Source organism: Roseomonas sp. TF40, assembly GCF_057219975.1.
This window is the reverse complement of record NZ_JBXVVR010000006.1, coordinates 280,462-375,207: the sequence shown is the minus strand read 5'-3', so window position 1 is coordinate 375,207 and position 94,746 is coordinate 280,462. Positions and strand designations below refer to the sequence as shown.

Annotated in this window: 94 protein-coding genes (1 of these 94 only partly in view); 39 read left to right on the top strand and 55 right to left on the bottom strand. The window is 71.7% G+C overall.

Going from position 1 to position 94,746, the window contains the following annotated elements; all coding sequences use genetic code 11:
- Nucleotides 1–85: 85 nt before the first annotated feature.
- Genes AC2D9U_RS18520 through AC2D9U_RS18500 form a run of 5 tightly spaced genes read left to right on the top strand, consistent with a single transcriptional unit; the run spans nucleotide 86 to nucleotide 4,969 of the window.
- Nucleotides 86–1,045: a Bug family tripartite tricarboxylate transporter substrate binding protein gene (locus AC2D9U_RS18520; protein ID WP_484751684.1), complete on the top strand. Its 960-nt coding sequence runs from the start codon at nucleotides 86–88 to the stop codon at nucleotides 1,043–1,045.
- A 30-nt stretch (nucleotides 1,046–1,075) separates the two neighbouring features.
- Complete coding sequence (locus AC2D9U_RS18515; RefSeq protein ID WP_484751683.1) at nucleotides 1,076–2,050, top strand: Bug family tripartite tricarboxylate transporter substrate binding protein; 975 nt, start codon at nucleotides 1,076–1,078, stop codon at nucleotides 2,048–2,050.
- Between the two features lie 32 nt (nucleotides 2,051–2,082).
- Nucleotides 2,083–3,753: a CocE/NonD family hydrolase gene (locus tag AC2D9U_RS18510; protein WP_484751682.1), complete on the top strand. Its 1,671-nt coding sequence runs from the start codon at nucleotides 2,083–2,085 to the stop codon at nucleotides 3,751–3,753.
- A 35-nt stretch (nucleotides 3,754–3,788) separates the two neighbouring features.
- Nucleotides 3,789–4,598, top strand: a complete 810-nt coding sequence (locus AC2D9U_RS18505) for a bestrophin-like domain (RefSeq protein ID WP_484751681.1) — start codon at nucleotides 3,789–3,791, stop codon at nucleotides 4,596–4,598.
- Entirely contained in the window at nucleotides 4,598–4,969 is a 372-nt protein-coding gene (locus AC2D9U_RS18500) for a hypothetical protein (protein ID WP_484751680.1), read from the top strand. Before AC2D9U_RS18505 ends, AC2D9U_RS18500 begins: the two co-directional genes overlap by 1 nt.
- A 6-nt stretch (nucleotides 4,970–4,975) precedes the next feature.
- Here the strand turns inward: AC2D9U_RS18500 and AC2D9U_RS18495 are convergent, their stop codons facing one another.
- The 4 genes from AC2D9U_RS18495 to AC2D9U_RS18480 are packed head-to-tail and all read right to left on the bottom strand — an operon-like array spanning nucleotide 4,976 to nucleotide 8,014.
- Entirely contained in the window at nucleotides 4,976–5,863 is an 888-nt protein-coding gene (locus AC2D9U_RS18495; protein ID WP_484751679.1) for a hypothetical protein, read from the bottom strand.
- On the bottom strand, nucleotides 5,860–6,276 hold the full coding sequence (locus AC2D9U_RS18490; protein WP_484751678.1) for a DUF6524 family protein: 417 nt from the start codon (nucleotides 6,274–6,276) through the stop codon (nucleotides 5,860–5,862). Before AC2D9U_RS18490 ends, AC2D9U_RS18495 begins: the two co-directional genes overlap by 4 nt.
- Nucleotides 6,273–6,941, bottom strand: a complete 669-nt coding sequence (locus tag AC2D9U_RS18485) for a hypothetical protein (protein ID WP_484751677.1) — start codon at nucleotides 6,939–6,941, stop codon at nucleotides 6,273–6,275. The genes AC2D9U_RS18490 and AC2D9U_RS18485 overlap by 4 nt, the downstream gene beginning before the upstream one ends.
- Entirely contained in the window at nucleotides 6,941–8,014 is a 1,074-nt protein-coding gene (locus AC2D9U_RS18480) for a hypothetical protein (RefSeq protein ID WP_484751676.1), read from the bottom strand. The genes AC2D9U_RS18485 and AC2D9U_RS18480 overlap by 1 nt, the downstream gene beginning before the upstream one ends.
- Between AC2D9U_RS18480 and AC2D9U_RS18475 the strand changes: the two genes are divergently transcribed.
- Nucleotides 7,994–8,554, top strand: coding sequence for a hypothetical protein (locus AC2D9U_RS18475; protein ID WP_484751675.1), 561 nt, complete (start codon nucleotides 7,994–7,996; stop codon nucleotides 8,552–8,554). The genes AC2D9U_RS18480 and AC2D9U_RS18475 overlap by 21 nt on opposite strands.
- On the opposite strand, the gene AC2D9U_RS18470 is transcribed toward AC2D9U_RS18475, so the two are convergent.
- From AC2D9U_RS18470 to AC2D9U_RS18440, 7 genes are all read right to left on the bottom strand, one after another.
- Nucleotides 8,551–9,351 carry a bestrophin-like domain gene (locus tag AC2D9U_RS18470; protein WP_484751674.1) on the bottom strand — a complete coding sequence of 267 codons (801 nt, stop codon included), beginning with the start codon at nucleotides 9,349–9,351 and terminating at the stop codon, nucleotides 8,551–8,553. The two genes, AC2D9U_RS18475 and AC2D9U_RS18470, sit on opposite strands and share 4 nt — an antisense overlap.
- Nucleotides 9,352–9,369: 18 nt before the next feature.
- Nucleotides 9,370–9,651 carry a hypothetical protein gene (locus AC2D9U_RS18465; RefSeq protein ID WP_484751673.1) on the bottom strand — a complete coding sequence of 94 codons (282 nt, stop codon included), beginning with the start codon at nucleotides 9,649–9,651 and terminating at the stop codon, nucleotides 9,370–9,372.
- Entirely contained in the window at nucleotides 9,648–10,082 is a 435-nt protein-coding gene (locus AC2D9U_RS18460; RefSeq protein WP_484751672.1) for a hypothetical protein, read from the bottom strand. Before AC2D9U_RS18460 ends, AC2D9U_RS18465 begins: the two co-directional genes overlap by 4 nt.
- Before the next feature lie 62 nt (nucleotides 10,083–10,144).
- On the bottom strand, nucleotides 10,145–10,855 hold the full coding sequence (locus AC2D9U_RS18455) for a hypothetical protein (RefSeq protein ID WP_484751671.1): 711 nt from the start codon (nucleotides 10,853–10,855) through the stop codon (nucleotides 10,145–10,147).
- 15 nt (nucleotides 10,856–10,870) lie between these two features.
- A complete protein-coding gene (locus AC2D9U_RS18450; RefSeq protein ID WP_484751670.1) occupies nucleotides 10,871–11,935 on the bottom strand; it encodes a PstS family phosphate ABC transporter substrate-binding protein in 1,065 nt (354 codons plus the stop codon).
- A 49-nt stretch (nucleotides 11,936–11,984) separates the two neighbouring features.
- Nucleotides 11,985–12,806 carry a hypothetical protein gene (locus tag AC2D9U_RS18445; RefSeq protein ID WP_484751669.1) on the bottom strand — a complete coding sequence of 274 codons (822 nt, stop codon included), beginning with the start codon at nucleotides 12,804–12,806 and terminating at the stop codon, nucleotides 11,985–11,987.
- A 189-nt stretch (nucleotides 12,807–12,995) separates the two neighbouring features.
- Complete coding sequence (locus tag AC2D9U_RS18440) at nucleotides 12,996–13,361, bottom strand: hypothetical protein (RefSeq protein WP_484751668.1); 366 nt, start codon at nucleotides 13,359–13,361, stop codon at nucleotides 12,996–12,998.
- 201 nt (nucleotides 13,362–13,562) lie between these two features.
- Between AC2D9U_RS18440 and AC2D9U_RS18435 the strand changes: the two genes are divergently transcribed.
- Nucleotides 13,563–15,536, top strand: a complete 1,974-nt coding sequence (locus tag AC2D9U_RS18435; RefSeq protein ID WP_484751667.1) for a hybrid sensor histidine kinase/response regulator — start codon at nucleotides 13,563–13,565, stop codon at nucleotides 15,534–15,536.
- A 6-nt stretch (nucleotides 15,537–15,542) separates the two neighbouring features.
- Here the strand turns inward: AC2D9U_RS18435 and AC2D9U_RS18430 are convergent, their stop codons facing one another.
- Nucleotides 15,543–15,830, bottom strand: a complete 288-nt coding sequence (locus AC2D9U_RS18430) for a hypothetical protein (protein WP_484751666.1) — start codon at nucleotides 15,828–15,830, stop codon at nucleotides 15,543–15,545.
- A 240-nt stretch (nucleotides 15,831–16,070) separates the two neighbouring features.
- Between AC2D9U_RS18430 and AC2D9U_RS18425 the strand changes: the two genes are divergently transcribed.
- Complete coding sequence (locus AC2D9U_RS18425; protein WP_484751665.1) at nucleotides 16,071–16,907, top strand: cytochrome c oxidase subunit 3; 837 nt, start codon at nucleotides 16,071–16,073, stop codon at nucleotides 16,905–16,907.
- Nucleotides 16,908–16,979: 72 nt separating this feature from the next.
- Here the strand turns inward: AC2D9U_RS18425 and AC2D9U_RS18420 are convergent, their stop codons facing one another.
- The 7 genes from AC2D9U_RS18420 to AC2D9U_RS18390 all read right to left on the bottom strand — a co-directional run bounded on the left by AC2D9U_RS18420 (nucleotide 16,980) and on the right by AC2D9U_RS18390 (nucleotide 22,960).
- A complete protein-coding gene (locus tag AC2D9U_RS18420) occupies nucleotides 16,980–17,963 on the bottom strand; it encodes a Bug family tripartite tricarboxylate transporter substrate binding protein (RefSeq protein ID WP_484751664.1) in 984 nt (327 codons plus the stop codon).
- A 72-nt stretch (nucleotides 17,964–18,035) separates the two neighbouring features.
- Nucleotides 18,036–18,866 (bottom strand): NADPH-dependent oxidoreductase, encoded by an 831-nt coding sequence (locus AC2D9U_RS18415; protein WP_484751663.1) that lies wholly within the window; start codon nucleotides 18,864–18,866, stop codon nucleotides 18,036–18,038.
- Between the two features lie 10 nt (nucleotides 18,867–18,876).
- Complete coding sequence (gene ptsP / locus AC2D9U_RS18410; protein ID WP_484751662.1) at nucleotides 18,877–20,739, bottom strand: phosphoenolpyruvate--protein phosphotransferase; 1,863 nt, start codon at nucleotides 20,737–20,739, stop codon at nucleotides 18,877–18,879.
- Nucleotides 20,729–20,998, bottom strand: a complete 270-nt coding sequence (locus AC2D9U_RS18405) for an HPr family phosphocarrier protein (RefSeq protein ID WP_484751690.1) — start codon at nucleotides 20,996–20,998, stop codon at nucleotides 20,729–20,731. The genes ptsP and AC2D9U_RS18405 overlap by 11 nt, the downstream gene beginning before the upstream one ends.
- A gap of 92 nt (nucleotides 20,999–21,090) precedes the next feature.
- Nucleotides 21,091–21,546 (bottom strand): PTS sugar transporter subunit IIA, encoded by a 456-nt coding sequence (locus tag AC2D9U_RS18400; RefSeq protein WP_484751661.1) that lies wholly within the window; start codon nucleotides 21,544–21,546, stop codon nucleotides 21,091–21,093.
- On the bottom strand, nucleotides 21,543–22,520 hold the full coding sequence (gene rapZ / locus AC2D9U_RS18395; protein WP_484751660.1) for an RNase adapter RapZ: 978 nt from the start codon (nucleotides 22,518–22,520) through the stop codon (nucleotides 21,543–21,545). The genes AC2D9U_RS18400 and rapZ overlap by 4 nt, the downstream gene beginning before the upstream one ends.
- Nucleotides 22,520–22,960 carry an HPr kinase/phosphorylase gene (locus tag AC2D9U_RS18390; RefSeq protein WP_484751659.1) on the bottom strand — a complete coding sequence of 147 codons (441 nt, stop codon included), beginning with the start codon at nucleotides 22,958–22,960 and terminating at the stop codon, nucleotides 22,520–22,522. The genes rapZ and AC2D9U_RS18390 overlap by 1 nt, the downstream gene beginning before the upstream one ends.
- Nucleotides 22,961–23,084: 124 nt before the next feature.
- Between AC2D9U_RS18390 and AC2D9U_RS18385 the strand changes: the two genes are divergently transcribed.
- A complete protein-coding gene (locus AC2D9U_RS18385; protein WP_484751658.1) occupies nucleotides 23,085–24,020 on the top strand; it encodes a serine/threonine dehydratase in 936 nt (311 codons plus the stop codon).
- Nucleotides 24,021–24,064: 44 nt separating this feature from the next.
- Entirely contained in the window at nucleotides 24,065–25,075 is a 1,011-nt protein-coding gene (locus AC2D9U_RS18380; RefSeq protein WP_484751657.1) for a DUF1214 domain-containing protein, read from the top strand.
- On the opposite strand, the gene AC2D9U_RS18375 is transcribed toward AC2D9U_RS18380, so the two are convergent.
- Nucleotides 25,068–26,414 carry a sensor histidine kinase gene (locus AC2D9U_RS18375; protein WP_484751656.1) on the bottom strand — a complete coding sequence of 449 codons (1,347 nt, stop codon included), beginning with the start codon at nucleotides 26,412–26,414 and terminating at the stop codon, nucleotides 25,068–25,070. The two genes, AC2D9U_RS18380 and AC2D9U_RS18375, sit on opposite strands and share 8 nt — an antisense overlap.
- Nucleotides 26,411–27,088 (bottom strand): winged helix-turn-helix domain-containing protein, encoded by a 678-nt coding sequence (locus AC2D9U_RS18370; RefSeq protein ID WP_484751655.1) that lies wholly within the window; start codon nucleotides 27,086–27,088, stop codon nucleotides 26,411–26,413. Before AC2D9U_RS18370 ends, AC2D9U_RS18375 begins: the two co-directional genes overlap by 4 nt.
- A 124-nt stretch (nucleotides 27,089–27,212) precedes the next feature.
- Here AC2D9U_RS18370 and AC2D9U_RS18365 point away from each other — a divergent pair, with 124 nt between their 5' ends.
- Nucleotides 27,213–27,548, top strand: a complete 336-nt coding sequence (locus AC2D9U_RS18365) for a hypothetical protein (RefSeq protein ID WP_484751654.1) — start codon at nucleotides 27,213–27,215, stop codon at nucleotides 27,546–27,548.
- Here the strand turns inward: AC2D9U_RS18365 and wecC are convergent, their stop codons facing one another.
- Nucleotides 27,549–28,784 (bottom strand): UDP-N-acetyl-D-mannosamine dehydrogenase, encoded by a 1,236-nt coding sequence (gene wecC, locus AC2D9U_RS18360; protein ID WP_484751653.1) that lies wholly within the window; start codon nucleotides 28,782–28,784, stop codon nucleotides 27,549–27,551.
- A gap of 110 nt (nucleotides 28,785–28,894) precedes the next feature.
- On the opposite strand from wecC, the gene AC2D9U_RS18355 reads away from it, so the two are divergent.
- Genes AC2D9U_RS18355 through AC2D9U_RS18320 form a run of 8 tightly spaced genes read left to right on the top strand, consistent with a single transcriptional unit; the run spans nucleotide 28,895 to nucleotide 36,536 of the window.
- Nucleotides 28,895–29,824 (top strand): alpha/beta hydrolase, encoded by a 930-nt coding sequence (locus tag AC2D9U_RS18355; RefSeq protein WP_484751652.1) that lies wholly within the window; start codon nucleotides 28,895–28,897, stop codon nucleotides 29,822–29,824.
- 31 nt (nucleotides 29,825–29,855) lie between these two features.
- Nucleotides 29,856–30,857, top strand: a complete 1,002-nt coding sequence (locus AC2D9U_RS18350; RefSeq protein WP_484751651.1) for a tripartite tricarboxylate transporter substrate-binding protein — start codon at nucleotides 29,856–29,858, stop codon at nucleotides 30,855–30,857.
- On the top strand, nucleotides 30,857–31,375 hold the full coding sequence (locus AC2D9U_RS18345; protein ID WP_484751650.1) for a tripartite tricarboxylate transporter TctB family protein: 519 nt from the start codon (nucleotides 30,857–30,859) through the stop codon (nucleotides 31,373–31,375). The genes AC2D9U_RS18350 and AC2D9U_RS18345 overlap by 1 nt, the downstream gene beginning before the upstream one ends.
- The gene (locus AC2D9U_RS18340; RefSeq protein WP_484751649.1) at nucleotides 31,375–32,877 is read left to right on the top strand and encodes a tripartite tricarboxylate transporter permease; all 1,503 of its coding nucleotides are present in this window, start codon (nucleotides 31,375–31,377) and stop codon (nucleotides 32,875–32,877) included. The genes AC2D9U_RS18345 and AC2D9U_RS18340 overlap by 1 nt, the downstream gene beginning before the upstream one ends.
- A 14-nt stretch (nucleotides 32,878–32,891) precedes the next feature.
- Entirely contained in the window at nucleotides 32,892–34,169 is a 1,278-nt protein-coding gene (locus AC2D9U_RS18335) for an LVIVD repeat-containing protein (RefSeq protein WP_484751648.1), read from the top strand.
- The gene (locus AC2D9U_RS18330; protein ID WP_484751647.1) at nucleotides 34,166–34,822 is read left to right on the top strand and encodes a molybdate ABC transporter substrate-binding protein; all 657 of its coding nucleotides are present in this window, start codon (nucleotides 34,166–34,168) and stop codon (nucleotides 34,820–34,822) included. The genes AC2D9U_RS18335 and AC2D9U_RS18330 overlap by 4 nt, the downstream gene beginning before the upstream one ends.
- 37 nt (nucleotides 34,823–34,859) lie before the next feature.
- Nucleotides 34,860–35,837, top strand: a complete 978-nt coding sequence (locus AC2D9U_RS18325; protein WP_484751646.1) for an aldo/keto reductase — start codon at nucleotides 34,860–34,862, stop codon at nucleotides 35,835–35,837.
- A gap of 39 nt (nucleotides 35,838–35,876) precedes the next feature.
- Entirely contained in the window at nucleotides 35,877–36,536 is a 660-nt protein-coding gene (locus AC2D9U_RS18320; protein ID WP_484751645.1) for an MBL fold metallo-hydrolase, read from the top strand.
- A 3-nt stretch (nucleotides 36,537–36,539) separates the two neighbouring features.
- Here the strand turns inward: AC2D9U_RS18320 and AC2D9U_RS18315 are convergent, their stop codons facing one another.
- The 3 genes from AC2D9U_RS18315 to AC2D9U_RS18305 form a co-directional block, all read right to left on the bottom strand.
- A complete protein-coding gene (locus AC2D9U_RS18315; RefSeq protein WP_484751644.1) occupies nucleotides 36,540–37,721 on the bottom strand; it encodes a divergent polysaccharide deacetylase family protein in 1,182 nt (393 codons plus the stop codon).
- A 19-nt stretch (nucleotides 37,722–37,740) separates the two neighbouring features.
- Entirely contained in the window at nucleotides 37,741–39,231 is a 1,491-nt protein-coding gene (locus AC2D9U_RS18310) for a S41 family peptidase (protein WP_484751643.1), read from the bottom strand.
- Nucleotides 39,232–39,351: 120 nt separating this feature from the next.
- Nucleotides 39,352–40,689: a murein hydrolase activator EnvC family protein gene (locus AC2D9U_RS18305; RefSeq protein WP_484751642.1), complete on the bottom strand. Its 1,338-nt coding sequence runs from the start codon at nucleotides 40,687–40,689 to the stop codon at nucleotides 39,352–39,354.
- A 170-nt stretch (nucleotides 40,690–40,859) separates the two neighbouring features.
- Here AC2D9U_RS18305 and AC2D9U_RS18300 point away from each other — a divergent pair, with 170 nt between their 5' ends.
- The 4 genes from AC2D9U_RS18300 to cynS all read left to right on the top strand — a co-directional run bounded on the left by AC2D9U_RS18300 (nucleotide 40,860) and on the right by cynS (nucleotide 44,464).
- A complete protein-coding gene (locus tag AC2D9U_RS18300) occupies nucleotides 40,860–42,218 on the top strand; it encodes a CmpA/NrtA family ABC transporter substrate-binding protein (protein ID WP_484751641.1) in 1,359 nt (452 codons plus the stop codon).
- Nucleotides 42,219–42,221: 3 nt separating this feature from the next.
- A complete protein-coding gene (gene ntrB, locus AC2D9U_RS18295; protein ID WP_484751640.1) occupies nucleotides 42,222–43,070 on the top strand; it encodes a nitrate ABC transporter permease in 849 nt (282 codons plus the stop codon).
- 64 nt (nucleotides 43,071–43,134) lie between these two features.
- Nucleotides 43,135–43,968 carry an ABC transporter ATP-binding protein gene (locus AC2D9U_RS18290; protein WP_484751639.1) on the top strand — a complete coding sequence of 278 codons (834 nt, stop codon included), beginning with the start codon at nucleotides 43,135–43,137 and terminating at the stop codon, nucleotides 43,966–43,968.
- A gap of 13 nt (nucleotides 43,969–43,981) precedes the next feature.
- On the top strand, nucleotides 43,982–44,464 hold the full coding sequence (gene cynS, locus AC2D9U_RS18285; protein ID WP_484751638.1) for a cyanase: 483 nt from the start codon (nucleotides 43,982–43,984) through the stop codon (nucleotides 44,462–44,464).
- Nucleotides 44,465–45,232: 768 nt separating this feature from the next.
- On the opposite strand, the gene AC2D9U_RS18280 is transcribed toward cynS, so the two are convergent.
- Nucleotides 45,233–46,702, bottom strand: coding sequence for a sulfatase family protein (locus AC2D9U_RS18280; protein WP_484751637.1), 1,470 nt, complete (start codon nucleotides 46,700–46,702; stop codon nucleotides 45,233–45,235).
- The gene (locus AC2D9U_RS18275) at nucleotides 46,699–47,679 is read right to left on the bottom strand and encodes a Bug family tripartite tricarboxylate transporter substrate binding protein (protein ID WP_484751636.1); all 981 of its coding nucleotides are present in this window, start codon (nucleotides 47,677–47,679) and stop codon (nucleotides 46,699–46,701) included. Before AC2D9U_RS18275 ends, AC2D9U_RS18280 begins: the two co-directional genes overlap by 4 nt.
- An 88-nt stretch (nucleotides 47,680–47,767) precedes the next feature.
- Between AC2D9U_RS18275 and AC2D9U_RS18270 the strand changes: the two genes are divergently transcribed.
- The 3 genes from AC2D9U_RS18270 to AC2D9U_RS18260 all read left to right on the top strand — a co-directional run bounded on the left by AC2D9U_RS18270 (nucleotide 47,768) and on the right by AC2D9U_RS18260 (nucleotide 52,033).
- On the top strand, nucleotides 47,768–48,721 hold the full coding sequence (locus AC2D9U_RS18270) for an SUMF1/EgtB/PvdO family nonheme iron enzyme (RefSeq protein ID WP_484751635.1): 954 nt from the start codon (nucleotides 47,768–47,770) through the stop codon (nucleotides 48,719–48,721).
- Nucleotides 48,722–48,794: 73 nt separating this feature from the next.
- Entirely contained in the window at nucleotides 48,795–51,041 is a 2,247-nt protein-coding gene (locus AC2D9U_RS18265; RefSeq protein ID WP_484751634.1) for an arylsulfatase, read from the top strand.
- Nucleotides 51,042–51,061: 20 nt separating this feature from the next.
- Nucleotides 51,062–52,033, top strand: a complete 972-nt coding sequence (locus AC2D9U_RS18260; RefSeq protein WP_484751633.1) for a Bug family tripartite tricarboxylate transporter substrate binding protein — start codon at nucleotides 51,062–51,064, stop codon at nucleotides 52,031–52,033.
- A gap of 233 nt (nucleotides 52,034–52,266) precedes the next feature.
- On the opposite strand, the gene AC2D9U_RS18255 is transcribed toward AC2D9U_RS18260, so the two are convergent.
- Together AC2D9U_RS18255 and AC2D9U_RS18250 are read right to left on the bottom strand one after the other, a co-directional pair.
- On the bottom strand, nucleotides 52,267–53,283 hold the full coding sequence (locus AC2D9U_RS18255) for a questin oxidase family protein (RefSeq protein WP_484751632.1): 1,017 nt from the start codon (nucleotides 53,281–53,283) through the stop codon (nucleotides 52,267–52,269).
- A gap of 22 nt (nucleotides 53,284–53,305) precedes the next feature.
- Nucleotides 53,306–53,485 (bottom strand): hypothetical protein, encoded by a 180-nt coding sequence (locus tag AC2D9U_RS18250; RefSeq protein WP_484751631.1) that lies wholly within the window; start codon nucleotides 53,483–53,485, stop codon nucleotides 53,306–53,308.
- 477 nt (nucleotides 53,486–53,962) lie between these two features.
- Here AC2D9U_RS18250 and AC2D9U_RS18245 point away from each other — a divergent pair, with 477 nt between their 5' ends.
- The gene (locus AC2D9U_RS18245; RefSeq protein ID WP_484751630.1) at nucleotides 53,963–55,225 is read left to right on the top strand and encodes a calcium-binding protein; all 1,263 of its coding nucleotides are present in this window, start codon (nucleotides 53,963–53,965) and stop codon (nucleotides 55,223–55,225) included.
- Between the two features lie 4 nt (nucleotides 55,226–55,229).
- On the opposite strand, the gene AC2D9U_RS18240 is transcribed toward AC2D9U_RS18245, so the two are convergent.
- The 8 genes from AC2D9U_RS18240 to AC2D9U_RS18205 form a co-directional block, all read right to left on the bottom strand.
- Nucleotides 55,230–56,018: a hypothetical protein gene (locus AC2D9U_RS18240; protein WP_484751629.1), complete on the bottom strand. Its 789-nt coding sequence runs from the start codon at nucleotides 56,016–56,018 to the stop codon at nucleotides 55,230–55,232.
- A 4-nt stretch (nucleotides 56,019–56,022) separates the two neighbouring features.
- On the bottom strand, nucleotides 56,023–57,555 hold the full coding sequence (gene gpmI / locus AC2D9U_RS18235) for a 2,3-bisphosphoglycerate-independent phosphoglycerate mutase (protein WP_484751628.1): 1,533 nt from the start codon (nucleotides 57,553–57,555) through the stop codon (nucleotides 56,023–56,025).
- 55 nt (nucleotides 57,556–57,610) lie between these two features.
- A complete protein-coding gene (locus AC2D9U_RS18230; protein WP_484751627.1) occupies nucleotides 57,611–58,465 on the bottom strand; it encodes an ion transporter in 855 nt (284 codons plus the stop codon).
- Nucleotides 58,466–58,559: 94 nt separating this feature from the next.
- Nucleotides 58,560–59,231: an NnrU family protein gene (locus AC2D9U_RS18225; protein ID WP_484751626.1), complete on the bottom strand. Its 672-nt coding sequence runs from the start codon at nucleotides 59,229–59,231 to the stop codon at nucleotides 58,560–58,562.
- A 66-nt stretch (nucleotides 59,232–59,297) separates the two neighbouring features.
- Nucleotides 59,298–62,309, bottom strand: coding sequence for an ATP-binding protein (locus AC2D9U_RS18220; RefSeq protein ID WP_484751625.1), 3,012 nt, complete (start codon nucleotides 62,307–62,309; stop codon nucleotides 59,298–59,300).
- A 72-nt stretch (nucleotides 62,310–62,381) separates the two neighbouring features.
- The gene (locus AC2D9U_RS18215; protein WP_484751624.1) at nucleotides 62,382–63,302 is read right to left on the bottom strand and encodes a 50S ribosomal protein L11 methyltransferase; all 921 of its coding nucleotides are present in this window, start codon (nucleotides 63,300–63,302) and stop codon (nucleotides 62,382–62,384) included.
- Nucleotides 63,302–65,515, bottom strand: coding sequence for an ATP-dependent helicase (locus AC2D9U_RS18210; RefSeq protein ID WP_484751623.1), 2,214 nt, complete (start codon nucleotides 65,513–65,515; stop codon nucleotides 63,302–63,304). The genes AC2D9U_RS18215 and AC2D9U_RS18210 overlap by 1 nt, the downstream gene beginning before the upstream one ends.
- Nucleotides 65,512–65,970, bottom strand: coding sequence for a pentapeptide repeat-containing protein (locus tag AC2D9U_RS18205; protein ID WP_484751622.1), 459 nt, complete (start codon nucleotides 65,968–65,970; stop codon nucleotides 65,512–65,514). Before AC2D9U_RS18205 ends, AC2D9U_RS18210 begins: the two co-directional genes overlap by 4 nt.
- Nucleotides 65,971–66,071: 101 nt before the next feature.
- Between AC2D9U_RS18205 and AC2D9U_RS18200 the strand changes: the two genes are divergently transcribed.
- Together AC2D9U_RS18200 and AC2D9U_RS18195 are read left to right on the top strand one after the other, a co-directional pair.
- On the top strand, nucleotides 66,072–67,010 hold the full coding sequence (locus AC2D9U_RS18200) for a hypothetical protein (RefSeq protein ID WP_484751621.1): 939 nt from the start codon (nucleotides 66,072–66,074) through the stop codon (nucleotides 67,008–67,010).
- Nucleotides 67,011–67,058: 48 nt separating this feature from the next.
- A complete protein-coding gene (locus AC2D9U_RS18195) occupies nucleotides 67,059–67,475 on the top strand; it encodes a hypothetical protein (protein WP_484751620.1) in 417 nt (138 codons plus the stop codon).
- A gap of 6 nt (nucleotides 67,476–67,481) precedes the next feature.
- Here the strand turns inward: AC2D9U_RS18195 and metF are convergent, their stop codons facing one another.
- Nucleotides 67,482–68,414, bottom strand: a complete 933-nt coding sequence (gene metF / locus AC2D9U_RS18190) for a methylenetetrahydrofolate reductase [NAD(P)H] (RefSeq protein ID WP_484751619.1) — start codon at nucleotides 68,412–68,414, stop codon at nucleotides 67,482–67,484.
- Between the two features lie 218 nt (nucleotides 68,415–68,632).
- Between metF and AC2D9U_RS18185 the strand changes: the two genes are divergently transcribed.
- Both AC2D9U_RS18185 and AC2D9U_RS18180 read left to right on the top strand, forming a co-directional pair.
- A complete protein-coding gene (locus AC2D9U_RS18185; RefSeq protein WP_484751618.1) occupies nucleotides 68,633–69,412 on the top strand; it encodes an MlaA family lipoprotein in 780 nt (259 codons plus the stop codon).
- Nucleotides 69,413–69,452: 40 nt separating this feature from the next.
- Nucleotides 69,453–70,082, top strand: coding sequence for an MlaC/ttg2D family ABC transporter substrate-binding protein (locus AC2D9U_RS18180; protein WP_484751617.1), 630 nt, complete (start codon nucleotides 69,453–69,455; stop codon nucleotides 70,080–70,082).
- Between the two features lie 59 nt (nucleotides 70,083–70,141).
- Here AC2D9U_RS18180 and AC2D9U_RS18175 read toward each other — a convergent pair whose 3' ends face one another.
- The 6 genes from AC2D9U_RS18175 to AC2D9U_RS18150 form a co-directional block, all read right to left on the bottom strand.
- A complete protein-coding gene (locus tag AC2D9U_RS18175) occupies nucleotides 70,142–71,122 on the bottom strand; it encodes a class I SAM-dependent methyltransferase (RefSeq protein WP_484751616.1) in 981 nt (326 codons plus the stop codon).
- 230 nt (nucleotides 71,123–71,352) lie between these two features.
- Complete coding sequence (locus AC2D9U_RS18170; RefSeq protein WP_484751615.1) at nucleotides 71,353–71,874, bottom strand: GNAT family N-acetyltransferase; 522 nt, start codon at nucleotides 71,872–71,874, stop codon at nucleotides 71,353–71,355.
- A 4-nt stretch (nucleotides 71,875–71,878) separates the two neighbouring features.
- Nucleotides 71,879–73,558: an energy-dependent translational throttle protein EttA gene (gene ettA, locus AC2D9U_RS18165; RefSeq protein ID WP_484751614.1), complete on the bottom strand. Its 1,680-nt coding sequence runs from the start codon at nucleotides 73,556–73,558 to the stop codon at nucleotides 71,879–71,881.
- Between the two features lie 78 nt (nucleotides 73,559–73,636).
- Nucleotides 73,637–73,765, bottom strand: a complete 129-nt coding sequence (locus AC2D9U_RS18160) for a hypothetical protein (RefSeq protein ID WP_484751613.1) — start codon at nucleotides 73,763–73,765, stop codon at nucleotides 73,637–73,639.
- Between the two features lie 91 nt (nucleotides 73,766–73,856).
- Entirely contained in the window at nucleotides 73,857–75,782 is a 1,926-nt protein-coding gene (locus AC2D9U_RS18155; protein ID WP_484751612.1) for a cellulose binding domain-containing protein, read from the bottom strand.
- Between the two features lie 110 nt (nucleotides 75,783–75,892).
- On the bottom strand, nucleotides 75,893–77,560 hold the full coding sequence (locus AC2D9U_RS18150; RefSeq protein WP_484751611.1) for a DcaP family trimeric outer membrane transporter: 1,668 nt from the start codon (nucleotides 77,558–77,560) through the stop codon (nucleotides 75,893–75,895).
- A gap of 169 nt (nucleotides 77,561–77,729) precedes the next feature.
- On the opposite strand from AC2D9U_RS18150, the gene fabD reads away from it, so the two are divergent.
- From fabD to AC2D9U_RS18130, 4 genes are all read left to right on the top strand, one after another.
- Nucleotides 77,730–78,689 (top strand): ACP S-malonyltransferase, encoded by a 960-nt coding sequence (gene fabD / locus AC2D9U_RS18145; protein WP_484751610.1) that lies wholly within the window; start codon nucleotides 77,730–77,732, stop codon nucleotides 78,687–78,689.
- Nucleotides 78,690–78,700: 11 nt separating this feature from the next.
- The gene (gene fabG / locus AC2D9U_RS18140) at nucleotides 78,701–79,441 is read left to right on the top strand and encodes a 3-oxoacyl-[acyl-carrier-protein] reductase (RefSeq protein ID WP_484751609.1); all 741 of its coding nucleotides are present in this window, start codon (nucleotides 78,701–78,703) and stop codon (nucleotides 79,439–79,441) included.
- Between the two features lie 107 nt (nucleotides 79,442–79,548).
- Nucleotides 79,549–79,818 carry a BrnT family toxin gene (locus AC2D9U_RS18135; RefSeq protein ID WP_484751608.1) on the top strand — a complete coding sequence of 90 codons (270 nt, stop codon included), beginning with the start codon at nucleotides 79,549–79,551 and terminating at the stop codon, nucleotides 79,816–79,818.
- Entirely contained in the window at nucleotides 79,781–80,131 is a 351-nt protein-coding gene (locus tag AC2D9U_RS18130) for a BrnA antitoxin family protein (protein WP_484751607.1), read from the top strand. Before AC2D9U_RS18135 ends, AC2D9U_RS18130 begins: the two co-directional genes overlap by 38 nt.
- Here AC2D9U_RS18130 and radA read toward each other — a convergent pair.
- The 9 genes from radA to rpsF all read right to left on the bottom strand — a co-directional run bounded on the left by radA (nucleotide 80,091) and on the right by rpsF (nucleotide 88,325).
- On the bottom strand, nucleotides 80,091–81,545 hold the full coding sequence (radA, locus tag AC2D9U_RS18125; protein WP_484751606.1) for a DNA repair protein RadA: 1,455 nt from the start codon (nucleotides 81,543–81,545) through the stop codon (nucleotides 80,091–80,093). The two genes, AC2D9U_RS18130 and radA, sit on opposite strands and share 41 nt — an antisense overlap.
- 1 nt (nucleotide 81,546) lies before the next feature.
- Nucleotides 81,547–82,320, bottom strand: coding sequence for an ABC transporter ATP-binding protein (locus AC2D9U_RS18120; protein ID WP_484751605.1), 774 nt, complete (start codon nucleotides 82,318–82,320; stop codon nucleotides 81,547–81,549).
- Nucleotides 82,317–83,102 (bottom strand): MlaE family ABC transporter permease, encoded by a 786-nt coding sequence (locus AC2D9U_RS18115; protein WP_484751604.1) that lies wholly within the window; start codon nucleotides 83,100–83,102, stop codon nucleotides 82,317–82,319. The genes AC2D9U_RS18120 and AC2D9U_RS18115 overlap by 4 nt, the downstream gene beginning before the upstream one ends.
- A 138-nt stretch (nucleotides 83,103–83,240) precedes the next feature.
- Nucleotides 83,241–84,335, bottom strand: a complete 1,095-nt coding sequence (alr, locus tag AC2D9U_RS18110) for an alanine racemase (RefSeq protein ID WP_484751603.1) — start codon at nucleotides 84,333–84,335, stop codon at nucleotides 83,241–83,243.
- Nucleotides 84,325–85,836, bottom strand: a complete 1,512-nt coding sequence (locus tag AC2D9U_RS18105) for a replicative DNA helicase (protein ID WP_484751602.1) — start codon at nucleotides 85,834–85,836, stop codon at nucleotides 84,325–84,327. Before AC2D9U_RS18105 ends, alr begins: the two co-directional genes overlap by 11 nt.
- Nucleotides 85,837–85,976: 140 nt before the next feature.
- Nucleotides 85,977–86,549, bottom strand: coding sequence for a 50S ribosomal protein L9 (rplI, locus tag AC2D9U_RS18100; RefSeq protein WP_484751601.1), 573 nt, complete (start codon nucleotides 86,547–86,549; stop codon nucleotides 85,977–85,979).
- Between the two features lie 11 nt (nucleotides 86,550–86,560).
- Complete coding sequence (locus tag AC2D9U_RS18095) at nucleotides 86,561–87,514, bottom strand: hypothetical protein (protein WP_484751600.1); 954 nt, start codon at nucleotides 87,512–87,514, stop codon at nucleotides 86,561–86,563.
- A 34-nt stretch (nucleotides 87,515–87,548) separates the two neighbouring features.
- Nucleotides 87,549–87,836: a 30S ribosomal protein S18 gene (rpsR, locus tag AC2D9U_RS18090; RefSeq protein ID WP_484751599.1), complete on the bottom strand. Its 288-nt coding sequence runs from the start codon at nucleotides 87,834–87,836 to the stop codon at nucleotides 87,549–87,551.
- Nucleotides 87,837–87,842: 6 nt separating this feature from the next.
- Entirely contained in the window at nucleotides 87,843–88,325 is a 483-nt protein-coding gene (gene rpsF, locus AC2D9U_RS18085) for a 30S ribosomal protein S6 (protein WP_484751598.1), read from the bottom strand.
- A 336-nt stretch (nucleotides 88,326–88,661) separates the two neighbouring features.
- Between rpsF and AC2D9U_RS18080 the strand changes: the two genes are divergently transcribed.
- The 4 genes from AC2D9U_RS18080 (at nucleotide 88,662) to AC2D9U_RS18065 (ending at nucleotide 92,285) form a co-directional block, all read left to right on the top strand.
- On the top strand, nucleotides 88,662–88,901 hold the full coding sequence (locus AC2D9U_RS18080; RefSeq protein WP_484751597.1) for an acyl carrier protein: 240 nt from the start codon (nucleotides 88,662–88,664) through the stop codon (nucleotides 88,899–88,901).
- A gap of 41 nt (nucleotides 88,902–88,942) precedes the next feature.
- Nucleotides 88,943–90,232: a beta-ketoacyl-ACP synthase II gene (fabF, locus tag AC2D9U_RS18075; protein ID WP_484751596.1), complete on the top strand. Its 1,290-nt coding sequence runs from the start codon at nucleotides 88,943–88,945 to the stop codon at nucleotides 90,230–90,232.
- 48 nt (nucleotides 90,233–90,280) lie between these two features.
- Entirely contained in the window at nucleotides 90,281–91,264 is a 984-nt protein-coding gene (gene mltG, locus AC2D9U_RS18070; protein ID WP_484751595.1) for an endolytic transglycosylase MltG, read from the top strand.
- 145 nt (nucleotides 91,265–91,409) lie between these two features.
- A complete protein-coding gene (locus AC2D9U_RS18065) occupies nucleotides 91,410–92,285 on the top strand; it encodes a DMT family transporter (RefSeq protein WP_484751594.1) in 876 nt (291 codons plus the stop codon).
- A 3-nt stretch (nucleotides 92,286–92,288) separates the two neighbouring features.
- Here the strand turns inward: AC2D9U_RS18065 and mutL are convergent, their stop codons facing one another.
- On the bottom strand, nucleotides 92,289–94,055 hold the full coding sequence (gene mutL, locus AC2D9U_RS18060; RefSeq protein ID WP_484751593.1) for a DNA mismatch repair endonuclease MutL: 1,767 nt from the start codon (nucleotides 94,053–94,055) through the stop codon (nucleotides 92,289–92,291).
- A 31-nt stretch (nucleotides 94,056–94,086) separates the two neighbouring features.
- Nucleotides 94,087–94,746: the 3' portion of a glucose-6-phosphate isomerase gene (gene pgi, locus AC2D9U_RS18055; protein ID WP_484751592.1), read on the bottom strand. Its footprint extends 957 nt past the window's final position; only the last 660 of its 1,617 coding nucleotides appear in the window; its start codon lies beyond the right edge, outside the window — the gene reads right to left on this strand; its stop codon occupies nucleotides 94,087–94,089.

The following is a 94,746-nucleotide window of genomic DNA, read 5'->3' as shown; positions in this document are numbered from 1 at the left end:
GCGCCACGCCCGATGTCTGGACCGGCACGCGCGCGGAACTCGCCGCGCATACGCTGGCCGGTCGCGCATCCCTGGTGCGCGGCTGATGCGCGCCCCCCGCCGCCTGCTGCTGGGCGCTGCGCTGACCGCGCCCTTCGTCGCCCGCGCCCAAACCCCTTGGCCGGACCGGCCGGTGCGCTTCACCGTCGCCTTCGCGCCCGGCGGGCCGGCCGACATCATCGCCCGGCTGCTCGCCCAGGCGCTGAGCGAGGTCTGGCCGCAGCCCGTCATCGTCGAGAATCGCGGCGGCGCGGGCGGCAACATCGCCGCGCAGGTGGTCAGCCGCGCCGCGCCCGATGGGCTGACGGCGCTGGTCACCACCTCGGCCTTCGCGGTGAATCCCTCGCTCTCGCGCAATCCGGGCTACCGGCCGGAGCAATTCGCCACCGCCGCCATTGTCGCCGGTACGCCCAACCTCTTCGCCGGGCGCGTCGAGGGCGATGTACGCACCTTGCGCGACCTGGTGGCGATCGGCCGCACGCGCCCGGTGAATTTCGGCTCGGCCGGCGTCGGTTCCACGCCGCATCTCTCGGCCGAGAACCTGCTCAAGCGCATCGCGCGCGTCGAGGCGCAGCACATCCCCTTCGCGGGCGCGGGCCCGGCGATGACGGCGCTGATCGGCGGGCAGATCGACATGGCGAGCGTGGCCCTGCCGGCGGCGGTGTCCATGGTGCAGGGCGGGCGCGCGCGCGGCCTGGCCGTGACGAGCGCGACGCGCGTCGCCGCCCTGCCGGACGTGCCGACGGTGGCCGAGGCCGGCTTCGAGCCGATCGTCGATCTCACCTGGGTGGTGGTGATGTTCCCCGCCGCGGTGCCGGAGGCGATCCTGGAGAAGGTCAACGCCGATGTTGGCCGCGTGCTCGCCACGCCCGCCTTCCGCGAGCGGCTGGCGGCCACCGGCTTCGACCCGATCGGCGGCTCTCGCGCCGAGGCCACCGCCTATGTCGGCAATGAGTTGCGCCGCTGGGGCGAGGTGGTGCGGAGCCTCGACGTTTCTGTCGATTAGGTTCGCCTGCCAGACTGGAGGAAACGAAGAATGACCCGCCTGATGCTGCCGCGCCGCACCGCGCTCGGCGTGGCCCTTGCGCTGCCCTTCATCGCCCCGGCCCGCGCGCAGGAGACCTGGCCCGCCCGCCCGCTGCGCTTCGTCGTCGGCTTCGCGCCCGGCGGGCCGGCCGATGTGGTGGCGCGCATCATCGCCCAGGCGATCGGCCCGCGCCTGCCCCAGCCCATCGTGGTCGAGAACCGCGTTGGCGCAGGCGGCAACATCGCCAGCCAGTATGTCGCCCGCGCCGCGCCGGATGGGCTGAACGTGCTCTTCGCCACCACCTCCTTCACCGTGAACCCGGCCATCTCCACCCGCGCGGGCTATCGGGTGGAGGATTTCGTGGCGGCCGCCATCGTCGCCTCCACGCCGCACATGCTGGTGGTGCACCCGCAGGAAGGGGCGCGCGACCTCGCGGCGCTGATCGCGCAGGGGCGGCAGCGGCAGCTCAACCTCGCCGTGCCGGGCCTCGCCACCACGGGCCATCTCTCGGCCGAGCGCCTGCTGCGCGTCCTCGGCGGGGCGGACCTCCAGCCCGTGGGCTTCCCCGGCGCCGCGCCGGTGGTGACCGCCGTGCTCAGCCGGCAGGTCGATGTCGGCACCATCGCGATGAACACCGGCGTGGCGCAGGTGCAGGCGGGGACGGTGCGCGGGCTTGTCGTGACCGGCGCCGAGCGCGCCGCCGCCCTGCCCAATGTGCCGACGGCGAAGGAACTCGGCTTCCCCGATGCGGTCGACTACACCTGGGTCGCCGCCATGCTGCCTGCCGGCACGCCCCAGCCGATCCTGGAGCGCCTGAACGCCGAGATCGGCCGCGCCCTGGCGGACCCGGAGGTGCGCGCGCGCCTGCTCGCCACCGGGCTCGACCCCGTGGGCGGCCCGCAGGCCGAGGCCGCGCGCTACGTGCCCGAGGAATTCCGCCGCTGGGTCGAGGTCGGCCAGCGCACCGGCATCCGCATCGAGTAGCCAGCCCCGCCATTGTCGGGCATGAACAGGGCATGATCGTCGAGCGCGACGTCGCGATCCCGATGGCCGATGGCCTCGAACTGCGCGGCAACCTCTTCCGCCCGGACACGACGGCGCGCGTGCCCGTCATCGTCTCGCTGGGCATCTACGGCAAGGACATCCATTTCGCGGATGGCTATGCGCCGCAATGGAAGATCCTGAACGGCATCTACCCCGGCCTGGCCACCGAGGGCTCTTCCGGCCGCTGGCTGCGCTGGGAGGTGCCGGACCCCGAGCGCTTCGTCCCCGCCGGCTTCGCCATCCTGGTCGTGGATGCGCGCGGCAGCGGCAAGTCGCCCGGCTATCTCGACGCGCTCTCCCCGCGCGAGACGCAGGACTATGCCGAGGTCATCGCCTGGGCCGCGGCGCAGCCCTGGTCGAATGGGCGCGTCGGGCTGCTCGGCGTCTCCTACCTCGCGATCAAGCAGTGGCAGGTCGCGGCCCTGCGCCCGCCGGGCCTCGCCGCCATCTGCCCCTGGGAGGGCGGATCGGACCACTACCGGGACTGGTCCCACCATGGCGGCATCCCCTCGGATGGCTTCGCCACCGCCTGGTGGCCGCGCCAGGTGCTGGTGAACCAGCATGGCAGCGCCGCCACCCCCTATCGCGACCGCGACACGGGCGAGCCGGTCACCGGCGCGCCGCTGCCCGAGGCGCTGCTGCCGGGCAACCGCGCCAACCACCCGGCCGAACTCGCGCGCCACCCGCTGGACGATGCCTGGCACCGCGACCGCTCGCCCGACCTTGCGCGGATCGAGGTGCCGCTGCTCTCGGCCGGCAATTGGGGCGGGCCGGGGCTGCATCTGCGCGGCAACATCGAGGGCTTCCTGCGCGCCGGATCGCGCGAGAAATGGCTCTCGCTCCATGTCGGCACGCATTACGAGAGCTTCTACCTGCCCGACTACGTCGCCATGCAGCAGCGCTTCTTCGCGCATTTCCTCGCCGATGCGCCGAATGGCTGGCGCGCCGAGCCGCGCGTGCGCCTTGCCATCCGCACGCCCGAGGGCACGCGGCCTCTGACCGCGCCGCGCTGGCCGCTGCCCGAGACCGACTTCCAGAACTGGTACCTGGACGCGCGCAACCAGACGTTGTCGCGCCGCCAGCCCGATGCCCCGGGCAGCCTCGACTACACGGCGGAGGGCGCGGGCGTGACCTTCACCACCGCGCCCTTCGCCACGCCGGTGACGCTGGCCGGGCCGGTGGTGGCGCGGCTGAGCATGGTCTCCTCCACCGATGACCTCGACCTCTTCGTCACGCTGCGCGCCTTGCGCCCCGATGGCAGCGAACACCGCTTCACCGGCGCGCATGAGCCCACGCCGCTTGCGCGCGGCTGGCTGCGCGCCTCGCATCGGCGGATCGACCGCGCACGCTCACGCCCCTTCCGGCCCTGGCACCGCCATGATGCGCCGATCCGCCTCAACCCCGGTGAGGTCGCGGATCTCGGCGTGGAGATCTGGCCGACCAGCTTCGCCTTTCCGGCCGGCTGGCGCCTCGCCGTCACGCTGCAGGGGCGGGATTTCGAATATCCGGGCATTCCCGGCCGCATCCTGCACGGCGCGGCGCGGGCGCAGGATCCCGCGCGCTTCGGCAATACCCACCGCCTGCTGAGCGGGCCGAACCACCCCTGCCACCTGCTGCTGCCGGTCATTCCTGAGCCCCGCTAACCCTCGGTCAAGCCTCGCGCGGCCATCCTGTCGCCATGCCGCCCTTGGCTGCCCTGCACGACCTGCCCGCGAGCACCGTCTTCGCCCTGTTCATGGGCGCGGCAGGGCTGCTCGCCGTCCTGGTCGCGCGGCTCGGCGCGGCAGTGGTGCGGGCGCCGCAGACCAAGGAAATGATCGACATCGCCATGCGCAGCACGGGCGCGGTGACGGCGGCGCTGACGCTCACGCTCGCTTTCTGCGCCGTGCAGGCGCGCGGCCAGATGGCGGAGGCGCAGCGTCTCGTGCAGGCGGAGGTCACCGCGATCGGCGGCTTCCTGCGGCTGGCCGAGCGGCTCGGCCCGCAGGGCGCAGCGTTGCTGCCGGCGCTGGGCGCCTATGTGCATGCCATCGCGGCGGTGGAATTCCCTGCCATGGCGACCACGGGGCGCGACCCCGCGACCCAGCGCGCGGCGGAGGCGCTGGAGAATGCCGCCTATGCCGCGGCGACGCTGCTCGGCAACACCCTGGCCGACGACCTGCTGGAGGAGGCCGACCGGCTGGAGGCCGCGCGCGAGGCCCGGCTGCACGCGGCGGCCCAGGGTCTGCCGCACCAGTTCTGGCTGCTGATCGTGCTGCTGCTGGCGCTGATCATGGCGACCGGCGCCGTCTATCCGCCGCGGCCGCATATCCTGGCGATGCTGGGTATCCAGGCCGCCGGGCTTGGCGCGCTGATCGCCTTCGTCTTCCTGATGGAACAACCCTTCCGGGGCGAGTTGGCGATCTCGCCCGAACCCTATCGCGTGCTGGAACGCAGCCTGGCGCATCGCGCCGATCCGGCGCGCAGCGTGCGATTCCTCAGCCCGTGATGGCGGCAGGAAGCCTCTGTTCGCTGCATGGGCTGGGCGGGCATCTGCTGCTCTATCCGGACCGCGTGCAGGTGCTGCGCCACGGGCCCTTCTTCACGGCAGTGAACCTGCTCTCCCACATGGAGCGCGAGATGGAGAGCACCATCCTGCTGCGCGGGCTGGTCGGCGTGCACATCGTGCGCTCGCTGCTGCTGGTGCAGTTCCTGCGCCTCACCTATGCTGGCGCACCGGCGCCGAGCGGGCATTACCTGCGCGACGCCTTCGCCGAGAACGCCTTCCTGCTCAGCCTGACGGACAACCGCCCGCTGCTGGCCATGCAGGCGCGCATCATCGAAGCGGCGCGCGCGGTGGGGGCGCCGCTGCAACCCTGACGCCGCTCATCCCTGGGCCATGCGGCGAAACCAGGTGGTGGAGCGCAGCACCCCCTCGGGCTTCGGCGCCAGGCCCTCGGCCTCCATCAGCGTGGCGACGCGGCGCGCGGCCTCGGCCTCGCTCGCCTGGCGCCCGGTGACGTTGCGGAATAGCATCGTCGCGCGCCGCACATCCGCCTGCGCCACGCGGCCGCGCGCATCGGCCTGGCTGCGCAGGAAGACCCGCGCCTCCTTCGCCCCGTCGCGCGCCAGGCCGCGGCGTTCCGCCTCGGCGGCGAGGGTGGCGCGCGCATCACTGGCGCTCAGCCCGTAGCGCGTGACGCCTTCGGTGAGCAGCTCGCGTTCGGCCTCCGGCTCGGCCAGCCCGGCCTCGGCGCGCAGCTTCACGAGTTCGGCATAGCCCTGCTGTCCGGTCGCCGGCGCGGGCACGGCCTCCGCGCGCAAGGGACCGCTGGGCGCGCAGGCAAGACAGGGCATGCGCTGCGCGCTGCCGTCGAGCTCCATCAGCAGCAGTTCCACCGTCATGTCCGGGTGGCGCGCGCGCACCGCCGCGGCGGCGCGGTTCAGCACGTCGCCATGCGCCGCATATTCCGCCGCCGGATCATCCGCGAGCCGCCGCCCGGCCCAGAGATGCATCGCCCCGCAATCGCGGTGGTTCACGAAGACCACCTTGCGCACGCCATGCAACTGGCGCGAGGCGGCGAGGTTCTCCCACAGCGCGGTGTTCCAGGCCGGGCGGTTCTCATCCACCGCGGCCAAAGCGGCGCCGGCGATGCGCATCTCGCTGTAGCGATCGGTGCGGCCGAGCGCGTTCATCAGATAGGTGACGTCGTCGGTCAGGCGCGGGTCGATGCAGCCGACGAGGAAGGCGTCGGCCTTGGAGGGCACGCTCATGGCTTGATCTCCTCGGTATGGGTGATGCCGCCCAGGCGGTGATGCAGGTGCGAGTAGCAGAGCCCGGCGGTGAAGACGGCGGCGAGGCTGACCAGCGCCCACATCAGCAGCGTGTCGCCGGTGAAGATGCCCGTGCCGGTCAGATGCGCGAGCGTCATGCCGCTGCCGACGCACACCAGCAGCGTCAGCACCACGCCGCGCACCCCGAGCACGCCGCGCGTGGTGCGCCAGAGCAGCAGGAAGATGATGGCGAGCAGCGCGCCCACCGCGAGCTTCGCCCAGAACCAGCCGAAGCCGCCCAGCACCCAATGGACGTAGGAGGTGCCCGAGGGGTTGTAGACGGCGAAGACGAGGAACAGGCAGAGCAGCGCGCGCGCCACCACGCCGCGCCAGTCGAAGCGTGCGGCGCTCATCTGGCCGCCTCCTGCGCGCGGGTCAGGGCGAGGGCGGCCAGCTGGCGCGCCGCCGCATCCACCGCCACGCGCCGCGCCAGCCCGGCGCGCCAGGGTGCCAGCGCCTCGGCCGGCGGGCCGGCGAGACGGCCTAGCGCGCCATCCGCCGCCGCGGCGTCGCCCCTCGCGAGGTGCTCCGCGGCTTCCTGCAGCGCGGCGAGGCCCGGCGTGCCGGCACTGCCCAGGCTGGCGCCGAGCCGCATCAGCGCGGCGGCGCGGTTCGCGACCCAGCCGGGATCGGGGCCGAAGCCCATCTCGGCCAGCACCGCGGCATCGGCGGCGGCGGGCAGGCTCTCGGCCAGCTGGCGCGGCGTGGGCGCGCCCTGCGCGGCGGCCTCGGCGAGGGGCAGCAGCAGGCGCAGCATCGGTGCATCCTCCGCCGCCAGCGCGGTGGCCACGGCGAAGGCGCGCGGGAAGGGCGCGGGGCGGGGCAGATGCGGCAGCAGGATCTCGACCGCGAGCATCGGCAAGGCTGCCTCGCGCATCGGCAAGGGTGCGGGCACCGCCGCGGCCGGGCTCACCAGCGGCGGCACGGCCCGGCCCGAGGCCACCAGCAGCGCCACCGCGCCCAGCAGGCAGCCGAAGCCCGCCAGCCCCAGCGCCGCATGGTCGCGCCAGCCGGCCATCACCGGCACGCCCCCGGCGTGTCGAGCGCGGCGAGGCGCTCGGCCAGCGCGGCACGGGCGATGCCGGTGGCGCCCTCGGCGAGGCGCCGCTCGGCCCGCGCGATGGCCGCCAGCGCTTGGTCCTCGAAGGTGGCGCGGTTCAGCGAGGCATCGAGCCGGTTGAACAGCCAGTCGATGGCCCAGGAGGCGCCGATGCCACCGGCGAGCCCCACCGCCGTGCCGGGAAAGCCCCCCAGCGCATAGCCGAAGGCGCCGCTGGCGGTGATGATCGAGCCCGCCTCGCTCAGCCGCACCGCCACCGCGCCCAGCCGCGCCGCCATGGGGCGCATGGAGCGCAGGAAGACCGAGCCGGAATCGGCGCCATCCTCGGCCATCATCGCCATCGGGTCGGTCGGCGCCTGGGCGAGCAGCACGGGGGCCAGAGGTGCGGCGGCGGCGGCAAGGTGCAGGGTCTGCGCCGCGTCGCCTTTCGCCGCGGGCGGCCATGCGGCGAGATGCGCCGCCTGGCGGGCGAGCGCCTGGCCCCAGGCGGCATCCAGCGCCGCGCCGACATGCGCGACATCGGCGCCGAAGCCGCCCTCGCGCAGCACGGGGGCGAGCACGCGGGCGCGGAATTCCTCGCGGATCGGCGCGGCCATCTCCTCCGCCAGCCGCGCGGCGAGCGGGGCCTCCCCCTCCACCGCCACGGCCTGCACCAATTCGCCGAGCCCGCGCGCGAGGATGCGGTAGGAGGTGACGTAGCTCTGCACCCAGCCATAGGCCCAGTCGCCGAAATAGGGCACGCCCTCCCGCGCCGGGCCGAGGCGCATGGCGGCGGCATCGTCGAGCAGCCGCGCCGCGAAACCCTCGAGCTGCGCGGCCTCCTCGGCCAGTGCGGCGCGGGCGGCGGCGGCAGTGCCGGGCGGGGCGGCGTGATGCGTGCAGGCGCCGCCGGGCAGGATCAGGAGCAGCGTCTCCGCCCGCGCCGCGCCGGCCATGCCGAGGCCAAGCAGCAGGCCGAGCGCCGCCGCCCGGTAACGCCGCGTTAGGCTCTGCCGGGCTATCGGGCGGGCATGGAGACCGGGCTCGGCCATATGCTGCTGGAAGGGCTCGGCGCGCTCTTCGCCGTGCTGGTCGCACTCGCCGCGCTGCGCCTGGCCAGCCTCGCCTTCACCCTCGCCGCGCCGCGCGATGCGGAGGCCGTGCCCCTGCTGCATGTGCTGGCGCTGGGCTGCGGCATCGCACTCGGCATCGCGCTGGTGCTGGCGGGGCCGGATCCGCGCGCCTTCCTGCCCAGCCGCATCTTCAGCCAGGACGGCCCCTGGGCGATCGGCCTCGGCGCCTTCCTGGCCGGCCATGCGCTGCCCCGGGCGGCGAGCCTCGGCGCACTGCCCGACTGGCTGGTGCTGCCCGTGCTGCTGGCCGGCGCCCTGGCCGCCGCGCGGCTGTGGCAGGGGGTGGCGCGGCTGCGCGCCTATGCCGCCTTCCTGCTGCTCTGCGCCACCACCGCACTGCTGCTGCACTACGGCGCGCATCTGCTGGCCTGGCTGGCGGCGCAGCTCAGCTTCTGGCTTTTCGCGCTGGGGCTGCTGGCCTTCCAGCGCTGGCGCTACGGGACGCGGCGCGGCCACTAGACCACCTCCATCATCGACAGGAAGGGGGCCGGGGTCAGCAGCGGCGGCGCGCCGACATAGGGGAAGGCGAGCTTGAGCGAGACGAGCAGCACGAGCCCCACGATCACCGCGATCACCGCCGCCATGGCGTAGTGCATCGCCGCACTCGCGCCGCCGAAGAACCACTGGAAGGCGATGACGGCGACCGAGACGGTCAGCACCAGCACCCAGATCAGCCCCGAAAGCGTGCGGGAGGTGACGGAAAGCCGCGCGATCCGCGCCTCCGCCACCTGGCCGATCCAGTCGCCGGTCTTCTGCTGCAGCACCTGCTGGGCCGAGCGTTCCGAGGGCGCATCGAGGAAGGCGCGCGTCAGCCGCTGGAAGGCGGCGTCGGAGGCGGTGGTGGGCTGGCCCGCCTGCATCGCCGGCCAGTCCAGCGTCACCACCGCCGCCGCATAGCCCCGGATCGCACCGCGCATCTCGGCGCGCGTGGCGGCGAGGTTCGGCCCGTCGAAGGTATCGACCGAGAGGGCGAGCATGTAGAGCCCGCCGGCCTCCTTCTGCAGCGTGTCGCGCGCGGTCTGGAAGGTGTCCCAGGCACCGACCAGGGTCAGGGCCGCGACCACCGCGTAGATCTCGACGACGAAGCCGTATTTCACCGCGCCGACCACGGCATTCGCCTGGAACTCGGCCGGCGTGAACAGCGCATACATCACGCGCCCGAGCAGCAGCGCGAGGCCCACCGGCACGGCGATGGTCACGACCATGCCAAGCCAGGCCGGCAGCGCGGCCAGGCCGTGCGGCAACAGGATGTCCACGCGCGCGCTCCCCCACGCTCAATCGATGGCGTCGCGCGCTTCGGTCCAGTACCAATGGCCGATGCTGGCGCCGGCGACCGCGCCGATCAGCGTGGCCAGGGCGCCGCCATGGATCATCACCGAGCCCGCCAGCGCGCCGGCGAACAGGCCCGCGCCCAGCGCCGCCGCATGGCCGGCCGAAATCTGCGGGAGGGCAGGGACCGCAACGACCACCGGCGCGCGCGGCGCGGGCGCGGGGGTCTGCGCCGCGACCGGGCCGGCCAGCACCAGCAGCAGGAGCAGTGCGAGAGCGGCCCTCATGCCTCGATCGCCCGGTACCAGCGGCGCGAGCGGATGACGCGCCCGGCGGCCTTGGGCTGGAGCGCGAGTTCCTCCATCAGCCGCTTCACGCGCTTCTGCGCCTCGGCCTCGCTCACGCCGCCGCCGGCCCGCGCGCGGTAGAAGGCGACGGCGCGGGCGAAATCCTCGCGCGCCACGCGCTGGCGGCCATCGGCGAGCGTCTTGAGCAATTCCCGCGCGGAGGCGCCAAGCTCGGCCTCCAGCGCGATCTCCTCTTCCTGCGCGGCGCCACGCAGCAGGCCGCTCGCCTGGTCGAGCGTGAGGCCGTAGCGCGTCAGGCCTTCCTCGAGCAGCTTGCGTTCCTGCTCGCGGTCGAGGAAGCGGCGGCCCTGCAATTGCAGCTTCACGAGCTCCGCGTAGCGCCCCCGCGGCGGGGTGTCGGTGACGGTCATCAGGCCTCTTGCCTTTCGGGTGGCGCGCCATACTGGCGCGGCGATGCGGGAAGCCGGCGGGTTCAGTGCGCCATCGAGACGGGGCGCAACTGCGGCTCTCGCCCGGTCATCGGCAGGTCGGTGCCCTGGCCGGGCGGGCGCGGGGCCATGCCCTGCACGCGGGTGTTCAGCCGCTCGATCGCGCGCATGATGCGGCTGGCCTCGATGCCGAGCGGCGCATCGGTGGGGGAGAGCACGAACTTCACCTTGGGCAGCGGGAAGAGATCGACCTCCACCTTGTCCACCGAGAAGCCGCCGAGCTCGGAGGCATCGATGATGCCGCGCACGATGGTGCGCTGGATGGCGGCGACGGGGCCCGGGTTGCGCCGCGCATGGCGGTCCAGCATCCGGTCCACATAGTCGCGATCGGCCTCGGTCAGCTCGCGCGCCTGGCCGAAGGTGAGGCCGAAGGAGGGGATGAGGCCGACCGAGCTCTCGATCTCCTTCAGCTTGTAGCCGGCGATGTCCATCAGCCAGGTGAAGTCGTCCTGCTGCTGCTGCATGTTGCGCTGGAGCGCGCCGTGCTGCCGCGCGAAATGGCCCGAGGTCGTACCCAGGCCGAACCAGCCCAGCATGTCGCCCCACAGCCGCTCGGCCTGGTCGAGCAGCGGGTTGACCGGCTGCAGATCCTGCAGCGGCGCGGCGACGATGCTGCGCGGCTGGGCGAGCGCGGGTGCCGCGAGCAGGCTGGCCGCCAGCGCGGCGAGAGCAAGGCGGGGGGTCTTGTGGCTCATCGTTCCGGCTCCGGTTCAGCGGCTGGTGATGGTCATGCGCTCGGCGGTCCGGCGTTCCTGCGCGCGTTCGGCCGGGCCGAGCGGCACGAGGCCGGCATTGGTGAGGTAGCCACCCGGGCCGAAGGCGGCCTCGGACGTCACCTCGCCCAGGAATTCGCGGATGCCGCGCACCACCCCCACCCCCTGCTGGGAGCGCGTGTGCTGGCGCTTCGCGTAGAGCACGACGGTGCGCGTCGGCCCGTAATCCTGGTTGAAGATCGTGCTCGGCATGGGCAGCACGCCATCGATCGGCAGCGCGACGAGGTTGCCGCCGCTCGCCAGCAACTGGTCATAGGTCATCAGCCCGATCGTGCCCGGCGGGCTCGCCAGCAGTTGCGCCGTGACATCCACCGTCTGGAGCGAGCGCACACGGCCATCCTCGCGCAGCGTGATGCATTTCTCGCGCCGGTAGCTGGCCTCGAAGAGCAGGCGGATGCCCCGCACATTGCGGCAGCCGGCCTCGAGCACGAGGTCCTCGAAGACGCCGCGCACGCCATACTGGCGGTCGGGCATCACCACATTGATCTCCTGCTCCGGCAGGCCCGGGCCGATCTGCGACCAGCGTGCCTGCCGGTTGGGCACGAACTCGCCCTCCACCAGCCGTTCCGCCGCCAGCGCCTCCCACACCTGGCGCGCGGTGAGGGAGGGCACGGGCTCGCCGCGCCGTACCGCCAGCACCACGGCCGAGAGGCCGATCTGCAACTCGACGATGTCGCGCACGCCATTGGTCTGGCAGGTCTCGAACATGGTGCGCGACATGCGCCGCGCGACGATGGCGATGTCGGGCGTCTGCGGCCCGACGCCGGCGCAGAACAGGTCGAGGCTCATCGCATTGGGCAGGTTGCGCAGCGTGGGCTCGGCCACGCCGCTGTAGCGATCGGTGAAGCTGCGCGCGAGCAGCGTGGCCGCCCCCGCGGTGCCGTTGCTGTGCACCACGACCAACCTGTCGCGCAGCACCATCGGACCCTGCGCCAGGGCGGCCGGGGCAGGGGCCAGCAGCAGCGCGGCGCAGGCGAGAAGCTTCGAAAGGCTGTGGCGCATCGGGGGCTCCGCGGATTTTCCGGATGGCGAGGGGCGGCTCGGTACGGGCTCAGCCCGGCGCGCCGGATGGGGGCAGGTTCGGGGGCAGGTTCGGGGGCAGGTGCGGCCGGGCGAGGGCGCGCAGCAGCGTCTCCTGCACCGCCTGCTCGACCGCGAGGCGCGCCCGCGCCTGCGCCAGCCATCCGGCGAGAAGCGGCTGCAGCCCCGCATCGAGCGCCGCCGCATCGGCCACCGCCGCGGCGAGGTTGCCGCGCCGGAGCTGATAGGCGACGCCGGCGATGGCCTGTTCCTGGTCCGTGGGCGGCGGCGGCGCGGCGAGGCCGATGCCCGCCGCGGCGCCGCGCACCAGGTTCAGCGTCTGGTCCAGTGCATCGCCCTGGCGCGGCGCGCGGGCGATGAGCTGCGGCGCGAGGGCGGCGAAGCGCTCCCGCAACTCGGCCTCGGTCGGCAGGCCGCGCCCGGCATGGCTGAGCAGCACCTCGGCCAGGGCGGGGGGCAGCGCGCGGGGCGGGGCGAGGTCGGCCATCGCCTGGTATTCGCGCAGCCAGGGCCGGGGCGTGGCGATGGAGGCCTGCAGGAGCAGCGCCGCGGCCAGGAAGCGATCGCCCGGCGCCGCACCCTGCGCGGCCTGGCCGGCGCGCTCGGCGGCGGCGGAGAGGTCGGCGAGGCGCGCCTCGAGCTGCCCGATGCGGCCGAGCAGGGCTTCCTGCAGCGCCGCCTCGGCGCTCGGCGCCTGGGCCTGGCCGGCGCGGCCGCCATCGCCGATGACGAACAACCCGGCGGCGGCCAGGCCGCAGGCGAAGCCGGCGAGCGGCAGGGCCAGGCGCTGCCAGATGGGGCGGGGGGAGTCCGTTCCGGGGATGGCGACCATCTTGGGGGATCCAGGGCTCGAGGGGCGTGGCCTGCACGCCCCCTCAAGAAGCCCGGATTCAGGTTGTGGAACCCTTAAGGCGCGGCCGAAGGCCGGGCTTTTTTTGCGCTGCACGCGCCGGGGCGTTTTGCGCTGCGCGCGCCGGGATGTTTTGCGCTGCGCGCGCCGGGGCACGACCCCGGGCGGCGCTCAGCCGATGCGCCGCTCCACCTGGCGCAGCGCGGCGCAGAGGCGCGAGAAGGCGTACCAGAAATGCCCATGCCCCGGCGGACCATGCCCGGGTGCGGCCTCGGGCCCCACCGGATCGCCGCGGCGCAGCAGCGCGAGGCGCGCTTCGTAGCGGCCGCGCATGTTCTCAAGGAAGGCGCCGGTCGCCGCCATGTATTGTTCCAGCATCTCGGCCGCGATCTCGATCTCGGCCAGGGGCTTGCCCTCGGCGGTCAGCGTTTTCAGCGCCCGGCTGTCGGCGGCGAGCTGGATGTGCAGGCGATGCAGATCCGCCAGATGGCGGGCGATCGCCTGGCGGGATTCACGCGCGGCTTCGATCTCGGTCATCGCGCCAGCATGGCGGGCAGGGATGAACGGGCGGTTGATGCCTGCCGCGCGCGCGGCTCCTCACGCGGCTTTGTGCGCCCTGGTTCATGGATTGGTAGCCGGTCCGCGTGTTTGTGTGTCGGCAGGTGGTATACCGCCACCATGCCGGTGATCGACCATGCCGGCCTGTGGCGCTCCTCGCGATCAAGGTGACCGGCCGGCGTGACTCCTGCCAACAGCGTCCCCTCGCCACCGCCCTGGTGGCGCATCGGGCTGATGCCGCCGCTGCTGGCCATGCTGCCGCTTGCCCTGCTGCTCGCGGCCGTGCTGGCGGGCCTCGCGCTGCACCGCGCGACGGAGCGTGGCGCCACGCAGGAACGCGTCGGCGCGGCCATGGCGCGCGCGTTGGAAGCGGCGCTGGAGGCCGATGCCCGGCTGCTCGCGCTGCTCGCGGCCACGGCCGGGGCAGGGGAGGATGCCGCCTTCCGCAGCGCCGCGCAGGCCCTGCTGGCGCGCATGCCGCAATGGCACACCCTGGCGCTGGAGGACCCGGCGGCGCGGCGCGTCGATCTTCGTCGCCCGGTCGAGGCCCCGCCGGCGCCCCCGCCCGATCCGGCTGGCCTGGCCCGCACCCTGCAAAGCGGCCGGCCGAGCCTGGGCGATGCGCCGGATGGGCGGGTCAGCCTGCGCGTGCCGGTCTGGCGCGATGATGCCGCGCGCATGGCCGTGGTGGCGGAGATCCCGCCCGCCACCCTCGCCGCGCTGCTCGCCCGCGAGTATCTGCCGCCGGGCTGGGCCGTGCGGCTGCTGGATGGGCGGGGTGTGCCGCTTGCCGGCCTCGGCCCGGGCTTGCCCGAAGCCGATGCCGCGGCGCGGCCGGTGGGGGAGGATGGCTGGCGGCTGCTCGTCATCCCGGCGGGCGCGGGGCTGCTGCCTTGGCTCCTGGCGGGCGCCGGCGCGATGGCGCTGCTGCTGGGCCTCGCCCTCGCGCTCCGGCTGGCCCGGCGCGGCCGGGTGGAGTTGGCGCGGCAGGAGCAGGCGCATGCCGCCGCCCTCGCCCGCGCGGCGGAGCTCGAGCGCCGGCGGGCGGACCTGCTCGCCACCGTCAGCCATGAGCTGCGCGCGCCGCTGACCGGGCTGCTCGGCTATACGGACCTGTTGGCGCGCGCCGAATTGCCGCCCACGCCGCGCAGCTGGGTGGAGCAGCAGCGCCGTGCCGGGCAGTCGCTGCTGGCGCTGGTGGGCGACGTGCTGGATTTCGCCCGGCTCGAGGATGGCGCCATCGCGCTCGAGGATACCTCCCTCGATCTCTTCGACTTGCTGGAGGAGAGTGCCGCGCTGATGCGCGCCGTGGCGCAGCAGAAGGCGCTGGGGCTGGTGGTGCAGCGCGATCCCGGCCTGCCGCGCTGGGTGCGCGGCGACCCGCTGCGGCTGCGCCAAGTGGTGATCAACCTGCTCGGCAACGCCATCAAGTTCACCCCGCAGGGAGAGGTGGTGCTGGCCGCGCGGCTGGTGGGCCAGCCCGCGCGGCTGGAGATCGCGATCAGCGACACCGGCATCGGCATCAGCGCCGAGGCCCTGCCGCGCATCTTCGACCGCTTCCAGCAGGGGGCGGAGGACACGGCGCGGCGCTTCGGGGGCAGCGGGCTGGGCCTGGCCATCTGCCGGCGGCTGGTGGTGGCGATGGGCGGTACCATCACGGCGGAGAGCCTGCCCGGTCGCGGCAGCCGCTTCACGCTGCGGGTGCCCTTCCGACCCGGCCAGGCGCCCGATGGTGGCCCGCATCCGGGCCAGCTGCGCATCCTGGTGGCCGAGGACGTGCCGGCCAGCCGGCTGCTGCTGGTGGCGGTGCTGGAACGCGCCGGGCATGCCGTGACGGCGGTGGAGGATGGCGCACGAGCGCTGGCGGCGGTGCATGGCGTGGCCTTCGACCTTGCCATCCTCGACCTGCGCATGCCGGGGCTGGATGGGCTGGGCGTGGCGGCCGCGCTGCGTGGCCTGCCCGGCGGGGCGGGCCGGATGAAGCTGGTGGCGCTGACCGCCGAGGTGACCCAGGAGGTGGAGCAGGACTGCCGGGCGGCGGGCTTCGACGCGGTGCTCGGCAAGCCTTTCGAGACGCGCCGTCTGCTGGGGCTGGTGGAGGCACTCGGCCGCCAGCCCGCGCCGCGGCAGGAGGTGGCGCGGAGTGCCGGCTGAGGCGGATCAGTCGTCGTCGTCATCGTCGTCGTCGTCGTCGCGGTCGCGGCGCGGGCGGTTGGGCCGGGCACGGCGGTTCTCCTCGCCAATCCAGAGGCCGAAGCCGCGGCCGCGCCAGGCCTCGTCGCCCGCCCAGCCGCCCTCACGGCGCCCGTCGCGGGCGATCGTCAGGCGATCGATGCGGGTGCAGACGCCATTCGTGCAGATCGCGGCGGCTTCCGCGCGTGGTTCATCCGCCCGGGCCGGCTGGGCCATGGCGAGCGGAACGGCGAGCAGGATCGCAAGGCGTCGCATCGTCGAATCTCCTTACGGCGGGGTGCCGGGACGGGTATCGAGGAGCGAAACGCCGGGGTGGCGGGTTTATTCCCCGCGCATCATGCGGCGATCCGCCCCCGAGATGGCCGCGTCGCAGAGGTTTCTCGGCCCTGGCGACTTGATCGCCCGGGGCTTTTCAGGATTGATGCGCTGCACAGGCGCGGCCGCGGGCCGCGACGCACAGGCGCGGTCACGCGCCGGGATTATTCGGGACGCACCATGGCAAGCACGAGTGACGCGGGCGGCAGCCCCTACAAGCACCCCTACCACCTGGTTGACCCCTCGCCCTGGCCCCTGCTGAGCGCCTTCGCCGGCGGGGCCGTGGTGCTCGGCATCGTGCTGATCGCGCATTACGGCAGCTACTGGCTGCTGGCGGCAGGCCTGCTCGCGACCTTCGCCTGCATGTTCTTCTGGTGGCGCGACGTGCTGCGCGAGAGCCGGGCGCCGGGCATCCACAGCCCCGTCGTGCGGCTGGGCCTGCGCTACGGCATGGTGCTGTTCATCGCCAGCGAGGTGATGTTCTTCGTCGCCTTCTTCTGGGCCTTCTTCCACTTCGCCCTGTTCCCCGAACATGTCTCGGGGGCCACCACGGCGGTCTGGCCCCCCAAGGGCGTGCTGACCTTCGACCCCTGGGGCCTGCCCTTCCTGAACACCATGATCCTGCTGCTGTCGGGCTGCACGGTCACCTGGGCGCACCATTCGCTGCTGAACGGCGACCGCAAGGGGCTGATCAACGGCCTGGCGCTGACGGTGCTGCTGGGCCTCGCCTTCTCGGGCTTCCAGGTCAAGGAATACATCATCGCGCCCTTCGGCTTCCGCGATGGCGTCTATCCTTCGGTGTTCTTCCTCGCCACGGGCTTCCACGGCTTCCATGTGATGGTCGGCACCATCTTCCTGGCCGTCTGCCTGTTCCGCGCCATGCGCGGCCATTTCACGCCCGAGCGCCATTTCGGCTTCGAGGCCGCGGCCTGGTACTGGCACTTCGTGGACGTGGTCTGGCTGTTCCTGTTCATCTGCGTCTACTGGTGGGGCGCGGGCGAGATCGCCCACCACTAGCTCGACCCCGGCCGTCGATCCGGCGACACCCGCCGCGGCCGTCCGGCCGCGGCGGGTGTTGTCATTCTGGGGTTATTCCGGCCGGATGCCGGCGGTGGCCACCACCTGCCGCCAGCGCGCGATCTCGGCGACCTGGAAGGCGCGGTATTCCTCCGGCGAATTGCCCACCACGTCGAAGCCGATGCCGTTCAGCCGCGCCACGTTCTCGGGATGCTTCAGCGCGGCGACCGTGGCCTCCGCGACCTGCGCCAGCAGCGGCGCGGGCATGCCGGCGGGCGCCATCACCGCCTGCCAGGACGTGACCACGAAATCCCGCAGCCCCTGCTCGATCGCCGTCGGCACTTCGGGCAGCAGGCGGTTGCGCTCGGCCGAGGTCACGGCGATGGCGCGCAGCCGCCCGCCGGCGATATGCCCTGCCACCGTGCCAAGGTTCTGGAAGCTGAGCTGCACATTGCCCGCGATCAGGTCCGTCGCCGCCGCCGCTCCGCCCTGGTAGGGCACATGCACCGGGTCGGTCTCGGTCCGGATCTTGAACAGCTCCATGGTCAGGTGGTCGGAGGACCCCACGCCCGAGGTCGAGTAGCTGGTCCGGCCGCGATTCGCCTTCAGCCAGGCGACCAGCTCGGTCAGCGTGCGCACCGGCACCTTCTCGGCATTCACCACCAGCACGTTCGGCGTGGTGACGGCCAGCGTGATGGGCGAGAGCTCGCGCACCGGATCATAGCCGAGATTCGGCCGCAGCGCCGTGTTGATGGCGAAGACGCCGATCGAGCCGACGAAGAGCGTGTGGCCGTCGGGCGCGCTGCGCACCACCTGGCGCGCCGCCACCTCGCCATTCGCGCCGGGGCGGTTCTCCGCCACCACCGGCTGGCCGAGGTTCTGGCTCATCCGGTTGGCGATGGAGCGCGCGACGATGTCGGACGGCCCGCCGGCGACGAAGGGCACGATGACGCTGACGGGCCGCGATGGCCAGGCGGACTGCGCCTGGGCCTGGGCCCCGGTCATGCCCAGGGTGCCGGCGGCCGCCAGCGATGACAGCAATGTCCTGCGATGCATGTCTGTTTCCTCCCTCAAGGGCCGCCAGCCTGCCCCGTATCCAGGCGCCGGCACAGGGGGGGAAGACTGCCTCTATCGCAGCGGGAAGCCCAGCGCGTTGAGCGCCTCACGCATCCGGTCGCGGCCCGAGAGGCTGGCCGCATTGGCCACGCGGCTCAACATGCGCGGCGTCCAGGCGACGGGGCCCATCCCCTGCCGTTCGGAGAATGCGGCCAGCGCCCGGTCATAGGCGCCGATCGCCGCGCCCTCATCGGCCACGCGATACTGCTCGCGGTGCAGCACCAGGGATTGCGGCAGGCGCGGCTTCACCGCGCCGATCCGGGGGCCGGGCTGGGCCGGGTGGCCCACCGCGAGGCCGAAGGGGGCGAAGGCGCCCGGCGGCAGGTCCAGCTCGGCCGCCACCTTCTCCGGCTCATGCCGCAGCGCGCCGACATAGACCGTGCCGAGCCCCAGCGATTCGGCCGCCACCACCGCGTTCTGCGCCGCCAGCGCCGCATCGACCAGCGCGACCATGAAGGATTCGAGGTAGTCCAGCGCCTCCAGCTTCTTCTGATGCGCCTCCCCCAGCCGCGTCAGGCGCGAAAGGTCGGCCACCCAGCAGAGGAACAGCGGCGCCTCCGCCACGAAGCGCTGCTTCGCCGACAGCGCGGCGAGGCGCGCGCGGCGCTCGGGGTCCTCCACCGCCACCACGCTCCAGGCCTGGAGGTTGGAGGAGGTGGGGGCGGATTGCGCGGCGGCGACCAGCGTCTCCAGCGTGCCCGCGGGCAGCGGATCGGGCCGGTAGGCGCGCACGGAATGGTGGCCGAGCAGCACGTCGAGCACGGGGTTGGTGGGCAGCAGCGCGGCCGGTGCGGCGCCCGCGCCGTAACGGCCCTGCGCGGGGTGGGGCGTATCCTCGTCCATGGTCGGTTCGTCAGCCCCGTTCGGTCACGCCACTGGCAAAGCCATCGACCAGCTCGCGGATGCGCGCGGGGTCGGACTGCTCCATCACGCGCCGCGCGAAGCGGGCGCAATCGCCGATGTCGAGCGCACGCACCGCCTGCTTCACGCGCGGAATGGCGCCGGCATTCATCGACAGGCAGCGGATGCCCAGGCCCAGCAGCAAGGGCACGAGGCGCGGATTGCCGCCCATCTCGCCGCAGACGCTGACCGGCATGCGCAGGCGCAGCGCGGCCTCGGTGGCGAACTGCATCAGCCGCAGCACGGCCGGGTGCAGCGGGTCGTAGAGATGCGCGACCTCGGCATCGCCGCGATCCACGGCCAGCGTGTACATCGCGAGGTCATTGGTGCCGATGGCGAAGAAATCGGCCTCGAGCGCGATGGCGTCGGCGGCCAGTGCCGCACCCGGTGTCTCGATCATGGCCCCGAGTTCGGGCAGCTTCTCGGGCAGCTTCTCGCCGCGCCGGCGCAGGCGGCGGGCGACGCGCTCATAGATCTCGCGCGCCTGCTTCACCTCCGAGGGGATGGTGACCATGGGCAGCATCACCCGCACCGCGCCCTCGCCCGCCTGGGCGGCGACGCGCAGGATGGCGGCGAATTGCACCTCGAGCAGCTCGGGCCGCTTCAGCAGCATGCGGATGCCGCGCAGGCCGAGTGCGGGGTTGGCGGAGGCATGGGTGGGCTCCACCCCCTCGGCCAGCGCCTCCATGTCCTTCTCGCCGCCCCAGTCGAGCACGCGGATGGTCACGGGGTCGCCGCCCATCGCCTCGATGATCGGGGCATAGGCGGCGAATTGCGCGTCCTCGTCCGGCAGGTCCTCGCGGTTCATGAACAGGAATTCGGTGCGCAGCAGGCCGATGCCCTGGGCGCCGGCCTGGGCGATCAGCGGCAGCTCCGCCGGGATCTCCATGTTGGCCAGCAGCTCCACCTCCTCCCCGTCGGTGGTGACGGAGGGCAGGCGGCGCAGCTTGCCGAGCCGCGCGCGTTCCTTGGCGTAGAGGGCGAGCTGGTCCTTCGCCCCGGCCAGCGTCGCCGCGGTGGGGAAAAGCGAAACAAGGCCCTGCGCGCCGTCGATCACCATCGGGTCGCCGCGCCGGGCGGCTTCCGTCAGCCCGGGCACGCCGAGCACGGCGGGGATGCCCAGCGCGCGGAGCATGATGGCGGTGTGGCCATCCGCCCCCCCTTCCTCGGTGGCCACGCCCGCGATGCGCGCGGGGTCGAGCAGCGCGGCGTCGGCGGGGGTGACCTCCTCCGCCACCAGGATCGCGCCCTCGGGCACTTCCTTGAAGCTGCGGAAGGGGTTCTGGGTCAGGTTGCGGGTCAGGCGGCGGGCGATCTCGCGCACCTCGCCGGCGCGGCGGCGCAGCCCGGCCTTGTCGTCGTCGCGCGCGGCGAGGATGACCTCCGCGATCGCCTCGGCCTCATCGGCCACGGCGGTCTCGGCGCCGAGCAGCCCCTGCTCGATCCGCTTGCGCGCGCCGCGGATCAGGCGGCTGTCGCCCAGCATGAGGGCATAGGCGTCGAGCAGCGGTTCGAGTTCCTGCTGCGCTTCCTCGGGCAGCACGCCCAGCCGGGTCTTGAGCTTGGAGACCTGCTTGCGGCTGGTGGCCACCGCGGTGGCCAGGCGCTGGCGCTCGGCCTCCACCGCGGCCGGCTCGATGCTGCGGCGCGGCGCCTCGGCCGGGGGTTCGGAGGTGTCGAAGACCGGGCCGACGGCAACACCGGGGGAGACCGCGATGCCGCGCAGCTGGACTTCCTTGGGCACGCGGCGCGCCACCGCGCGGCGCTCGGCGGATCTGGTCTCGGCCTTGGGTTCGGCGGGCTTCTCAGTCTTCATGGAAGCCGGCCTCGATGAGGCCGGCGATGGCCTCCATGGCCTCCTTGGCGTCCCAGCCATCGGCCTCGATCACCACTTCGCTGCCCTTGCCCGCACCGAGCATCATCAGCCCCATGATCGAGCAGGCCGGCACCGTCTGCCCATGGCGGGAGACGTTGACGCAGGCCGAGAAGCGCTCGGCCACCGTCACCAGCTTGGCCGCGGCGCGGGCGTGCAGGCCGCGGCTGTTGGTGATCTTGAGCGTGCGGGTCAGCGTCATGCCATTGCCCTCGCAGCCACAGGGTCCGGGATCGGTCAGGCTGGCGGGCGGGACGGCGGCCGTCGCCTCGCCACCCTCATCGGGCCATTCATTCATGTCGGCTCGCCCTTGCCGGGCTCTCCCTTGGGGGGCCTGGCGCCGTTGGATTTCGGCGCATCGGGGAAGTCGGCCGCGCTGGCGAGGTATTTGCGCCCCGCCGCCGTGGCATGGGCCACCGCCTCGGCCAGGGGCTCGGTGCCGCGCAGCTTGGCGAGCTTGACCAACAAGGGAAGGTTCACGCCCGCGATCACCTCCACCGTGCGATGGTCGCAGAGCTGGAAGGCGAGGTTGGAGGGGGTGCCGCCCATGATGTCGGTCAGCACCACCACGCCATCGCCCTGGTCCACCTGGGCGATCGAGGCGCGGATGTCCTCGCGCCGGGATTCGAGCTGGTCGTCGGGATAGATGCACACGGTCGCGACCGCACTCTGCGGCCCGACGACATGCTCCATGGCGAGGCGCAGCTCCTCGGCAAGGCGGCCGTGGGTAACCAGGACGAGTCCGATCATGATGGCTGCGACAGGGCCTCCCGCCCCGCATCGATGGCTCCCGCCGCGGCAGGGGCCGTGGCGGCTTCGGGTCTGGCGCGGGGTAGCCCCACCTCGCGGTGCAGGCAATCCACCCGCCAGCCCAGTTGGGCAAGATGGGCCGCGAGCCGCTCCGCCACAAGCACGGAGCGATGCTTGCCCCCGGTGCAGCCGAAGGCCACGGTCAGGTACTTCTTGCCTTCCGCCCGGTAGCGCGGCAGCAGCAGCGCCATCATGCCGGTCAGGCGATCCCAGAAGCTCTGGAAATCAGGGTCTTCCATGATGAAGGCCGCGACCGGCGCATCCGCCCCCGTCATCGGGCGCAGCACGGGGTCGTAATGTGGGTTGCGCAGGAAGCGCACGTCGAAGACCAGATCCGCGTCGCGCGGCAGGCCGCGGGGATAGCCGAAGGACATCACCCCGATCGCCATGCCGGCCCCGCCCTCGGGCAGGAAGCGGCGCTCGACCAGCCGGCGCAACTCGGGCAGCGGCAGGTCGGAGGTGTCGATCACCACATCCGCCGCCTGCTGCAGCGGCGCCAGCAGGGCCGATTCCCGGGCGATCCCCTCGGCCACGCGCGACCCCAGCGACCCGCCCGGGGCCAGCGGGTGGCGCCGGCGCGTCTCGGAGAAACGGCGCAGCAGCACGGCTTCCTCGGCGGTGGCGAAGAGCAGGGTCAGCGCGATGCCCGGCCGGGCGCGCAGCGCGGCCACGGCGGCCAGCACCTCGGCCGCGCGGAAGCCGCGGCTGCGGGCATCGACCCCGATGGCCAGCGGCGTGGCCGCGCCATCGGTGGCGAGTTCGCCCACGATGGAGAGCGGCGGGTTGTCCACCGTCTCGAAGCCCAGATCCTCCAGCGCGCGCAGGATGGAAAGCTTGCCCGCGCCGGACAGGCCGGTGACCAGCACCACGGGCCGGTCGGGCAGGGAATCGTCCAGGGGCAGGGGCGTGCCCATCACGCCAGGAACCCGGCCTGCAGCCGCGCCGCACCTCGCGTCGCCTGCAGCGCCAGCGCCAGCTTGTCGGGCGCCGAGGCCTCGCGCCCCGCCAGGGCAAGACAGGGCAGGCTGTGGCCGAGCGCGGCATAGCTGGCGGGCTCGGGCAGGCGCGGCGGTGCGTCCGTCAGCGCCACCACCAGGCGCAGCCGGGCGGGGGCGGCATGGGGCAGGCCCTGGAACAGGCCAAGGCCGCGCACCTCCAGCATGCCCGACAGCGCGGCGGGCGGGGCGGCGAGCAGGCCCTCGTCATCGGCGGAGACCTCCACCTGGTCATCGGCGACGAGATCCCAGCCGCGGCCCATCAGGCGCAGCACCAGATCCGACTTGCCGGCGCCCGAAGGCCCCAGGATCAACACGCCGTCACCCGCCTGGGCGGCGCAGGAAGCATGAAGGGTCATCCTGTTCCCTTTGGCTGTTCCCTTTGGCCGGTCCCCTTCGGGGAGGCCGGAACATGGCAGAAAGGTGGCGGGCCCGGAAGGGGGCGGAATTGCCCCCGCCGGCACCCGCTGGCAGGCTCGGCCCATGCACCCGACCCGAGACGAGATCACCGCCGCCGCCGCGCGCATCGCCCCGCATATCCGCCGCACGCCGCTGCTGCGGCTGGGCCGGGACGAGCTGGGGCTGGGCCTGCCGCTCGCGCTGAAGCTGGAATTGCTGCAGGCGACCGGCAGCTTCAAGCCGCGCGGCGCCTTCAACCGCATGCTCCAGGCCGCGGTGCCGCCGGCGGGCGTGGCCACCGCCTCGGGCGGCAATCACGGCGCGGCGGTGGCCTATGCGGCGCGCGCGCTGGGCCACAGGGCGGAGGTGTTCTGCCCGCTCGCCACGCCATCGGCCAAGACGGACCGGATCGAGGGCTATGGTGCCACGCTGCACCGCATCGGCGCCGCCTATGACGAGGCGCGCCAGGCCAGCGAGGCGCGCGCGGCGGAGACCGGCGCGCTGCTGGTCCATGCCTATGACCAGGCGGAGGTGCTGGCAGGCCAGGGCACGGTCGGCCTGGAGATCGAGCAGGACGCGCCGGAGGCCACGCATCTGCTGGTCGCGACCGGCGGCGGCGGTCTGATCGGCGGCATCGCGGCCTGGTATGCGGGGCGGGGAGTGCAGGTGATCAGCGTGGAGTCGGAGGGCTGCCCGACTCTCGCCACCGCGCTCCAGGCCGGGCGGCCCGTGCCCTGCACCGTGGGCGGGCTGGCGGCGGACAGCCTGGGGGCGAAGCAGATCGGCGCGCTGGGCTTCGCGGTCGCCGCACGGCATGTGGCCCAGGCCGTGCTGGTGCCGGACGAGGCGATCCGCGCGACGCAGAGGCGGCTCTGGCAGGCGCTGCGGCTGGTGGCCGAGCCCGGCGGGGCGGCCGCGCTGGCCGCGCTGGTCTCGGGCCGCTTCACCCCGCCGCCGGGCGCGCGCGTGGCGGTGCTGGTCTGCGGGTCCAACGCCGATCCATCGAGCGTGACGGGGTGAACCGGCTGCGCCATGATGCGCGCGCAACGAAGGAGATCCGGCCGATGATGCGATCCTGGTGGGTGCCGCTGCTCGCGGCCACGCTCTGCACGGCGCAGGCGGCCGCGCAGCCCGCGGTGACGGTGCACAACTTCGCCCGCGCGGAGACCGATCGCTACCTCACCGACCTGGTGCAGATGGCCGGCATCGGGCGGCTGGCGCATGAGCGCGCGGTGGTGGATGTGGCGCGCCAGACCGTCATCCGCATGAACCGCGACACGCTCTATTCCTACCTCGTGCTCGACCTGGAGGCCGGTCCCGCCTTGGTTACCATGCCCGATGTCGGCGGGCGCTTCATGTCGATGCTGGCGATCGACCAGGACCACTATGTGCACGGCGTCTTCTATGCGCCCGCGCGTTTCATCTTCACGCGCGAGCAGGTGGGCACGCGCTACATGGTGGTGCTGTTCCGCACCTTCCTCGACCCCAACATCCCCGCCGATGTCGCTGCCGCCCATGCGGCGCAGGATGGCATCCGCGTGGAGCAGGCGGCGGCCGGGCGGCTCGACCTGCCGGCATGGGACAAGGCCTCGCTGGATGCGGTGCGCGCGGCGCTGAACACGCTGGCGCTGCACGGCGCCTCGGCCGCGCGGGGCTTCGGCCGGCGCGAGGAGGTGAACCCGATCGACCATGTGGCGATGACCGCCGCGGGCTGGGGCGGCAATCCGCAGCGCGCCGCGATGTACCTGCCCATCGCGCCCCCCGCCGCGCTGGGCGGCGCGCCGAGCCGCATCCGCCTGACCGATGTGCCGGTGGACGGCTTCTGGTCGATCACGATGTACAATGCGGAGGGCTTCATGGTGGCCAATCCGCGCAACGCCTATTCGGTCAACAACGTGACCGCGACGCGCGCCGCCGATGGCTCGGTCACGGTGCAGTTCGGCGGCTGCGAGGCCGCCACGCCCAACTGCCTGCCCACGCCCGAGGGCTGGAACGCCATGCTCCGGCTCTACCGCCCGCGCGCGGCGCTGCTGGAAGGGCGCTGGCAGATGCCGCCGGTGGAGCCGGTCAGGTAGGTCGCGTGAGGTCGAGCCGCGCGAGCAGCCCGGCCCCATCTTCCAGCCCGGCCCCGTCTTCCAGGGTGAGCCTGCCGCCATGCGCCTGCGCGGCGGCGGCGACCAGCGCGAGGCCGAGCCCCGTGCCCGGCGTGGTGCGGCTGCGCTCCAGCCGCCCGAAGCGGCGCATCACCGCCTCACGCTGGTCGGCCGGGATGCCGGGGCCATCATCCTCCACCTCGATCACCGGGCCGGGGCGCAGGCGCAGCGTGATGTGCGTCCCGCCATGCAGCACGGCGTTGTCGAGCAGGTTGACCACCGCCTGACGCAGCAGCGCGGCGTCGCCCTGCACGCCGAGGCCGGGCGCGATGTCGCGGCGCAGCACGCGCCCCGCCTCCTCCGCCACCGGCCCCATGATCTCGGCGCAATCGGCGACCAGCGCGGTGAGATCGACCGGTGAGAACCCCTGCGCCAGCACGCCGCTCTCGGCGCGGGCGATGCGCAGCAGCGCGGCGAAGCTCGCCAGCACGGAATCGAGTTCCGCCAGCGCCGATTCCAGCATGGCGTTGTCGATCGCGCCCTCCCGCGGGCGGGCGAGCGCGCCCTCCAGCGCCTGGCGCAGGCGCGACAGCGGGCTGCGCAGGTCATGCGCGATGTCGTCGGTGACCTGGCGCTGGGCGATCATCAGCGCCTCGATGCGGCCGAGCAGCGCGTTGAAGGTCTCGGTCAGGCGGTCGAACTCGTCATTGCGGCCCGAGAGCGGCAGCCGGCGCGTGAGGTCGCCCGCGACGATCGCGCGCGCCGCATCCGAGGATTCCGCAAGCCGCCTTTCCATCCGCCCGGCGGCCAGGAAGCCCAGCAGCAGCGCCACCAGCGCCGCCGCCCCGCCAGCGAGCGGCGGTGTCCAGGCCAGGGCCGAGGCCGCGCGATCGACCGGGGTGAGGTCGGCCGCCACCATCAGGCTCGCCCCCCCGCCCAGCCTGGCGCCCAGCACGCGCAGCGCCGGGCGGTCCTCCGTGGCGGGCAGCACGGCGAAGCCGCGCAACCCCGGCTGCGCGCCCGGCAGGCGCCCGGCGATGCGCCGCCCATCGGGGGTGAGCAGCACGACCAGCAGCGGGCCGCGCCGTCGCGCATAGGCATCGACCGTGGCGGCCAGGCCGAGCAGGCCGAACTCCTCATACTCGCGCAGGAAGCCTTCGGCCTCGCCGGCGATGACGAGGTCGAGCTGCTGGCGCAGCGCGGCCTCCGCCCGCAGCCAGCCCCAGCCCGAGCCGAGCAGCGAGAGCACGAGCATGACGATGGCCGAGGCCGTGGCAGCCCGGATCGCAAAAGACCTGCGCTTGAGGATGGGCGCGCTCACGGCGCTTCCAGCGCATAGCCCGCGCCGCGCACCGTGCGCAGCATCGGCGCCTCGCCCGGCAAATCGAGCTTGCGGCGCAGGCGGCTGACATGGACATCGACGACATTGGTGGTGGGATCGAAGGAGAAATCCCACACCTTCTCGAGCAGCATGGTGCGCGTGATGACCTGGCCCGGATGGCGCATCAGGTATTCCAGCAGCCGCCACTCGGTCGGCAGCAGGTCGAGCTTGCGCGCGCCGCGCGTCACCGTGCGCGTCAGCAGCTCCATGCGCAACTCGCCCAGCTCCAGCACCGATTGTTCTGCGGGTGCACTGGCGGGGCGACGCGCCAGCGCACGGATGCGCGCGCGCAATTCGGCGAAGGCGAAGGGTTTCGCGAGGTAGTCATCCGCCCCGGCCTCCAGCCCTTCCACGCGCTTCTCGACCTCGCCGAGCGCGGTCAGCACCAGGATCGGCGTGGTGATCTTCGCCAGGCGCAGGGCGCGGATGATGGAGAGGCCATCCGGGCCGGGCAGCATGCGGTCGGTGACGATGACGTCGAAGGGCTCGCCCATCGCCAGGAACAGCCCGTCGCGGCCATTCGCGGCGTGGTCCACCACATGGCCTTCCTCGCGCAGCCCCTTGACGATGTAGGCGGCCGTGCTGGCATCGTCCTCGATCAGCAGGATGCGCATGGGTCTCCGGGGGGTGAGGGCGGCGCGAGCATAGCAATCGACCCGCCCGGAGATAGGCCCTTGCTCGGCGGCGTTAGAGAACATATATAGAACATACAATCCCCGCCGCTTGGAGCCGCGCCCCATGGCCGCCCGCAAACCCGCCCGCCTTCGCCCCACCGACGCCGCGCTGCTGCGGCTGCTCGCCCTGGCCGCCAAGGGCGTCACGCCCAGCCGCATGGCGCGGGAGGTGGAGCTGATCGTCGCCGAGTGGCAGCGCGCCGAGGAATCCGACCCGCTGGCGACGAAGGAGTGGCTGGACGAACTCTGCGAGCAGATCGCCGCGGGCGTCGCCGATGCCGAGGAGCAGGTGGCTGACGCCGATACCAGCGAGCCCGCCGCGGTGAAGCAGGCCGGCATCACACTGGCCGCCTTGGTCGCCACCCATGATGCGGCCAATCGGGCGCGCGCCTCGCTGTAACTACGGCGCCGCCAGCAGCCCCACGCTGTCCACCACCGCGTGGTCCTTCAGCGCGGCGGCGTCGAGCGCGTGGAAGGCCCGGTGCGCCACCAGGATCGCGACGATGCGTGACTCCGCCAGCGCCCGCGCCAGCGGCACGAGCGTGACGTTGGGCAGCGTGACGAGGGCGGGCGGGAGGGCGGCCAGCATCGGCTCGACCACCAGCACCTCCAGCCCGCAAGCCGCGAGGCGCTGCACCACCGCCAGCGCCGGGCTGCCGCGCAGATCCTCCACATCCGGCTTGTAGCTCAGGCCGAGGCAGGCGACCCGCCGGCTGCCCAGCGCTGCCGCCGCCGCCGCCACCTGCGCGGCGACCGAAGCGGGGCGCGCATCGTTGATCTCGCGCGCCAGGCGGATCAACCGCGCTTCCTCCGGCGCGCCCTCGACCAGGAACCAGGGATCGACGGCGATGCAATGCCCGCCCACGCCGGGCCCCGGGCGCAGGACGTGGACGCGCGGATGGCGGTTGGCGAGCGCGATGGCGTGCCAGGGGTCGATGCCATGCCGCGCGCAGATCGCCGCCGCCTCATTGGCGAAGGCGATGTTCACGTCGCGGAAGGCGTTCTCCAGCAGCTTCACCGCCTCGGCCGTGCGCGCATCGGTCAGCAGCGCGGCCCCCGTGGAGAAGCTGGCGTAGAGCGCGGCGGCGCGCTGCGCGCAGGCGGGGGTCAGGCCGCCGATGATGCGGTCATTCGCCACGATCTCGGCCAGCATGCGCCCGGGCAGCACGCGCTCGGGGCAATGGGCGAGGTGCACGCAGCCTTCGCCCTGGTCGGGCAGCAGAAGATCCGGCCGCGCGGTGGCCAGGGCGCGCGCCAGCCGCTCGGTCGTGCCGATCGGCACGGTCGATTCCAGGATCACCGTGTCGCCCGGGCGCAGCAGCGGTGCCAGCGCCGCCATCGCCGCATCGACATGCGCGAGATCCGCCCCCTGGGCATCGTTCAGCGGCGTCGGCACGGCGATGATGTGGTACGCGGCCTCGGCCGGCGCGGCCTGCACGCGCAGCGCCCCGGTGGCGAGTGCGGCGGCGAGCAGCATGTCGAGATCGGGTTCGCGGAACTGCGCCGCGCCGGTGGCGAGTGTGGCGCGCACCGCCGGCGCCGTGTCGCAGCCGATCACCTCATGGCCGCGGCTGGCCAGCGTCACCGCCGTGGGCAGGCCGACATAGCCCAGCCCGATCACGGTCACCCTGCTCATGCCACGCCCCTGCTCCCTTCGCGCGCCACAGAGTGTCGCCGCTTGACCTCGGGCGGCAATGCCACCAGCCTATTTTGCAATCGATTGGAGGAAATCAGGTGGATCGGGGCATGGACCAAGCCATTGCCGGGACCGAGCACTGGACGCAGAAGGGCGATGTGCGCCTGTTCCTCTGGCGCAAGGGGGCCGAGCGCGGCGTGGAGGCCACGCGCGGCACGATCCTCTTCGTGCATGGCTCCTCCATGGCCTCCCAGCCGACCTTCGACCTGCAGGTGCCGGGCATCCCCGATGCCTCGGCGATGGATGTCTTCGTCCGCCTTGGCTACGAATGCTGGTGCGTGGACATGGAAGGCTATGGCCGTTCCTCCAAGCATCGCGCCATCACCTGCGACATCGCCAATGGCGCCGACGACCTGGAAGCGGCGAGCAGCCACATCCTCTCGCACAATGGCGGCCGCAAGCTGCTGGTCTATGGCATCTCCTCGGGCGCGTTGCGCGCGGCGCTCTTCGCGGCGCGCCACCCCGAGCGCGTGGCGCGCCTGGCGCTGGATGCCTTCGTCTGGACCGGCGCGGGCAGCCCCACCCTGGCGGAGCGGACGAAGAAACTGCCCGGCTACATCGCGGGCGGGCTGCGCCGGCCGATCGATCGTGACTTCGTGCGCTCCATCTTCACGCGCGACCATCCGGGCACGGGCGATGAGCGGCTGGTCGAGGCCTTCGCGGATGCCATCCTGGCGCTGGACGACAGCGTGCCGATCGGCACCTATGTCGACATGTGCCGGCATCTGCCGGTGGTGCAGCCGGAACAGATAAGCTGCCCGACGCTGATCCTGCGCGGCGAATACGACGGCATCGCGAGCTTCGAGGACCTGCTGGCCTTCTTCGCGAAGCTGCCGCATCCGGACAAGCAATTCGCCGTGATGCAGGGCATCAGCCATGCCAGCCTGCAGCAGAAGAACCGGCAGATCATGCTGCACCTGCTGGCCAATTTCTTCGCCCAGCCCGCGCCGGTCCACCCGGGCAGCGCGCCGCAGGGCTGAACATCGCCACGACAAGACGGAGGACCGGACCATGCAGACTCCCCTGATGACGCGCCGCGCCGCGCTCACCGGCCTGGCCGGTGCCGCGATGGCGCCCGGCCTTGCCGCCGCGCAGGCCGCCTTCCCGGCGCGCAACTTCCGCGTCGTGATCCCGACAGGCCAGGGGGGCGGGGCGGATCGTCTCGCGCGCAGCTTCGACGATGGCTGGTCGAAGCTGCTCAATGGCCGGCAGTTCGAATACGAATTCCACGCCGGCGCGGCGGGGCAGGTGGGCTACGAGCTCTTCGTCCAGCGCCGCGACGCCGACGCCTACAACCTGCTCTTCGGCAATATGGGGCCGGAGATGATCATGTATGCGCTGCAGCGCCCGCGCTTCCGCTTCCCCGAGGACATCTCCTATTTCTGCCGCATCGACATCGATGATTCGGCGATCTATGTGCGCGAGAATTCGCCCTTCCGCCGCGTCGAGGATATCGTCGCGGAAGCCAAACGTCGCCCGGTGAATGTCGCGGTCAGCCGCATCCCGCACCCGGCCTCGATCGGCATGCTCGCCCTGGGTGAGGCGCAGGGCGCGCGCTTCAACCTGATTCCCTATGGCGGCGGCAGCCCCACCATGGTCGCGGTGATGAGCGGCGAGGCGGAAGTGGGCGCGCTGCCGGTCTCGGGCCTCACGGCGCAGGCCGGGCGGCTCAAGGTGCTGGGCGTCTTCGCGCGGGAGAATGTGGTGGCGCGCCTGACCGACAACGCGCCGACCATCAACCAGGTCTTCGGCACCACCATACCCGATCTCTATTCCTCGCGTTCCTGGGCCATCCATACCCGCGCCATCGACCGCTTCCCGGACCGCTTCCGCCTGCTCGAGGAAACCGCCGCGCGCGTCTTCAACGACCAGGATTTCCGCGCCGCCCTGGCGCGCGCCGGCCAGCCGGATGAGACGGTGCGCTTCGGCAACCGCGCGCTCTGCACCGAATACGCGCTGGGCATGATCGAACTGGCGAACCGCTACCGCCAGCAGCTTTCCGCGCAACGCTGATGCCGGGCCAGCCGCCGCGCGGGGCGCGCAAGCCGGTCGGGCAGGAGCTGATCATCCCCGCCATGGCCGTGGGCTTCACCGCCTACTACTTCTGGACGGTGACCGAGCTGGCCTGGGAGGCGAAGGCGAACGGCATCGTCATCGGGGGCGTGCTGCTGGTGCTGGTCGGCCTGCTCTGCCTGCGCATCGGCGTGCGGATGGCGCGCGGCGAGGTCAGCCTGCGCGCCACGCTGGGCGGCGATCCGGCGACGGATCGCGTGCGGCTGATGCTGCTGGGCCTCTGCGTCGCCTTCCTGGTGGCGCTGCCGCTGCTGGGCACCACCATCGCCCTGGCGCTGATGCTCTTCGCCTGCATGTGGGTGCTGGGCGCGCGGCATTGGCCGACGCTGATCGGCGTGTCGGTGATCACGCCGCTGCTGGTCTGGGCGACGCTGGTGCTCGGGCTCGGCACGCGCTTCCCGGCCGGCTTCTTCGAACAGGCCATGGGCGCGCTCTTCGGCCTCGGGGGCGGTGACTGATGGAGCTTGACCTCGGCACCATCGCCGATCTCTTCGGCCGTTCCTTCGGCCTGTGGTGGGCGATCATCCCGGGGATCGCGCTCGGCCTCGTGGTCGGCGTGCTGCCGGGCTTCTCGCCGCAGAACACGCTGATCATCCTGCTGCCGGTGACCCTCGCGGTGGATGTCGAGGCCGCGCTCGCCTTCATGATCTCGCTCTACTGCGCGAACCATCTCTCGGGCGGCATCCCGGCCATCCTGGTGAACATCCCCGGCAGCGGTGGGGCGGCGGCGACCTGCATCGACGGCTACCAGATGACCAAGAAGGGCCAGGCGCAGCAGGCGCTGGTGCTCTCCTTCGTCGCGTCCGTCGCGGGGGGCTTGATCACCTCGGTCGCGGTGCTGGCGATCCTGCCCTATCTCGCGCAGGTCGGGCTGCTGCTGCGCTCGGTCGAGATGGTGGTCATCATCCTCTTCGGCCTCACGCTGATCGCCGTGCTGGCGGCGAAGGACATGCTGAAGGGCCTGATCGGCGGCATGTTCGGCCTGATGCTGGGCGCGATCGGCACCGACCAGGTCTATTCCACGCCGCGCGCCACCTTCGGCTTCCTCGAACTCTATGACGGGCTGCCGCTGGTGCCGGTGCTGATCGGGCTGTTCGCCGTCAGCGAATGCCTCGTCATGCTCGAGGAGAAGTTCGACAGCACCAAGCCCGCCGTCACGCAGCGCCCGCAATGGGCGGATACGATCGACGGCCTGTGGATGTGCGTGAAGTACTGGTGGCAGATCGTCTGGACCGCCTTCCTGGGCCTCGTCGTCGGCGTGATCCCCGGCGCGGGCGCCTATATCGCGAGTTTCGTCGCCTATCAGCAGTCGCGGCTCTTCTCGAAGACGCCCGAGCTTTACGGCACGGGCTTCCCGCCCGGCGTCATCGCGCCCGAGAGTGCGAACAACGGCGTGACCTCCGGCACGCTGGTGCCGACCATGGCGATCGGCGTGCCGGGTGGCTCCACCGCCGCGGTGATGATGATCGTGCTGCAATACCAGGGCATCGTGGTCGGCCCGCGCCTGTTCCAGGAGCAGCCGCAGATCGCCTATGGCGTCTTCGTCATGATGACGGTCGCCTACATCCTGATGATCCCGCTGATCCTGCCGATGGCGCGCTATGCCTCGAAGGTGGTGAGCGTGCCGGTGCACATCATCGTGCCGCTGATCCTGGGCCTGACCGTGGTCGGCGCCTTCGCGGATCGCGAATACATCTTCGACATGGCTCTTGCCCTTGCTTTCGGCGTGATCGGCTACATCGCGGTGAAAACGAACTACCACGTCACCTCGATCCTGATCGGCGTGCTGCTCGGGCCCATCTTCGAACGCTACCTGCTGCGCTCGCTGCGCATCGGGCAGGGCGACATCATGGTGCTGTTCTCCTCGCCCATCGCCAATGCGCTGTGGGTGCTGCTGGTGATTTCCGTCGTCGTGCCGATCTGGCGTGAGCGCGTGCTGGCGCGCCGCGCGGCGCGTTGAACAAGGATGCTGCGATGAGTGAGGGATCGGTCTCCGCCAAGGGCATGAAGCGCCTCGCCTGGCTGGACATGCCGGGCGGCGGGCAGGTCACGGTGCAGGGCAACTACGCCTATATCGGCCACATGAAGCCGCCCCACGGCACCTCCATCGTGGATATCTCCGACCCGCGCAACCCGCGCATCGTGGCCAGCCTCGACCCGCCCTCCAACGCGTCGCACACCCACAAGGTGCGCGTGGCGGGCGACCTCATGATCACCAATGTCGAGCAGGATGACCGCCACGCGCTGCGCCGCGCGAAGCGCATCCCGCAGATCGAGGCCGAGCACCTTGCCCAGCATGGCAGGCCCATCACCGATGCGGAGCTTGCCGCCGCGATCAAGGTGAAGCCCGATTTCCTGCCGCGCGCGCGCGCCTCCCTCACCGCGCCCGCCTATGCCGAGGGCGGCTTCCGCCTGTGGGACATCGCGGACCGCACCCGCCCGCGCCTGCTGAAGCATCAGCTCACCGGCGGCATCGGCGTGCATCGTTTCGACATGGATGCGAACTACGCCTACATCTCGACCGAGATGGAGGGCTATGTCGGCAACATCCTGGTGATCTACGACCTGGCCGATCCGGCCAACCCGCGCGAGGTCTCGCGCTGGCACATGCCGGGCCAGCACATCGCGGCCGGCGAGGTGCCGACCTGGCAGGGCCAGCAGCATCGCCTGCACCATACCCTGCGAGAGGGCGACACGCTCTGGGCCGCGGTGTGGTATGCCGGCATCCGCGCCATCGACGTGACCGACATCACGAAGCCCCGCACCATCGGCGAGTATCGCTACCACCCGCCCTTCCCCGAACCCACGCACACCATCATGCGCGTGCCCTTCCCAGTTGCCGGGCGGCAGATCGCGGTCGGCGTGGATGAGGAACATGAACACACGCCCGGCCAGCTGCATGGCGGGCTCTGGGTCTTCGATGTCGCGGATCCCGCGCGCATCCAGCCGCTCTCGATGTGGCACCTCAGCGAGGCCGGCAACCCCTATCTGCACACGGGCGATCGTTTCGGCGCGCACCAGTTCCAGGAATGCATGCACGACACCTGCCTCTACACCGCCTGGTTCGCGGGGGGCTTGCGCGTGATCGACATCGCCGACCCCACCGCGCCCACCGAGGTCGCGCACTGGCTCGCCGAGCCGCCGCCGGGCCAGACCAGCCCGCAATGCAACGATGTCGACACGGACGGCCAGGGGCTGGTCTATCTGCTCGACCGCAATCGTGGCTTCGAGATCCTGGAGCGCACGGCGTGAAGCTGTTCTTCTGCGGCGCGGTGAAGACCGCGCTGGAGCATGAATCCTGGCCTGGCGAGATTTCCTGGGGCACGGTCGGCGCGCTGCGCGATCGCGTGCTGGCGGGTGAGCGGCCGGGCGTGATCATCGTCAGCGACGCGGCGCTCGACCAGCTTGCCGATCACGGCCTGCTCGTGCCCGGCACACGGCTCTCCATGGGCCAGACCGCCACGGGGCTGGCCATCCGCGACGGCGCGCGGCGCCGGCCCATCGGCAACGCGCAGGAACTGCGCACCGCGCTGCTGACCTGCGAGAGCATCGCCTGGGCCGATGGCAGCAGCGGCGCCACGGCGGGCAAGCATTTCGAGGCGGTGGTCGCGCAGCTTGGCATCATGGCGGAATTGCTGCCCAAGGCCACGCTGGTGCGCTTCGGCGTCGAGGCCGTGGCGGCGTGCAGCCGCGGCGAGGTCGAGCTTGCGGTCAGCCAGTCGACCGAGATCGTGGGCCGGCCGGGTGTCTCGCTGCTCGGCCCCTTTCCGGCACCCTTCGCGCTCTCCACCGGCTATTCGGCCGCCATCGTCGAGGACAGCGCGGGCGCGCGCGGCGTGATGGCGCGCCTCGCCACGCCGGCCACGCGCGCCGCGCTGGACGCCATCGGTTTCACCAACCCCTGATCCCCCGACCCCTGTCCCGGAGCCCGCCATGAAAGCCATGACCCAGCGTCGCCTCGGCGCCCGCGGCCCGATGATCCCGGCCATCGGGCTGGGCTGCATGTCGCTCTCCGGCGTCTATGGCGATGCGGATGACGCGGCCTCGATCGCGCTGATCCACCACGCCATCGCGATCGGCGCCAACCACCTCGACAGCTCCGACATGTATGGCTGGGGCCACAATGAGGAGGTGATCGGCAAGGCGCTGCAGGGGCGGCGGGGCGAGGTCTTCCTGGCCAGCAAGTTCGGCCAGATCAGGCGCGAGGGCGGCGGCAATGGCGTGGATGGCTCGGCCGCCTATGTGCAGCAGGCCTGCGAGGCGAGCCTGAAGCGGCTCGGCACCGATGTGATCGACCTCTACTACCAGCACCGCGTCGATCCGAACGTGCCGGTGGAGGAGACGGTGGGCGCCATGGCGCGGCTGGTGGAGCAGGGCAAGGTGCGCTTCCTCGGTCTGTCGGAAGCCAACCCCGAGCGCATCCGCCGCGCCCATGCCGTGCACCCCATCGCCGCGGTGCAGACCGAGTATTCGCTGCTCTACCGTACCGAGGCGGAGGAGACGCGCGCGGTGACACGCGACCTCGGCATCGCCTTCGTCGCCTATGCGCCGCTGGGGCGCGGCTTCCTGACGGGCGCGATCACGGACCTGGCCGCGGTGGGCGGGCGGCGCGCGCAGCATCCGCGCTTCCTGCCGGAGAATTTCGACCACAACCGCGCGCTGGTGCTGAAGATCGAGGCGATGGCGAAGGCCAAGGGCTGCACCCCCGCGCAGCTCGCCCTCGCCTGGCTGCTGGCGCAGGGTGAGGATGTGGTGGCGATTCCCGGCACGCGGAACCCGGCGCGGCTCGATGAGAATGTCGGCGCGCTGCAGGTGCTGCTGAGCGGCGAGGAGATCGCGAGCATCGACGCCGCCATCCCGCGCGGGGCGGCCGCCGGCACGCGCTACCCCGCCGGCGGGATGAAGGGCGTGTATATCTGAGCGGTTGACGCGCGCGCTGCGCTTGGGCACCTGCCTGCCATGCCCAAGCTCCAAGCCGCCCAGATTTCCGTCACGCCCTTCCAGCAGAACTGCGCCCTGATCTGGGATGCGGAGAGCCAGCGCGGCACGGTCATCGACCCGGGCGGCGACGTGCCGCGCATTTTGGCAGCGATCCAACGCGCCGGCTGCACCATCGACAACATCCTGCTCACCCACGGCCACCTGGACCATGCCGGCGGCGCGGCCGAGTTGAAGGCGGCGCTGGAGACGGCGCAGGGCGCGAAGGTGCCGGTGCAGGGCCCGCATCGCGACGACCTGCCGCTGCTCCAGGCCATTCCCGCCCAGGCCGCGCAATACGGCATGGACGGCATGGCGAGCGTCACGCCCGACCAGTGGCTCGAGGAAGGCGCCGTGGTGCGGATCGCCGGGCAGGATTTCGACGTGCTGCACTGCCCCGGCCATGCGCCCGGCCATGTGGTCTTCGTCTCCCGCGCGCTCGGCTTCGCGGTGGTGGGCGATGTGCTGTTCCGCGGCTCCATCGGCCGCACCGATTTCGCCTATGGCGACCATGACGCGCTGATCGACAGCATCACGCGCAAGCTGCTGCCGCTGGGCGACGAGATGCGCTTCCTTTGCGGCCACGGCCCGGGTTCGAGCTTCGGCGAGGAACGCCGGACCAACCCCTTCCTGCCGCGGTAGTCCCTATCGCGGGCTGTCTGCCGGCCGGCGCAGCAGCACGGTGACGGGCGCGATCACGAAGCCGCGCTCCTCCAGGGTCAGCGCCCAGGCCTCCAGCGCCGCCACCACCGAGGGCACCGGGTCGCCCGCCAGGCCCAGCGCCGAGCCGTTCTGCGTCGCCAGCGCCTCCAGCTCCGCGAGCCGGCGCATGACCTCCGCGCGGGTGGGGGAGGGCTCGTCCAGCACCACATCCACGGCGCGGCCGAAGGCGCGGGCGGGCTGCGGGCCGCCGGGGCGGGGCTCTACGTACAACAGACCGCGCTGGGTCAGGATGGTCTGCACGCTCGCCAGCAGGTCGGCATTCTGGGCGAAGCGCTCGCCGCGCATCGAGCCCTCGGCGCCGATCGCGCCCACCTGGCCCTGGATGCGCGCCAGCGCCCAGTCGAGCCGTTCCAGGTTCTCGCCGATCGACAGCCCCGTCAGCAGCGCGCGGTCGCCCGGATCGGCCCTGGTGCCGAAGCCCGCGGGTTCCAGCGGCAGGGCGCTGAGCAGTTCCATCCCGCGCGCCCGGGCGCGCTCCAGCAGCGGCTCGGGCCGCGTCGCATAGGGGCTGAAGGCCAGCGTCACGGCGCCGGGCAGGCGGCGGATGGCGTCCTCCGAATGCTGCGCGTTCAGCCCCATGCCGCCCAGGATGATGCCGATGCGCGGGCGGCGATCCTCGCGGTCGAAGGCGCGGGCATAGGTGCGGATGCTGGTGCGCCCCTCGGGTCCGAGTTGCGGCACCAGCCCCTGGCGCGTGCGTTCCAGCAGCAGCGGATCCGGCGGCGCGATGGTCGGCTCGGCCTGGGCGCGGCGCGGGGCCGGGGCGGGCGGCGGCGCGGCCAGGGGCGGCGGGGCCGGGGCGGCGGGCGGCGCGGGTGCCGCCTCGGCCTGGGGCGGGGCGGCGGGTAGGGGCGCGGCCTCGGGGGCCGCCGTGACCGGCGCCGCGGGCGGGGCGGCGGCCGGGGCAGGCGGCGCGGCGGGGGGCTCGGGCGGCGGCGCCGGGGCGGCCGGGGCCTCGGCCCGCACGGGCGGGGCCGGCGCCTCGATGGCGGCCGCGGGGGGCTCGGGCGGGCCGAGCCAGGCGAGGGTGCCGAGGGTGGCGCCGAGCACCACCGCCAGCCCCAGCCAGAAGCGGCCGAGCGCCTTGCGGGTCAGCAGGCGCACGGGGCCGCCCGGCTGCTGCTCAGCGCTGTGCCCGGCGCTGTGCCGGCGGGGCGGCGGCGATGCCGCGCAGCAATTGCAGCGCCTGCTGCAACTGGTGGTCGGTCTCGGGCTTGGTCGGGTCGAAGGCGGGCGCGCCCTCGGCCGGCATGCGGACCACGCGCTCCAGCACGCCCGCGGGCAGGCTCAGCGGCGGCAGGGGCGGCGCGGCGGGGGGCGGCGTGGCGGTGGTGCCGCTGCGCTCGCCATCATTGCGCAGCGCCCGGCGCAGATCGGCCTCGCGGTCGCGGGCCGGGGCGTTGGGGTCGGGGCGCGTGGCCAGCACCTCGATGTCCGGCTCGATGCCGGTGGCCTGGATCGAGCGGCCGGAGGGCGTGTAGTAGCGCGCCGTGGTCAGGCGGATGGCGCCGTTGCCGGGGATCGGCATCACGGTCTGCACGCTGCCCTTGCCGAAGCTCTTCACGCCCATGACGATGGCGCGGCGGTGATCCTGCAGCGCGCCGGCCACGATCTCGCTCGCACTCGCGGAGCCGGCATTGATCAGCACCACCATCGGCAGCCCTTGCGCGATGTCGCCGGCGCGCGCGTTCCAGCGCTGCGCATCCTCGGCGCGGCGGGCGCGGGTGGAGACGATCTCGCCCTGCTCGAGGAAGTCGTCCGCCACCTGGATCGACTGGTCGAGCAGCCCGCCCGGATTGTTGCGCAGGTCGAGGATCACGCCCTTGAGGTTGCCGCCCGCCTGGTTGCGCATGGCGGTGATGGCGCGGCGCAGCGCGCCCTCGGTCTGCTCGTTGAAGGCGGAGAGGCGGACATAGGCGATGTCGTTGCCCTCGAGCCGGAAGCGCGCCACCTGTGGGCGGATCACGTCGCGCGTCAGGGTGATCTCGACCGGGTTGCGCTCGCCCTCGCGGCGGATGGTCAGGCGGATGGAGCTGCCGCGCTCGCCGCGCATCTGCTCCACGGCCTCCTGCAGCGTCAGACCCTGCGTGGACTGGCCGTTGAGATGGGTGATCAGGTCGCCCGGCCGCACGCCGGCGCGCGCCGCGGGCGTGTCGTCGATGGGCGAGATGACCTTCACATAGCCGCCTTCCTGCGTCACCTCGATGCCGAGGCCGCCGAACTCGCCGCGCGTCTGCACCTGCATGTCGCGGAAGCTGCGCGGGTTCATGTAGGAGCTGTGCGGGTCGAGCCCCTGGAGCATGCCGTTGATGGCGTTCTCCACCACGTCGCGGTCGGAGACGGGCTCGACATATTCGGCGCGGATGCGCTCGAACACGTCGCCGAAGAGGTTGAGCAGGCGGTAGGTCTCGGCCCGCCCGCCATCCTGCGCCAGGGCGGCGATGGTGGGCACGGCGACGATCGGCCCGATCACCGCGCCGGCCAGGAAGGCGGCGCCGATGGCGCCATAGGTGCCGAGCCGGCGCCGGCGGGTGGGTTGTGCCGCCGCCGCCATCCCGACATGCGGCGCGCCGGTCTCCGGCATCCGTCCGCTGCGCTCGCCCTGATCCGCCATGCCTTCACCCAATCCTTGCGCGGCGCCGCGCCGGGTCGCCGTTTCGCCCATCATGCCCGCGGCCGGAGGGCCGGGGATATCCAAATCGCGTAAACCGGGGGTCTACGCCGCCATTCGCCGTCACGACCGGGCCGCGAACCAGGGGCGGGGGTCCACCGGCTGGCCGTTGCGCCGCAACTCTACATAAAGCGCGCCGTTGCCGGCGCCAGCCCCGCCCAGCACGCCGACCGGCTCCCCCGCCAGCAGGCGCTGCCCGGCCGAGGTGTCCAGCCTTTCGAGCCCGGCCAGGACGAAATGGTATCCCCCCCCGCAATCGACAATCAACAACAGCCCGAAGGACCGGAAAGGCGCGGCATAGGCGGCCCGTCCCGCGCAGGGGGAGACGACGCGCGCCCCGGGGGCGGCCGCCCAGGTCTGGCCGCGCTGCGGCCCGCCGGCCCCGGCCTCCCCCCATTGGGAGGTGATCCGCCCGGCCACCGGCAAAGCGCGGCCGCCGCTGACGGCGGGCGGCGGGGCGGCGGCGGCCTGGGCCGGTGGGGCGGGCGGGGCAGGACGGGCGGGTTCGGGCGCCCGGCGGGCGCGGGCCTCCTCGGCGGCGCGGCGGGCGGCGGCTTCTTCCGCCGCGCGTCGGCTGGCGGCTTCCTCCGCAAGGCGCCTCTCCCGCGCCTCCTCGGCCGCCCGGCGCGCGGCCTCGGCGGCGCGCAGTGCGGCATTGGCGCGTTCCTCGGCGGCGCGGCGGGCGCGCTCGCGCTCCAGCCTTTGCAGCATCTCGGCGATGTCGCTGGCGCGGGCGGCGGCCTCGGCGGCGCGGCTCGCCGCCTGTTCCTCCTGCGCCTCAGCCGCACCCCGGCGGCGGCGGGCCTCTTCCAGCTCGGCCTCCACAGCCGCCTCGGCGGCGCGGGCTTGCTGCTCGGCCCGGCGCAGCCCGGCTTCCTCCTGCGCCGCCTCGGCCTCGGCCAGGGCGGCCGCAAGCTGGGCGGCGCGCAGCCCGGCGGCCTCGCGTTCCAGCGTCTGGGCCAGGGCGCGCAGCACCGCGACACCGCGCAGCGCCTCGGCCGGCGGGGCGAGCGTGGCGAGCAGCGTCTCGGCCGGATACATCGACAGGCGCAGCATGAAGGGCAGCAGCGGGCGCAGCGCGGCGGCACGCTCGGCCACCGCCGCCGACGCCGCGGCACCCTGCTGGCGGGCGGCCTGCAGGCGGTCACGCGCGGCCAGCACCTCGGCCTCCGCGGCCAAGGCGAGGCGCGCGGCCTGGACGCGGCGGTCGGCCAAGCGCAGCTCGGCCTCGGCGGCGTCGCGCAGCCGGGCGGCGGCGGCCTCGGCGGCCTCCTGGCGTGCCTCGGCCTGGCGCTCGGCCTCACGCAGCGCGCGCGGGGTGGGCGTGGGGGCCTGTCCCTGGGCGGCGGCCAGGCCCGGAAGCAGCAGCAGCGCGAGCAGGGTCGGGCGAAGGGCGGGCACGAGCAAGGCGTAGCATCGCGACTCGCCGCTTGGCCAGTTGGTGGCGTGTATATGCCTATTCGGCAGGCAGTTTTGGTCTGTGCGCCGATGTGCGGGGCCAATTGCCGCATTCCTGTGCGGCGGCACGGGGGTTGCAATGACGTTGGCAGCCTCGTTGCCGGGAGAACGCCATGCGCCGCCGCCTGACCGCCGATCCGCTGGATCCGAAGACCCGCCTGGGCGGCTGTGGCTGCGGCCGCCATGCCACTCCGATGGCCTGCGCCGCCGAGGGCCCCTCGACCGAGCAGGCGATGGCCGAGGTCGCGGAATCCGCCGTGCTGCGCGCCACCTTCCGCCATGGCCCGACGCGCCGCGCGCTGGTGGAGCGCTTCGGCGCCGCCACGGTGCTGGCCGCCCTTGCCTCGGTCTTCCCGCTCGACATGGCGAAGGAGGCCCTGGCGCAAGGCACCGGCGCGCCGGAGAAGCGCGACCTCAAGATCGGCTTCATCCCCATCACCTGCGCCACGCCGATCATCATGGCGCATCCGATGGGCTTCTATCAGCGCCACGGGCTGAATGTGGAGGTGATCCGCACCGCCGGCTGGGCGGTGATCCGCGATCGCGCCATCGCGCGCGAATACGACGCCGCGCACATGCTCGCCCCCATGCCGCTGGCGATGTCGCTCGGCGTCGGCGTGGCGCAGCCCATTCCCTTCGCCGTCGCCGCCATCGAGAACATCAACGGCCAGGCGATCACGCTCGCCACCAAGCACCGGGAGAGGCGCAACCCGCGCGACTGGCGCGGCTTCCGCTTCGCCGTGCCCTTCGATTTCTCGATCCACAACTACCTGCTGCGCCACTACCTGGCCGAGCATGGGCTCGACCCCGATCGCGACGTGCAGATCCGCGCCGTGCCGCCGCCCGAGATGGTCGCCAATCTCCGCGCCGACAACATCGACGGCTTCCTCGGCCCGGACCCCTTCAACCAGCGCGCGGTCTTCGACGGCGTCGGCTTCATCCACATCCTCACCAAGGAGCTGTGGGACGGCCACCCCTGCTGCGCCTTCGCCGTGCCGCGCAGCATGATCACCGACACGCCCAACACCTTCGCCGCGCTGATGCGCGCGATCGTGGAGGCCACCGCCTATTCGCAGAAGGTCGAGAACCGGCGTGAGGTGGCGGCGGCGATTGCCGGCACGAACTACCTCAACCAGCCCGAGACGGTGGTGAACCAGGTGCTGACCGGCACCTTCGCCGATGGCTTGGGCCGCGTGCAGCGCGTGCCGGACCGCATCGGCTTCGATCCCTTCCCGTGGCATTCCATGGCCATCTGGATCATGACGCAGATGCGCCGCTGGGGGCAGTTGCAGCGCGAGGTGGATTACGCGCAGGTGGCGAACCAGGTGTTCCTTGCGCTCGATGCGGGCAAGGCGATGCGCGAGCTCGGCCTGCCCGTGCCGGCCAGCCCCACGCGCACCGAGACGATCATGGGCCGCCCCTTCGACCCCGCGAACCCGGCCGCCTGGACCGAGCGCGCGATCCGCAGCTGACCCATGACAAGATCCGTTTCGGTCTGGCGCTCGGCAGGGCTGAGCCTGCTGCTGCTCGTGCTGTTCCTCGGCGCCTGGGAGATCGCGCTGCTGCCGGCGGCGAGCAGCGGGCCCGCGCTCGATCCTGAATACGCCGCCCTGCTCGGCCAGGCGGCGCAGCAGGGGCAGCAGACGGCGATGCCGGCGCCGAGCGCGATCTTCGTGCGGCTGATGGAACTGCTGGCCGATCCCTTCTATGTGCGCGGCACCAATGACCAGGGGATCGGCGTGCAGATCGCCTATTCGCTGGGGCGCGTCGGCCTGGGCTTCGGGCTGGCGGCGCTGGTGGCGATTCCGCTGGGCTTCGCCATCGGCATGTCGCCGCTGCTCAACGCCGCGCTGAACCCCTTCATCCAGGTGCTGCGGCCCGTCTCGCCACTGGCCTGGATGCCGCTGGCGCTCTACGCCATCAAGGACAGCGCGATCAGCTCGATCTTCGTGATCTTCATCTGCTCGATCTGGCCGATGCTGCTCAACACCGCCTTCGGCGTGGCGAGCACGCGGCGCGAATGGCTGAATGTCGCGCGCACGCTGGAGGCCGGGCCCTGGCGCACCGCGACGCGCATCATCCTGCCGGCCGCGGCGCCGACCATCGTGACGGGCATGCGCATCTCCATCGGCATCGCCTGGCTGGTGATCGTCGCCGCCGAGATGCTCGTGGGTGGGACGGGCATCGGCTACTGGGTGTGGAACCAGTGGAACAACCTCTCCATCGCGGACATCGTCATCGCGATCCTGATGATCGGGCTGGTGGGGCTGCTGCTTGATCGGCTGCTCGGCCTGCTGGCGCGCGCCGTGGCCTGGGCGGAGTGATGATCATGATCGCAGCCCGCAGGGCCGAGCGGCCGAACGGCTGCCCCTTGAGGACACCGAAATGATGGAACGTCCTGACGTTTCCGTCGAAGGCATCGCGCGCCGCTTCGGCAGCACCACGGTGTTCGAGGATGTGTGGTTCTCCGTCGCGCGCGGGGAGTTCGTCTGCCTCGTCGGCCATTCGGGATGCGGCAAGACGACGATCCTGAACATCCTCGCCGGGCTCGATGCGCCCGATGCGGGGGCGATGATCGTGGGCGGGCAGGAGATCACCGGCCCCTCGCTCGATCGCGCGGTGATCTTCCAGTCGCATGCGCTGATGCCCTGGATGAGTGCCGCCGGCAACGTCGCCTTCGCGCTCGCCTGCCGCCATCCCGGCTGGACGCGCGCGCAATGCCTGGAGGAAGCGCGCGCGGCGCTGGCGCGCGTCGGCTTGGCGCATGCCGCGGATCGCAAGCCCGCGCAGCTTTCGGGCGGGATGAAGCAGCGCGTGGGCATCGCCCGCGCCCTCGCGATCAGGCCGAAGATCCTGCTGATGGACGAGCCCTTCTCCGCGCTTGATGCGCTGACGCGCGGCGCGCTGCAGGAGGAAGTCTCGCGGCTGGTGACGGAGGCGGAGCAGACCGGCTTCATGATCACGCATGACGTGGACGAGGCCATTCTGCTCGCGGATCGGATCCTGCTGATGTCGAACGGCCCCGGCGCGCGCATCGCCGAGGTGGTGGTGAACACGCTGCCCCGCCCGCGCACGCGCGCCAACCTGCACCACATGCCCGGCTACCACGCGCTGCGCGACCATGTGCTGGACTTTCTCATCACGCGCTCGCGCGAATTCTCTGCCGCCAGCCCGCCGCCGGGCTGGTCGCCGCGCGCCGTGCCCGAACATAGACCTGCCTGAAGGAGCAATGCCCATGACCCGTGCCGAACTCACCGAGAAGATCCTCGACATCAAGCGCGAGAAGGATTGGTCCTGGAAATACATCTCCGAGGAGATCGGCGGCATGTCGCCGACCCTGGTGGTGGGCGCGCTGCTCGGCCAGATGAAGCTGGTGAAGCCGTTGGCCGCCAAGGCGCAGGCCCTGTTCGGGCTCAGCGATGTGGAGGCGCGGATGCTCAACGAGGTGCCCTATCGCGGCACCCCCATGCCCCCCACCGATCCGCTGATCTACCGCTTCTACGAGATGGTGATGGTCAACGGCCCGGCCTGGAAGGCGCTGATCGAGGAGGAGTTCGGCGATGGCATCATGTCCGCCATCGATTTCGACTTCGACTTCGAGCGCGTGGCCAACCCCAAGGGCGACCGCGTGAAGATCACCATGTCCGGCAAGTTCCTGCCCTACAAATACTACGGCAATGAGCAGGGCATCCCCGACTACGGCTACAAGGAAGCCTAGGACCTGTGGACACTTGGGCTGCGGGCGCATCCGCCGGTGCTTTTCCGTGCTGGGCGCGTTGGCCATGCTCGCCGATGGATAGCCATCGGCTCCGCTGTCCGCCTTCCCAGCCCGAAAAATCCCTCGCCGGCTGCATCCCGGCCCCAACTGTCCACAGGCCCTAGAGCAATATGCGTTCTCATGAACGCAGCTCGTGCTCTAGAAGTTATTGAATCTAGAGCAATATGCGTTCAGCGTCGCGGCAGCGCCGCGACCCATCTGAACGCATATTGCTATAGGGTAAGTCTCGCGATCCGGATCACACTGGTTCCAGAATGACAGGGGCCTGCTTCACCCTGGAATTCCCAGGCGAATTTCCGGGGCAGCAGAGTGGAACGATTTCCGGTCAGGTGGAATCATCCGATCGGAATCCCTTCCGTGGGATCGACAAGGCATAGGGCATGAAGTCCGCCCGGCAGGCCGGATGGCGCTGCGTTCAAGGCGGAGTGCCGGCGCTGCGTGTTGTCGTCACGCAGCCCCTTCGCGGATGCCTGTCTCGATGAAGCGCTCGGCCTTGCCGAAGGTCGTGCTTCGACTCGCTGCGTTCTGTCCCCGTGGCCCGCACCGATGCGGATGCGGTGCCTCGCGACGCCACTGTCATCCTCCACCTGCTGCCGCGGCGTCCTTGCGCGCCCGTGCGGGCTCCGACCCCGCGCCATGGTGCAGGTCGCTGGCGGCGACTTCACCACCATCACCGCTTCGCCAGGTTGATCCGAACGCGGCGCGCTCTCAGTAGAGCGCGCCGCGCGGCGGACCGGCGCTGATGGTGCCCGCCAGCGCGTCGAGGTGCAGCTTGAGCCGTTCGGCGCGCAGGGTCGGGTCGTGCCAGAGATTTTCGAACTCACCGGGATCGGCGGCGTGATCGAAGATCTCGCCGACGGGATGGCCATGATAGACGACCGATTTGTATCGTCCGTCGAAGACCATCGAGCCGTGGCTGTGGTCCGGGTGGCCGCCGATGCTGTCCTTGAACTCGCTCACCACGCGGCGCTTGTGGGTGTGCGGGTCGGCGCGGCCTTCCAGGATCGGCAGCAGGGAGCGGCCCTGCATCTGCCAGGGCGTCTCGAGCCCCGCGGCGTCGAGCAGCGTCGGCGCGATGTCCACCAGCTCGACCAACGCCTCGCTGGCGAGATCCTCCCGGAAGCGGCCCGGACAGGACCAGACCATCGGCACGCGAACCAGCCCGTCGAAGAAGCGGCAGCCCTTCAGCACGAGGCCGTGGTCGCCCAGCATCTCGCCATGGTCGGAGTGATAGAGCACGATCGTGTTCTCGAGTTGCCCCGTGGCACGCAGCGCATCCAGGATGCGCCCGACCTGCGCATCGAGATGCTCGATCATGGCATAGTAGTTCGCCTTGACCTGCAGCGCGTCGTAGTCGTCCGGCACATGGGAGGCGACCTTGTCGTGATCGCGCGCCGCGGGCGGCGGGGCAGGGGCGCCGGTGCGCCGCACGGTCGGATCCACCGGCTGTTTCTGCTGCTGGTCTATGGCTGCGAAATCGCGCCAGCGCTCTGCATCCGACGGGCGCCACAGCGGCAGGGGCAGCGTGGCCGGATCGAGCCGCGCCAGCGCCTCCGGCGGCGCGTCGAAGGGCGCATGCGGATCGAAGAAATTGAGCGAGAGGCACCAGGGGCCATCGCGGCGGTCGGTCACGAAGCGGACCGCCATCTCGCCGCACCAGGTGGATTGATGGAACTCCGCCGGCACGCCCGGGCCGCAGAAGGCGCCCTTGTCGCGATAGAGTGCTTGCGGGTCCACGCGCTTCTCGTGCCGAAGCCAATGCTCATAGGCATCACCGCGGGCGGCGTCGGGCGTGGGGTGATGGTTCCAGTGGAAGACGCGGTATCCGTCATCGGGCCGCTTCTCGTGGAACTTCGCCGCCGAGAGGTGCAGCTTGCCGATCAGCCCGCAATCATAGCCCGCATCGGCAAGCAGCCTCGTCACCAGCACCTCGCCGGGCGGGAAGAAGGCGTTGCCGTTGCGGTAGACATGGTGGCTCGCCGGGTACTTCCCCGTCAGCATCGAGGCGCGTGAGGGCGTGCAGATCGGCGATTGCGTGTAGGCCCGCCCGAAGGCCGTGCCGGTGCGGCAGAGCGCATCGACCGCCGGCGTGCGGATATGCGGGTTGCCGAGCGCACCAACCGTGTCCCAGCGCTGCTGGTCCGTGCAGATCCACAGGATATTGGGGCGTGCGCTCATTCGATGCGCACCTGCGCGGCACGCACGGCTTCCGACCAGCGCGCGCGTTCCGCCTGGAGCAGTGCGGCGAAGGCTTCCGGCGTGCCGCCGGCAGCCTGCACGCCCAGATCCGTGAGGCGGGCGCGCACCTCAGGCAGCGCGAGGGCGGCGTTGAACGCAGCGTTGAGTCGCAGCACGTGCTCCGCGGGCATCGTCGCGGGTGCCATCACGCCGAACCACCCCGCGACGTCGTAGTCGCGCACCCCGGACTCGGCGAGCGTCGGCAGGTCGCCGATGCGCTGCGGACCCGCAACGGCCACCGGCACCACCCGCCCGCCCTGCACCTGGCCCGAGACGTCGAGCGGGCTTGCCAGCATCAGGTCGATCCGCCCGGCCGCGAGGTCCGCGGCCGCCGGGCCGCCGCCGCGATAGGGCACATGCAGCGCATCCAGCCCGGTGCGCAGCTTCAGCAGTTCGAAGGCGACATGCGGCAGGCTGCCATTGCCCGGCGTGCCATAGGTGAGTTGGCCCGGATTGGCACGCGCCCAGGCGGCTATGGCCTCGAAGCGCGTGGGGAAGCCGGTGCGGGCGTAGAGCAGGATCGGGCTCGTCACCAGCAGCGCGACCGGCTGCAGGTCCCGCACGGGGTCGTAGGGCAGGTTGGGATAGGCGAATTGCGTGATCACGAAGGGCGGTGGCGTCAGCAGGATGGTATGGCCATCTGTCGCGCGCGCGACCTCCGCGGTGCCGAGCGTGCTGGCGGCGCCGGCGCGGTTGTCCACCGCGACGGGGCGGCCGAGCCGGGTCGAGACGTGCTGCGCCGTCACCCGCGCTGTCGCGTCGGAGGCGCCGCCGGGCGCGAAGGGCACGACGAAGCGGATCGGGCGGTCCGGCCAGGTGCCCTGCGCCCGTGCTGTGACGGGAAGGGCAAGCGCCGCGCCGCCCGCCATGGTGCCGCGCAAGAGCGCGCGGCGCCCCGCTCCCTTGGTGCCGTGCATGGTTTCCTCCTGTCGCCCCGTTCGGTGCGGGCGGTTGCTCCATGCTGGGCAGCGTGCCAGACCAATGTCAACGAGAGGGGGTCGCCGGATGTCCCACACACTGCCAGATGCCGCCGCCGCGCGGTCCTGCTGTGCGCCGGCCGTCAGGCGGGAAGATGAAGCGGCTGATGCGCCCGGCCGCGCGCAGGCCCAGGGGCGCGACACGGCGCTGATCCTCGACATTCCCGGCGGCAGCGCGACGATCGGCACGCACGCGCCCGTTTTCCGCGCGGATGGCGAAGGGCCCGCGCGGCGCCTGGCGCTGCGCCCCTTCCGCATCGACGCCCATGCCGTGACGAACCGCCGCTTCGCCGCCTTCGTCGCCGCGACCGGTCATCGCACGGAGGCCGAGCGCTTCGGCTGGTCCTATGTTTTCCACGCCTTTCTTCCCCCCGGGATGCCTGCCCCCGCGCCGGAGGGCACGCCCTGGTGGGGGCAGGTGCACGGCGCATTCTGGGCTGCGCCTGAAGGCCCTGGCTCCTCGGTGGCGGACCGCCTGGACCATCCGGCCGTCCATATCGCCTGGACCGACGCGGCCGCCTTCGCCGCCTGGGCCGGCGGCCGCCTGCCGAGCGAGGCCGAATGGGAACATGCGGCGAAAGGGGGCGACGACAACGCGCGCTTTCCCTGGGGCTCGCGCGAGCCGGATGACGCCAGCGCGATCTGCAACATCTGGCAGGGCGAATTCCCCCGCCACAATACGCGCGCCGATGGCTGGCTCGGCACCGCGCCGGTCGATGCCTATGCCCCGAACGGCTTCGGCCTGTTCAACGCCTGCGGCAATGTCTGGGAGTGGTGCGCGGACCCCTTCCGCGTGCGATCGCTCGCCGCCGCGGCGAAGCAGCGCAACCAGGCCGCGGCGGCGGAGCGCGAACGCGTGATGAAGGGCGGTTCCTATCTCTGCCACCGCAGCTATTGCTATCGCTACCGCATCGCGGCGCGCAGCGGGCGCAGCGCGGATACCTCCGCCGGGCATCTCGGTTTTCGCGTCGCCTACGACTGAATGGCGACGCCGAGCGGACTCCACAGGCGCCTACGCCATGTTAGGCTTCCCCCAACAAGGGGGGAGGACGGGCATGGACACGCCACGCAGCGGTCCGGCGGGCTTCGCGGGCGTCATCGGGCGCGCCCGCGCGGACTCCCGGCCGGATTGGGGCCAACGCCCGCGCCGGCGCAGCGGCGCACCCAATATCGTCGTCATCCTCATGGACGACATGGGCTGGTCCGATCTCGGCTGCTTCGGCGGCGAGATCGAGACGCCCAACATCGACCGCCTCGCGGCCGGCGGGTTGCGCCTTGCCCACTATACGACGCATCCGATCTGCTCGCCGGCCCGTGCCGCGCTGCTGACCGGCATCAACGCCCATGCCGCGGGCACCGGCTGGCTGTCCAACAATGATCCCGGCTATCCGGGCTATCGCGGAGAGATCCCGGCCGACTGCGCCACCCTGCCCGAGACGCTCCGCGCCGCCGGCTATGCGACCTACATGGTCGGCAAGTGGCACAACACGCCGACGCCGGATTGCACGCCGGGCGGCGACAAGCGCTCCTGGCCGGTGCAGCGCGGCTTCGACCACTTCCACGGCTTCATGGAGGGCGAGGCGCATTTCTTCTTCCCGGCCAACCTCATGGCCGACAACCAGGTCCTGCGCACCGACACCTTCCCCCCGGACTACTACACGACGGATGACTGGACCGACACCGGCATCCGCTACGTGAAGGACCTGCGCGCCTCTTCCCCCGACAAGCCCTTCTTCCTCTACATCGCCAACAACGCGCCGCACGCGCCGCTGCAGGCGAAGCCCGCGGATCTCGCGAAGTATCGCGGCCGCTACGACGCCGGCTGGAACGTGCTGCGCGCCGCCCGCCACCGGCGGCAGATCGAGATGGGCCTCATCCCGCCGGACACGATCCTGCCGCCATCGGATCCGCGTGCGCCGCGCTGGGAGGACACCGACCCGGCGGATCGCGAGATGCTGGCGCGGCACATGGAATGCTACGCCGCGATGATCGACTGCATCGACCAGAATGTCGGCAAGCTGACCGACTTCCTCGCGCGGATCGGTGAACTCGACAACACGATCATCCTGATCACCTCCGACAATGGCGGCACCGATGCGGGTGGGCCTGCGGGGATGTTCAACAACAACCGCCGCTACATGGGCCTCGCGCCGCCGCCGCGCGAGGTCGAGCGCGCGACGGCGCATGACCTCGGCTCGCCGCGCAGCGCGTCGCTTTATCCGACCGGCTGGGGTGAGGTGTCGAACACGCCCTTTCCCTCGTTCAAGACCTATACCGGCGCGGGCGGCCGGCGCGTCGCCTGCGTCGTGTCCTGGCCGGCACGCATCAGGGATGCCGGGGCGGTACGGCGGCAATTCGTGCATGTGACGGATGTCATGCCCACCCTGCTCGAACTCGCGGGGGCGGCGGCCTTGCCGCAGGTGAACGGGCGCGCGGCACGGCCCCCGCACGGCCGCAGCTTCGCCGCGCTCCTGGCGCAGCCGGATGCACCCGCGCCGCGCACCGAGCAGTACTACGAATGCTGGTCGAACCGCGCCTACTACCGGGAAGGGTGGCTCGCCCGCTCCATCCAGAAGCGCGGCGAGGAGATCGATTGGGACAACTGGACCCTGCACGACCTGACGCGTGACTTCTCCGAGAGCACCGATCTGCGGGCGCGATACCCCGAGAAGCTGGCGGAACTCGTTTCCGCCTTCGACGAGGCGGCCTGGGCGAACCAGGTCTATCCGCTCGACAACCGTGACAGGCTGCACAAATTCGCGGACATGGCGCCCTGGGCGCTGGAGGATGCCGACCGGCCGCGCATCTTCCTGCCAGGCGCGGAGACGGTGCATCGCTGGGACCTGTTCCCGCTGATCGCCGAGCGCAACTTCCGCATCGCGGTGCGCTTCGACCATCGCCCGGCTGACCAGGGTGTGCTCTGGGCCATCGGTGATCCGACCGGCGGCATGGTGATGTGGGTCGAGGACGGCCTGCTGCGCTTCCACTACAACGGCTTCGGCGACCGCACCGACCTGCCCGCCGTGCCGCTGCCGCCGGGCGCGCACACGGTCACCCTCGACATCGAGGCGCTCGGCGGCCGCGAAGGACGTGGCCGGCTGCTGCTCGGCGCGGATGAGGCGGTGCCCTGGACGCGGCTGACGCCGACCATGGTGATCTATGGCGTCTTCGAGGGCCTGGATGTCGGCCTGGACCGCCGCGGACCGGTGCTGTGGTCGCTCTACGAGCAGCACGGCGCCTTCCCCTATGGCGGCGAGATTCGTGACGTGACCATCACGCCCGGCGCACGGGCGCCGCAATGAGCAACAGGGAGGTTCGAGACATGCGACGCTTCACGCTGGCGCTTCTGGGGGGCCTTCTGGTGGGGGCGCCGGCCCTGGCCCAGGCTCAGCCCGAGACCTGGCCGACACGCTCGGTACGGGTGGTTGTTCCCACGGCGGCGGGCGGCGCGCTCGACCAGGTGGCGCGCCAGCTCGGCCAGCGCCTTGGCGAGCGCTTCGGCCAGTCCTTCGTGATCGAGAACCGCGGCGGCGCCGCCGGCGTGATCGGCATGGATGCCGTCGCGAAGGCCGCGCCGGATGGCTACACCGTGCTCTTCGCCGCCGCGCCGATCGCGCTGAACACCGCGCTCGGGCTTAACCTGCCCTATGACGTGCAGCGGGACTTCGCGCCGGTCTCGCTGGTGGCGTCGATCCCCTCGCTGGTTGCGGTCCATCCCTCCCGCCCCGAGCGCACGCTGCAGGAGGTGATCGCGGCGGGCCGTTCCGCGGGTGGATTCAGCATGGCCGTGCCGAATGTCGGCTCCGTCACGCATCTCACGGCGGAAGTGCTGCGCGCGCGCAGCGGTGCGAACTTCACCGTCGTCGCCTATCGCGGCGCGGGCCAGGCGATCCAGGATGCGCTCTCCGGCCAGGTGAACGGCTTCTACGATGCGCTGGTGCCGACAGGCGCGCAGGTGCAGGCCGGCCGCCTGCGCGCCATCGCCATCGGGTCCAACCAGCGCTCGCCGATGCTGCCCGATGTGCCGACCGTGGTGGAGCAGGGCATGCCGGAGCTGATCGCCTCCGGCTTCTACGGGCTGCTCTTCCCCGCCCGCACGCCGCCCGCCATCGTTGCGCGCCTGCATGCCGCGGTCACCGAGGCGCTGGTGGAGGGCGGCGAACTGCGCCGCACGCTCGTCGCCCAGGGCTATGAGGTGCACGCCACGACGCCCGAGGACTACACCGCCTTCATCCGCAACGAGATCGCCCGCTGGACGCCGGTGGTGCGCGCCGCCGGCATCCGGGTCGAGTAGCCGGCGGCCCGGCGCAGGCGCCTGATGCAGGCCCTGCGCGCCGCGCGCCCGGCCGGGCCGGGCCCGGGGGGCATCAGGGCATGGGTCCGCTGATGCAACGGGCGGCAGGGCGAGGCCGAAGGGCACGCTGCGTTCTCATGAACGCAGCTCATGCTCCAGAAATCATTGAATCTAGAGCAAGAAATGCGTTCAGCGTCGCGGCAGCGCCGCGACCCATCTGAACGCATATTGCTCTAAAGCGGCATCAGCCCGACGCGGCGCGCCGCGATGACGCGATAGAGCGGGTCGCCCCAATGCTGCTCCTCGCAACGCGAGGTCCAGACGAGGGAGATGTCGTGCTCGTCATTGGAGGCGACGGCGGCTGCGGCGATCGCCTCCCAGGAGGGCACCGGCAGGGCGCGCTGGCGCGCGGCCTCCTCGGCGCCGAGCGGGAGGGGGAATTCCATCTTCGGATAGACCGAGGCGATGGCCTGCCAGAAATAGCGGATCGCGCGAACCTGGTCGGCCGGTTCGAGCACCGGCAGCAGCAGGCGCAGCCAATGCGTGCCGGTGACGGCGTGCAACGCGCAGAACTCCATCGTCGCCGCCATGACATGCAGCGAATCGCGCGCCATGCGGCCCAGCGTCTCGGGCCCGATATCGAGCCAGTCATGCACCGGCGCGAAGTCGGGCATCGCCGCGGTCTCGCGCATCGCGTGCCAGAGCAGCCCGTCGTCGAAGGTCATCGCGCGCAGCGCGGGCGTGGCGGCGATGCGCAGCAGCACCTCGGCCGGCTCGGCGGTGATCGGCGCGCTGCCGATGCCATCACCGAGCGGCAGGAAGGTGGCGCACCAATAGCCCAGCGCCTCCGCCACCTCGGCCGCGTCGTCGCTGTCCACCGCATAGGCGAGGCGCATCAGCGCATGCAGCGCGCTGGCCGCGATGCCGGGCAGCAGGTCGGGCAGGTAGAGGCGGATGAGCGCCCTGGCCTCGCCGATCCGCGCGAGCTCGGCACGGAAGAAGGCGCGATAGGCGCCCTCCATGGCGCGCTGGCCGAGATGCGCGCGCCAGGTCTCGCGCGTGATCCTGCCGGGGGAGGCTGACAGCGTGCGCAGCGGATTGGTGAGGAGATAGGCATCAAGGAAGCGCCGCAGATCGGCCTCGCTGCCCCCGAGCCGGCGCTGCGCGAGCATCGCCATGGCGGCGTGGTTGGAGAGATCCTCGCCGAATTCGGCGCTGTAGCCGCGAGCCTCGCTGAGCGCGTCCTGCATCCGCATCGCTCCTTCGTTCGCTTCATGCTAGGGCATTGGGTGTGCCGATGGAATCATCGGGACGCAACGCGTTCCAGGTCGCGCGGACGAACCTGATCCAGAGACGGATCGGGCAGAGCACGACGAAGCCGAGGACACCGTTGGCGGTCTGCTCATGGCGGGTCGCCTCGCCGCCGCCACCGGGCAAGGCTTCCAGCGTCACGTCCCACGGGCCAGACGCGGTCCAGCGCCGGAACCGCCGCAACAGCGAGTGCCGGGTGCCGCGTTCGGCGCGTGGTTCATGCCAAGACGCGCCGATGCGCGCGACTCAGGAGATCGCGTGCCGCGCTGCCGGCGGACGCGGGCAGGGTCTGCCGCCAGGCGGGCTGGCCAACACCACGAAGGGCTCGAAGAAGACCCACTCCTCCGCGGTCAGCAGCCCGCGGATCCACGCCGATCTCCATTCCAGGAAGCAACCTGGGGCGCTGTCCGTCCTGTCGCACGGAATCCTGCCTGCCCGGATCATGCCTGCGCCCGGCTTTCCCGCGCGGCCTGGAACATGTCGTTTCGACTCCACGAGATAAGCGCAGGCTGATCCAGTGCCCGCCTGTGGCGTTGCGGCGGCCACCCCGCCCCCCCTTGGCGCGCTTGCCATCGGGGGGCGGCGGGGCGCAGTGTGCCGTCAGGAGAACGAAACGCCATGGCCACGCTGGACCTGACCATCGCCGGGTTTGAGGTCTTCGACGCCCCCGCCCCCGGCACGGGGCTGCGCGCGCGGCTGACGATGACCCTCGTCAGTTCCGACCCGATGGAGCGCCTCGCCGTTTCCTGGGGCTATATCGGCGGCCACACGACCTTCACCTACTTCACCGCGCCCGACTACCCGACCACGGCCGGGCCCTTCACGCATGAATTCCTGCCCCATGTGGGGGGCAACTTCACCCCGGCGGTCGAGGCCTATGCGGTGGACCTGATGTCCACCTGGTTCGACGTGGTGGAGATGACCATCTGGATGAACGCCTTGGCGCCCTTCCGCTTCGTCGGACAGGCGGTGGACAACGCCTTCGCCGGCACCGCCTTCGGCGATCGCGCCAGCGGCAATGACGGCGAAGACTACCTCCTCGGCCTGGGCGGCGCCGACACGCTGTTCGGCGGCGCCCATCGCGATACGCTGCTGGGTGGGGCAGGGGGCGACCTGCTTCTTGGCGGGGAGGGTGCCGACAGCCTGCTGGGCGAGGCGGATGCCGATGATCTGCGCGGCCAGGCGGGTGCGGACACGCTGCTCGGCGGCGCCGGCGATGACGTGCTGCGCGGCGGCGAGGATGCGGACCTGCTGCTGGGCGGCACCGGCGCCGATACGCTGCTCGGCAATGATGCCCATGATCGGCTCGAGGGTGGCAGCGGCGCCGACGTGCTGGGTGGTGGCGAGGGCAATGACTCGCTCTACGGGGCTGAGCTTGGCCTGGACTCGGATGGGGTGCTCGGGGCCGACCTGCTGCGTGGCGAGAATGGCGACGACCTGCTCGATGGCGCGGGCGGCGCCGATACGCTGCTCGGTGGTGCGGGCGACGATGTGATGCACGGAAAGCAGGGCACCGATCGGCTGAATGGCGGCACGGGCACCGATTGGTTCGAGGGGGGCGAGGGCGCAGACCTGCTCATCAGCCAGGCCGACGGGGTGGCGGACCACTTCGCCTTCTTCCTCGAGACCGGCGATGCCATCGACCGCATCCTCGGCTTCGAGGTGGGGATCGACCGCATCGTGCTGGCGGTGACCCCCGCGGCGGTGCTGCAGACTGGCGCCGTGGCCACCGGCGCGGGGCCGGTGATCCTCTACGATGCCAGTTCCGGCCATGCCCTGATGTACGACGCCGATGGCGGCGGCAGCGGCGCGGCCCTGGCCTTCGCGCGCCTCGCCGGCGGCCCTGCCATCAGCCTCGCCGATTTCTGGCTGATCGGCTGAAGCGCTACAGGGCCAACCCCGGCAGCGCGGCGGCGGCGCGGCGCAGGGCTGCTTCCTGCGCGCGCACCAACCGTGCGGTGTCGGTCTGGGAGAGCTTGTTCACGCGCGCGACCAGCACCGCATGGCCCTCCTCCATGCGCTTCAGCGCCTCCAGATAGGTTGCGGTCAGGCTCGCGCGCCGCGCCAGCTCGGCCTCCCGCGCCGCGCGCGTCTCGGCCAGCAGGGCGCGCGCCACGGGGTCGCGCAGCGAGGCGCCCAGCGAATCGAAGCGCGCGGCCAGGGCGGCACGCTCAGCCGCCGCATCGCCCTCCAGCGCGCGCACGAGGCGCTCCATGGCTGCGAGGGTGCCGCGGAAGGCCGCCTGGGATTCATCCACCGCATAGGCCAGCTGCGGCGCGCGGTAGCGGGCGAAGGCGGCGCGCGCCATGTGGTCGCCCAGCGCGCGCACCGCGGCTGCACCTTCGGGGTCGGCGGGCTCGATGCGCGCGGCCGTGCCGCCCATCGGGTTGCCGCGCTGGGTCAGCAGCCCGTCATCGGCCATGAAGGCCAGCAGCGCGAGCCAGGTGCGCGCGGCCTCCTGGGTGGCGACCAGTGCCTCGACCCGCACTGCGCGCGCCGGATCTGGCGCCGGGGTGGCGCCCAGGCCGGTCAGCCGCGCGGGCTGGGCCGCGGCGGCGGCCGGCAGGGCCGGGTATTCCGCGATCGTCGCTGCGGTGCGCGACCAGTCCCGCACGGCGGAGTAGTCGGGCGCGCAGGCCGCGAGGGGCAGCAACAGCAACAGGACGCGGCGCATGGCTCTAGTTCCCCCGCAACAGCGATTGGCCGGTCATCGCAACGGGCTGCTTCAGGCCGAGCAGCGCGAGCAGCGTGGGCGCGAGATCCGCAAGCCGCCCCTCCGCCAGGCGCGCCCCGTCTGGTCCGCCCATCAGGAAGACAGGCACGACATTGGTGGTGTGCGCCGTGTGCGGTCCGCCCGTCACGGGGTCGCGCATCATCTCGGCATTGCCATGGTCGGCGGTGACCAGCAGGCAGCCGCCCGCGGCGCGGATCGCCGCCGCGATGCGCCCCAGCCCCGCATCCACCGCCTCGCAGGCCTTGATGGCGGCGGGAAGGGAGCCGGTATGGCCGACCATGTCGGCATTGGCGAAGTTCAGCACGATCAGATCATGCCGCCCGGCCGCGATCGCCGCCACCGCCTTCTCGGCCAGTTCGGGCGCCGACATCTCGGGCTGCAGGTCATAGGTCGCGACCTTGGGGGAGGGGACCATGATGCGGTCCTCGCCCGGGAAGGGCGTCTCCTCGCCCCCGTTCAGGAAGTAGGTGACGTGCGGATACTTCTCGGTCTCCGCCATCCGCAGCTGGGTCAGCCCCGCGGCGCTGACGGCCGCGCCCAGGATGTCGTCCATCGATTGCGGGGCGAAGAGCGCCGGCAGGAAGGGGTTGAGCGCGGCGCTGTACTCGGTGAGCGAGGCCGCGCCCGCGAAACGGATGGTGGGATCGGCCGCGAAGCCCTGGAAGCCAGGATCGAGCAGCGCGGTCATGATCTGGCGTGCGCGGTCGGCGCGGAAGTTGAAACAGAGCAGCCCGTCGCCGTGCCGCATGCCGGCATAGGTGCCGATTGCGGCGGCGGCGATGAACTCATCCGTCTGCCCCGCCGCATGGCCCGCTGCCACGGCCTCGTCCGCGGAGGCATAGCGCGCGCCGGTGGCGGCGACCATCACGTCATAGGCGCGCTGCACGCGTTCCCACCGGTTGTCGCGGTCCATGGCGTAGTAGCGGCCGCAGACGGTGGCAATTCGCGCGCCCTCGGGTAATTCGGTCTCGAAACGACGGAGGAATTCGCGCGCCGCGACGGGGGCGGTGTCGCGCCCATCGGTCCAGGCATGCACCCAGACCGCCACACCCGCGGCGCGCGCCGCGCGCGCCAGCGCCACGGCGTGGTCCTGGTGGCTGTGCACGCCGCCCGGGGAGAGCAGCCCGGCGAGGTGCAGCGCGCCGCCGCTCGCGCGCAGCTTCTCCAGCAGCGCGGTCAGCACCGGCAGGCGGGCGAGGCTGCCATCGGCGCAGGCGGCGTCGATGCGCACCAGGTCCTGCATCACCACGCGCCCGGCGCCGATGTTGAGGTGCCCGACCTCGGAATTGCCCATCTGCCCCTCGGGCAGGCCGACATCATGGCCGGAGGTGCGCAGGAAGGCGCGCGGGCAGGCTTCCCACAGCGCGGTGAAGTGGGGCGTGCGCGCCTGGCGCACGGCGTTGTCGGCCACTTCCTCACGCCAGCCCCAGCCATCGAGGATGGCGAGCATCACGGGGCGGCGGGCGGGGTGGGGCATGGCGGGCAAATCCGGTGCGGCGTGGATCGGTGCTAGCGCCGCGCGGCCCCGATGGTCAACGCTGGGCGCGGAGTTCCGCGATTTCCTGGCGGAGCGCACGCAGCTCCGCCATCAGCGCCTGGCTGTCCAGATGCGCCTCGCTGCGCGCCGCATCCGTCGCCACCTGGGCGGCGGCGGCATCGGCGCTGGTGCGGGCCTCGCGCAGGGTCTGGATGCTCTCGACGATGACGCCGATGAACAGGTTCAGCACGACGAAGGTCGCGATGACCGAGAAGGGGATGAAGAACAGCCAGGCCAGCGGCTGGTGGCCCATCGCCTCGCGCACGATGTTGCCGAAATCATCCATCGCCATCAGCTGGAACAGCGTGAACAGCGCCGTGCCCAGATCGCCGAACTGCTCGGGCATCTGCTCGCCGAACAGCTTCACCGACATGACCGAGAAGACGTAGAAGATCAGCAGCATCAGCAGCACGATGCTGCCCATGCCCGGCAGCGCGGCCAGCATCGCCTCCACCACGTTGCGCAGGCTGGGCACGACGCTGATCAGACGCAGCACGCGCAGCACGCGCAGCGCGCGCAGCACGCTCAGCGGGCCGGAGGCCGGGATCCAGGCGATGCCGACCACGAGCAGGTCGAAGATGCCCCAGGGGTCGCGGAAGAAGCGGCCGCGGAAGGCGTAGATGCGCAAGCCCAGCTCGGCGGTGAAGATCCACAGCAGCGCGCGGTCCACCCCGTGCAGCAGCCCGCCCCATGATTCCATGATGGAATCCGAGGTCTCGAGCCCGAGCGTCACGGCGTTGAGCAGGATCAGCGCCGTGACGCTGTACTGGAAATGCTGCGACAGGATCACCCGCGCCAGGCGCGCGCGCGGGCTTTCATCCTGGTCGGCGGCGGTAAGGACTTCCTGCATCGCGGTCGATTCCCGTGGTCACGTGGCCGCGAGGTTTGGCGTGGCGGTGCGGCCGGGCGCAAGGGGCTTTGCGCCCCGTCCGATGGCCCGGGTCCTAAAACAGCAGCGCGGGCATGCCGAAGACGCTGCGGTGGAAATGCAGCAGCGCCGCCCAGAGCACGAAGCCCACCACCGGGGGCATCCAGCCGATCTCGCGCAGCACCAGCGTGTTGCGCCCGGCCAGGATCGCACCGAAGGGCAGGATGGAGGTGCGCGCGGCGAAGCCGGGCCAGAGCGCGGGATGGCGGGCGGCCAGCTTGGCGTCGATCGAGGGCATGCCCGCCACCGCCGTCACCAGGAAGGCGCCGAAGAAGACCAGCGCCGCCGTGTCGCCATTGCCGATGACATGGATCAGCGCCCAGCCGGCGAAGGAACAGAGCATCGGATGGCGCGTGACGCGCTGGATGCCGCGCGGCTCCTCGCCCAGGCCCTTGGCCCCCACCGCGGTCGGGTTGCGCTTGTGGCTGGCCATGAACAGCACGAAGACCGGCAGCATGGCGAAGGCCAGGATCCAGCGCAGCCAGCCCGGCGCGGTCCAGAGATAGGTCGTCTCGGCATTGCGCCAGGCCAGCACCAGCAGGGTGATCGCGACCACCGAGAGGATCGAGAAGACCAGCGTGAAGCGCCCTTCGCCCAGCGCCGCGACCAGGCGCCCGCGCAGCGCGGTGCCCGAGATGCCGACATGCACGCCCACCCAGAGCAGGGCGGCGAGGAAAAGCAGGATCATGCTGTGGCCCCCATTGTTGCGGTGCACCCTGCCCCTGGAAGCCAGCCCCGCGCAACCGTGCCGATGCTACTCCGCCGCCTGGCGGGGGGCGGCGTCCTGCAGCGCCTCGGCCAGCTGCGCCAGGGAATAGGGCTTGCCCAGGCGGCCGAAGGCGCCTTCCTCCGGCCCCGGCGGCTGGCCGGAGGCGATGACCACCGGCAGCCCCGGCCGGCGTGCGGCGATGCGCTCGGCAAGGCTCGCCCCGGTCATCCCCGGCATGGCGTAGTCCGTCACCACCGCCACGAGGTCGCTGCGCAGTTCCACCTCGGCCAGCGCCGCGAGGCCCGAGCTGGCGGTGATGGGCAGGTAGCCCAGCGCCTCGAGCATCGCGGCGGTGCTCTCCAGCACCAGGGGTTCGTCATCCACCACCAGCACCGCGCCGCTGCCGCCGCTGGGCTCTGCCTCGGCACTGGCGCGGGGCTGGGCGGGCGGGCGGTCCGAGACGGGGAGCCAGAGCACCGCCAGCGTGCCCGCTCCCGGCGCGGAATCGAGCGTCAGCGCGCCGCCCGATTGATGCGCCAGCCCATGCACCATGGACAGGCCGAGCCCCGTGCCCTGGCCCGGCCCCTTGGTGGTGAAGAAGGGTTCGATCGCACGGGCCAGCGTGGCCGGATCCATGCCCTGGCCCGTATCGGCGACCTTGATGCGCAGATAACGCCCGGGGGCGAGGTTGCCCGGTGGCTGGATCGCGGGGTGCTGGGCGTTCGCTGTCTGCCCCCGCGCGCCGACCTCCACCGCATCGAGCCGGATCGTCAGCCGCCCGCCCTCGGGCATCGCGTCGCGTGCATTCACCGCGAGGTTCATCAGCGCCAGTTCCAGCGCATGCGCATCCACCAGCGCCGGCGGCAGGCCCGGCGTTGCCTCCACCGAGACCGCGGCGAGCGGCCCGGCGGAGCGGCGCAGCAGGTCCGACATGCCCGCCAGCAGGGACTCCAGATCGACCGAGGCGGGGCGCAGATCCTGCCGCCGCGCGAAGGCCAGAAGCCGCTGGGTCAGCTGCGCGCCGCGTTCCGCCCCCAGTACCGCGGCATCCAGGTGGCGCGTCACCTCGGCCGCCGCGCCGGGGCCGAGCCGGCGCCGCGCGAGGGCGAGGTTGCCCAGCACGGCCATCAGCAGATTGTTGAAGTCATGGGCCACGCCGCCGGTGAGCTGGCCGAGCGTGTCCATCTTCTGCGCTTCCAGCAGCTGCGCCTGTGCCGCCTTCAGCGCCGAGACGTCGCGCCCTTCCGCCACCAGCAGGGAGACGATGCCATCCTCGTCGCGCAGCGGCTTCACCGAGACGTCGATCGCCCGCACCTGGCCCCCGGCGCCGCGCAGCAGCAGTTCGCGCCGCACGAAGCGCCCCTCGGCGGCCTGCGCCACGGCGGCGCGCAGCGCCTCCGTCGCCGAGCCATCGGGCGGCCAGCAGGGGGCGTCCCAATAGGGCTGGCCGAGCACCGGGCTCACCCCCGGGCCTGGTTCGGCTGTCGGCGCCGGTTCGCGCAGCGCGGCATTGGCCTCCAGCACCGTCCCGTCCGGGGAGAGCAGGGCGATGATCTGGAAGGTGGCGTCGAAGATGCCGCGGAAGCGCGCCTCGCCCTCGCGCAGCCGCGCATTGGCCTCAGCCAGCGCGCCCGTGCGCTCGGCGACGCGGCGCTCGAGCATGGCATTGGCCTCGACCAGCGCGGCCGCCTGCTCGCGCTGGGTGGTGATGTCGAGCGCGGTGCCCAGAAGCCGGCGCGGCTGGCCCACGCCATCGCGGCGCAGCTCGGCGCGCAGCGCGATCCAGCGCGGCCGGCCGGGCGCGACGCGGCCCAGCCCGGCAAGGCGGAATTCGACCTCCAGGGGGGCGTCGCCGCGCACCGCCGCGGCCAGGGCGGCGGCCAAAGCGGGGCGGTCCTCGGGCAGCACGCCGCGCATCACCAGCGCGGCCGACATGCGCCGCGCCCGGCCCAGCCCCCATTCGGCGAAGACTTCCCCGAACAGGGCGAGCTGGCCATCGCGCAGATCCCAATCCCACAGCCCGACGCCGCCGGCCTGCTCGGCCAGGCGCAGCCGCGCCTCGCTCTCGCGCACCGAGCCGAGCAGTTCCTCCTGCCCGGCCTGGGCGAGCAGCAGGGCGCGGCGGCGTTCCTCCGCGGCCCGGCGTGCCGCCTCGGCGCGGCGGGCGGAAGCGAGCGCGGCGGCGCCCACAACGCCGGCCAGCGCGGTGGAGAGGCCGAAGAGGATGCCATTGCGGAACAGCCGCTCGCGATAGGGGGCGAGCACATGGGCGCGCGACAGCCCCGCCACCGCCGTCACCGGCATGCCCGGCGCGCCATGCCAGGCGACGAGGCGGACGACGCCATCCGCGCCCTGCTCCAGCTGGCGTCCGCCGGGGCGCGGGCGCGCCATTTCGGCAGTGGCGCTGCCCTCGGGCGGCCAGCGCAGCACGAGCGCGCCATCGTCGCGCAGCAGCGCGAGCCGCGCATCCGGGCCGAGCCGCAGATCCGTGGCCGCGCCCGCGAAGAATTCGGCGTGCAGCGTCGCCTCGGCGACGCCGGCCAGGGCGTTCTCCTCGCGCAGCGCGCGGCTCCAGGTGAAGCCGCGCAACTCGCCCGGCCGTTCGAAGCCCAGGGCGGAAATATGCGCCGTGGCGCCTGCCTGCAGCGCCATCATCGCCTCGCTCGGCGGATCTTCGTCGAGCAGGCGCCGCGGCAGGCTGCTGGCCAGTACGCGCCCGGTGGCGTCCAGCAGTTCCAGCGCGTTGATCTCCGGCGCCTCGGCCGCGAGCCGGGCGAGGATCGCGGGGGCGCGGGGATCATGGAAGCCGAAGGCCTCGACCATGGCGGCGACGCGCGCGGTGCTGATCTCGGCCACGCGCAGCGCGCGCTCGGCATGGGCGGCGAGCAGCGCGGCGGTGTTTTCGGCCTCGGTCCAGCCCTTCTCGAGGGTGGTGGCGCGGTCGCTCCAGGTGGTGGCGCCGAACAGGCCCAGCGCGATCAGCGCGAAGCCGCCCAGGCTGGCGGCGAGCCAGCGCGGGCCGTTCCTCCTTGCCTGCGTCTCAGGCGGCTGCGCCATCCTGATCCCTCTGCCGCGCCGTATACACGCAAGGATAGCGCAGGGTCCGGCGGCCTGAAACCCGGCGGTTGTTCAGCGGCGGCGCAGCACCAGCGTGGCCCAATCGCCCTGCGGCAGGCGCCGTTCCAGCACCAGGCCCTGCCGGCGATGCGCGGCCAGCACCATGTTCGCCTGCCGCCCCAGCAGCCCGGCCAGGATCGCCGTGCCGCCCGGCGCCAGGCCCTGCGCCAGGTCGCGCGCCATGCGACAGAGCGGGCGGGCCAGGATGTTCGCGAAAACGAGGTCATAGGGCCGGCCGTGGCGCACCGCGCGCGCGCGCCAGCCATCCGCGAGGCGGGCGTGGATCCGCCCGCGCAGCCCGTTCACCGTCGCGTTGGTCGCCGCCACGCGCACGCTCCAGGGCTCGATGTCGGTGGCGAGCACGGGGTGCTTCAGCCGCTTCGCCGCCGCCATGGCGAGGATGCCCGACCCCGTGCCGAGATCGAGCAGCCGGCGCTTCGGCCGGCGGTCCTTCGCCGCGCGCGCGAAGGCGATCAGGCAGCCGCGCGTCGAGGCATGTTCGCCCGAGCCGAAGGCGATGCCGGCATCGAGGGTCAGCACGGTGCGCCCATGCACGCGCCGCGCCGGCAGGTGGGTGGGGCGGATCAGCACATCCTCGCCGATCGGGAACTCCCCGAAGGCCTGCACGGTGCGCGCGAGCCAGCCCTCGGCCTCGACCGGGGCGGCGTGCAGCACCGGCGGCGCGAGGCCGGTGACCAGCGCGGCCAGGGCGAGCGCGCCGGTGAAGCTGTCATCGTCGCTCCCTTGCGGGCGCACGCCCTCGATCCGCCAGGTATCGCTGGGCTCGTCGAGGAAGAGTGCGACGGAGGTGCAGGCGGTGAGAAAGGCGGCCTCGAAGCTCGGCACGGCCTCTTCCGGCAGGCCCTCGACCCAGAGGGTCTCCAGCGGGTCGGCGCGGCGCGCGCGCGGGCCGCTGTAGGTATCACGAGCCATCAGCGCGTCTTCTCCACGAAGCGGTCCAGCACGCGCTTCTCCCCGGCATGGTCGAAGCGGATGTCGAGCCGGTCATCGACCACGCCGATCACCGTGCCGTCGCCGAATTTCTGGTGGAAGACGCGATCGCCCTGGCGGATCGCGCCCTCCCGCGCCGGCCTTGCGGGCACTTCCCAGGCGGCGGCCTCGATCACGCGCGGGCGGCGCGCGAGCAACCCTTGCGTGCCCGAAAAGACGCTCGGCGTATCGGCCATGCGCTGGGCGCGGATGCTGGCCGCGCCTTCGCGCGTGATGGCCTCTTCCGGCAATTCGTCGAGGAAGCGCGAGGGCAGGGAGGAGGTCCAGTTGCCGTAGATCTGCCGGTTCGCGGCATGGCTGATCGTGGCCTGCCGGCGCGCGCGCGTGATGCCGACATAGGCGAGACGGCGTTCCTCCTCGAGCGATTTCTCGCCGCCTTCGTCCAGGCTGCGCTGCGAGGGGAAAAGGCCCTCCTCCCAGCCCGGCAGGAAGACCGTGTCGAATTCCAGGCCCTTGGCGCCATGCAGCGTCATGATCTGCACGCGCTCATGCTCGGCATTCTCGTCGGTCTCCATCACCAGCGCGACATGGTCGAGGAAGCCCGCGAGGTTGGGGTAGTCACCCATCGCGCGCAGCAATTCCTTGAGGTTGTCGAGCCGGCCGGGCGCCTCGGGGCTGCGGTCCTGCTTCCACATCTCGGTGTAGCCGCTCTCATCGAGCAGGGTCGCGGCGGCGACGACGTGTCCATCCGTCTCGTTGACCTTTCGCCAGCTGGCGAAGCCGCGCATCAGCTCGCGCAGCGCGGCGCGGGGCTTGGGCTTGAGCGCCTCGCCCTCCGCCAGCTGCTCGGCGGCCAAGGCGAGGGGGATGCGCGCGGCGCGCGCGGCGGCATGGATCTGCGCCATCCCGCTCTCGCCCAGGCCGCGCTTCGGGGTGTTCACGATGCGCTCGAAGGCGAGGTCATCGGCGGGCTGGTGCAGCACGCGCAGATAGGCCATGGCGTCGCGGATTTCCGCGCGCTCGTAGAATTTCAGCCCGCCGACGATGCGATAGGGCAGGCCGAGCGTGGTGAGCCGTTCCTCGAAGCTGCGCGTCTGGAAGCCGGCGCGCACCAGGATCGCGATCTCGCTGAGCGGGTGGCCCTCGCGGCGCAGCGTCTCGATGCGGTCGCCGATCATGCGCGCCTCCTCCACGCTGTCCCAGAGCGAGACGACGCGCACGCGCTCACCGGAAGCATCGTTGCGGCCTGGCCGCAGCGTCTTGCCGAGCCGGCCGGTGTTGCGCGCGATGAGGCCCGCGGCGGCGGTCAGGATCGGCGCGGTGGACCGGTAGTTGGATTCGAGGCGCACGATGCGCGCGCCGGGGAAATCCTTCTCGAATCGCAATATGTTCTCGATCTCGGCGCCGCGCCAGGAATAGATCGACTGGTCGTCATCGCCGACGCAGCAGATGTTCCTGCGGGCCGGGTCCTCATGCTGGGCGAGCAGGCGCAGCCAGAGATACTGCACCAGATTCGTGTCCTGGTATTCGTCCACCAGGATGTAGCGGAAGCTGCGATGGTAGTCGGCCAGGATGTCGGCCCGCGTGCGCAGGATCTCCGTCATGTGCAGCAGCAGGTCGCCGAAATCGGCGGCGTTCAGCTCGATCAGCCGGGCCTGGTAAATGGCGTAGAGCTCGGTGGCGCGGCCATTGGCGAAATCGCTGTCCTCGGCCGGCGTCACGCGCGCCGGCGTGAGGCCGCGATCCTTCCAGCGCTGGATCACCGCCATCAGCCCCGGCGCCGGCCAGCGCTTGAGGTCGATGCGCGCGGCCTCCATCAGCTGCTTCAGCAGGCGGAGCTGGTCGTCGGTGTCGAGAATCGTGAAGTTGCTTTTCAGGCCGACAACTTCCGCATGCCGGCGCAGCATGCGCGCACACAGCGCGTGGAAGGTACCGAGCCAGAGCCCATCGGCGGGCCGGCCGATGATGGCGGAGACACGCTCCCGCATCTCCTTCGCCGCCTTGTTGGTGAAGGTGACGGCCAGCACCTCCCACGGCCTGGCGCGGCCGGTCATCAGCAGATGCGCGAAGCGCGTGGTCAGCACGCGCGTCTTGCCCGTGCCCGCGCCGGCGAGGACCAGCAGCGGGCCGTCCAGCGTCTCGACCGCTTCGCGCTGCTCCGGGTTGAGCTTCTCGATGTAGCCCGGGGTCGTCATTGGCAGGTGCCGATGCTGCCCGGGGCGCAGAGGCGCGTGCCATCGGTCCAGCGCACGCCATCGAGGATCGCGCCGTTGAAATCCGCCCCCGCGAGGTCGGCGCCGGTCAGGTCCGCGCCGGTCAGGTCGGCGCGGAACAGCCGCGCGCGGCGCAGATCGGCGCGGATGAAGCGGGCGTCGCGCAGGGTGGCGCGGGTGAAGTCGGTCTCGCGCAGATTGGCCTCGGTCAGGTCCGCGCCGGTGAGGTCGGCGGAGAGGAAGCGCGCATCGGTGGCGTCCGCGCCCGCCATCACCGCCTGGCCGAGCCGCGCGCGCTGGAAGGAGGCATCGCGCAGATGCGCGCGGGAGAGATCCACGCCCGTGAGGTCGCGCCCGTCGAGCAGGCAGCGCCGCCAATTCACCTCCGGCGCGGCGGGGGCGGTGCAGGCCGCGACGGCCGGCGTGGCGGCGAGCATCGCCGCGAGAACGAGGAGGGGGAGGTGACGATGGGGCACCCCGCCGATATAGAACACAGGTCGAACAACTCCAACCGCCGGCGCTCTTCCCCCTGGGTCCCTTGATCGCCTTCCTGGAATGGTCGGCCCGGCGCGGCGGGGCGCTGCTGGGCTTCGGCGTCTTCGCGGGCGTGCTGATCCCCCCGCTTGCCGCCGCGACGCGCGACGTGGTGACGCCCGTTGTCGCCTGCCTGATGACGCTTGTGCTGCTGCGCGTCGATTTCTCCCGAGTCGGTGATTTCCTGAAGCAGCCGCTGCTGGTCGGCGGCCTCCTGCTCTGGGTGCTCTTCGCCTGCCCGTTGATCGTCTTCGCGATCATCTGGGCCACGGGCCTCGACGGGCCGTTGGGCGCCGCCGTGGTCATCATGGCCACGGGCTGCGCCGCCACCTCCTCCCCTGCCTTCGCGCGCATGGTCGGCCTGGATGGCGAGATTTCGCTGGTGGTGGCGGTGCTCTCGACCCTGCTGGTGCCCTTCACCGCGCCGCCGCTGGCGCTGGGGCTGCTCGGCATCGACCTGGCCATTTCGCTGAGCGGGCTGATGGGGCGCCTCGCCCTGGTGGTGGGGCTGCCGCTGGTGATCTCGCTGGTGATCCGGCGCCTGGCCGGGCCGCGGCGGCTGGAGCGCTACGGGCGCAGCGTCGATGGCGCGATGGTGCTGCTGGTGGTGCTCTACGGCTTCGGCGTGATGGATGGGCTGCAGGCGAAGATCCTGGCCGAGCCCGCCTGGGTCGCGGCCGGGGTGGCGCTGGCCTTCGCCGGCAATTTCGGGCTGAACCTGCTGACCGCCATCGCCTTCCTGAAGGTGGCGGGGGCGCGGGTGGCGCTCTCGGCCGGGCTGCTCTCGGGCAATCGCAACATGGCGCTCTACCTCGCGGTGCTGCCGGCGGCGACCGACAGCCGCATCCTGCTGTTCTTCGCGCTCTGCCAGTTCCCGCTGTTCCTCTCGCCCTTCCTGTTGCGGCCGATTTACGCCTGGCTGCGTAAACGCGGCGTGACGTAGCGCCCCGGACGGGGCTAGCCTCGGGGCGACAAGGATCGAGGAAGATTCATGGCCTGGCCCAACCCCGCCCATCCCGGCGAACCCGCCGATTCCCGTCCCTGGCATTGGGTGGCGCGCGTCGAGGATGCCAGCCGCACGGCGCTGCCGATCGGCTGGAACGGGGCGATGCGGCAATGGATGGTCTGGGACGGCAGCGCCGTGGGGCCGGAGGAAGCCGCGCGCCGCTTCTCCTATCTCGGCCCCTGTCTGACGCCTGCCGAGATCGAGGCGAACCTGGCCGAGGCCAGGGCAGGGGCCTCCGCCGAGGAACCGCGCGGCCTGGCGGCGCTGGTCGCTTCCGCCACCCCGCCGCCGCCCCCGGCCATGGTCTTCCGCAAGGATGCGATCCGCAACCACCTGCTGATCTTCGCCGGCACCCTGGCCGGCACGCTGTTCCTCGCGGAGAAGATCATCGGGGTGAAGTAGCGGGCGTCACACCGCCTTCGGCCGCGCCCCCAGGATGTGCGCGATGGCATAGGTCAGGTCGGCGCGGTTGAGCGTGTAGAAGTGGAACTCATCCACGCCATTGGCCTGCAGCAGGCGCACCTGCTCGGCCGCGACGGTGGCGGCAACCAGCTTGCGCGTCTCGGGGTCCTCATCCAGCCCCTCGAACAGCCGGCCCATCCAGCTGGGCACCGAGGCGCCGCACATGGCGGAGAACTTCCGCACCTGGCCGAAATTCGACACGGGCAGGATGCCCGGGACGATCGGCACGGTGATGCCGGCGGCATGGCAGCGCTCAAGGAAGCGCAGATAGACGTCGGTGTCGAAGAAATACTGGGTGATGGCGCGCGTCGCCCCGGCATCGATCTTGCGCTTGAGGAAGTCGAGATCCGCCTCGGCGCTGAGCGCGGCCGGATGCGTCTCGGGATAGGCGCCGACCGAGATGTCGAAATCGCCGATCCGGCGCAGGCCGCGCACCAAATCCTCGGCCTGGGCGTAGCCGCCCGGATGGGGGGTGTACTGGCTGGCGCCGGCCGGCGGATCGCCCCGGAGCGCCACGATGTGGCGCACCCCGGCGGCGAGGTATTCGCGCGCCACCTCATCCACTTCCTCGCGCGTCGCGCCCACGCAGGTCAGGTGCGCGGCCGGGGTCAGGGAGGTCTCCTTCGCCAGGCGCGCCACCGTCTCATGCGTGCGGGTGCGCGTGGTGCCGCCCGCGCCATAGGTGACCGAGACGAAGCGCGGCCCCAGGGGCTCCAGCCGGCGGATCGAGGCCCAGAGGGTCTGTTCAAGCGCCTCGGTCTTGGGGGGGAAGAACTCGAAGGACATCTGCGGCGCCGGCATCTCGGTCGGCGCACGCAGGCCGGCGACGCGCGGGCCGGTCATCCAGCGGCTCAGCGTGCCGGGGTGGGCGATGTCCATGGTCAAGCTTCTCCACTGTGCCGCGCGGCCCATCCGCGGGCGGCGCGACCTTCTGCATCAATATGTGACCGTCGCGCTTCGGCGTTCCGCCCCGCGCACCCTTCGCATATAAGGAGGCTTCGGCGTCCCCGGAAGTCCTGGGACCGCGCGCAGCAACCCGGCGCCTGGAGACAATCTTGCCTGCGATTTCGCGTACCACTGAGCCGCCGCGCCGCCGGGTGACGCCCCTTGTGCTCGCAGGTCTTGCCCTGCTGAGCCTGGCGAATTGCGCGGCCCGGCCGGACCCGACCGACGCCGAGGCCGTGGCCGAGTTCAACGCCAACAACGACCCGATCGAGCCCTTCAACCGCGCCATGTATGCGGTGAATGACGGGATCGACGTGCTGGTACTGCGCCCGGCGGCCGAGGCCTATCGCATCTTCCTGCCCGCCGAGGTCAGGACTGCCATCCGCAACATCCTGGGCAATCTGCGCACGCCCGTCATCCTGGTGAACGACCTGTTGCAGGGCGAGACCACCCGTGCAGCCGCCACCGCCGGGCGCTTCGTGGTGAACACCACGCTCGGCGTGGGCGGCATCTTCGATGCGGCCACGCGCTGGGGGCTGCTTGGCCATACCGAGGATTTCGGCCAGACCTTCGCCGTCTGGGGCGCGCCCGAGGGGCCCTATCTGTTCATTCCCGTGCTCGGCCCGTCCAACCCGCGCGATCTGGTCGGCGCGGGCGCCGGCGTGGCGGTGGACCCCTTCACCTGGCTCACGGGCGATGCGGTGCAGGTCTTCTCCATCACCCGCACCACCGCCACCGCACTCGACACGCGCGAGAGCCTGATCGAGGTGCTGGATGCGGTGCAGCGCGAATCGCTCGACCCCTATGCGACGCTCCGCAGCGCCTATCGCCAGCGCCGGGCCGCCGAGATCTCCAACCGGGACAGCGCCCCCACGGCGGCCCGCGGCACCGGCTTCGGTGTCGGGACCGGCGTGCAGGGGCCGCCCCGCTGATCCGCCCTTCCGTCTCAACGTGCCTTCGAGGATTCCGCGCATGAACGCACTTTCGCGCCGCGCCGCGCTGCTGGCCGGGCTTGGGATGCTCGCCGCCTGGCCCGTCCGTGCGCAGCAGATCGACCCGGCCCGCGCCACCGCCTTCATCCAGGCCACCGGCGAGGAACTGGTGGCCGCGATCAATGGCGGCACCAATTCCGTCACCGACCGGCGCGCGCGCGTCGCCGCCATCCTGCGCCGTTCGGTGGATGTGGAAGGCGTGGGCCGATTCATCCTGGGCCGCTGGTGGCGCGCCGCCACGCCCGAGCAGCAGGCCGAATACCTCAAGCTGTTCGAGGAGGTGCTGATCCGCAACCTCTCCGCGCGCTTCGGCGAATATCAGGGCGTGCGCTTCACGCTCGGGCGCAGCCAGTCGCGCACCGAGGAGGACGTGCTGGTGAACACGGTGGTCGAGCGCCCGGGCAGCCCCGCCTTCGGGCTGGACTGGCGGGTGGCCGAGGTCGGGGGGCAGCCCAGGATCGTTGACGTGATCGCCGAGGGCACCAGCCTGCGCCTGACCACGCGCAGCGAATACAGCAGCGTGATCACCCGCGGCGGCAACAATGTGGGCGCGCTGCTGACCGCCATGCGCCAGCAGATCGACCAGCTCGCCCGCCGCGAAGGCGGCTGAGGGTCAAATCCGCGAAGGCGGCTGAGGGCCAAATCCGCGAAGGCGGTTGACCCCGCCGGTCAGGCCGCCCGGCGCCTCGGGCGGGCGGTCTCGGCGGGGCGGGTGATTTCGGTGAACACCAAATTGCCGCTGCGGCTGCGGAAATGCCGCCAGCTTGCCCCCCGTAGGCCGGGCTCGCCGGCCAGGGTCCGCTCGATCCGGGCCTCATCGCGCCAGCCCGGGCGCCAATCCATGAAGATGTCCAGATAGGGGCGGTCGCCCAGCGGACGGGCGGTGCTGGCCAGTACCACCCGCCCGCCCGGACGCAGCGCGGCATAGCCTGCCACCGCGAGGCGCGCGGCCGCGGCATCGGGCATCAGGTCCGTCAGCCCGCCACAGGTCACGAGGTCGAAGCGCCCCTGCTGGCGGGGGCGGCGGAGGAAGCTGCCGATCGTGCCATGCACTGCCTCCACCCCTTCCTGCCCGGCGAGGACCGGGATGGCGAGCCTGTCCGGCTCCAGCGCCACCCAGCGGCCGGGCCGGTGGCTTGCCCGCCAGCGTTCGGCCGAGCGCAGATGCCCCGCACCGACGGAGAGCACATGCGTCTCACCGTTCTGGGCCACCGCACGGTCGATCAGCCGGCGGAAGGTGGCGACCCGCTCGCGCATCGTGACCAGGGAGGGCAGGGTGAAGACCGCCTGGTGCATCTCCTGCCCCAGCTTCGTGGCCGCGGCGATGCGCCGGCGCTGGCTGGCATGGCCATAGACCATGTCGATCAACTCGGCATCGGCGCGCTGGCCGCGTGGTCTTTCCCAGGACCAGCGGGTCATCGGGTCTTCCAGCGCGACGGCGGCGAGTTCGCTGCTGCGCAGCCGGCCGCGCAGGTCGGCCCACTCGGCCTCTGGCAGCTGCGCCTGGAGCAGCCGCAGCGTGCCGATCACCTCCGGCCACAGCTCCCTGGTCCAGCCTGGCGTGCCGATATCCGCGCGCCAGCGTTCCATGCGGCGCTTGAGCGCGGCATAGCCATCACGGACGGGAAAGACGACCAAAGCGGGCGGCATGCGGGGCTCCGCGCGTGTAAAGTGACGTGGACACTACCACGACATTGCATACGATCAAGGTAGATGATGACGAAGGCGTGAGGCACAAGGGCGGCCACGGATCATGCTGCGCGTAGCAATATTGCGTCTGTCTGTGTCGGTGCCGCGTCGACACACGGTGAGTCTATTCTGTGTGGTTGGAATTTTGTGTTGCCGATCCGTGGCGGCTCGACGCAGCGGCCATGATCAATTCATGAAGCGAGCGCTTCGAAGACCAGCATCTCACGCCCGCGATAGGTGAAGCGGTCGCATGGCGTCATGCCGAGATCGCCCAGCACCGCGCGCGAGGCCATGTTGCCCTCCCAGGCCACGGCGACGATGCGGGCCAGGCCGCGGCGGAAGCCGAAGGCCAGCGCCGCCCGCGCGGCCTCTCGCGCATAGCCCTTGCCGCGGCATTCCGGCCAGAGCGCGAAGCGCAGCGCCACGCCGCGCCCGTCGGGGCGCTCCATCAGCCCGGCGATGCCGAGGAAGTTCCCGGTCTCGCGCTCATAGACCGCCCAGGTGCCGTAGCCGCGCACCAGCCAGAACTCCATGTCGTCCTCCAGCTCCTCGCGCGCGCGTTCGGGCGTGCGGGTGCCGTGCAGCATGAGTCCGAAGGCGGCCTCGTCCCCCTTCAGGCGGATCAGGTCGGGCAGGTTCTCCGGCGCCACCGGGCGCAGCGAGAGCCGCGCCGTGGTGATGCCGTTGCCCTCCGCCAGCCGTGCGGTGACCAAGGCCCTACCGGGCCAGGGGGCGGTACTTGATGCGGTGCGGCTGGTCCGCCGCGGCGCCGAGTCGACGTCGCTTATCCGCTTCGTAGGCCTCGAAATTCCCCTCGAACCACTCGACGTGGCTGTCGCCCTCGAAGGCCAGGATGTGGGTGGCGAGGCGGTCGAGGAACCAGCGGTCGTGGCTGATCACCACGGCGCAGCCGGCGAATTCCTCCAGCGCGTCTTCCAGGGCGCGCAGCGTGTCGATGTCGAGGTCGTTGGTCGGCTCATCCAGCAGCAGCACATTGTGCTCGCGCTTGAGCATCTTCGCGAGGTGCACGCGGTTGCGCTCACCGCCCGAGAGCACGCCCACGCGCTTCTGCTGGTCCGCACCCTTGAAGTTGAAGGCGGCGACATAGGCGCGCGACGGGATGGTGCGCTTGCCGATGGTGATCTGGTCCATGCCGTCCGAGATCTCCTGCCAGACGGTCTTGTCGTCCGCCAGGCTGTCGCGCGACTGGTCCACATAGCCGAGCTTCACGGAATCACCCACGATCAGCTTGCCGCCATCGGGCGTCTCCAGCCCGGTGATCATCTTGAACAGCGTGGACTTGCCCGCGCCGTTCGGGCCGATGATGCCGACGATGCCGCCCGGCGGCAGCTTGAAGTTCAGATCGTCGATCAGCAGGCGGTTGCCATAGCCCTTGCGCAGCGCCTCCGCCACGATGACGGTGTTGCCCAGGCGCGGCGCGGGGGGGATGACGATCTCGGCCTCGAAGCTGACCTTCTCCTGGCTCTTGGCGAGCATGTCCTCATAGGCCGCGATGCGCGCCTTGGACTTGGCCTGGCGCGCCGCGGGGCTGCGGCCCATCCATTCCTGCTCCTTCGCCAACTGGCGCTGGCGCGCGCTCTCCTCGCGCTCCTCCTGCTGCAGGCGCTTGCGCTTCTGGTCGAGATAGGCGGAGTAGTTGCCCTGGTAGGGGAAGCCCCGGCCGCGATCGACCTCGAGGATCCAGTTGGTGACGTTGTCGAGGAAGTAGCGGTCGTGCGTGACGATCAGCACCGCGCCCTTGTAGTCCTTCAGCGTCTGCTCCAGCCAGGCGACGCTCTCGGCATCCAGGTGGTTGGTCGGCTCATCGAGCAGCAGCAGATCGGGCTTTTCCAGCAGCAGGCGGCACAGGGCCACGCGCCGGCGCTCACCGCCCGAGAGATGGCCGACCTTGCTGTCGAAGGGCGGGCAGCGCAGCGCGTCGAGGGCGATCTCGATGCGCCGGTCGATCTCCCAGCCCTCGGCGGCGTCGATCTTCTCCTGCAGCTCGGCCTGTTCGGCGAGCAGCGCGTTCATCTTGTCGTCGTCCATCGGCTCGGCGAATTCTTCCGAGATCGCGTTGAAACGCGCGAGCTGGGCGGAGAGCTCGGTGAAGGCCTCCATCACATTCTCGCCGACGGTCTTGTCCGGGTTGAGGTGGGGCTCCTGCGGCAGGTAGCCCACGCGCGCGCCCTCGGCAGCCCAGGCCTCGCCGCCGAATTCCTTGTCGAGCCCGGCCATGATCTTCATCAGCGTCGACTTGCCGGCGCCGTTCGGGCCGAGCACGCCGATCTTCACATCAGGCAGGAAGGAGAGGGTGATGCCTTTGAAGACCTCTCGCCCGCCCGGATAGGACTTGGTGAGGTCTTTCATCACATAGACATACTGCCAGGCGGGCATCGGCTCAGGGTTCCAACGAAAAAGGGGCGCCGGGTTGTATCCCGACGCCCCCACCCTGCCAACCGGCGGGATTGGAACTCACAGCCCGCGGCGGCGCTTGGCCTTGAGGCGCTTCATCGCCTTCACCTTGGCGGCGCGCAGGTCATTGCCCTGGGGGGCAGCCATCGCCGCACGGCGCTTGCGCTTGACAACTCGGAGCAGGGGCATCGGAGGAACCTTCGTGAAGGGGTGAGAGGGCGGAGCCCCCGGTCAGGGGCGCACGCCGCTCTGCACCACATTTTCGCGCCCAATGAAACCCTCAGCCGATCCAGAGGCTTTCCAGGATCTGGGGGGCGGCCATCACGCCGGCGAAGCCGGTCTCGGCGGTGAAGCCGATGGTTGCACTCTGGCCGGCGGCGAGCGTGCCGTTCCAGTTCGCGTCGTTCAGGTCGAACAGCGTCCCGCCCGCCGCGGCGCTCTTGCCCCCGAGCTCGGCGCCCCAGACGCTGTTGAGGTTGAACTTCGAGCCCAGCAGGATGTCCCAGTCGGTGAGGTCGGCCTTGGCCGTGACCACGATCTCGCCCTGGAAGCCGCCCCACCAGCTGTTGGTGATGGCGATCTTCGCCGAGACCTCGTCCCCGGCCGGCGTCGCGGCCGCCGCGGCGGTGGTGGCCGGGGCGGCCTTGGCCAGCAGTTCGCTCACCGACATGGTCTTGTCGGTGAACTTCACCGCCGCCGCCTTGCTGGCCTCATTGCCCAGGTCGTTGAAGATGATGGCGTCGCCCGAAGCGTCCAGGATCAGCGCCAGCTTCTGGTGGCTGCCGGCATCGAGCGGGTTCACGCCCTCGCGGCCCAGGTTCGTGACCTTCGAGACGAAGGTGAAGGCGTCCACATCCGTGCTGGCATAGCCGCGGATGTCGAGCAGGTCGGCGCCGGCCTCGAAGTCCCAGATCAGGTCCACGCCGTCGCCCCTCTCGAAGATGAAGGTGTCGCGGCCCTCATTGCCGTAGAGGTTGTCGCCGATCACCACCTCGGAGAGCGTCAGCGGCGCCGGCGCGGCAGGCGCCTTCTCGGCGGCGGGGGCGGCGGCGGGGGCAGGGGCGGCCGGCTCGGCCTTCTCCGGGGCCTCGCAGACGCTCTTCTCGATCTCGCCGGCATTGCCGATGAGCTTGAGGCTGCCGTCGCGCTTGCCGCCCTCGGCGCCGAAGGAGGTCAGGCGGGCGGCGAAATCCATGTTCTCCAGCAGGTCGAGGCCGATCGGGCCCTTGCTCGAGAACAGGGTGAAGCTGGCTTCCCGCACATCATCCTTGCCGATGCCGCTGGTGCCGAAGGAGAGGCCGAAATCGAAGGGGCCGGTCTTCACGCCCTCGGTGTTCACGCCGCCGCCGAGGTTGCTGATCTCGTCCTCGGCGCCCTTGAAGCTGCTGACCCATTCGCCCTTGGCGGAGAGCGTCTTGGCCAGGTCCTCATTGTCGATCTGGAAGAAGAGGCCGCGCAGATCGGCGACGTTCTTGCCGTTCGGCTCGACCGTCAGCTTGAAGAGCAGGCTGCCCTCGCCGGTCTCGGTGACGTTGACCGCCACGCCGGGGTTGCCGGGCTTGGAGCCGTCATGCGTCGCGCGGATGGTGAAGTCGAGGCTGGTGGCCCCGATGGCGCACTCCTCGCCGTCTTCGTCCTTGTCGTCTTCCTTGTCGTCCTCGCCTTCGTCCTCGTCCTCGCCCTTGTCGTCGTCCTCGCTGTCGCCCTCGTCCTCGCTCACGCCGCCGGTCCAGACCAGGCGGCCATTGTCCTGGCCGCCCTGGATCGTGTCGTTGCCGGCCTCGCCCTGGATCTCGTCGCTGCCCGAACCACCGAGCACGAGGTCGTTGCCCGAACCGGCCTCGATCAGGTCGTCGCCCGCATCGCCACGCACCGTGTCATGCCCCGTACCGGCATAGACCTTGTCGTTGCCCTCGCCAGCCTCGACCAGGTCGTTGCCCGCGCCGGCATAGGCGGTGTCGTTGCCCTCGCCGCCCAGCATGGTGTCGGCACCCTTGCCGCCATGCATGCGGTCATGGCCCGCGCCGCCGTCGAAGAGGTCGTTGCCGCCATTGCCGAACATCACATCGTCGCCGGCGCCGGCCTGGAACCAGTCATCGGTCTGCAGGCTGCCGATCAGGGTGTCGCGGGCCAGGCTGCCAAGGCGGATCGTCTGCATGGTGGTCTCCATCGGGTTCTGGAGACCCTGTTGCGACCGGCGTGCCATGCATTTTGCAAAAGCTCAGGGCGTGCCGCTACCCTGGGTTGTGGCGTCGGTGCGCCGCTCGCTGCCGGATATCGGACTCTTGCAGAATGCGAGAGGCGTTCTGCGAGTCCTCAGAACCGTGCCACGCCGAAGGCCACGATGCGGTTCGCCTCGCCAGTGCCCTGCACCCCCGGCCCGGCCGCGGCGGCGCCGCCCTCGAGCTCGCGCCGGCTCCAGACATATTCGAGGCCCATGTCGAACCAGCCGAAGGGCTGGCGCGTGGTGGTGCGCTCGGCGAAGGGACTCCAGATGATGTTGGCGATCACCTGCTGCATCTCCCGGTTCATCGACAGCGCGGCCGCCGAGCCCGGGGTGAAGCCGCTGACATAGCTGGGGAAATCCTGCCGCGCATAGGAATAGGCCAGGTTGGAGCGCAGCGTCGGCGACCAGAAATGCCGATAGGCCACGAGCCCGCCATAGCTCGGCACCGTGTCCAGGCTGTAGTCGCTGGACCCGGTCATGCCGATGTTGGAGACCGCCCCCAGCCCGAAGCTGTTGCCGGCCATGTAGCGGCCCAGCCCTTCGCCGTAGAAGCCCATCACCGAGAACTCGTCGCGGCCCAGGGCGGGCAGGAACTGGCCGAGCCTGAGGCGCGCCTGCGCCGCCACGCCATAGCCCAGCACGTCCTTCTCCGGGGCGGGGCCGAAGGTGGTGCCCTCCGGCCGCAGCGTGATCTGGCGCAGCAGCCCGCGCAGGACGAACTCGTTGTCGGCGTCGCGCCAGGTGAGGCGGCCGGCGATGTCGGGGAATTCCTCGAAGGCCGGGCTCGCCGCGCCGTCGAGCCGCGTGCTGGGCGTGATCGCGCCGCGCGAGGTGGTCAGGTCCGCCCCCGGCGCCTCCAGCGAGACCTGCGCCGTCAGGTTCTCCCCGAAGCGGCGGGAGAGCCGCAGCTGCGCCTGGCGGACGAAGGATTGGTTGAGGTTGGTGGCGTCGTGATAGGCCTCGAACACGCCATCGTTCCACAGGCTGTTGGCCTGGCCGAGCAGGAAGCGCCAATCGCCCTGGGTCAGCTCGGCAAAGGCGAGGCGGAGCCGGAAGGCGAGGTCTCCGCCGGGCGAGATCTCGCCGCGGAAATCGGCCTCGATCGTGGTGTCGAGCTGGCCGAGATGGGTGGGCGTGCGCGTATCGACGCCGATGCGCGACCCGCGCGCCGTGTAGTCGCCATCGCCGCCCTGGCGGTCGGCGGCGCTGCCATTGAGCGGGATGTTCTGCACGGCAGCCGCATCGGTCTGGTTGCGGCCGTTGAAGTCGCGATAGCCGGTGAAGCGCACGAAGCCGTAGAGCCGCACGGAGGTATCGGTATTGGGCACGCGCATGGCCAGCCCATCGAGGCTGCCGCGCAGCGCCTCATCCACCTCGGCGCGGATTTCCGCGGGCGGGCGCGGGGTCGGGGTGGCGCGGGGCTGGTCGCGGGCCGGGTCGTCGGGGTTGTAGGGCTGCAGCGCCGGATAGGGGGCGACGGGCGGCGTGGGCGTGCGGGCCGGCGCGCGCGCCAGGGTCGGCGCCGGGGCAGGCGGCGGCGGGGGCGCGGGGGTCGCCACGGGCGCCACGACGGCAGGCGAGCGCGGGCGCGGCGCCGGGGCGGCGGCCGGCTGGCGGCGCGCCCCCTCCAGCTCATCGACGCGGCGTTGCAGCGCCTCGATCCGGCGCATGAGGTCTTCCATCGTCGGCTGCTGGGCCGCGGCCGGCAGGGCGAGCAGGCTCGCGCCGAGGGTCAGGGTGGCAAGGGCTTTGGCCATGATGCGCTTCCCCTATTCTGGATCGGCAGCGCAACACGCCGTGCCAGTCGGGTCCATCACCGGGATGTGCCGGGAACGTGCCGGGCGTCCCAGGTGCTTCGGGCCTTGACGGCGCCCCATCCGCGGCCCTAGGCCGCGCGAGTTTCATCGCAGGGTCACACGAAGCAAAATGGCGCTCGCCTTCACCTTTCCTGGCCAGGGCAGCCAGGCCCCCGGCATGGGCCGCGACCTCGCCGCCGCCTTCCCCGCCGCCCGTCACCTCTTCCAGGAGGTGGACGACACGCTGAACCAGAAGCTGTCCAAGCTGATGTTCGAGGGCCCGGCGGAGGAACTGACTCTGACCGCCAACGCCCAGCCGGCGCTGATGGCCGTCTCGCTGGCCGTGCTGCGGGTGCTGGAGGCCGAGGGCGGCTTCTCGCTGGGCGCCAAGGTGGCGCTGGTGGCGGGGCATTCGCTTGGCGAATACGCGGCCCTGGCCGCCGCCGGCGCCTTCGACGTGCCGACCGCCGCGCGGCTTTTGCGCCTGCGTGGCGAGGCGATGCAGAAGGCCGTCCCACCCGGCGAGGGGGCGATGGCCGCCCTGCTGGGTGCCGAGATGGAGCAGGCCCTGGCCATCTGCGCCGAGGCCGCGACGGATCCGGCGACGGGCAGGAAGCAGGTGGTCGAGGTCGCGAACGACAATGGCGGCGGGCAGATCGTGGTCTCGGGCGCGACCGCGGCGGTGGATCGCGCCATCGAGGCCGCGAAGGCCGCGGGCGTGAAGCGCGCGATGAAGCTGCCGGTCTCGGCCCCGTTCCATTGCGCCATGATGGCGCCGGCCGCCGATGCGATGGCCGAGGCGCTGGAGCGGGCGACGATGGCCGCGCCGCGCGTGCCGGTGGTGGCGAATGTCACCGCCGCCAAGGCGACCGACCCGGCCGAGATCCGCGCCCTGCTGGTGCGCCAGGTGACCGGCACGGTGCGCTGGCGCGAATGCATCCTCGCGATGGGGGCCATGGGCTGCGATCGCTTCGTGGAGGTGGGTTCGGGCAAGGTGCTGACGGGGCTGATGAAGCGCCTGATGCCCGATGCCACGGCGAGCGCCATCAACACGCCCGCCGACATCGAAGCCTTCCTCAAGACCGTCTGAAGGACACGCTCATGTTCGATCTCACCGGCAAGGTGGCGCTGGTCACCGGCGCCACGGGCGGCATTGGCGAGGCCATCGCCCGCGCGCTGCATGCGCAAGGCGCCACCGTCGCGCTCACCGGCCGGCGTGAGGCCGAACTGGCCCGCGTCGCTGAATCCCTGGGTGGGGCGCGGGTGCTGGTCGCCCCGGCCGACCTCGCCGACGCAGCCGCCCCAGCCGCGCTGGTGGAGCAGGTGGAGGGCGCGCTCGGCTCGCTTGACATCCTGGTGAACAATGCCGGCTTCACGCGCGACATGCTGGCGCTGCGCATGGGCGATGCGGATTGGAATGCGGTGCTGGAACTCGACCTGACCGCGCCCTTCCGCCTGGCGCGCTCGGCGCTGCGCGGGATGATGAAGCGCCGCAACGGGCGGATCGTTTCCATCGCCTCCATTGTCGGCGTGACGGGCAATGCGGGGCAGGCGAATTATTCCGCCGCCAAGGCCGGGTTGATCGGGATGAGCAAGTCGCTCGCCCAGGAAGTGGCGACGCGCGGTGTCACGGTGAATGTGGTGGCGCCGGGCTTCGTGAAGACTGCGATGACCGAAAATCTGCCTGAGGCCGCCCGCACCACGCTGATGTCGCGCATCCCGACGCAGCGCATGGGCACGCCGGAGGACATCGCGGCGGCCGTGGTCTACCTCGCCAGCGCCGAGGCGGCCTGGGTGACGGGGCAGACGCTGCATGTGAATGGCGGGATGGCGATGATCTGAGGAGTTGATTGTAGCTACGGATGTAGCTACGTTAAATGCCATGGGGGAGTTCTAGTCCGTTCCGCGTCTGACCACAGGACGGGCCGAGTGAATTTTGGGGAACCCCGATGGAGTTGGAATGGGACGAGAAGAAGCGCGCCCTCAACCTTTCGAAACACGGCCTGGACTTCGCGGATGCGACGATGTTGCTCGCGGGGCTCCATGTGATCGAGCCGACGCATCCCGGCACTGACGCCGCGCGCTTCCGCGTGATCGGCCGGATCGGGTTGCACTATTTGACCCTTGTCTACACGCCGCGCGGCGACGCGTGGCGCATCATGTCCTTCAGGAGGGCGCGCGATGGGGAAAGACGAAGACATCAGGCGCTACACGGCTGAGCAACTCCTCGCCCTGCAGGCGCGCGGCGAGAGCAAGACCGATTGGGCGCGCCTCGACGCCATGACCGAGGCGGATCTCGAGCGTGCCATCGCCGAGGATCCCGACAGCGATCCGAAGCTGCTCGAACCCCCGGCGGATTGGACGTTCTTCGCCCTTCCGGTGCTGCCCAAGGGGCCGAAGAAGCTGATCTCGCTGCGGCTGGATGCGGAGGTGGTGGACTACTTCCGCGCCCAGGGGCCGGGCTACCAGACGATGATGAACGGCGTGCTGCTCAACTACGTCCGGGCGATGCAGAAGGCCCAGGGGAAGTAGGCCCTGGCGAAGTAGCGCCCGGCCCCTTCTTCACCGTCTTCGCCGCGAAGACCGCCACGAGGTCCGCCATGTGGCCGATCTCGGACAGCTTCATCCCCGGGATCGCCGCCGGCGGGGCGCTGCCGCGGGCGACGCGGCGCGGCAACGTCGCGGCGGTGAAGCCGAGCTTCTGGGCCTCGCGCAGCCGCGCCTCGGCCTGGCTGACCTGCCGCACCTCGCCCGAGAGCCCGACCTCGCCGAAATAGACCGCGCCGGGGTCCGTCGGCCGGTCCGTCGCGGCCGAAACGAGGGCGGCTGCCACGGCGAGGTCCGCCGCAGGCTCCACGATGCGCAGGCCCCCCGCCACGTTCAGATAGACGTCGTTCTGCCCGAGCCCCAGCCCGCAGCGCGTCTCCAGCACCGCCAGCAGCATCGCGAGCCGCCCGCTGTCCCAGCCCACCACCTGCCGCCGCGGGCTGCCGCCCGAACTCGGCGAGAGCAGGCACTGCACCTCCACCAGCACCGGGCGCGTGCCCTCCACGCCCGCGAAGACCGCGCTGCCCGAGACATTGCCGCGCCGCTCCGCGAGGAACAGCGCGGAGGGGTTGGCCACCTCCATCAGCCCGCGCTCGGTCATCTCGAAGACGCCGATCTCGTCGGTGGCGCCATAGCGGTTCTTCACGGCGCGCAGGATGCGGAACTGGTGGCCGCGATCGCCTTCGAAATAGAGCGTGGCATCGACCATGTGCTCGAGCACGCGCGGCCCGGCCAGCGTGCCCTCCTTCGTCACATGCCCCACCAGCACCACGGCGAAGCCGCGCGCCTTGGCCAGGCGGATCAGCTCCGCCGCGCAGGCGCGCACCTGGCTGACCGTGCCGGGCGCGGAATCCAGCGCATCGAGCCAGACGGTCTGGATGGAATCGATGACGACGACGGCCGCATCCGCCTCACCCTCCAGGCTCGCCACGATGTCGCGCAGCGCCGTTGCGGCGGCGAGGCCCATCGGGGAGTCCGACAGGCCCAGCCTTGCGGCGCGCAGCCGCACCTGCGCCACCGCCTCCTCACCCGAGACGTAGAGCGCGCGCTTGCCGGAGGCCGCGATGCGCGCCGCCGTCTGCAACAGGATGGTCGATTTGCCGATGCCCGGATCGCCGCCGACGAGAATGGCACTCCCCGGAACGATGCCCCCGCCCAGCACGCGGTCGAATTCCGCAAGGCCCGTCAGGATGCGCGGCGGCGGCGGCGTATGGCCCTTGAGGCCGACGAACTCCACGCGCCGCCCGCCGGCGGATTTACCCGCCGGCCCAGGCCCGCGAATCTCGGAAATCTCCTCGGTGAGGGTGTTCCACTCGCCGCAGGCATCGCAGCGCCCCTGCCATTTCGCGCTCACCGCGCCGCAGGATTGGCAGACGTAGCGGGTGGCGGGCTTGGCCACGCTACTTCCGCAATTCCATCTGGATCGGCCCCTCGCGCTCGCCGCGCGCGAACTGGTCCACCATCGCGTTGCCGGTGTCGCCGAGCGTGCTCGCCTGCCCGCACCAGACGATCCGGCCCTTGTAGATCATCGCGGCGTCGTCGCCGATGCGCCGGGCGCTGGCCATGTCATGCGTGATGGAGACGGCGGTCGCACCCAGGCGCTTCACGCAATCCACGATCAGCCCGTCGATCACCGCACCCATGATGGGGTCGAGCCCCGTGGTGGGCTCATCGAAGAAGATGATGTCGGGCTCGGCGGCGATGGCGCGGGCGAGGCCCACGCGTTTCTGCATGCCGCCCGACAATTCCGCCGGCGAAAGATCACCGACACTCGCCGCGAGGCCGACCTGCGCCAGCACCTCCGCCGCCTTGTCGCGCGCCGCGCGGCGGGTGATGCGGCGCTGGGCGAGCAGCTTGAAGCAGACATTCTCCCAGACCGGGAGCGAATCGAACAGCGCGCCGTTCTGGAACAGCATGCCGATGCGATCGCCCAGCGCCTCACGTTCCGTGCGCGTCATGGTGGAGAGGTCGCGGCCATCCACCTCGATCAGCCCCGCATCGGGCGTGATCAGGCCGAGGACGCATTTCAGCGTCACCGACTTGCCGCTGCCCGACCCGCCCAGGATCACCATCGAATGCCCCGCGCGGATGTCGAGATCGACGCCGTCCAGCACCGCCTTGGGCCCGAAGGATTTCTTCACGCCGCGCAGGCGGATCTTAGGCACCTCGCTCATCGGGCGAAGAAGATCGAGGTGAGGATGTAGTCGAAGGCGAGGATGAGGATCGAACTGCTGACCACGGCGGTCGTCGTGGCCCGGCCCACGCCCTGCGCCCCGCCGCCCGAATTGTAGCCGCACCAGCAGCCCATCAGCGTGACGATGAAGCCGAAGACGGCGGCCTTCACCAGACCCGAGAAGACGTCCGAGAATTGCAGGAAGTCGAAGGTCGCCTTGAGATAGGCGCCCGAGGCGAAACCGAGCTGCGTGGTGCCGATCAGCCAGCCGCCCATCACGCCCAGCGTATCCGCCACCACCACCAGGAGCGGCAGCGCCAGCGTGCCGGCGAGCAGCCGGGGGGCGACCAGATACTTCATCGGGTTGGTCGAGAGCGTGGTCAGCGCGTCGATCTGGTCGGTGACGCGCATCGTGCCGATCTCGGCCGCGAAGGCCGCGCCGATCCGCCCCGCCACCATCAGCCCCGCCAGCACGGGGCCAAGCTCGCGCGTGATGGAGAGCACCACCACATTCGCCACCGCGCCCTCGGCGTTGAACCGCGCAAAGCCGGTATAGGATTGCAGGGCGAGCACCATGCCGGTGAAGACGGCCGTCAGCGCCACCACGGGCAGGCTGAACCAGGCGATCTCGATGAAGGCCTTGAGGAAGAGCCGGCCATAGAAGGGCGGGCGCAGCAGATGGCTGATCGCTTCCAGGGCGAACAAGGCGATGGCGCCGACGCCGCGCAGCAGGCCGATGGCGGCGCGGCCGATGCCGGCAGTGAAGTCGAGGGTGCGCTCCAAGGTCTCAGGCGTCCCGATGTGGGCGGCCGGCGCACTTCGCCGGACGAGCGGCCGAATGGCCGCCGCGGCCTATGCCGCGAAGCCAAGCTGGGCGGATGCCCAGCGCCCGGCGTTTGAGGGGCACATGATCGGCTTCGATCATGTGTCGCCATAAATGCGATGGTAGCGCGCGCCGAGCGAGGTCAGCACCTCATAGCCGATGGTCCCCGCGCGGGCCGCGATGTCGTCCGGCGTGTTGCCGGGGCCACCAATCAGCAGCAGGCGATCGCCTGCTTCGGCGCCCGGCACCTCGGTCACGTCGAAGGTCGTCAGATCCATCGAAACCCGGCCCACCAGTGGCACGGCCTGGCCCCGGAGGATCCCGAGCGACCGGCCAGACAGGCTGCGAAGGTAGCCATCGGCATAGCCCGCCGCAACGGTGGCGATCCGCCGCGGCCCCGGCGCGGTCCAGGAGGCGCCATAGCCCACCGTGTCGCCGGCGGCGATGTCCCGAATCTGCAGGATCTCCGCCTCGACACGCGCCACCTGGCGCATCGGGTTGGCTTCGGCCGGTGTGGGGTTGATGCCGTAGAGCGCACAGCCCGGCCGGGCGAGGGCGGAGCGGTAATCCGGGCCGAGGAAGATGCCCGAGGAATTCGCGAAACTCCTGGGCACGCCGGGCGCGATGCGATCGGCGGCGGCGGCGAAACGCGCCGCCTGGATCGCGTTCAGCGGATGCGCCGGCTCATCCGCGCAGGCGAGATGCGTCATCACGAAGCGCAGGTCGAGACCCGCGAGACGCGTGCGATCCTCCGCCAGCACCGCCTGCTCGCGCGCATCGAGGCCGAGCCGCGCCATGCCGGTGTCGAGATGCAGCACGGCGTTGCTGCCGGCGCGGGCGTGGTCCGCGACATCGCCGAGATGGTTCAGCACCGGCCAGAGCCGCGCGCCCTCATCCGCGCCGGGCGGGAAGCCATCGAGCACGAGGATGTCGGGTTCGGGGCCCAGGGCCTCGCGCAGCGCGAGGCCTTCGATCAGATGCGCCACGAAGAAAATGGTGCAGCCCGCATCGCGCAGCGCGCGGGCCACGGCGGCCGCGCCGAGCCCATAGGCATCCGCCTTCACCACGCCCGCACAGGGCGCGCCATGGATCGTGCCGAGATCGCGCCAATTCGCGACGATCGCGGCGAGATCAACATGCAGGATCGCCTGCCCGGCGCGCCGCGGCCCGATCGCTTGTGCCCTAATCCCCATACCCTCCCACATGCTGCGTATCGAGGTCGCCGAAGCGGGTGAACTCGGCCTCGAAGAACAGGCGGATCGTGCCGGTCGGGCCGTGGCGCTGCTTGGCGAGGATCAGCTCGGCCTTGTTGTGCGCCTCCTCCATGTCCTTCTGCCACTTCTCCATGGCTTCCTGGAGCTTCTGCGGATTGTCGAAGTTGAGGTCCTTCGGCTGGCGCTGCTGCAGGTAGTATTCGTCGCGGTAGATGAACATCACCACGTCGGCATCCTGCTCGATCGAGCCGGATTCGCGCAGGTCGGCCAGCTGCGGGCGCTTGTCCTCGCGCTGCTCGACGGCGCGGGAGAGCTGCGACAGCGCGATGACGGGCACCGACAATTCCTTGGCGATGGCCTTCAGCCCCTGGGTGATCTGGCTGATCTCCTGCACGCGGTTCTCCGGCTTCTGGCCGGCGGCGGGGCGCATCAGCTGCAGGTAGTCCACCACGATGAGGTCGAGCCCCTTGGTGCGCTGCAGCCGACGGCAGCGCGTGCGCAGCGCGCTGATGGTGATGGCGGGCGTATCGTCGATGAACAGCGGCAGCGCCTGCAATTCGCGGCTGACATCGAGGAAGCGGTCGAAATCCCGCTGGCTGATCTCGCCGCGCCGGATCCGGTCGCCCGAGATGCGGCTTTCTTCAGACAGCAGGCGGGTGGCGAGCTGGTCGCAGCTCATTTCCAGCGAGAAGATCGCCACGCCGCCGCGCGGCACCGCGTTGGGGTCGCGCTCGCGCGCCGTGCGCAGCACCGTGCGCGCCGCGCCAAAGGCGATCTTGGTGGCCAGCGCGGTCTTGCCCATGCCGGGACGGCCCGCGAGGATCAGCAGGTCCGATTGGTGCAGGCCGCCGAGCTTGGCGTCGAGGTCGCGCAGCCCCGTTGAGAGCCCCGCCACGCCGCCGGGGTTGGAGAAGGCCTTCTCGGCATGCTGCACGGCGGTGGCGAGTGCGCGTTCGAAGGTCACGAAGCCGCCGCCGCTCTCGCCCGCCTTGGAGAGGTCGAACAGCGCCTGTTCGCCGGCCTCGAGCTGGAGCTTGCCGTCGAGCTCGGGCTCCGCCCCGAAGGCGCGGTTCACCATGGTCTCGCCGAGATCCACCAATTGCCGGCGCAGCCAGGCGTCGTGGATGACGCGGCCATATTCGCCGGCATTGATGATGCCGACCATGGCGCCGAGGAGCTGGGCGAGATAGGCCGGGCCGCCGACCTCGTCGAGCAGGCCGGAATGTTCGAATTCGGCGCGCAGCGTCACCGCATCGGCCAGCTGCCCGGCCTCGATGCGGCGCTGGATGGCGCTGTAGATGCGCCCATGCACGGCGTCCGCGAAGTGTTCGCCGGCGAGGAATTCGCTGACGCGTTCATAGGCCTTGTTGTTGGCCAGCAGCGCGCCGAGCAGCGCCTGCTCGGCCTCGAGATTGGCCGGGGGCAGGCGTTGCGAGAGTCCGAGCAGCCCGTCGGTGGGCGAGGCGGCGAAATTGTTCATCGCCCCTTCCTACCCCAGTGGCGCGAGTCGGGGTTGCTTCGTCGGTTGGGGATAGCTGTGGATAATGGGGGCAAGTCGAGGTGGGGTCCGGGGGGCGCCTCGCCCCCCGGCGGAGCGCGAGGCAGAGCCTCGCGTCTTGCTCAGTCCCGCTCGGCCGCCGCGCCGAGCTCGGCGAGCTCGGCGGCCAGCTCGGCCTCCAGGCTCTCTTCCTCGGCCTGGTCGGCGGCGCGCACATCCTCGCCGCGGGCCTGCTTCTCGGCTTCCTCGACCGAGCGCGCGACGTTCACCGCAACCTGGATCGAGACTTCCGGGTGCAGCATCACGCGCACGGCGGTGATGCCGAGCATCTTGATCGGCTGCTCGAGCAGCACCTGGCTGCGGTCCACCGTCAGCCCGCCGGCCTTGCAGCCCTCGGCGATGTCGCGCGCCGAGACCGAGCCATAGAGGCTGCCGCTCTCACCCGCCGAGCGGATGATGGTGACGGAGATGCCCTGCACGCGCTCGGCGATGCGCTCGGCCTCTTCGCGGCGCTTGAGGTTCTGGGCCTCGAGCTGGGCGCGCTCGCGCTCGAACTTGGCGAGGTTCTCCTTGCTGGCGCGGATGGCCTTGCCCTGCGGCAGCAGGAAGTTGCGCGCATAGCCGGGGCGGACCTTCACCCGCTCGCCCATCTGGCCGAGCTTCTCGACCCTCTGCATCAGGATGACTTCGATCATGGCGGCACCATTCAGCTCTGGGGGGGCGGCGCGGGCCGGCCCCGATTTCCGTTGACGATATCGAACAGGCCGAAGCCCGTGGCGGCGAGCGCCATGGGCACGGCGAAGATCAGCAGCGCCGCATAGGCGCCGCCCAGCAGCATCGGCCGGCCCCGCAGCGCGCTGGTGGCGCGGTGGAAGGCGGCGAGGCCGTGCAGGAAGACAGGCACGAGCAGCGCCAGCAGCAGCGAGAGCGGCACGGCGTCCGCCTCCGCATCGGCCGCGAACCAGGCGAGCGCGGCGAGCGCAGGCAGCACCAGGTACCAGGCCGGCAGCCTTGCCTCCCGCCAGGCGGGGGCGGATTCCAGCACCCCGGCCCGGACCAGCAGGGCCGCGCCGGCGGCGGCGTTCACCAGCAGGGCGATCATCACCCAGAAGCCGATGGCGGCTGCCTTCACGCGCACCAGTTCCGCGACCATCGCCTCCCCGGCCGGCAGGCCAAGGCGCGACAGGCCGAGTTCCGCCGCGCGCCGCATCTCGCCTTCCAGCCCGCCGGGGCTGTCGGCCAGCAGCAGGGCGGCGGAGGCGATGCCCAGGGCCGGGATCACGCCGAGCATGGCGAAGGGCGCGCCCAGGCTGCGTTCCCGCGTGGCGGCGGCGACCATCAGGGTCAGCACCGGCGCGGCGAAGGCGGCCAGGAACAGGCCGAGCATCACGGCATTGCCGAGCAGCAGGACGACCAGCGCAGCCGCCGCGATGGCGGCCAGCAGGCTCGACAGGCCGAAGCCCATCCCCGCCATGAACAGCGGCAGGGCCGAGATCCACAGCGCCAGCGCCCCGCCGGGCAGGCCGCGGAAGGCCCAGAGCGCCAGCACGGCGGCAGATAGCCCGGCGGCGGCGGCCGCAAGCCAGCGCGCGTCGGACGCGATGCGCCCCCCGCCAACCGGCCCGCCCTGCTGCCCCGTCTGCATGCTCTCCACCGTCATGGTCGGCGCCTGCCGCCCCCTCTGCCGTCCGGCGTCAGTCGTTGATGACGTAGGGCAGCAGGGCCAGGAAGCGGGCGCGCTTGATGGCATTCGCCAGTTCGCGCTGCTTCTTGGCCGAGACGGCCGTGATGCGGGAGGGCACGATCTTGCCGCGCTCGCTGAGGAAGCGGCTGAGCAGGCGCACATCCTTGTAGTCGATCTTCGGCGCCTGCGGGCCCGAGAAGGGGCAGGACTTCCGGCGACGATAGAAGGGGCGGCGCGCACCCACGGCGGGGCGGCGCAGGCCCGGGTTCAGCGAGAGGTCTTCGCTACGGTCGGACATCGTCGCTTACTCCTGGCCCATATCCATGTCGTCGCCGCCATGCGGGCGGGCACGATATTCCTCGCGGTCGTCGCGCTCGCGCCCACCGGGGCCGCCGGTGCGGCCCGAGCCGAAGCGGCCGGCCGGGCGGGGGCCGCGGAAGCCGCGGTCACGGTCACGCTCCTCGCCGCGACGGGCGAGAATGGCGGAGGGGCCTTCCTCGATCGCGTCGATGCGCAGCGTGAGCGAGCGGAGCACGTCCTCATGCAGGCCGAGCTGGCGCTCCATCTCCTGCATCGCGGCCGGCGGCGCGTCGATGCCGAGCAGCATGTAGTGCGCCTTGCGGTTCTTCTTGATGCGGTAGGCGAGGCCGCGCAGGCCCCAATACTCCCGCTTCTTCACCTCGCCGCCCTGTTCGGCGAGCGTGGCGGCCATCGTGTCGACGATGGTCTCGACCTGCTGTTGCGTGACGTCGTTGCGTGCCAGCAGCACGCATTCATAAAGCGGCATCGGGTCTCCCTTCGGCTGTCTCAGCCCAGGGCGGCCGCCGACACCATGCCGGGGACGCGCGAACGGGCATAGCCGGGACCGATGCCTCGGATCCCGGCAGGGGAGGCGCGCATAAATCACAGCGGGGGGCTGGGGGCAAGCGGGGAATCGCGGTGGCGCTTTTTCCCACCCCTGCGCCTCCCCCGCTTGCGTCGAAACGCCGCCTAGGCCAAGTGACGCTTCCATGTTAAGCCGCGCGCCCCCGCCCGAGGGTGGCGGGCGGCCGCGCACCGATTCCCAACCCGCCCCGGCACGGCCCGAGCAGCACGGCCAGACCAGAACAGGAGCATATCCGGCATGAGCGACACCGCCGACAAGGTCAAGAAGATCGTCGTCGAACATCTCGGCGTCGAGGAAGCGAAGGTGACCATCGACGCCTCCTTCATCGATGACCTGGGCGCCGACAGCCTCGACACGGTCGAGCTGGTCATGGCCTTCGAGGAAGCCTTCGGGGTCGAGATCCCGGACGACGCGGCCGAGAAGATCACGACCGTCAAGGACGCGATCGAGTACATCGAGAAGCAGAAGGCGGCCTGAAGCCGCTCGCATCCCGCGCAGAATAAAGGGGGAGACCAGCGGTGTTCGGTCACCTGAACGCGCCGCGGCGCGTTGTCGTCACGGGCATGGGAATCGCCTGCCCGCTCGGCCTTGGCGTCGAGAATGTGTGGAAGCGCATGCTGGCCGGGGAATCCGGCCTCGGCGCGATCCAGAATTTCGATACCGCGCAGTTGACCGCGAAGATCGCCGGGCAGATCCCGGCCGGGACCCGCGCCGAGGGCAAGCTCGACGTGCACGAGTGGATCCCGGTCAAGGACCAGAAGAAGATGGACCGCTTCATCCAGCTCGCGCTGGTGGCGGCCGTCGAGGCGGTCGAGGACAGCGGCTGGATGCCTGGCCCCGACCAGGAAGAAGAGCGTTGCCGCACCGGTGTGATGATCGGCTCGGGCATCGGCGGCCTGCCCACGATCTATGAGGCCTCGCTGCTGATCAGCCAGGGCAAGGCGCGGCGCATCTCGCCCTTCTTCATCCCCTCGGCCCTGATCAACCTCGCTTCCGGCCACGTCTCCATCCGCTACGGCTTCAAGGGCCCGAACCACGCCGTGGTCACGGCCTGCGCCACCGGCGTGCATGCGCTGGGCGATGCGGCACGCCTCATCGCGCTCGGCGATGCCGATGTCATGGTCGCCGGCGGCACGGAAGCGGCGGTGAGCGAGATCGGCATGGCGGGTTTCTGCGCCTCCCGCGCGCTCTCGACCAGTTTCAACGACAACCCCACCGCGGGCAGCCGCCCCTGGGACCGCGACCGCGACGGCTTCGTCATGGGCGAGGGCGCGGGGGTGCTGGTGCTCGAGGAATATGAGCACGCGAAGAAGCGCGGCGCGAAGATCTATGCCGAGGTGATCGGCTACGGCATGTCGGGCGATGCGCACCACATCACCGCCCCCTCCGAGGATGGCGATGGCGCCTTCCGCTCGATGCGCGCGGCACTCCGCAGCGCCGGGCTAGCGCCGTCGGACATCCAGTACGTCAACGCGCACGGCACCTCGACGCCGATGGGCGACGACCTGGAACTCGGCGCGGTGGAGCGGCTCTGGGGCGATGCGGCGAAGGGCCTGGCGATGTCCTCGACCAAGTCGGCCATCGGGCATCTGCTGGGTGCGGCCGGCGCGGTGGAGGGCATCTTCTCCTGCCTCGCCATCCGCGACAACGTGGCACCGCCCACGCTGAACCTCGAGAATCCGTCGCGCGAGAGCGTGATCGACCGCGTGGCGAAGCAGGCCCAGCCGCGGCGCATCGAGATCGCGCTGTCCAACAGCTTCGGCTTCGGCGGCACCAACGCGAGCATCATCTTCAAGCGGGCGGCGTGATCGGCCCGGCCTTGCCAAGCGGGCAGGGCCGGTCCATCCCCTGCTGACATGCGTCGTCTTCTTGCTCTTGTCGTTGTCCTCACCCTCCTGGCCGGGGGCGGCGCCCTCGCCTGGTGGCAGGCCAAGGCCAGCTACACCGCGCCCGGCCCGCTGGCCGAGCCGACCACGCTGGTCGTGCCGCGCGGCGGCGCCATGGCGATCGCCGAGGCGCTGGCCGAGCGCGGCATCATCCGCGACTACCGCCTCTTCCTCGTCGCCTTCTTCCTGACGCGCGACGCCGGCCCGCTGCGGGCGGCCGAGTTCCTTTTCCCCGCCCGCGCGAGCATGGCCGAGGTGCTGGACATCCTGCGCCAGGGCAGGCCCGTGCAGCGCCGCCTGACCATCCCCGAGGGGCTCACCATCCGCCAGATCGCCCTGCTGCTGGAGCGCACCGAGGGGCTGGTGGGCGAGATGCCGGCGGTGCCCGAGGGCGCGATCCTGCCCGAGACCTATGCCTTCCAGTTCGGCGACACCCGTGCCTCGCTCGTGCGCCGCGCGACCCAGGCGATGGACCAGGCACTGGCCGAGATCTGGGCCAGCCGCACCCCGGGCCTGCCGCTGGCGACGCCGCGGGAGATGCTGATCCTGGCCTCGATCGTCGAGCGCGAGACGGGCCGCGATGCCGAGCGCGCGCGCGTCGCGGGCGTCTTCGTCAACCGGCTGCGGCGCGGGATGATGCTGCAATCGGACCCCACCACCGCCTATGCCGCGGCCGATGGCGGGGTGCTCGACCGGCCGCTGACCCGGGCCGACCTCGAGCGCGACCACCCCTTCAACACCTACCGCATCCGCGGCCTGCCGCCCGGCCCGATCGCGAGCCCGGGGCGCGAGGCGCTGCGCGCCACCGCCCGGCCCGAGCCGAACGACTTCCTGTTCTTCGTCGCGGATGGCACGGGCGGGCATGCCTTCGCCCGCACGCTGGAGGAGCACAACCGCAACGTCGCCCGCTGGCGCGAGATCGAGAGGACACGCGCGCCGGTACCGGCAAGATGATGGCGCATTTGTTGCGTTTCTGCCTGCGGCCCGAAGGGCCGAGCGGCCGCAGGGCCGCCGCGGCACATGCCGCGAAGCCAAGGCGGCCGGAGGGCCGCCGCCCGGCGTCTGAGGGGCACGAAGGCGAAGCCTTCGGGCGCAGGACATGACGCCTCTGACCGGCTGGCCGCTGTGGTGGCGGATGATCGTGATCGGCGGGCTCTGGGGGTCGTCCTTCCCCCTGCTGCGGATCGTCGCGCTGGAGATGTCGCCGCTGGCCATCGCCTGCCTGCGCGGCGGCTTCGCGGCCCTCGCGGTGCTGGTCTTCATGGCCGCGACCGGGCAGTTGCAGCGCTTCCCGCGCCGGGTGCTGATCGGCGCGCTGGTGCTCGGCACCACCAATGGCTGGGTGCCCAACCTGCTGACGGCGGTTGCGCTGAACCATATCGAGGCCGCTCCCGCGGCGCTGATCCATGCCGCCACGCCCCTGCTGGTGGCGCTGGTCGCCATCCCCTTCCTGGCGGAGGAGCGCCCCGGCCCGCGCGGCGCGGCGGGGCTGCTGGTGGGGTTCCTCGGCATCGCGGTGATCCTCGGCCCGGCGGCGATGGAGGGCGGGGCCACGCTGCTCGGGGGCTTGCTGATCCTGGCCTCGGGCGTGGCCTATGCGGCGGGCACGGTCTATGCGCGCAAGGCGAAACCGGGCGCGGCGGCGCCGCTCGCGCTTGGCCAGCAGATGGTCTCTGCCAGCGTGGCCGGCGCGCTGGCCCTGCCTTTCGCGCCGGCGGGCAGCTTCGACCTGTCCTTGCAGTTGTGGGTGGTGCTGGCGCTGCTGGGCGCCTTCGCCTCGGCCCTGCCGCTGACCATGTTCCTGATGCTGCTGCAGCGCGCGCGGGCCACGGATGCGGGGATGGTCGGCTACCTCCAGCCCCCCTTCGCCGCCGCCGTCGCGGCCGTGCTGCTGGGCGAGTGGCCGGAACTGCGGGTGCTGCTGGGCGGGCTGATCGTGCTCTCGGGCGTCTGGCTGGCGACGAGCCGGCGATAGAGCTTACCGCCGCCCGAACAGTTTCTCGAGTTCCGCCTGCCCCAGCCGCAGCACGGTCGGCCTGCCATGGCTGCAGGTGGCGGCGCGGGGCGTGGCTTCCATCTGGCGCAGCAGGGCGGCCATCTCGGCGCCGTTGAGCCGCCGCCCCGCGCGGATCGAGCCATGGCAGGCGAGCCGCGCCACGGCGGCCTCAAGCCGGGCCTCAAGGGCGAGGGATTCGCCCATCTCCGCCAGCTCCGCCGCCAGGTCGCGCAGCAGGGCGCTGGGATCGGGCGCGCCGAGCAGGGCGGGCAGGGCGCGCACCAGCACCGCGCCGGGGCCGAAGCCCTCGATCTCCAGGCCGAGCCGGGCCAGCTCCCCGGCGCGGTCCAGCAGCCGCGCCACATCCCCGCCGGGCAGTTCCACCACGGCGGGCAGCAGCAAGGGCTGGGCGCGCACGCCGCCGGCGATGAGCTGCGCGTGCAGCGCCTCATGCGTCAGCCGCTCATGCGCCGCGTGCTGATCGACCAGCACCAGCGCCCCATCCGGCGCCTCGGCCAGCACATAGGTCTCCAGGATCTGGGCGAGCGGCCGGCCGAGCGGGCCTTCCTCGGCGAAGTCGGGCAGCGGCGCGGGGGCCGGCGCCGGGGCGAAGCCCAGCGGGAGCGGGCGGGGCGCGGGGCGTGGCGCGGCGGCGGGCCGCCAGCCGCCGAAGACCGGGGCGGGCGCCTCGGCGAAGCCCGGCGGCGATGTGCCGGCTGGCTGCGGGGCCTGGGGCGCGAGGCCCTCCGGCACCGCGCCGCCCGCCCCCACCGCCAGGGCGCGGCGCAGGGCGGAGATCATCAGGCCGCGCACGCCTTCCGCATCGCGGAAGCGCAGCTCGGTCTTCATCGGGTGGACGTTCACATCCACCGCCTCGGGCGGGACCTCGAGGAACAGCGCGGCGGCGGCGAAGCGCCGGGCCGGGATCAACTCGCGATAGGCCACGCGCACCGCCGTCTGCAGCAGCTTGTCGCGCACGGGGCGGCGATTCACCACCAGATGCTGCGCCGCCGAGGTGGCGCGGTGATGCGTGGGCAGCGCGGCCTGTCCTTCCAGCGCGAGTGCCCCCCGCGCTGCTTCGACCGGCACGGCGGCGGCGGCGAAATCCGGGCCGAGCAGGGCGGCGATGCGCGCCGCCTGGCTGGCCGGGGGCAGGTCGAGCGCGAGCCTGCCCTCCACCTCCAGGCGGAAGGCGACCTCGGGCCAGGCCATGGCGAGGCGTTCCACCGTCTCGACCGCCGCCTCGGCCTCGCTGCGCGGGGATTTCAGGAAGGCGCGCCGCGCGGGGGTGGCGAAGAACAGGTCGCGCACCTCGATCCGCGTGCCCGGCGCGCCGGCGGCCGGCGCCACCGCGCCCTTCCGCCCGCCCTCCACCGTGATGGCATGGGCCTCCCCGCCCGCCGGGCGCGAGACGAGGTTTAGCCGCGCCACCGCGCCGATCGAGGGCAGGGCCTCGCCCCGGAAGCCGAGCGTGGCGATGCGGAACAGTGCCGATTCATCGGGCAGTTTCGAGGTGGCGTGGCGCTCCACGGCCAGGTCGAGGTCGGCGGCATCCATGCCGCGCCCGTCATCCTCGACCAGGATGCGCCCGATGCCGCCCTCCTCCAGCGCGATGGCGATGCGCCGCGCCCCGGCGTCGAGCGCGTTCTCCACCAGCTCCTTCACCGCGGCGGCCGGGCGCTCCACCACCTCGCCGGCGGCGATGCGGTTGGCGGTGGTCTCCGGCAAGAGTCGAATCCGCGCGGTCATGCCCCTGGCATGGGCCCGCGCGGGGCGGCGATCAAGCGCCGTGCTGCGCGCCCAGGATTTCGGCGATCATCGCCCCGGTCGCCGCATCGGCGGCCGGCGCCCCTCCGCCCAGCGCCGGCAGGATGCCCCCCGCCAGCTGCTTGCCCAGCTCCACCCCCCATTGGTCGAAGGGGTTGAGCCCCCAGAATGCGCCGAGGCAGGCCACCTTGTGCTCATAGAGGGCCACCAGCGCGCCGAGCGTCTGCGGCGTGAGGGCGGGCAGCAGGATGGTGACGCTCGGCCGGTCGCCGGGGAAGATGCGGTGCGGCAGCAGGCGCGCGATCTCGGCCTCGGGCAGGCCGGCCATGGCGGCGCGGGCTTCCGCCGCGGTGCGGCCGCGGGCCAGCGCCTCGGCCTGGGCGAGGCCGTTCGCCAGCAGGATGCGATGGCTCTCGGCATGGCCATGGTCGGGCCGCGCCACCAGGATGAAATCGACCGGCACCGGGGTGGTGCCCTGGTGGATCAGCTGCAGGAAAGAATGTTGAGCATTGGTCCCCGGCTCGCCGAAGACCACGGGGCCGGAGGCGCGCGGCAGGGGGGCGCCGGCCACGCTCACCAGCTTGCCCAGGCTCTCCATCTCCAGCTGCTGCAGATGCGCGGGCAGGCGGGCGAGGCGCTCGTCATAGGGCAGCACGGCGCGCGCGCCATAGCC

Coding starts and splice junctions, on each gene's coding strand:
- AC2D9U_RS18520 (WP_484751684.1), top strand. CDS start 86: ATGCGCGCCCCCCGCCGCCTGCTGCTGGGCGCTGCGCTGACCGCGCCC.
- AC2D9U_RS18515 (WP_484751683.1), top strand. CDS start 1,076: ATGACCCGCCTGATGCTGCCGCGCCGCACCGCGCTCGGCGTGGCCCTT.
- AC2D9U_RS18510 (WP_484751682.1), top strand. CDS start 2,083: ATGATCGTCGAGCGCGACGTCGCGATCCCGATGGCCGATGGCCTCGAA.
- AC2D9U_RS18505 (WP_484751681.1), top strand. CDS start 3,789: ATGCCGCCCTTGGCTGCCCTGCACGACCTGCCCGCGAGCACCGTCTTC.
- AC2D9U_RS18500 (WP_484751680.1), top strand. CDS start 4,598: ATGGCGGCAGGAAGCCTCTGTTCGCTGCATGGGCTGGGCGGGCATCTG.
- AC2D9U_RS18495 (WP_484751679.1), bottom strand. CDS start 5,863: ATGAGCGTGCCCTCCAAGGCCGACGCCTTCCTCGTCGGCTGCATCGAC.
- AC2D9U_RS18490 (WP_484751678.1), bottom strand. CDS start 6,276: ATGAGCGCCGCACGCTTCGACTGGCGCGGCGTGGTGGCGCGCGCGCTG.
- AC2D9U_RS18485 (WP_484751677.1), bottom strand. CDS start 6,941: ATGGCCGGCTGGCGCGACCATGCGGCGCTGGGGCTGGCGGGCTTCGGC.
- AC2D9U_RS18475 (WP_484751675.1), top strand. CDS start 7,994: ATGGAGACCGGGCTCGGCCATATGCTGCTGGAAGGGCTCGGCGCGCTC.
- AC2D9U_RS18480 (WP_484751676.1), bottom strand. CDS start 8,014: ATGGCCGAGCCCGGTCTCCATGCCCGCCCGATAGCCCGGCAGAGCCTA.
- AC2D9U_RS18465 (WP_484751673.1), bottom strand. CDS start 9,651: ATGAGGGCCGCTCTCGCACTGCTCCTGCTGCTGGTGCTGGCCGGCCCG.
- AC2D9U_RS18460 (WP_484751672.1), bottom strand. CDS start 10,082: ATGACCGTCACCGACACCCCGCCGCGGGGGCGCTACGCGGAGCTCGTG.
- AC2D9U_RS18455 (WP_484751671.1), bottom strand. CDS start 10,855: ATGAGCCACAAGACCCCCCGCCTTGCTCTCGCCGCGCTGGCGGCCAGC.
- AC2D9U_RS18450 (WP_484751670.1), bottom strand. CDS start 11,935: ATGCGCCACAGCCTTTCGAAGCTTCTCGCCTGCGCCGCGCTGCTGCTG.
- AC2D9U_RS18445 (WP_484751669.1), bottom strand. CDS start 12,806: ATGGTCGCCATCCCCGGAACGGACTCCCCCCGCCCCATCTGGCAGCGC.
- AC2D9U_RS18440 (WP_484751668.1), bottom strand. CDS start 13,361: ATGACCGAGATCGAAGCCGCGCGTGAATCCCGCCAGGCGATCGCCCGC.
- AC2D9U_RS18430 (WP_484751666.1), bottom strand. CDS start 15,830: ATGCGACGCCTTGCGATCCTGCTCGCCGTTCCGCTCGCCATGGCCCAG.
- AC2D9U_RS18425 (WP_484751665.1), top strand. CDS start 16,071: ATGGCAAGCACGAGTGACGCGGGCGGCAGCCCCTACAAGCACCCCTAC.
- AC2D9U_RS18420 (WP_484751664.1), bottom strand. CDS start 17,963: ATGCATCGCAGGACATTGCTGTCATCGCTGGCGGCCGCCGGCACCCTG.
- AC2D9U_RS18415 (WP_484751663.1), bottom strand. CDS start 18,866: ATGGACGAGGATACGCCCCACCCCGCGCAGGGCCGTTACGGCGCGGGC.
- ptsP (WP_484751662.1), bottom strand. CDS start 20,739: ATGAAGACTGAGAAGCCCGCCGAACCCAAGGCCGAGACCAGATCCGCC.
- AC2D9U_RS18405 (WP_484751690.1), bottom strand. CDS start 20,998: ATGACGCTGACCCGCACGCTCAAGATCACCAACAGCCGCGGCCTGCAC.
- AC2D9U_RS18400 (WP_484751661.1), bottom strand. CDS start 21,546: ATGATCGGACTCGTCCTGGTTACCCACGGCCGCCTTGCCGAGGAGCTG.
- rapZ (WP_484751660.1), bottom strand. CDS start 22,520: ATGGGCACGCCCCTGCCCCTGGACGATTCCCTGCCCGACCGGCCCGTG.
- AC2D9U_RS18390 (WP_484751659.1), bottom strand. CDS start 22,960: ATGACCCTTCATGCTTCCTGCGCCGCCCAGGCGGGTGACGGCGTGTTG.
- AC2D9U_RS18385 (WP_484751658.1), top strand. CDS start 23,085: ATGCACCCGACCCGAGACGAGATCACCGCCGCCGCCGCGCGCATCGCC.
- AC2D9U_RS18380 (WP_484751657.1), top strand. CDS start 24,065: ATGATGCGATCCTGGTGGGTGCCGCTGCTCGCGGCCACGCTCTGCACG.
- AC2D9U_RS18370 (WP_484751655.1), bottom strand. CDS start 27,088: ATGCGCATCCTGCTGATCGAGGACGATGCCAGCACGGCCGCCTACATC.
- AC2D9U_RS18365 (WP_484751654.1), top strand. CDS start 27,213: ATGGCCGCCCGCAAACCCGCCCGCCTTCGCCCCACCGACGCCGCGCTG.
- wecC (WP_484751653.1), bottom strand. CDS start 28,784: ATGAGCAGGGTGACCGTGATCGGGCTGGGCTATGTCGGCCTGCCCACG.
- AC2D9U_RS18355 (WP_484751652.1), top strand. CDS start 28,895: ATGGACCAAGCCATTGCCGGGACCGAGCACTGGACGCAGAAGGGCGAT.
- AC2D9U_RS18350 (WP_484751651.1), top strand. CDS start 29,856: ATGCAGACTCCCCTGATGACGCGCCGCGCCGCGCTCACCGGCCTGGCC.
- AC2D9U_RS18345 (WP_484751650.1), top strand. CDS start 30,857: ATGCCGGGCCAGCCGCCGCGCGGGGCGCGCAAGCCGGTCGGGCAGGAG.
- AC2D9U_RS18340 (WP_484751649.1), top strand. CDS start 31,375: ATGGAGCTTGACCTCGGCACCATCGCCGATCTCTTCGGCCGTTCCTTC.
- AC2D9U_RS18335 (WP_484751648.1), top strand. CDS start 32,892: ATGAGTGAGGGATCGGTCTCCGCCAAGGGCATGAAGCGCCTCGCCTGG.
- AC2D9U_RS18325 (WP_484751646.1), top strand. CDS start 34,860: ATGACCCAGCGTCGCCTCGGCGCCCGCGGCCCGATGATCCCGGCCATC.
- AC2D9U_RS18320 (WP_484751645.1), top strand. CDS start 35,877: ATGCCCAAGCTCCAAGCCGCCCAGATTTCCGTCACGCCCTTCCAGCAG.
- AC2D9U_RS18310 (WP_484751643.1), bottom strand. CDS start 39,231: ATGGCGGATCAGGGCGAGCGCAGCGGACGGATGCCGGAGACCGGCGCG.
- AC2D9U_RS18300 (WP_484751641.1), top strand. CDS start 40,860: ATGCGCCGCCGCCTGACCGCCGATCCGCTGGATCCGAAGACCCGCCTG.
- ntrB (WP_484751640.1), top strand. CDS start 42,222: ATGACAAGATCCGTTTCGGTCTGGCGCTCGGCAGGGCTGAGCCTGCTG.
- AC2D9U_RS18290 (WP_484751639.1), top strand. CDS start 43,135: ATGGAACGTCCTGACGTTTCCGTCGAAGGCATCGCGCGCCGCTTCGGC.
- cynS (WP_484751638.1), top strand. CDS start 43,982: ATGACCCGTGCCGAACTCACCGAGAAGATCCTCGACATCAAGCGCGAG.
- AC2D9U_RS18280 (WP_484751637.1), bottom strand. CDS start 46,702: ATGAGCGCACGCCCCAATATCCTGTGGATCTGCACGGACCAGCAGCGC.
- AC2D9U_RS18275 (WP_484751636.1), bottom strand. CDS start 47,679: ATGCACGGCACCAAGGGAGCGGGGCGCCGCGCGCTCTTGCGCGGCACC.
- AC2D9U_RS18270 (WP_484751635.1), top strand. CDS start 47,768: ATGTCCCACACACTGCCAGATGCCGCCGCCGCGCGGTCCTGCTGTGCG.
- AC2D9U_RS18265 (WP_484751634.1), top strand. CDS start 48,795: ATGGACACGCCACGCAGCGGTCCGGCGGGCTTCGCGGGCGTCATCGGG.
- AC2D9U_RS18260 (WP_484751633.1), top strand. CDS start 51,062: ATGCGACGCTTCACGCTGGCGCTTCTGGGGGGCCTTCTGGTGGGGGCG.
- AC2D9U_RS18255 (WP_484751632.1), bottom strand. CDS start 53,283: ATGCAGGACGCGCTCAGCGAGGCTCGCGGCTACAGCGCCGAATTCGGC.
- AC2D9U_RS18245 (WP_484751630.1), top strand. CDS start 53,963: ATGGCCACGCTGGACCTGACCATCGCCGGGTTTGAGGTCTTCGACGCC.
- AC2D9U_RS18240 (WP_484751629.1), bottom strand. CDS start 56,018: ATGCGCCGCGTCCTGTTGCTGTTGCTGCCCCTCGCGGCCTGCGCGCCC.
- gpmI (WP_484751628.1), bottom strand. CDS start 57,555: ATGCCCCACCCCGCCCGCCGCCCCGTGATGCTCGCCATCCTCGATGGC.
- AC2D9U_RS18230 (WP_484751627.1), bottom strand. CDS start 58,465: ATGCAGGAAGTCCTTACCGCCGCCGACCAGGATGAAAGCCCGCGCGCG.
- AC2D9U_RS18225 (WP_484751626.1), bottom strand. CDS start 59,231: ATGATCCTGCTTTTCCTCGCCGCCCTGCTCTGGGTGGGCGTGCATGTC.
- AC2D9U_RS18220 (WP_484751625.1), bottom strand. CDS start 62,309: ATGGCGCAGCCGCCTGAGACGCAGGCAAGGAGGAACGGCCCGCGCTGG.
- AC2D9U_RS18215 (WP_484751624.1), bottom strand. CDS start 63,302: ATGGCTCGTGATACCTACAGCGGCCCGCGCGCGCGCCGCGCCGACCCG.
- AC2D9U_RS18210 (WP_484751623.1), bottom strand. CDS start 65,515: ATGACGACCCCGGGCTACATCGAGAAGCTCAACCCGGAGCAGCGCGAA.
- AC2D9U_RS18205 (WP_484751622.1), bottom strand. CDS start 65,970: ATGCTCGCCGCCACGCCGGCCGTCGCGGCCTGCACCGCCCCCGCCGCG.
- AC2D9U_RS18195 (WP_484751620.1), top strand. CDS start 67,059: ATGGCCTGGCCCAACCCCGCCCATCCCGGCGAACCCGCCGATTCCCGT.
- metF (WP_484751619.1), bottom strand. CDS start 68,414: ATGGACATCGCCCACCCCGGCACGCTGAGCCGCTGGATGACCGGCCCG.
- AC2D9U_RS18180 (WP_484751617.1), top strand. CDS start 69,453: ATGAACGCACTTTCGCGCCGCGCCGCGCTGCTGGCCGGGCTTGGGATG.
- AC2D9U_RS18175 (WP_484751616.1), bottom strand. CDS start 71,122: ATGCCGCCCGCTTTGGTCGTCTTTCCCGTCCGTGATGGCTATGCCGCG.
- ettA (WP_484751614.1), bottom strand. CDS start 73,558: ATGCCCGCCTGGCAGTATGTCTATGTGATGAAAGACCTCACCAAGTCC.
- AC2D9U_RS18160 (WP_484751613.1), bottom strand. CDS start 73,765: ATGCCCCTGCTCCGAGTTGTCAAGCGCAAGCGCCGTGCGGCGATGGCT.
- AC2D9U_RS18155 (WP_484751612.1), bottom strand. CDS start 75,782: ATGGCACGCCGGTCGCAACAGGGTCTCCAGAACCCGATGGAGACCACC.
- AC2D9U_RS18150 (WP_484751611.1), bottom strand. CDS start 77,560: ATGGCCAAAGCCCTTGCCACCCTGACCCTCGGCGCGAGCCTGCTCGCC.
- fabD (WP_484751610.1), top strand. CDS start 77,730: ATGGCGCTCGCCTTCACCTTTCCTGGCCAGGGCAGCCAGGCCCCCGGC.
- fabG (WP_484751609.1), top strand. CDS start 78,701: ATGTTCGATCTCACCGGCAAGGTGGCGCTGGTCACCGGCGCCACGGGC.
- AC2D9U_RS18135 (WP_484751608.1), top strand. CDS start 79,549: ATGGAGTTGGAATGGGACGAGAAGAAGCGCGCCCTCAACCTTTCGAAA.
- AC2D9U_RS18130 (WP_484751607.1), top strand. CDS start 79,781: ATGGGGAAAGACGAAGACATCAGGCGCTACACGGCTGAGCAACTCCTC.
- AC2D9U_RS18120 (WP_484751605.1), bottom strand. CDS start 82,320: ATGAGCGAGGTGCCTAAGATCCGCCTGCGCGGCGTGAAGAAATCCTTC.
- alr (WP_484751603.1), bottom strand. CDS start 84,335: ATGGGGATTAGGGCACAAGCGATCGGGCCGCGGCGCGCCGGGCAGGCG.
- AC2D9U_RS18105 (WP_484751602.1), bottom strand. CDS start 85,836: ATGAACAATTTCGCCGCCTCGCCCACCGACGGGCTGCTCGGACTCTCG.
- rplI (WP_484751601.1), bottom strand. CDS start 86,549: ATGATCGAAGTCATCCTGATGCAGAGGGTCGAGAAGCTCGGCCAGATG.
- AC2D9U_RS18095 (WP_484751600.1), bottom strand. CDS start 87,514: ATGACGGTGGAGAGCATGCAGACGGGGCAGCAGGGCGGGCCGGTTGGC.
- rpsR (WP_484751599.1), bottom strand. CDS start 87,836: ATGTCCGACCGTAGCGAAGACCTCTCGCTGAACCCGGGCCTGCGCCGC.
- rpsF (WP_484751598.1), bottom strand. CDS start 88,325: ATGCCGCTTTATGAATGCGTGCTGCTGGCACGCAACGACGTCACGCAA.
- AC2D9U_RS18080 (WP_484751597.1), top strand. CDS start 88,662: ATGAGCGACACCGCCGACAAGGTCAAGAAGATCGTCGTCGAACATCTC.
- mltG (WP_484751595.1), top strand. CDS start 90,281: ATGCGTCGTCTTCTTGCTCTTGTCGTTGTCCTCACCCTCCTGGCCGGG.
- AC2D9U_RS18065 (WP_484751594.1), top strand. CDS start 91,410: ATGACGCCTCTGACCGGCTGGCCGCTGTGGTGGCGGATGATCGTGATC.
- mutL (WP_484751593.1), bottom strand. CDS start 94,055: ATGACCGCGCGGATTCGACTCTTGCCGGAGACCACCGCCAACCGCATC.